The 113,466-nt window shown below is 67.0% G+C and carries 98 protein-coding genes and 3 tRNA genes (1 of these 101 only partly in view); 70 read left to right on the top strand and 31 right to left on the bottom strand.

The window, feature by feature from the left end; genetic code table 11:
- Together ACVOLJ_RS06985 and ACVOLJ_RS06980 are read left to right on the top strand one after the other, a co-directional pair.
- Positions 1-1,049 carry the 3' portion of an NAD(P)/FAD-dependent oxidoreductase gene (locus tag ACVOLJ_RS06985; RefSeq protein WP_481563779.1) on the top strand. 229 nt of this gene lie to the left of the window's left edge, so 1,049 of the gene's 1,278 nt are visible here — the last part of the coding sequence; its start codon lies off the left edge, out of view; its stop codon occupies positions 1,047-1,049.
- A gap of 151 nt (positions 1,050-1,200) precedes the next feature.
- Entirely contained in the window at positions 1,201-2,847 is a 1,647-nt protein-coding gene (locus ACVOLJ_RS06980; protein WP_475277988.1) for an MASE1 domain-containing protein, read from the top strand.
- Between the two features lie 53 nt (positions 2,848-2,900).
- On the opposite strand, the gene ACVOLJ_RS06975 is transcribed toward ACVOLJ_RS06980, so the two are convergent.
- The gene (locus ACVOLJ_RS06975) at positions 2,901-3,287 is read right to left on the bottom strand and encodes a hypothetical protein (RefSeq protein ID WP_481563778.1); all 387 of its coding nucleotides are present in this window, start codon (positions 3,285-3,287) and stop codon (positions 2,901-2,903) included.
- Between the two features lie 198 nt (positions 3,288-3,485).
- Here ACVOLJ_RS06975 and ACVOLJ_RS06970 point away from each other — a divergent pair, with 198 nt between their 5' ends.
- Together ACVOLJ_RS06970 and ACVOLJ_RS06965 are read left to right on the top strand one after the other, a co-directional pair.
- Positions 3,486-4,829: a diguanylate cyclase gene (locus ACVOLJ_RS06970; protein ID WP_475278182.1), complete on the top strand. Its 1,344-nt coding sequence runs from the start codon at positions 3,486-3,488 to the stop codon at positions 4,827-4,829.
- A gap of 85 nt (positions 4,830-4,914) precedes the next feature.
- Positions 4,915-5,376: a bacteriohemerythrin gene (locus tag ACVOLJ_RS06965; protein ID WP_475277986.1), complete on the top strand. Its 462-nt coding sequence runs from the start codon at positions 4,915-4,917 to the stop codon at positions 5,374-5,376.
- On the opposite strand, the gene ACVOLJ_RS06960 is transcribed toward ACVOLJ_RS06965, so the two are convergent.
- A complete protein-coding gene (locus ACVOLJ_RS06960; RefSeq protein ID WP_475278181.1) occupies positions 5,377-6,648 on the bottom strand; it encodes an MFS transporter in 1,272 nt (423 codons plus the stop codon).
- Positions 6,649-6,811: 163 nt separating this feature from the next.
- Positions 6,812-8,308 (bottom strand): aldehyde dehydrogenase, encoded by a 1,497-nt coding sequence (locus ACVOLJ_RS06955; RefSeq protein WP_481563777.1) that lies wholly within the window; start codon positions 8,306-8,308, stop codon positions 6,812-6,814.
- Between the two features lie 160 nt (positions 8,309-8,468).
- Here ACVOLJ_RS06955 and aptA point away from each other — a divergent pair, with 160 nt between their 5' ends.
- The 7 genes from aptA (at position 8,469) to ACVOLJ_RS06920 (ending at position 17,089) form a co-directional block, all read left to right on the top strand.
- Entirely contained in the window at positions 8,469-9,821 is a 1,353-nt protein-coding gene (gene aptA / locus ACVOLJ_RS06950; RefSeq protein WP_475277984.1) for an omega-aminotransferase AptA, read from the top strand.
- 63 nt (positions 9,822-9,884) lie between these two features.
- Complete coding sequence (locus ACVOLJ_RS06945) at positions 9,885-10,769, top strand: ParB N-terminal domain-containing protein (RefSeq protein WP_481563776.1); 885 nt, start codon at positions 9,885-9,887, stop codon at positions 10,767-10,769.
- Between the two features lie 104 nt (positions 10,770-10,873).
- Positions 10,874-12,160 carry a DUF445 domain-containing protein gene (locus ACVOLJ_RS06940; RefSeq protein ID WP_475277982.1) on the top strand — a complete coding sequence of 429 codons (1,287 nt, stop codon included), beginning with the start codon at positions 10,874-10,876 and terminating at the stop codon, positions 12,158-12,160.
- Positions 12,161-12,483: 323 nt separating this feature from the next.
- A complete protein-coding gene (locus ACVOLJ_RS06935) occupies positions 12,484-14,709 on the top strand; it encodes a TonB-dependent siderophore receptor (RefSeq protein ID WP_481563775.1) in 2,226 nt (741 codons plus the stop codon).
- A gap of 108 nt (positions 14,710-14,817) precedes the next feature.
- Positions 14,818-15,138: a DUF3649 domain-containing protein gene (locus tag ACVOLJ_RS06930; protein WP_475277980.1), complete on the top strand. Its 321-nt coding sequence runs from the start codon at positions 14,818-14,820 to the stop codon at positions 15,136-15,138.
- Positions 15,135-16,763: a PepSY-associated TM helix domain-containing protein gene (locus ACVOLJ_RS06925; RefSeq protein WP_481563774.1), complete on the top strand. Its 1,629-nt coding sequence runs from the start codon at positions 15,135-15,137 to the stop codon at positions 16,761-16,763. Before ACVOLJ_RS06930 ends, ACVOLJ_RS06925 begins: the two co-directional genes overlap by 4 nt.
- Complete coding sequence (locus ACVOLJ_RS06920; protein ID WP_481563773.1) at positions 16,760-17,089, top strand: DUF3325 domain-containing protein; 330 nt, start codon at positions 16,760-16,762, stop codon at positions 17,087-17,089. Before ACVOLJ_RS06925 ends, ACVOLJ_RS06920 begins: the two co-directional genes overlap by 4 nt.
- A 64-nt stretch (positions 17,090-17,153) precedes the next feature.
- On the opposite strand, the gene rlmKL is transcribed toward ACVOLJ_RS06920, so the two are convergent.
- Positions 17,154-19,292, bottom strand: coding sequence for a bifunctional 23S rRNA (guanine(2069)-N(7))-methyltransferase RlmK/23S rRNA (guanine(2445)-N(2))-methyltransferase RlmL (gene rlmKL, locus ACVOLJ_RS06915; protein ID WP_475277977.1), 2,139 nt, complete (start codon positions 19,290-19,292; stop codon positions 17,154-17,156).
- A gap of 145 nt (positions 19,293-19,437) precedes the next feature.
- Entirely contained in the window at positions 19,438-19,965 is a 528-nt protein-coding gene (locus ACVOLJ_RS06910) for an alpha/beta hydrolase (protein WP_475277976.1), read from the bottom strand.
- A 72-nt stretch (positions 19,966-20,037) separates the two neighbouring features.
- Here ACVOLJ_RS06910 and ACVOLJ_RS06905 point away from each other — a divergent pair, with 72 nt between their 5' ends.
- On the top strand, positions 20,038-20,604 hold the full coding sequence (locus ACVOLJ_RS06905; protein WP_481563772.1) for an N-acetylmuramoyl-L-alanine amidase: 567 nt from the start codon (positions 20,038-20,040) through the stop codon (positions 20,602-20,604).
- A 244-nt stretch (positions 20,605-20,848) separates the two neighbouring features.
- Here ACVOLJ_RS06905 and ACVOLJ_RS06900 read toward each other — a convergent pair whose 3' ends face one another.
- From ACVOLJ_RS06900 to ACVOLJ_RS06890, 3 genes are all read right to left on the bottom strand, one after another.
- Positions 20,849-21,751 carry a sulfurtransferase gene (locus ACVOLJ_RS06900; protein ID WP_481563771.1) on the bottom strand — a complete coding sequence of 301 codons (903 nt, stop codon included), beginning with the start codon at positions 21,749-21,751 and terminating at the stop codon, positions 20,849-20,851.
- The gene (locus ACVOLJ_RS06895) at positions 21,748-22,551 is read right to left on the bottom strand and encodes a CoA pyrophosphatase (protein WP_475277973.1); all 804 of its coding nucleotides are present in this window, start codon (positions 22,549-22,551) and stop codon (positions 21,748-21,750) included. The genes ACVOLJ_RS06900 and ACVOLJ_RS06895 overlap by 4 nt, the downstream gene beginning before the upstream one ends.
- Positions 22,552-22,740: 189 nt before the next feature.
- Positions 22,741-23,442 carry an FKBP-type peptidyl-prolyl cis-trans isomerase N-terminal domain-containing protein gene (locus ACVOLJ_RS06890; RefSeq protein ID WP_475277972.1) on the bottom strand — a complete coding sequence of 234 codons (702 nt, stop codon included), beginning with the start codon at positions 23,440-23,442 and terminating at the stop codon, positions 22,741-22,743.
- A 166-nt stretch (positions 23,443-23,608) separates the two neighbouring features.
- Between ACVOLJ_RS06890 and ACVOLJ_RS06885 the strand changes: the two genes are divergently transcribed.
- From ACVOLJ_RS06885 to rnt, 16 genes are all read left to right on the top strand, one after another.
- Positions 23,609-24,403, top strand: coding sequence for an enoyl-CoA hydratase/isomerase family protein (locus ACVOLJ_RS06885; RefSeq protein WP_481563770.1), 795 nt, complete (start codon positions 23,609-23,611; stop codon positions 24,401-24,403).
- A 5-nt stretch (positions 24,404-24,408) separates the two neighbouring features.
- Positions 24,409-24,762, top strand: coding sequence for a hypothetical protein (locus tag ACVOLJ_RS06880; RefSeq protein ID WP_475277970.1), 354 nt, complete (start codon positions 24,409-24,411; stop codon positions 24,760-24,762).
- Complete coding sequence (gene nth, locus ACVOLJ_RS06875) at positions 24,762-25,451, top strand: endonuclease III (protein ID WP_475277969.1); 690 nt, start codon at positions 24,762-24,764, stop codon at positions 25,449-25,451. The genes ACVOLJ_RS06880 and nth overlap by 1 nt, the downstream gene beginning before the upstream one ends.
- Before the next feature lie 228 nt (positions 25,452-25,679).
- Entirely contained in the window at positions 25,680-26,891 is a 1,212-nt protein-coding gene (locus ACVOLJ_RS06870) for an OprO/OprP family phosphate-selective porin (RefSeq protein WP_481563769.1), read from the top strand.
- A gap of 110 nt (positions 26,892-27,001) precedes the next feature.
- Positions 27,002-27,781 (top strand): PA3715 family protein, encoded by a 780-nt coding sequence (locus ACVOLJ_RS06865; RefSeq protein ID WP_481563768.1) that lies wholly within the window; start codon positions 27,002-27,004, stop codon positions 27,779-27,781.
- A 133-nt stretch (positions 27,782-27,914) separates the two neighbouring features.
- Positions 27,915-28,934: a phosphate ABC transporter substrate-binding protein PstS gene (pstS, locus tag ACVOLJ_RS06860; RefSeq protein ID WP_475277966.1), complete on the top strand. Its 1,020-nt coding sequence runs from the start codon at positions 27,915-27,917 to the stop codon at positions 28,932-28,934.
- Between the two features lie 381 nt (positions 28,935-29,315).
- Positions 29,316-30,404 carry a phosphate ABC transporter substrate-binding protein PstS gene (pstS, locus tag ACVOLJ_RS06855; RefSeq protein ID WP_475277965.1) on the top strand — a complete coding sequence of 363 codons (1,089 nt, stop codon included), beginning with the start codon at positions 29,316-29,318 and terminating at the stop codon, positions 30,402-30,404.
- A gap of 82 nt (positions 30,405-30,486) precedes the next feature.
- A complete protein-coding gene (gene pstC, locus ACVOLJ_RS06850; RefSeq protein ID WP_025875378.1) occupies positions 30,487-31,455 on the top strand; it encodes a phosphate ABC transporter permease subunit PstC in 969 nt (322 codons plus the stop codon).
- Complete coding sequence (pstA, locus tag ACVOLJ_RS06845; protein ID WP_032951813.1) at positions 31,455-32,318, top strand: phosphate ABC transporter permease PstA; 864 nt, start codon at positions 31,455-31,457, stop codon at positions 32,316-32,318. Before pstC ends, pstA begins: the two co-directional genes overlap by 1 nt.
- A gap of 19 nt (positions 32,319-32,337) precedes the next feature.
- Positions 32,338-33,168: a phosphate ABC transporter ATP-binding protein PstB gene (pstB, locus tag ACVOLJ_RS06840; RefSeq protein ID WP_475278180.1), complete on the top strand. Its 831-nt coding sequence runs from the start codon at positions 32,338-32,340 to the stop codon at positions 33,166-33,168.
- Between the two features lie 65 nt (positions 33,169-33,233).
- A complete protein-coding gene (gene phoU, locus ACVOLJ_RS06835; RefSeq protein WP_475277964.1) occupies positions 33,234-33,941 on the top strand; it encodes a phosphate signaling complex protein PhoU in 708 nt (235 codons plus the stop codon).
- A 296-nt stretch (positions 33,942-34,237) separates the two neighbouring features.
- Positions 34,238-34,588: an HvfA family oxazolone/thioamide-modified RiPP metallophore gene (locus ACVOLJ_RS06830; protein WP_475277963.1), complete on the top strand. Its 351-nt coding sequence runs from the start codon at positions 34,238-34,240 to the stop codon at positions 34,586-34,588.
- Positions 34,575-35,450 carry an HvfB family MNIO-type RiPP peptide maturase gene (locus ACVOLJ_RS06825; RefSeq protein WP_481563767.1) on the top strand — a complete coding sequence of 292 codons (876 nt, stop codon included), beginning with the start codon at positions 34,575-34,577 and terminating at the stop codon, positions 35,448-35,450. Before ACVOLJ_RS06830 ends, ACVOLJ_RS06825 begins: the two co-directional genes overlap by 14 nt.
- Entirely contained in the window at positions 35,443-36,198 is a 756-nt protein-coding gene (locus tag ACVOLJ_RS06820) for an HvfC family RiPP maturation protein (RefSeq protein ID WP_481563766.1), read from the top strand. The genes ACVOLJ_RS06825 and ACVOLJ_RS06820 overlap by 8 nt, the downstream gene beginning before the upstream one ends.
- Before the next feature lie 23 nt (positions 36,199-36,221).
- Entirely contained in the window at positions 36,222-36,743 is a 522-nt protein-coding gene (locus tag ACVOLJ_RS06815) for an HvfX family Cu-binding RiPP maturation protein (protein ID WP_481563765.1), read from the top strand.
- A gap of 222 nt (positions 36,744-36,965) precedes the next feature.
- Entirely contained in the window at positions 36,966-37,550 is a 585-nt protein-coding gene (gene rnt / locus ACVOLJ_RS06810; RefSeq protein ID WP_135272949.1) for a ribonuclease T, read from the top strand.
- Between the two features lie 82 nt (positions 37,551-37,632).
- Here rnt and ACVOLJ_RS06805 read toward each other — a convergent pair whose 3' ends face one another.
- The 3 genes from ACVOLJ_RS06805 to ACVOLJ_RS06795 form a co-directional block, all read right to left on the bottom strand.
- Entirely contained in the window at positions 37,633-40,653 is a 3,021-nt protein-coding gene (locus ACVOLJ_RS06805; RefSeq protein ID WP_481563764.1) for a two-component regulator propeller domain-containing protein, read from the bottom strand.
- A gap of 276 nt (positions 40,654-40,929) precedes the next feature.
- The gene (locus tag ACVOLJ_RS06800; protein WP_475277958.1) at positions 40,930-42,321 is read right to left on the bottom strand and encodes an ATP-binding protein; all 1,392 of its coding nucleotides are present in this window, start codon (positions 42,319-42,321) and stop codon (positions 40,930-40,932) included.
- Positions 42,322-42,327: 6 nt separating this feature from the next.
- Complete coding sequence (locus ACVOLJ_RS06795) at positions 42,328-43,056, bottom strand: response regulator (RefSeq protein ID WP_025875399.1); 729 nt, start codon at positions 43,054-43,056, stop codon at positions 42,328-42,330.
- Between the two features lie 204 nt (positions 43,057-43,260).
- Here ACVOLJ_RS06795 and ACVOLJ_RS06790 point away from each other — a divergent pair, with 204 nt between their 5' ends.
- The 3 genes from ACVOLJ_RS06790 to ACVOLJ_RS06780 are packed head-to-tail and all read left to right on the top strand — an operon-like array spanning position 43,261 to position 47,890.
- Entirely contained in the window at positions 43,261-44,499 is a 1,239-nt protein-coding gene (locus ACVOLJ_RS06790; RefSeq protein WP_481563763.1) for an efflux RND transporter periplasmic adaptor subunit, read from the top strand.
- Entirely contained in the window at positions 44,496-46,454 is a 1,959-nt protein-coding gene (locus tag ACVOLJ_RS06785; RefSeq protein ID WP_481563762.1) for a MacB family efflux pump subunit, read from the top strand. Before ACVOLJ_RS06790 ends, ACVOLJ_RS06785 begins: the two co-directional genes overlap by 4 nt.
- The gene (locus ACVOLJ_RS06780; RefSeq protein WP_475277955.1) at positions 46,451-47,890 is read left to right on the top strand and encodes an efflux transporter outer membrane subunit; all 1,440 of its coding nucleotides are present in this window, start codon (positions 46,451-46,453) and stop codon (positions 47,888-47,890) included. Before ACVOLJ_RS06785 ends, ACVOLJ_RS06780 begins: the two co-directional genes overlap by 4 nt.
- 132 nt (positions 47,891-48,022) lie before the next feature.
- On the opposite strand, the gene rlmB is transcribed toward ACVOLJ_RS06780, so the two are convergent.
- The 3 genes from rlmB to rnr all read right to left on the bottom strand — a co-directional run bounded on the left by rlmB (position 48,023) and on the right by rnr (position 51,896).
- Positions 48,023-48,766 carry a 23S rRNA (guanosine(2251)-2'-O)-methyltransferase RlmB gene (rlmB, locus tag ACVOLJ_RS06775; RefSeq protein WP_481563761.1) on the bottom strand — a complete coding sequence of 248 codons (744 nt, stop codon included), beginning with the start codon at positions 48,764-48,766 and terminating at the stop codon, positions 48,023-48,025.
- Between the two features lie 92 nt (positions 48,767-48,858).
- Complete coding sequence (locus tag ACVOLJ_RS06770) at positions 48,859-49,353, bottom strand: GFA family protein (RefSeq protein WP_475277953.1); 495 nt, start codon at positions 49,351-49,353, stop codon at positions 48,859-48,861.
- 83 nt (positions 49,354-49,436) lie between these two features.
- Positions 49,437-51,896: a ribonuclease R gene (gene rnr, locus ACVOLJ_RS06765; RefSeq protein WP_481563760.1), complete on the bottom strand. Its 2,460-nt coding sequence runs from the start codon at positions 51,894-51,896 to the stop codon at positions 49,437-49,439.
- Positions 51,897-52,025: 129 nt separating this feature from the next.
- Here rnr and ACVOLJ_RS06760 point away from each other — a divergent pair.
- Together ACVOLJ_RS06760 and ACVOLJ_RS06755 are read left to right on the top strand one after the other, a co-directional pair.
- Positions 52,026-52,110: transfer RNA gene (locus tag ACVOLJ_RS06760), tRNA-Leu, on the top strand.
- 148 nt (positions 52,111-52,258) lie between these two features.
- Positions 52,259-52,345, top strand: a tRNA-Leu gene (locus ACVOLJ_RS06755).
- Between the two features lie 93 nt (positions 52,346-52,438).
- Here the strand turns inward: ACVOLJ_RS06755 and ACVOLJ_RS06750 are convergent.
- Entirely contained in the window at positions 52,439-53,185 is a 747-nt protein-coding gene (locus ACVOLJ_RS06750; RefSeq protein ID WP_475277951.1) for a sulfite exporter TauE/SafE family protein, read from the bottom strand.
- A gap of 96 nt (positions 53,186-53,281) precedes the next feature.
- On the opposite strand from ACVOLJ_RS06750, the gene ACVOLJ_RS06745 reads away from it, so the two are divergent.
- Entirely contained in the window at positions 53,282-54,181 is a 900-nt protein-coding gene (locus tag ACVOLJ_RS06745) for a LysR substrate-binding domain-containing protein (RefSeq protein ID WP_481563759.1), read from the top strand.
- 50 nt (positions 54,182-54,231) lie between these two features.
- Positions 54,232-54,318 (top strand) — tRNA-Leu (locus ACVOLJ_RS06740).
- A gap of 137 nt (positions 54,319-54,455) precedes the next feature.
- Here ACVOLJ_RS06740 and emrB read toward each other — a convergent pair.
- Genes emrB through emrR form a run of 4 tightly spaced genes read right to left on the bottom strand, consistent with a single transcriptional unit; the run spans position 54,456 to position 59,170 of the window.
- A complete protein-coding gene (emrB, locus tag ACVOLJ_RS06735; RefSeq protein WP_475277949.1) occupies positions 54,456-56,042 on the bottom strand; it encodes a multidrug efflux MFS transporter permease subunit EmrB in 1,587 nt (528 codons plus the stop codon).
- A 7-nt stretch (positions 56,043-56,049) separates the two neighbouring features.
- A complete protein-coding gene (gene emrA, locus ACVOLJ_RS06730) occupies positions 56,050-57,228 on the bottom strand; it encodes a multidrug efflux MFS transporter periplasmic adaptor subunit EmrA (protein WP_475277948.1) in 1,179 nt (392 codons plus the stop codon).
- Positions 57,229-57,239: 11 nt separating this feature from the next.
- On the bottom strand, positions 57,240-58,730 hold the full coding sequence (gene emrC / locus ACVOLJ_RS06725) for a multidrug efflux transporter outer membrane subunit EmrC (RefSeq protein WP_481563758.1): 1,491 nt from the start codon (positions 58,728-58,730) through the stop codon (positions 57,240-57,242).
- The gene (emrR, locus tag ACVOLJ_RS06720) at positions 58,727-59,170 is read right to left on the bottom strand and encodes a multidrug efflux system transcriptional regulator EmrR (protein WP_475277946.1); all 444 of its coding nucleotides are present in this window, start codon (positions 59,168-59,170) and stop codon (positions 58,727-58,729) included. Before emrR ends, emrC begins: the two co-directional genes overlap by 4 nt.
- Positions 59,171-59,315: 145 nt before the next feature.
- Between emrR and ACVOLJ_RS06715 the strand changes: the two genes are divergently transcribed.
- A complete protein-coding gene (locus tag ACVOLJ_RS06715) occupies positions 59,316-60,224 on the top strand; it encodes an AraC family transcriptional regulator (RefSeq protein WP_475277945.1) in 909 nt (302 codons plus the stop codon).
- Between the two features lie 59 nt (positions 60,225-60,283).
- Entirely contained in the window at positions 60,284-62,527 is a 2,244-nt protein-coding gene (parC, locus tag ACVOLJ_RS06710; RefSeq protein ID WP_475277944.1) for a DNA topoisomerase IV subunit A, read from the top strand.
- A 298-nt stretch (positions 62,528-62,825) separates the two neighbouring features.
- Here the strand turns inward: parC and bfr are convergent, their stop codons facing one another.
- Positions 62,826-63,314 carry a bacterioferritin gene (gene bfr / locus ACVOLJ_RS06705; protein ID WP_475277943.1) on the bottom strand — a complete coding sequence of 163 codons (489 nt, stop codon included), beginning with the start codon at positions 63,312-63,314 and terminating at the stop codon, positions 62,826-62,828.
- A gap of 124 nt (positions 63,315-63,438) precedes the next feature.
- Between bfr and ACVOLJ_RS06700 the strand changes: the two genes are divergently transcribed.
- Positions 63,439-65,769, top strand: a complete 2,331-nt coding sequence (locus ACVOLJ_RS06700; protein WP_481563757.1) for a penicillin acylase family protein — start codon at positions 63,439-63,441, stop codon at positions 65,767-65,769.
- Between the two features lie 33 nt (positions 65,770-65,802).
- Here ACVOLJ_RS06700 and ACVOLJ_RS06695 read toward each other — a convergent pair whose 3' ends face one another.
- Both ACVOLJ_RS06695 and asnB read right to left on the bottom strand, forming a co-directional pair.
- Positions 65,803-67,191: a cation:proton antiporter domain-containing protein gene (locus ACVOLJ_RS06695; RefSeq protein ID WP_481563756.1), complete on the bottom strand. Its 1,389-nt coding sequence runs from the start codon at positions 67,189-67,191 to the stop codon at positions 65,803-65,805.
- An 81-nt stretch (positions 67,192-67,272) separates the two neighbouring features.
- Positions 67,273-68,964: an asparagine synthase B gene (asnB, locus tag ACVOLJ_RS06690; RefSeq protein ID WP_481563755.1), complete on the bottom strand. Its 1,692-nt coding sequence runs from the start codon at positions 68,962-68,964 to the stop codon at positions 67,273-67,275.
- Positions 68,965-69,320: 356 nt separating this feature from the next.
- Here asnB and ACVOLJ_RS06685 point away from each other — a divergent pair, with 356 nt between their 5' ends.
- On the top strand, positions 69,321-70,208 hold the full coding sequence (locus ACVOLJ_RS06685) for a tetratricopeptide repeat protein (RefSeq protein ID WP_481563754.1): 888 nt from the start codon (positions 69,321-69,323) through the stop codon (positions 70,206-70,208).
- 80 nt (positions 70,209-70,288) lie between these two features.
- Here ACVOLJ_RS06685 and dapE read toward each other — a convergent pair whose 3' ends face one another.
- The 5 genes from dapE to map are packed head-to-tail and all read right to left on the bottom strand — an operon-like array spanning position 70,289 to position 76,325.
- Positions 70,289-71,416 (bottom strand): succinyl-diaminopimelate desuccinylase, encoded by a 1,128-nt coding sequence (gene dapE, locus ACVOLJ_RS06680; protein ID WP_481563753.1) that lies wholly within the window; start codon positions 71,414-71,416, stop codon positions 70,289-70,291.
- Positions 71,413-71,778, bottom strand: coding sequence for an arsenate reductase (locus tag ACVOLJ_RS06675; RefSeq protein ID WP_475277937.1), 366 nt, complete (start codon positions 71,776-71,778; stop codon positions 71,413-71,415). Before ACVOLJ_RS06675 ends, dapE begins: the two co-directional genes overlap by 4 nt.
- Positions 71,779-71,791: 13 nt before the next feature.
- A complete protein-coding gene (gene dapD, locus ACVOLJ_RS06670) occupies positions 71,792-72,853 on the bottom strand; it encodes a 2,3,4,5-tetrahydropyridine-2,6-dicarboxylate N-succinyltransferase (protein ID WP_481563752.1) in 1,062 nt (353 codons plus the stop codon).
- Positions 72,853-75,462 carry a [protein-PII] uridylyltransferase gene (locus tag ACVOLJ_RS06665; RefSeq protein WP_481563784.1) on the bottom strand — a complete coding sequence of 870 codons (2,610 nt, stop codon included), beginning with the start codon at positions 75,460-75,462 and terminating at the stop codon, positions 72,853-72,855. Before ACVOLJ_RS06665 ends, dapD begins: the two co-directional genes overlap by 1 nt.
- A 20-nt stretch (positions 75,463-75,482) precedes the next feature.
- Positions 75,483-76,325 (bottom strand): type I methionyl aminopeptidase, encoded by an 843-nt coding sequence (gene map / locus ACVOLJ_RS06660; RefSeq protein ID WP_475277935.1) that lies wholly within the window; start codon positions 76,323-76,325, stop codon positions 75,483-75,485.
- A 173-nt stretch (positions 76,326-76,498) separates the two neighbouring features.
- On the opposite strand from map, the gene ACVOLJ_RS06655 reads away from it, so the two are divergent.
- The 24 genes from ACVOLJ_RS06655 to ACVOLJ_RS06540 all read left to right on the top strand — a co-directional run bounded on the left by ACVOLJ_RS06655 (position 76,499) and on the right by ACVOLJ_RS06540 (position 104,680).
- Positions 76,499-77,026, top strand: a complete 528-nt coding sequence (locus ACVOLJ_RS06655) for a Csu type fimbrial protein (RefSeq protein ID WP_475277934.1) — start codon at positions 76,499-76,501, stop codon at positions 77,024-77,026.
- A gap of 10 nt (positions 77,027-77,036) precedes the next feature.
- On the top strand, positions 77,037-77,771 hold the full coding sequence (locus ACVOLJ_RS06650) for a fimbrial biogenesis chaperone (protein WP_475277933.1): 735 nt from the start codon (positions 77,037-77,039) through the stop codon (positions 77,769-77,771).
- Entirely contained in the window at positions 77,722-80,154 is a 2,433-nt protein-coding gene (locus ACVOLJ_RS06645) for a fimbria/pilus outer membrane usher protein (RefSeq protein ID WP_475277932.1), read from the top strand. Before ACVOLJ_RS06650 ends, ACVOLJ_RS06645 begins: the two co-directional genes overlap by 50 nt.
- Positions 80,151-81,170 carry a Csu type fimbrial protein gene (locus ACVOLJ_RS06640; RefSeq protein ID WP_481563751.1) on the top strand — a complete coding sequence of 340 codons (1,020 nt, stop codon included), beginning with the start codon at positions 80,151-80,153 and terminating at the stop codon, positions 81,168-81,170. The genes ACVOLJ_RS06645 and ACVOLJ_RS06640 overlap by 4 nt, the downstream gene beginning before the upstream one ends.
- Before the next feature lie 83 nt (positions 81,171-81,253).
- On the top strand, positions 81,254-81,499 hold the full coding sequence (locus tag ACVOLJ_RS06635; protein ID WP_481563750.1) for a hypothetical protein: 246 nt from the start codon (positions 81,254-81,256) through the stop codon (positions 81,497-81,499).
- Entirely contained in the window at positions 81,499-82,212 is a 714-nt protein-coding gene (locus tag ACVOLJ_RS06630) for a fimbrial biogenesis chaperone (RefSeq protein ID WP_481563749.1), read from the top strand. The genes ACVOLJ_RS06635 and ACVOLJ_RS06630 overlap by 1 nt, the downstream gene beginning before the upstream one ends.
- 220 nt (positions 82,213-82,432) lie before the next feature.
- On the top strand, positions 82,433-83,236 hold the full coding sequence (rpsB, locus tag ACVOLJ_RS06625; protein ID WP_475277928.1) for a 30S ribosomal protein S2: 804 nt from the start codon (positions 82,433-82,435) through the stop codon (positions 83,234-83,236).
- A 125-nt stretch (positions 83,237-83,361) separates the two neighbouring features.
- Positions 83,362-84,240: a translation elongation factor Ts gene (gene tsf, locus ACVOLJ_RS06620; protein WP_475277927.1), complete on the top strand. Its 879-nt coding sequence runs from the start codon at positions 83,362-83,364 to the stop codon at positions 84,238-84,240.
- A 257-nt stretch (positions 84,241-84,497) separates the two neighbouring features.
- Complete coding sequence (locus tag ACVOLJ_RS06615; RefSeq protein ID WP_481563748.1) at positions 84,498-86,036, top strand: sensor domain-containing diguanylate cyclase; 1,539 nt, start codon at positions 84,498-84,500, stop codon at positions 86,034-86,036.
- Positions 86,037-86,155: 119 nt separating this feature from the next.
- Complete coding sequence (gene pyrH, locus ACVOLJ_RS06610) at positions 86,156-86,884, top strand: UMP kinase (protein ID WP_025877663.1); 729 nt, start codon at positions 86,156-86,158, stop codon at positions 86,882-86,884.
- Positions 86,885-86,981: 97 nt separating this feature from the next.
- Entirely contained in the window at positions 86,982-87,536 is a 555-nt protein-coding gene (frr, locus tag ACVOLJ_RS06605; protein ID WP_475277925.1) for a ribosome recycling factor, read from the top strand.
- A 5-nt stretch (positions 87,537-87,541) separates the two neighbouring features.
- Positions 87,542-88,309, top strand: a complete 768-nt coding sequence (gene uppS / locus ACVOLJ_RS06600) for a polyprenyl diphosphate synthase (protein ID WP_475277924.1) — start codon at positions 87,542-87,544, stop codon at positions 88,307-88,309.
- Positions 88,306-89,142, top strand: coding sequence for a phosphatidate cytidylyltransferase (locus ACVOLJ_RS06595; RefSeq protein WP_475277923.1), 837 nt, complete (start codon positions 88,306-88,308; stop codon positions 89,140-89,142). The genes uppS and ACVOLJ_RS06595 overlap by 4 nt, the downstream gene beginning before the upstream one ends.
- Before the next feature lie 2 nt (positions 89,143-89,144).
- The gene (locus tag ACVOLJ_RS06590) at positions 89,145-90,335 is read left to right on the top strand and encodes a 1-deoxy-D-xylulose-5-phosphate reductoisomerase (protein WP_475277922.1); all 1,191 of its coding nucleotides are present in this window, start codon (positions 89,145-89,147) and stop codon (positions 90,333-90,335) included.
- 55 nt (positions 90,336-90,390) lie between these two features.
- Positions 90,391-91,749, top strand: a complete 1,359-nt coding sequence (gene rseP, locus ACVOLJ_RS06585) for an RIP metalloprotease RseP (protein ID WP_475277921.1) — start codon at positions 90,391-90,393, stop codon at positions 91,747-91,749.
- 74 nt (positions 91,750-91,823) lie between these two features.
- On the top strand, positions 91,824-94,187 hold the full coding sequence (gene bamA, locus ACVOLJ_RS06580; protein WP_475277920.1) for an outer membrane protein assembly factor BamA: 2,364 nt from the start codon (positions 91,824-91,826) through the stop codon (positions 94,185-94,187).
- Positions 94,188-94,606: 419 nt separating this feature from the next.
- Positions 94,607-95,629 carry a UDP-3-O-(3-hydroxymyristoyl)glucosamine N-acyltransferase gene (lpxD, locus tag ACVOLJ_RS06575; RefSeq protein WP_481563747.1) on the top strand — a complete coding sequence of 341 codons (1,023 nt, stop codon included), beginning with the start codon at positions 94,607-94,609 and terminating at the stop codon, positions 95,627-95,629.
- The gene (gene fabZ, locus ACVOLJ_RS06570) at positions 95,626-96,081 is read left to right on the top strand and encodes a 3-hydroxyacyl-ACP dehydratase FabZ (protein ID WP_475277918.1); all 456 of its coding nucleotides are present in this window, start codon (positions 95,626-95,628) and stop codon (positions 96,079-96,081) included. The genes lpxD and fabZ overlap by 4 nt, the downstream gene beginning before the upstream one ends.
- Positions 96,082-96,100: 19 nt before the next feature.
- Positions 96,101-96,892, top strand: coding sequence for an acyl-ACP--UDP-N-acetylglucosamine O-acyltransferase (lpxA, locus tag ACVOLJ_RS06565; RefSeq protein WP_475277917.1), 792 nt, complete (start codon positions 96,101-96,103; stop codon positions 96,890-96,892).
- On the top strand, positions 96,889-98,148 hold the full coding sequence (lpxB, locus tag ACVOLJ_RS06560; protein WP_475277916.1) for a lipid-A-disaccharide synthase: 1,260 nt from the start codon (positions 96,889-96,891) through the stop codon (positions 98,146-98,148). The genes lpxA and lpxB overlap by 4 nt, the downstream gene beginning before the upstream one ends.
- Positions 98,145-98,804 (top strand): ribonuclease HII, encoded by a 660-nt coding sequence (locus ACVOLJ_RS06555; protein WP_475277915.1) that lies wholly within the window; start codon positions 98,145-98,147, stop codon positions 98,802-98,804. Before lpxB ends, ACVOLJ_RS06555 begins: the two co-directional genes overlap by 4 nt.
- A 276-nt stretch (positions 98,805-99,080) precedes the next feature.
- Positions 99,081-102,659: a DNA polymerase III subunit alpha gene (dnaE, locus tag ACVOLJ_RS06550; protein WP_475277914.1), complete on the top strand. Its 3,579-nt coding sequence runs from the start codon at positions 99,081-99,083 to the stop codon at positions 102,657-102,659.
- Positions 102,660-102,729: 70 nt separating this feature from the next.
- A complete protein-coding gene (locus ACVOLJ_RS06545) occupies positions 102,730-103,593 on the top strand; it encodes a hypothetical protein (RefSeq protein ID WP_481563746.1) in 864 nt (287 codons plus the stop codon).
- Positions 103,594-103,720: 127 nt separating this feature from the next.
- Positions 103,721-104,680, top strand: coding sequence for an acetyl-CoA carboxylase carboxyltransferase subunit alpha (locus ACVOLJ_RS06540; protein WP_475277912.1), 960 nt, complete (start codon positions 103,721-103,723; stop codon positions 104,678-104,680).
- A gap of 139 nt (positions 104,681-104,819) precedes the next feature.
- On the opposite strand, the gene ACVOLJ_RS06535 is transcribed toward ACVOLJ_RS06540, so the two are convergent.
- Positions 104,820-105,275 carry a CopD family protein gene (locus ACVOLJ_RS06535; protein ID WP_481563745.1) on the bottom strand — a complete coding sequence of 152 codons (456 nt, stop codon included), beginning with the start codon at positions 105,273-105,275 and terminating at the stop codon, positions 104,820-104,822.
- 149 nt (positions 105,276-105,424) lie between these two features.
- Here ACVOLJ_RS06535 and ACVOLJ_RS06530 point away from each other — a divergent pair, with 149 nt between their 5' ends.
- Positions 105,425-106,021: a class I SAM-dependent DNA methyltransferase gene (locus ACVOLJ_RS06530; protein WP_475277911.1), complete on the top strand. Its 597-nt coding sequence runs from the start codon at positions 105,425-105,427 to the stop codon at positions 106,019-106,021.
- Between the two features lie 86 nt (positions 106,022-106,107).
- The gene (locus ACVOLJ_RS06525; protein ID WP_481563744.1) at positions 106,108-107,412 is read left to right on the top strand and encodes a polyhydroxyalkanoate depolymerase; all 1,305 of its coding nucleotides are present in this window, start codon (positions 106,108-106,110) and stop codon (positions 107,410-107,412) included.
- Between the two features lie 133 nt (positions 107,413-107,545).
- On the opposite strand, the gene ACVOLJ_RS06520 is transcribed toward ACVOLJ_RS06525, so the two are convergent.
- Together ACVOLJ_RS06520 and ACVOLJ_RS06515 are read right to left on the bottom strand one after the other, a co-directional pair.
- The gene (locus ACVOLJ_RS06520) at positions 107,546-108,535 is read right to left on the bottom strand and encodes a sensor domain-containing protein (RefSeq protein ID WP_475277908.1); all 990 of its coding nucleotides are present in this window, start codon (positions 108,533-108,535) and stop codon (positions 107,546-107,548) included.
- A complete protein-coding gene (locus ACVOLJ_RS06515; protein WP_475277907.1) occupies positions 108,532-108,897 on the bottom strand; it encodes a PadR family transcriptional regulator in 366 nt (121 codons plus the stop codon). The genes ACVOLJ_RS06520 and ACVOLJ_RS06515 overlap by 4 nt, the downstream gene beginning before the upstream one ends.
- 151 nt (positions 108,898-109,048) lie before the next feature.
- Here ACVOLJ_RS06515 and ACVOLJ_RS06510 point away from each other — a divergent pair, with 151 nt between their 5' ends.
- From ACVOLJ_RS06510 to ACVOLJ_RS06500, 3 genes are all read left to right on the top strand, one after another.
- Positions 109,049-109,504: a hypothetical protein gene (locus tag ACVOLJ_RS06510; RefSeq protein ID WP_475277906.1), complete on the top strand. Its 456-nt coding sequence runs from the start codon at positions 109,049-109,051 to the stop codon at positions 109,502-109,504.
- A gap of 81 nt (positions 109,505-109,585) precedes the next feature.
- Entirely contained in the window at positions 109,586-110,485 is a 900-nt protein-coding gene (locus ACVOLJ_RS06505; RefSeq protein WP_475277905.1) for a peptidylprolyl isomerase, read from the top strand.
- A gap of 283 nt (positions 110,486-110,768) precedes the next feature.
- A complete protein-coding gene (locus tag ACVOLJ_RS06500) occupies positions 110,769-111,017 on the top strand; it encodes a hypothetical protein (RefSeq protein ID WP_481563743.1) in 249 nt (82 codons plus the stop codon).
- A 33-nt stretch (positions 111,018-111,050) separates the two neighbouring features.
- On the opposite strand, the gene ACVOLJ_RS06495 is transcribed toward ACVOLJ_RS06500, so the two are convergent.
- Entirely contained in the window at positions 111,051-111,923 is an 873-nt protein-coding gene (locus tag ACVOLJ_RS06495; protein WP_481563742.1) for a DMT family transporter, read from the bottom strand.
- A gap of 116 nt (positions 111,924-112,039) precedes the next feature.
- Here ACVOLJ_RS06495 and ACVOLJ_RS06490 point away from each other — a divergent pair, with 116 nt between their 5' ends.
- Together ACVOLJ_RS06490 and ACVOLJ_RS06485 are read left to right on the top strand one after the other, a co-directional pair.
- Positions 112,040-112,984, top strand: a complete 945-nt coding sequence (locus ACVOLJ_RS06490) for a LysR substrate-binding domain-containing protein (RefSeq protein WP_481563741.1) — start codon at positions 112,040-112,042, stop codon at positions 112,982-112,984.
- A 68-nt stretch (positions 112,985-113,052) separates the two neighbouring features.
- The gene (locus tag ACVOLJ_RS06485) at positions 113,053-113,346 is read left to right on the top strand and encodes a hypothetical protein (protein WP_475277902.1); all 294 of its coding nucleotides are present in this window, start codon (positions 113,053-113,055) and stop codon (positions 113,344-113,346) included.
- The last annotated feature ends 120 nt before the right edge of the window (positions 113,347-113,466 follow it).

Raw genomic sequence — 113,466 nt, 5'->3', positions numbered from 1 at the left:
GCTATGGCTGCGAGGTGGACGAGCTGGAACGGCAGCTCGGGCGTGACGACGCGCGCCACCTGTTCGACTGGTCACGTGACGCGGTGCAGGCGATGCGCACGCGCATTGATCGCCATGGCATCGACTGCCATTGGGTGGAAGGCCACGCCAGCGTCGCCATCCGCGAACGGCATGAGCGTGAACTGCGCGCCAACTGCGAGCACCTGCAGCGCCACTACGACTACCCCATGAAGTGGTGGAACCATGACGCCCTGCGTGCCCGGTTGGACAGCCCGCGCTATCGCGCCGCGATGTTCGATCCGCTCAGCGCGCACCTGCACCCGCTGGCCTATGCCCGAGGGTTGGCCGATGCGGCGCGCGCGGCCGGCGTGGTCATCCACGAAACTTCCGCAGTGACCCGCGTGCAGCGCGGGCCGCAGCCCGCCCTGCACACCGCGCAGGGCCGGGTGCGCGCCACGCATCTGGTCGTGGCCGGCAATGCCTGGCTGCAGGGCCTGCTGCCCGAGCTTGAGCGACGGATCATGCCGGTCGGCACCTACATCGGCGCCAGCGCACCACTGGGCGCCGAGCGCGCACGTGCCCTGATCGGCAACAACATGGCGGTATCCGATACGGCATGGGCGCTGGACTACTTCCGCCTCAGCCACGACCACCGCCTGCTGTTTGGCGGGCGTGCCAGCTATTCGGCACTGCCGCCGCCCGGCCTGCACCAGGTGATGCAGCGGCGCATGCATCAGGTGTTCCCGCAATTGGCCGATGTACCGCTGCAGCAGGTGTGGGGCGGCTATGTGGACATCACCCGCAACCGCGCCCCGCATTGGGGCCGGCTGGACGGCAACCTGTACTTCGCTCAAGGGTTCTCCGGCCATGGCGTGGCCGCGGCAGGGCTGGCGGGTGAGGTGATCGCTGCGGCCATCGCTGGCCAGAGCGAGCGCCTGGACGTTTTCCAGCGCCTGCAGCACGCGCCGTTCCCGGGCGGACGCCTGCTGCGCATGCCGCTGCTGGTGGCGGCTATGTCGTGGTACAAGCTGCGGGATGCGCTGTGGTGATGGGTGCCGGGCCAGTCGTAAGGCGACCCTGAAGACGCATCCACCCTGCCGCAAGGCGTGACGCAATTCTCATTTGACCGGCCGATCATCCGGATAATTGCATTCTCCGATTCATGCCGATACCGTCCCAGTGAACCGGGTCCCGCGGCGAATGGATGCTGACAGGGAACGTACTGTAGGGAGAGTGCGATTGAACTGGTGGAATGAGGGACTGCAGCTGAAGCTGCGCATTCGTCCGGCGGGGCTGGTCCTGACCGTGTTGTACGCCATCGCATGCTGGGCATCGCGCCAGGTGTCGCTGGACCAGTTCTATCTGCCCGCCGGTGTCCGTGTTGCCGCGGTGCTGCTGTGTCCACCGCGCCTGTGGCCTTACCTGCTGCTGGGCGAGTACGCCTACTTCGCGCAGATGCGCCTGCCGATGGTCGACAAGTACGGGCTGTCCTGGGTGGTGCTGGGTTCAGCGCTGCTGATGCCGGCGGTGATGCTGATCGTGCACGCACATCGAAAAATGATGGCGACCACCCGCAACGCATGGCTGATTTCGGTCGCCGCTGTTTCAGCGCTGGTGGTCACCACGCTCAATCTGGCGCTGGCGCACCTGCTCTGGCCCACGCCGCCGGAAATGCCGGTACTTGCCAGCATCGCGCGCTTGGTCGTCGGTGATTTCATCGGCATCCTGACCCTTGCACCATTGGCGCTGCTGTGGACACGGCGCACCAGCAACAGCCGATGGACATCGGGCTTCGCACCGCCAGCGGTCGCGGCGATGGCGCTGATGGCCATGCTGGGCCTGTATGCCGCATGGCTGCCATCGGACGAGGCCAACGCCAGGACCTCCATCCAGCTGCTGATGGCCTTGCCGGCCGTGGTGCTTACCTGCCTGTACGGCTGGCGGGGCGCGGCGATCGGGGTGCCCGCGCTCAACCTGATCATCGGCCTGACCACCATACCCAGCGCACACACCGGCGCCTTCGATGCCACCGCCTTCGCATCGCAGCAGATCATGGCAGTCACCGGCGCGGCGCTGCTGGTACTGGGTTCGCGCATTACCCACTACTACCATCGCTCACGCCTGGGCGAGGTGGGTGAACGGGATGCACTGCGGCATGCACGCAACTCACTGGTGGCAAGCGAGCTTGACCTTCGCGAACGTGCGCGGCATCTGAGGAAGCTGGGTGACGGCATCGATACCTCGCTCAGCGAAGTGGTGAACTGGCTCAACGCACAGGGTCACCCGACCATTGCCAACAGCCTGCTGCATCTCGCCTCGGTCCATTCGCGACAGTTCCGCGAGCAGACCAGCATGGTGTATCCGGCCGCACTGGAGCATCTGGGACTGTATGTCGCCCTGCAGGCCGGTGGCGTGCGTGAAACCTGGGAACTGAGCCATCGCGTGATGCGCCCTCGCCTGCTCGGCGATCCCTGCCAGCTCAGCGTCGGCCTGCAGCTGGCGGCCTACCGCACGCTGACCGATGCCGTTTCATTGCTGCTCAACAGTGAAGCCGGGCAGATCAGCGTGCGCGTGCGATGCGGCCGGGTCGGCCCCCGCCGCGGCATCCTGATGTCTGTGGCGCTGCTGGACGGCTATCGCGCCTTGTCAGCGGAAACCACTGCCGCCGCAGTCGAACGCCTGGCGGGCCGTGCCCTGGCCTATGGCGGCTCGGTGCACCCCCAGCGCAACCGGATCCGGGTGGTAATGATGGAAACCGGGGCGCCGGCATCCCTCGGCCTGTCCTCGTTCCATCCGACGGACCACGTGGCCGCCTTCGGACAGGGCAGATCGCAGGCACAGACCTGAAAGCGGCAGCGGCGCCGGATCCTGCCGACGCCGCCACCTCCCTCGACGGGCCGTCAGGGGCGTTCAACCGCCCAGACAACCTCATCGCCGCTGCGATAGCGGATCAGCGAGAAATCGCTGCCGCGATAGATTTCCGAGCGGTTGGCAGCGGCCGGCGTCGCGATGCGCTGCTCGGGCAGGGACACCCGGGCAGTGCTGTTGCCGGCAGGCAGCACGAAATAGGTGCCGCCCGCATTGCCGATGATCAGGTGCACGGCCCCGGCCAGGTCATTGACCTGCAGGTAGGTGATTCCATCGCGCTGGAATCCATACAACAGCCAGTTGGGATCCTGGCTGAGATTGGCGGCGACGGGAGCTGCCTGGCCCAGTCCAGCGGTGGCCAGTGGCTTTCCGTGGAAATCCGACGGGCCGCCGGCAAAGGCAGGCGCTGCTGCAAGCATCAGGATTCCAGTGGCTGCACCAAAACGTGAGAATCGCACAGTGACCTCCAGGTCGAAGTTGATGTCGGGAACCTCCCGGCGATACTAACCGCTTCCCGCGCGATGATTTGGTATTGCGGCAGACTCGGACGTTTTCGTCCTAAAGTTGCCCCCGAAACCGCCGTTAACCGTGCAAGACCCCACGTGAGCCTCCGCATCATGCCCGTCCTGTCGCAGGCCGCTCTGGATGGCGACCTGGCCGATCCCCTGCCTCAGCGGATCCTGCTGGTGGAAAACTCGCGCGCGTTCACCGGCATGCTGCGCGAGGCAATCGAGCAGCGCCTGGAACTGCCGGTGGTGGTGGCCTCCACCCTGGCCGAGGCCGACCGCCTGCTCAGTGCCGAGGATGGCTGGTTCCTGGTCCTCACCGGGCTGGTACTGGCCGACGGTGACCGCGACGCGGTGGTCGAATTCTTCCTCAAGCGCGACCTGCCCACCGTGGTGGTCAGTGGCGTGTATGACGAGGATCTGCGCAAGCGCGTGCTGCAGCAGCAGATCATCGACTATGTACTGAAGAACACTCCGGGCAGCATCGACTACCTGGTCTGGCTGGTGCAGCGCCTGGAACGCAACCGCCGCATCGCCGCGCTGGTGGTCGATGATTCTCCCTCCGCCCGTGGCTACGCCGCTGCCCTGCTGCGCATGTACGGCCATGAAGTGCATGAGGCGGCCGATGGCAATGAAGGCCTGGCCGCGATCGAAGCACACCCCGCCATCCGCCTGGCGGTGGTCGACCAGGAAATGCCGGGCATGCAGGGCGTGGAGTTCACCCGCCGCCTGCGCACGCTGCGTTCGCGCGACAAGGTCGCGGTGATCGGCATCTCCGGCAACACCGATGCGTCGCTGATCCCGCGCTTCCTGAAGAACGGTGCCAACGACTTCCTGCGCAAGCCCTTTTCGCGCGAAGAGTTCTTCTGCCGTGTCTCGCAGAACGTGGACCAGCTGGAGCTGATCGGCACGCTGCAGGACCTGGCCACGCGTGATTTCCTTACCGGCCTGCCCAACCGCCGCTGCTTCCTGGAACAGAGCCAGCGGCAGTTGCCGCAGCTGCAGCTGCACGGCCAGTGCGTGGCGGTGGCGATGATCGACATCGATCACTTCAAGCACATCAACGACACCCATGGCCATGAAGCGGGCGACGATGCCCTGCGCGCGGTCGCCCGTGCGGTCGGCGACCACGCGCGCAGCCAGGACCTGATCGCACGCTTCGGTGGCGAAGAATTCTGCCTGCTGGTGCCGGACATGGAGCAGGACGAGGCCATCCTCTACTTCGAGGAATTGCGCCAGCGCATCGCTGCGCTGGAAGTGGATATCGGCACGGCCACCCTGCGCATGACGGTGAGCATCGGCCTGTGCTGCCTGCGGCCGCAGCGCGATGCGCTGCACCGGCTGATTTCCGAGGCCGACCGCCAGCTGTACCTGGCCAAGGCCGGCGGCCGCAACCGGGTCAGCTGCACCACCGTGGCCAGCCCGCTGCGCCCGCGCGAGCCGGCGCTGTCCTGACAGGGCCGCTTTGATCCAGATCAACGCCGCCTGCGCGCGGCACCTCTACAGTCGGCCCCGACATGGGCATGAAGGGGAGCCGGGGATGGCACTACTGGTCTGGCAGGACGATCTGAACATCGGCATCGATGTGATCGACCAACAACACCGCCGCATCATCGAGATGCTCAACCATCTGCAGGTCGCGCAGCGGAGCATGCAGCGCGCCGCGGTGGGCGAAGTGATCGACGAGGTAGTGGACTACACCATGTCGCACTTCGCATTTGAAGAAGAACTGATGGAAGAAGCAGGCTATCCGTTCTGCGCCGCGCACAAGCGTGTGCATGAAGTCTTCATCAAGCGCGTGGCCGAGTATCGCCTGCGTTTCCAGGCGGGCGAAGACATCAGCGATGAGCTGCGCACCATGCTGTCGCGCTGGCTGTTCAACCATATCCGCGGCGACGACCAGGCCTACGCCGAACAGGTCAAGCAGCACCTGAACCAGTTCGCCCGCGAGCACCAGAGCGGCGGCTGGCTGGGCCGCACGCTCAAGCGCTTCTTCGGTTGATCAACGCTGGCGCCGCTGCAGCGCCAGCAATGCACACAGGGTGATCACCGCGGTCAGGCACAGGTAGTAGCCGACCGCGACCAGACCGTAGCGTTCGGCCAACCACGTGGCCAGGTACGGTGCCGGCGCCGCGCCGAGGATGCCGGCCAGGTTGAAGGACAGCGACGCGCCGGTGTAGCGCACTTCCACCGGATAGATCTCGGCCAGGAAGGTGCCGCAGGGGCCATAGGTCAGTCCCATCAGGAACAGGCCCAGGCACAGGAAGCTCAACACCAGCCACGGGCTGCCGGGCTGGAACAGTGGTGCGAACAGCACGCCGAAGCCGATGATCAGCAGGCTGGCGATGGCCATCGTGCGGCGCGTGCCCCAGCGGTCGCCGTAGCGTGCCGACAGCGGAATGCCGGCGGCGAAGAACAGCATCGCCACCATCTGCATCAGCAGGAACTGCTCGCGGCTGTAGCCGAGCACGGCAGTGCCATGGCCGAGGCTGAACACCGTCATCAGATAGAACAGCACGAACGTGGCGAAGGCGCCCAGCGTGCCCAGCAGCATCGGCAGCGGATGGTCGCGCAGAACGGTCCACATCGGCAGGCGCACCGGCGCCTTGCGCTCCAGCGCGCGCTTGAAATCCGGTGTCTCGTGGATGTTCAGGCGTACCCACAGGCCGAGCCCGACCAGCAGCGCGCTGGCCACGAACGGAATGCGCCAGCCCCATTGCAGGAAATCGTCCTGGCCCAGGCAGCGGCCGAGCAGCAGGAAGATGCCCGCCGACAGCAGGAACCCGATCGGCGCGCCCAGCTGCGGGAACATGCCGTACCAGGCACGCTTGCCCGGCGGTGCGTTCTCGGTAGCCAGCAGCACCGCCCCGCCCCACTCGCCGCCCAGCCCCAGGCCCTGGCCGAACCGGCACAGCGCCAGCAGCGCCGGCGCCCACAGGCCGATCTGCGCATGGGTCGGCAGCAGGCCGATTGCGACTGTCGACAGTCCCATGGTCAACAGCGCCGCGACCAGCGTCGCCTTGCGCCCGATGCGGTCACCGAAGTGGCCGAACACCGCCGAACCGACCGGGCGCGCGATGAAGGCCACCGCGAAGGTGGCCAGCGACTGCAGCAGCGCGGCCTGTTCGCTGCTGTCCGGGAAGAACAGGTGCGGGAACACCAGCACCGCCGCGGTGGCGTAGATGTAGAAGTCGAAGAACTCGATGGTGGTGCCGATCAGGCTGGCCAGCAGGACACGGCGGGGGGAATTCACAGGTGGTGCGGCAGCGGTGATCGTCGACATCGGCAAGGCGGGTAACGGCGGATCGGTCGATTCTGCCACGGGGCGACGCGCCGACGGGCCGATGGTTTCAGCCGACACCGATGCCACCCCGGGATGTCCGCCGGGGCCAGGCCCAGTGGCCATCCGCGGAAAGCAGCCGAGCGTGGGCCCGGCTCTACAACTGGATCCAGGTGGCCTTGATCTCGCTGTACTTGTCGAAGGCGTGCAGTGATTTGTCGCGGCCGTTGCCGGACTGACGGTAGCCCCCGAATGGCGCCGTCATGTCACCACCGTCCCAGCCGTTCACCCATACGCTGCCCGCGCGCAGCTGCCGGGCCACGCGATGGGCGCGGCCGAGATCACGGGTCCACAGCCCGGCGGCCAGGCCATAACGGCTGTCGTTGGCCAACCGCACCGCTTCGGCTTCGTCATCAAAGCCCAGCACCGCCAGCACCGGGCCGAATACCTCCTCGCGCGCCAATGCCTGTTCCGGTCGCACCTGGTCGAACACCGTGGGCTGCACGTAGCTGCCACCTGCCTCGACGTCGGCACGCTGGCCCCCCAGCAGCAGGCGGGCGCCCTCGGCCTCGGCGCGGGCGATGTCGGCCAGCACCTTGTCCACGTGCGCGGCATCGACCAGCGCGCCCATCGGCGCATCGGCCTCCAGCGGATGGCGCGGTTGCATGCGCCGGCCATAGGCGATCACCTGGTGCACGAAATCGTCACGGATCGAGCGCTGCACCAGCAAGCGCGAACCGGCCGTGCAGACCTCGCCCTGGTTGAAGAAAATTCCCTGCGCCACGCCTTTGGCCGCCGCGTCCAGGTCGGGCGCGTCGGCGAACACCAGGTGCGGACTCTTGCCACCGCACTCCAGCCAGACCCGCTTGAGATTGGAACGGCCGGCGTATTCCAGCAGCCTGGCGCCGGTGGCGGTGGAGCCGGTGAACGCCAGCACGTCCACATCCATGTGCAGCGCCAACGGCTCGCCCACTGACGTGCCGTAGCCGGGCAACACGTTGAGCACGCCTTCCGGCAGCCCCGCCTCGATGGCCAGCGCCGCCAGCCGCAGCGCACTCAGCGGCGAACGCTCGGACGGCTTGAGCACGACCGAGTTGCCCATCGCCAGCGCTGGCGCGATTTTCCAGCAGGCCATCAGCAACGGAAAATTCCACGGCACGATGGCGGCCACCACACCCGATGCCTCGCGGCTGACCAGACCCAGTTCATGCGGGCCGGTCGGTGCGATCTCGCCGTACAGCTTGTCCACGGCTTCAGCGGTCCAGCTCAGGCAACGCACCACACCGGGCACGTCGATGCGCCGTGCGTCGCGTATCGGCTTGCCCATGTCCAGTGTTTCCAGCAGGGCCAGCTCATCGGCATGGTGTTCCACCAGCGCAGCCAGCGCCAGCAGCACGCGCTTGCGATGGGCCGGCGTGGCCTGCGACCAGTGGCCGGCATCGAAGGCTCGGCGTGCGGCCATCACCGCGCGGTCCACGTCCTGCGTATCACATGCGGCGACGGCGCCCAGCACCTGGCCGTCGATCGGGCTGATGCAATCGAAGCGTTCGCCACTGGCCGCATCGACGTAGCGGCCGTCGATGAAGGCCTGGCCGGGAATCGGCAGGCGGCTGGCCAGCGCCTGCCAGTGGCTGCGGTGGGGGAAGTCGGCCATGGGTCGCTCCAGCAATCAACGATGCCCTGCTTATACCGGCGCGGCCGCGACCCCGCCGTGATCGACCGCACTGCGCACTCGCCTGGCCATGCCCGGCGAAGGCAACCTCGGCGTGACGCAGCTGCGCTACAGTCTTCCCATCGGACCCGATGGAGCCGGCATGAAGCACCCTGCAAGCGACCTGCACGACCTGGCCACGCAGCGCCCCGAGTCACTGGAGGCGTACTGGATGCCGTTCACTGCCAACCGCCAGTACAAGGGGGCGCCGCGCATGCTGGTGCGCGCCGAGGGCATGCACTACGAAGACGTGGACGGCCGCGCCATCCTCGACGGTACCGCTGGCCTGTGGTGCTGCAATGCCGGCCATGCGCGCCCGCGCATCGTCAAGGCCATCGCCGAACAGGCCGCTACCCTGGACTACTCGCCCGCGTTCCAGATGGGCTCGCCGCCCGCCTTCGCGCTGGCGCAGCGCCTGGCCGCACTGGCCCCGGCCGGGCTCAACCATGCGTTCTTCACCAGCTCGGGCTCTGAAGCGGTGGATACCGCGATGAAGATCGTGCTGGCCCATCACCAGCTGCGCGGTGAAGGCCAGCGCACTCGCTTCATCAGCCGCGAAAAGGCCTACCACGGCGTCGGCTTCGGCGGCATGGCGCTGGGCGGACTGCCCAACAACCGGCGCCAGGTCGGGCTGCAGCTGGGCGGCGTGGACTACCTGCGGCATACGCTGGACCTGTCGCGCAATGCCTTCAGCAAGGGGCTGCCGCGGCAGGGCGCCGAGCTGGCCGACGATCTGGAACGACTGATCGCCCTGCACGACCCTTCCACCATTGCTGCGGTCTTCGTTGAACCCATCGCCGGGTCGGCCGGGGTGATCCTGCCCGCCCCGGGTTACCTGCAGCGCCTGCGCGAGATCTGTGACCAGCACGGCATCCTGCTGGTATTCGATGAAGTGATCACCGGATTCGGCCGGGTCGGCATGGCCTTCGCCGCGCAGCGGTTCGGCGTCACCCCGGACCTGCTGACCTTCGCCAAGGGCGTCAGCAACGGCGCGGTGCCGCTGGGTGGCGTACTGGTCGGCGACCAGGTGCATGCCGCTTTCATGCAGGGTCCGCCGCAGGCCATCGAACTGTTCCATGGCTATACGTATTCGGGCCATCCTCTGGCATGTGCCGCGGCATTGGCCACGCTGGATGTCTACGCCGAAGAACGCCTGTTCGAGCGCGCCATCGAACTGGGCGAGTACTGGCAGGAACGGCTGCATGCACTGCAGGGGCTGCCGAACGTGATCGACATCCGCAACTTCGGCCTGGTCGGTGCGGTCGAGCTGGCGCCCCGCAAGGACGCGCCCGGCAGCCGTGGCCATGAGGTGTTCCGGCGCTGCTTCCACGATGGCCACCTGCTGGTGCGCTGCACCGGCGACATCATCGCGCTGTCGCCGCCGCTGATCGTGGACAAGGCCCAGATCGACCAGATCACCGGCACCCTGGGCGAGATGATCCGGGCCACCGCCTGAGCCCGGGCCGGCGGTGGCGAGCAGGTACAATGGGCGGTTCCGCTCCTGCCCGTTGCCGTGCCCATGAACATCGTCGTCAAAGAAGAACTCAAGGCCTACATCGACCCGCTGACTGCGGACGAACACGAGGCGCTTGAGCGCAGCATCCTCGCCGAAGGCTGCCGCGACGCGCTGGTGCTGTGGGGCGATGTGCTGGTGGATGGCCACAACCGCTTCGGCATCTGCCAGAAGCACGACCTGCCGTTCAACACCGTGCAGAACACCCGTTTCCAGAGCATGGACGATGTGCACCTGTGGATGATCGAGCAGCACCTGGGCCGCCGCAGCGTGTCCGATTTCCAGCGTGGCGTGCTGGCACTGCGCAAGCGCGACATCCTGTCTGCACGCAAGCAGGTTGAACAGGCGCAGCTGCAGCGCGAAAGCGACGGCACCGCAGACAGCACCGAGGATGCAGGCGAAGACAGCCCGCCGTGGGAGCCGGCACCGAAGATCAGCCGCGCCGAGCTGGCCCGCGAGGCCAAGCTGAGTACCAGCCAGGTGGGCATGATCGAACGCATCCATGCACAGGCCGCCGCCGAAGTGGTGGAAGCGGTGAAGGCCGGCATGATTTCGATCAGCGCTGCCGCCGCCGTGGCCGACCTGCCCGAAGAGGAGCAGCGCGCCGCCGCTGCCGGTGGCAAGGATGAGTTGAAGCAGGCCGCCAAGCGCGTGCGCGAGGCCAAGCGCAAGCCGCGCGCGCCGAAGCCGGAAGCCGGATCGCCGGAAATGGATTTCGAGGAAGCCAGCGAGGATGAGATCGCCAGCCGTGATGCCCAGGTGCTGGCCGCGCTGGAACAGCTGGGCGAGGATGCCCCGGCGCTGCGCCGCCGCGTGGTCACCCTGACCCGCGAGAACGACACCCTGCGCGCCCAGCTTGCGCAGCTGCGCAAGCAGCTCGAAGCACTGTAAGCGGTAGCGCCGGGCCACGCCCGGCGAGCGCAGCGGGTCGTGCAAGCCACCGGGCATGGCCCGGCGCTACCCGGCGCTCATGCGCCGGCAGGTAGACTTCGGCCATGACGTCTGCCATCGATCCACGCCGCGCCCAGCTGCGCCGCCTGAAAGCCCTTGCCCTTGGCCTGCTGGCGTTGATGCTGGTCGGCTTTGGTGTCAGTCACTGGCAGGGTGAACGGGGCATCTGGGCCTGGGTTTCGGCATTCTGCGAGGCCGCTGCGGTCGGTGCGCTGGCCGACTGGTTCGCGGTGGTGGCCCTGTTCCGGCGGCCCATGGGCCTGCCGATCCCGCATACGGCCATCATCCCGCGCAGCAAGGATCGCATCGGCGAGAGCCTGGCGCACTTCGTGCGCGATCAGTTCCTGGAACCGCAGGTGCTGCTGGCCAAGCTGCAGGTGTTCGACCCGGCCAGCCGCCTGGGCAGCTGGCTGGCCGATCCGGCGCGTTCACGGATGCTGGCCGACATGGCGCGCGGCTGGGCGCTGCAGGCGCTGGATTTCTTCGATGAAACGGCCGTGCGCCGCCAGCTGCACAGCTTCGTGGTGCAGCAGCTGCGGCAGTGGAACGCAGCCGCCACCGCCGGCGAACTGCTGGCCCTGCTGACCGCCGATGGCCGCCACCAGCGCGTGCTCGACGAAGGCCTGCAGCGGCTGGGGCGTTGGCTGGAACAGGCAGAGGTCAAGGAACGCGCCTCGCAGCTGATCGTGCGCTACATCCAGCGCGAGTGGCCGACGCTGTCGAGCACGGTGAACTGGGTGAAACCGATCGATGAGATCGGCGACAGCCTGGCCGAACGCCTGGCGCGGGCGGTGCTGGAAGAGCTGCAGCAGGTGCTGGCAGAGCCGCAGCATCCGCTGCGCCAGGACTACGAGCAGTGGCTGGGAAACTACGTGCAGCGCCTGCGCGAGGACCCGGCGCTGGCCGAGCGCATCGAGCAGCTGAAGCAGGAAATGATCGATCACCCGGCGCTGCAGGAGTACGTGCAGGGCCTGTGGTCGCGCATCCATGCCAGCCTGCGCAGCGACCTGCAACGGGAGGACTCCGCCCTGGTCGGCCACCTGCAGCGCAGCCTGGCCTCGCTGGGCGACAGCCTGCAGTCGGACCCGGCATTGCGTGATGCCTTGAACCAGCATCTGCTGGAAGGCGCGCAGCGCCTGACCGGGCGCCTGCGCGAGGGCGTCACCAGCCACATCGCACAGACAGTGAAGAGCTGGGACGAACGCCACCTTGTCGAACAGCTGGAACTGAGCGTGGGCCGCGACCTGCAGTTCATCCGTTTCAACGGCACCCTGGTGGGCGGGTTGATCGGGCTGCTGCTGCATGCGGCAACGGTGCTGTTCCGGTTCTGAACCTGTTCCACTTCTGAAGGGGGGCGCCCGGGCTGTGCCCGGAGCCTCCACACCCGCGGGCGTGGATGGAAGATCGTCACGCTTGATTAACGAAATGCGAATGCCTATCATTTACTGATCGGTTGTACGCTTAGCCAAGCGGGGCAAGGAAGCACGCGCCCACCCGCCCCTTCGCCCGTGTACATCCCCCGACTACCGGGTCGCCTGCATTGCAGGTGGCGCTGCGTCGATGGGAAGCAACGCTGGGCGACCTGTGCGGAGCATGGGGCCGTCGTGCGCGCGATTTCCATCGCCTGTTTTTTGTCCTGCATGGAACCGCACTGATGGCATTGCCGCTGAATCCCCCCCGCCGTACCCGTTTGGCCTTGGCCCTGACTGCATTGATGATCGCCCCGCTGGCCCACGCCGAGGTTCCCGCCGACGCCAGTGCACGCACGCTGGACACGGTCAAGGTGACCGCCGATGGCGAGCTGCCCAACAGCTACACGGTCAAGAGCGCGCGCACCGCCACCAAGCTGGACCTGTCGCTGCGCGAGACACCGCAGTCGGTCACCGTCATCACCCGGCAGCGGATGGATGACATGGGGCTGTTCTCGTTGTCGGACGTGATGGGCCAGGTGACCGGCGTCAGTGTGTCGGTCACCGACAGCGAGCGCATCAACTACATGTCGCGTGGCTACAGCATCACCAATTTCCAGATCGACGGCATGCTCAACACCTTCGGTGGGTCGATCAAGACCAACACCGACAATGTCATCTATGACCGCATCGAAGTGATCCGCGGTGCCACCGGCCTGACCACCGGCGCCGGCGATCCTTCCGGCACCATCAGCATGGTACGCAAGCGCCCCACCGATACCTTCCAGATGGGGGCCAATCTGACCCTCGGCCGCTGGGGCAACCAGCGCCTGGAAGCCGATCTGGGCGGCCCGGTGGCCTGGGATGGCCGCATCCGCGCCCGCGTGGTCGCCGCCAAGCAGCAGAGCGATTCGTTCCGCGATGTCTACCAGCTCAACAAGGACGTGTTCTACGGCATCGTGCAGGCCGACCTGAGCGACAGCACGCTGTTCGAAGTGGGTTACGAATACCAGTCGCCGAAGACCACCGGCGTCACCTGGGGCGTGGTCCCCTATTGGGGCGTCGATGGCAAGCCGGCCAACCTGCCACGCTCGACCAACCTGTCGGCATCGTGGAGCAGCTGGCCGATCGTGGAAAAGACCAGCTTCGCCCGCCTCGAACAGCAGCTGGGCGCGCACTGGTCGGTGAAGGCCGCAGTCAGCCGCTCCAAGCGCAATACCGATGGTGCGGTGTGGTACGGCGCGCAGGGCTACCCGCGCCCGGATGGCACCGGCGTGGTCGCCTACATCGGCAACTTCGTGGAAAACAGCGTCATGGACGTGGTCGACGTCAACGCGACCAGCACCTTCGATCTGTTCGGCCATGAACAGGAAGTGGTGTTCGGCGTGGGCCAGTCCACCCGCAAGGGCGAGTACCCGGCGGCCACGATCGACAGCTACCCGTCCAGCTACGCCGTTGTGCCGGACTGGCGCAACTGGAGCGGCGATGTCGCTCCCCTGCAGGTGAGCCGTCCCGGCTACCTCGGCTCGGAAGATGAGCTGCGCCAGCAGGCCGCCTATGTGGCTGCCCGCGTGCGCGTGGCCGATCCGCTGCTGGTGGTGGCCGGCGTGCGCTATGGCAGCTGGGAAACCAAGACCTGGCGCTACACCTACGATGCCAGCGGCAAGCGTACCGGCACCACCCGCACCGGCTACAAGCCGAAGGATCCCACCACGCCCTACTTCGGCGTGGTGTACGACATCAACAGCGTGTTCAGCGCCTACGCCAGCTACACCGACATCTTCGCCCCGCAGAACTACCGCGACCGCAATGGCACCTACCTGGAACCGGTGGTCGGCAAGATGTACGAAGGCGGCCTGAAGGCCGAGTTCTTCGGGGGTCTGCTCAATGCCTCGGCGGCGATCTTCGAAGGCGAGAAGGACAACGTGGCCGAGATCGATGACGCGGTGCCGCCGAACTCGCTGCCCGATGGCAGCCAGGCCTATCGTTCCACCGGCAAGGGCAACAAGGTGCACGGCTGGGAAATCGAAACCCAGGGCAGCATCGGCGACAGCTGGAACCTGTCGGCCGGCTTCGCCCACACCGTCAGCCGCAACCAGGCCGGCGTGCTGCAGAACACCACCACCCCGCAGGACACGCTGCGGCTCAACGCCAGCTGGCGTCCAGGCGGCATCGACGGCCGCTTCTGGCTGGGCGGCGGTGCCACCTGGCAGAGCCGCATCTGGCGCATGACGGCCCGTCCGGCCGCGAACTACGCCACTACCGGCCGTACCGAACAGGCACCGATCCAGCAGGACGCGTTCTACCTGCTGAACCTGGCCGCCGGCTACCGCTTCAACGAGAACTTCAGCGCACAGCTGAACATCAACAACCTGCTGGACAAGAAGTACTACAACAACGTCGGCTTCTACCAGGGCGTGTACTGGGGCGAACCGCGCAACGTCACCATGACCCTGCGCTGGAAGCTCTGATGACCTGATGGATGGTGCCGGTTCTGCGACCGGTACCCGGCCACGGATGGCCACTCCCGGCGCACCTCGGTGCGCCGGTCCTCTTCCCTACCAACCTGCAGGACCACCGTGGACCGCTCGCCCGCACTTGCCAGCTCACGTCTCGCCCACTTCTTCGGCAACCCGCGCTGGGGCGTGCTATCGCGCTCGCTTGCCGCGATCTTCGGTGGCTACGCCCTGGCCGCTGTTACCTGCGTGTTCTGCGCAGTGGCCCTGCCCGGCGCGCGCGGCCAGACCGTGCTGACCGGCATGCTGCTGGCGATCCTGGTGGCCGCCTGCGCCGCACTGTGGGCCTTCGCCACCCGCAGCGCACTGCGCGCCTGGGTTGGCATCCTCGCCCCCACCCTGCTGATGGCCGGCGTTTCGCGCCTGCTGGGAGCCTGGGCATGAAGAACGGATTCCGCCAGTCGATGGCCTGGCTGCACACCTGGACCGGGCTGCTGGTCGGCTGGTTGCTGCTGCTGATCTTCATGGCTGGCACCGCCAGCTACTACCGCGAGGAGATCAGCCGCTGGATGCGCCCGGAGCTGCCCAGCGCCACGGTCAGCGTCGATGTCGCCGCGCAACGTGCGGTCGACTACCTGCAGGCCAACGCGTCGCAGGCCGAGAACTGGTTCGTAACGTTGCCGCAGCCACGCAACCCGGCCATGCAGATGTTCTGGCGCCTGCCCGAAGCCCTGGCCGACCCGGCGCGCGGGCGGCGTGGTGCGTTCGGCGACGCCACACTCGATCCCAATACCGGCGATGCGCTGAAGGCACGGGAGACCCGCGGGGGCGACTTCTTCTATCGCCTGCACTTCGACCTGCACTACATCCCGGTGCTGTGGGCGCGCTACCTGGTCGGCTTCTGCGCGATGTTCATGCTGGTGGCGATCATCACCGGCGTCATCACCCACAAGAAAATCTTCAAGGACTTCTTCACCTTCCGCAAGGACAAGGGCCTGCGTTCGTGGCTGGATTTCCACAACGTCAGCGCGGTGATGGCCCTGCCCTACCACGCGATGATCACCTACACCGGCATCGTCACCCTGATGATCATGTACCTGCCGTGGGGCGTGAAAGTCGCTTACCCGCAGGACGAGGACGCGTTCTATGCCGAAGCGTTCGGCGGCATGCCCGAAGTGACTGCGAAGGCCGAAGGGCGTGCAGTGCCACTGCCGATCGCACAGCTGCTGGACAGCGCGCGGGCACATTGGCACGGCGTGGAAGTTGCCGGCTTCAGCGTGTCCAATCCCGGCGCGGCCAATGCAGTGATCGACATCCGCCAGCGTGATGGCAAGCGCCTGTCCACCGACACCCCGGCCGTGCGCTACGACATGGTCAAGGGCACGCTGCTGGAAGAAACCCCGCCGTCGGGCGGCGCCACCGCCACCCGTGGCGTGCTCTACGGCCTGCACCTGGCACGCTTCGCCGATTGGGGCCTGCGCGCGCTGTTCTTCCTGTCCGGCCTGGTCGGCTGCCTGATGGTGGCCAGCGGCGTGGTGCTGTGGGCGGTGAAGGAACGGCCGAAACATGCCAAGAGCGGCCGCATCGGCTTCGGCCTGCGGCTGGTCGATGCGTTGAACATCGGCGCCGTGGCTGGCCTGCCGATCGCCTTTGCCGCCTATTTCTGGGGCAATCGCCTGCTGCCGCTGGATATCGCCGAACGCTCGAGTGCCGAAGCCAACGTGTTCTTCTACGCATGGGGCGCATCGCTGCTGGCCGCCTTCATCTGGCCCAAGCGGATGATGTGGACCTGGCAGCTTTACCTCGGCGCTGCGGCGTTCGCACTGGTGCCGGTGGTCAATGCACTGACCACCCACGCGCACCTGGGCGTGACCCTGCGCAGCGGTGACTGGGTGCTGGCCGGCTTCGACCTGTCGATGATCGCCTTCGGCGCGATGCTGACCCTGTGCGGCTGGCGCATGCAGCGCTGGACGCCACCGCTGAGTGCGGCCGAGAAGAAGAAGCGTGCTGCAGCCGCGGCGGCGCCCAGGACTGTGGCAGAAAGTGCCGAAGCGGAGGCCAGCGCATGATGCTGCTGGCATTGACGCTGTCGTTCTCCGCGTTCACCGCGTTGTCGCTGGCGATGGAGAAGCACCAGCACGATCTTCATGGCAAGGCGGCAGCCACCCCGGCTCGGCGCACGCAGTGGCGGGTGCTGGGCTGGGCCCTGCTGACGGTGGCGTTCGCGTTGTGCGTGGCCGACCACGGCTGGGCGATGGGCCCGGTGCTGTGGCTGGGCGTGATGACACTTGGCGGTGTGGCGCTCGCATTCGGGCTGTACCCGTACCGGCCACGCTGGATCGCACCGCTGGCGATCGGGTTGCCGGTGCTGGGGCTGTTGGTGGGGTTGGTGTAGCCGCCCTCCACGCATGGCGTGGATCTACCCGGACCGCCTCCGCCGGGCATGGCCCGGCACGCCGTCAACCCAGCCGCTTCAGTTCCCATGCGCGATGGATACGCGCATTGCGCTCGAAATCGGGGCCGATGGTGCTGGCGCTGATTTCGCGGCACTGCGCGAACTCGGCAATCGCATTTTCTTCCAGCTTGAAGCGACGGAAGTTGTTGGAGAAGTACAGCACGCCGCCCGGCGCCAGCCGCGCCACCGACAGGCGCAGCAGCTTCAGCTGCTCTCGCTGCACGTCGAAGTCCTCGGCACGGGCCGAGTTCGAGAACGTCGGCGGATCGCAGAAGATCACGTCGTACTGGCCACGATCACCTTCCAGCCATGCCATCGCATCGGCCTGCACCAGCAGGTGCTGGTTGCCGCCCTGCCCGTTCAAGGCCAGGTTGTCGTAGCACCACTGCAGGTAGGTCGCCGACAGGTCGACGCTGGTGGTGCTGGCAGCACCCGCCACCGCGGCCTGCACACTGGCCACGCCGGTGTAGCAGAACAGGTTGAGGAAACGCTTGCCGCGCGCCTGCTCGGCCATCAGCCGGCGCAGCGGGCGGTGATCGAGGAACAGGCCGGTATCGAGGTAATCGAACAGGTTCACCTGCAGCAGCGCGTCGTTCTCGCGCACCACGACATATTCATCGCGCTGCTCGAAACGGCCGTACTTGCTGCCGCCCTTGCCGCGCTCGCGCGACTTCATCGACACCTGCTCCGGCGGCACCGCGAACACTTCACGCGCGGCAGCCAGCAGTTCGTTGCGACGACGGCGCACGTCGTTTTCCGGGATCGCAGCCGGCGCGGCGTACTCCTGCACGTGCAGGAACGTGCGGCGCTGGCCACCGTCTTCCTCGTACACGTCGATGGCCGCTGCGTATTCCGGCAGATCGGCGTCGTAGGCACGGAAGCAGGTGATGCCTTCGCGCGCACGCCAGTTCTTGAACTTCTTCAGGTTCTTGCGCAGGCGGTTGGCCACCATCTGCGCGCCTTCGCTCAGTTCGCGCACCTGTGCCGGGTCACGGCCCGGAACGGCAATCGGGTCGCAGACGATCAGTGCGCATTCCAGCGCGCCGTTGAACATCTGGTACTTCTTGCCGGCACGCAGGCCGGTGGCGAAGGCCAGTTCGTCGTTGCCGCACAGCAGGCTGGCGCGCCACTGCGGCACGGCCTTCTGCAGGGCATTGCCCAGCTTGCGGTACAGCGCGGGATCGGCAGCCAGGCGCTCGTCGTAGGGCGGGTTGCAGACCACCGCACCGATCTCCTGCTCCGGGGTGGGCAGGTCGGCCACGTCGGCGCGGGTGAAACGGATGGCGTGGGCAACTCCGGCAACCTCGGCGTTCTCGCGTGCGGCCTGGATCGCCACCGGGTCGATGTCGCTGCCGTGGACCACCGGCTTCAGTGCCGCCAGCCCTGTGGCCTCACGATCGCGCGCCTCGCTCGTGATGGCCTTCCATGCGGCCTTGTCGAAGCCCAGCCAGCGGCTCGGCGGCAGGCTGCCGTGGCGCATCAGCCCGGGGGCGACGTCGGCGGCCATCAGCGCGCCTTCGATGAGCAGTGTGCCGCTGCCGCACATCGGGTCCAGCAGGCCACCGCCGGCCGCGTGCAGGCGCGGCCATTGCGCACGCAGCAGCAGCGCAGCGGCCAGGTTTTCCTTCAACGGGGCCTCGTGGGCGGCACCGCGCCAGCCACGGCGATGCAGCGGGCCGCCGCCGAGATCGATCGACAGCGAGGCGCGGCCCTTGCGCAACGACAGGTTCACGCGCACATCGGGCAGGTCGGTATTGACCGAGGGGCGTTCCAGGCCTTCATCGCGCATGCGGTCGACGATGGCGTCCTTGATCCGCTGCGCAGCGAAGCGGGCATGGGTGATCTTGTCGCCGGACACATGCGCGTCCACCGCCAGGGTCATCTCCGGCTTGATGTGCTCGTGCCACGGCAGCGCGCGCACGCCGTCGTACAGGGCCTGCTCGTCCGGGCATTCGAATTCGTCGATCGGCCACAGCACGCGGCTGGCCAGGCGCGACCACATCACGATCCGCAGCGCCTGCTCCAGTTCGCCATCGGCGTTGACGCCGGCAATGGTGGCAGTGGCCTTTTCCAGGCCCAGGGCCGACAGCTCGTCGGCAAGCAGGTATTCCAGGCCCTTGGCGCAGGAGACAAAAAATTTCACGGGATCGGTTCGCAGGTGGTCAGGCACGGCGGGGAGGCCGCGCCATTCGGAAAGGAGGGCCGTGGGCACGGCCGGCAGGCCCGCGCCAGGGGCGGCGGGGCTGCCATTGTAGTCAATGCGGGCGGGCGCGCTGTGCGCCCGGGCTTCACAGCTGCCGCAGCAGGCGCTCGAAGGCCTGTGCGGAGGCCTCCACGTGATGTTCCAGGCGGTGGCCATCGTCCACCAGCAGCAGCTGCGCCGAGCGCGCCTGCGCCCAGGCGATGACCCCGGCGGCCGGCACCACATCGTCGTGCCAGCCCTGCACCACCGTGGTTGGCACCTTGGCGGCATCCAGTGCCGGCATCGGCCCCATGGTGGTGGGCGGCACCATCAGGAACAGGCCGACCACCGGCACCTGCAGCGAGGTGATGGCCGAAATGTAGGCGCCCAGGCTGGAGCCTGCCAGCACCACCGGCCCCTGCGCGGCAGCCGCGGCCGTGCGCTCGACCAGGCGCTGCAGGCGGGCGCGCACGTCACCCACGCGGCTGACCTCGCTCATCGCGTCCAGATCGGTGTAGTCCGGGCGCTCGTGGGTCCAGCCCAGTCGCTGCGCGACGTCGGCCAGGGCGGTGACCTTGGTCGCCTCCGGGCCACTCTCGAAGCCGTGCGACAGAATGCAGTGACCACGGCTCATGCGTGCGCTCCCACGGAGCGGACCAACAGCAGAAGGGAAGGCAGTTTCATCCGGCAATGCTAGCATCGCCGCATGCCCAACCCGCTCCTGCCCGGCCTGCAGCTGCAGCCGCTGCCCTACCACGAACGTCTGCCCGTGCGCGACCCGGCCAGCCTGGCGATGGTGGTCATCCACTGCACCGAACTGCCGGATCTGGCCATGGCCCGGGAATACGGCGAACGCGTGCTGTATGACAGCGGCGCCGGCAACAGCGGGCACTTCTACATCGATCGCGATGGCGGCGTGACGCAGTACGTGGCACCGGAACGCATCGCCCACCACGTGCGCGGCATGAATGCCGATACGGTAGGCATCGAACTGGTCAATACAGGCCGCTACCCGCACTGGCTGGACAGCCGCCACCAGGCGATGGACGAACCCTACAGCGAAGCACAGCTGCTGGCGCTGGAACAGCTGCTGCAGGCGCTGGTGCTGCGCTATCCCTCATTGCAGAAGATTGCCGGCCACGACCAGCTGGATCTGGAGCAGGTGCCGGCCAGCGACGACCCGGCGCTGACAGTGGCGCGCAAGCGCGATCCGGGGCCGCTGTTCCCGTGGGCGCGGATCCTGGCGAAGGTGCCACTGCAGCCGGTGGGTTGATCGGCAGGGCTGCGCCCTGGGTACACGCCATCGCATGCGCGCTGTCGCTCCCACGCTTCGCTGCGCGAACCGCAGGCCCCACTTACCAGCTCCCACATCCCCGCCGCTTCGCGGCCGCCCCCTGACTCAGGGGGCTCTGCCCCAGAGATGAACGGGTGGCCAGTAGATCCACGCCACGCGTGGATGGGCGTCGAATCGATCAGGATGGTTTTCCTGTAGCGTCGAGCGATGCTCGATCGCGCGCTCAGGCGCCGGTAGCCACCGGGCGGCTGCTGTCGCTGACCCAGCCGCTCCAGGAATCAGCATAGATGCGCGCGCCGGTCAGGCCGGCCGCTTCCATCGCCAGCAGCACGTGGCAGGCGGTCACGCCCGAGCCGCACATCAGTACGACGCGCTCCGGGTCCTGGCTGCCGATCACGCCCTGCAGCTCTGCACGCAGCTCCTGCGGATCACGCAGGCGGCCATCAAGGACGTTCAATGCGAACGGTCGATTGACCGCGCCCGGTACATGGCCGGCGACCGGATCCAGCGGCTCGACCTCGCCACGGAAGCGTTCGCCCGCGCGTGCATCGACCAGCCAGCCCGGTGCGTGCTTCAAGCGGGCGGCGATTTCATCGGCATTGGCGATCTGGGTGGTGTCGAAACGGCCCGGGTAGGCCGGCAACGTGACGACCATGTCCTGCCCGGCAGCCAACGGATGGCCGGCCGCCTGCCAGGCGGCGATGCCACCATCAAGCACCGCCACCTTGCTGTGCCCGATCAGCCGCAGCAGCCACCACAGGCGCGCGGCGGCCATGCTGCCGTCGCTGCCGTCGTAGACCACCACCTGGGTATCGGGACCGATGCCCCACTGGCCCAGCCGCGCGGCGAATGCATCGCTGTCCGGCAGCGGATGACGACCATGGCCAGCACGTTCCAGATCGGACAGGTCACGATTCAGGTCGGCATACACCGCGCCCGGGATATGCCCGGCCAGATACTGGCCGCTGCCGGCCTGCGGGTCGGCCAGCGAAGCGCGCGCATCCACCACACGCACGGCAGTGCTGGCGGTGGCACGTGCGTCGACCACCCGCACATCCTCGCCCAGTGCCGCAGCCAGCGTGGTGACATCGACCAGGGTGGTCCACGGTGGATCGATCAGCTTCATTGCACTTGCTCCAGGCGGCGGCGCAGGTTGTAGAGAATGGCCGCGGTCGCCCCCCAGATGCGCTGGCCGGGCCAGCCGTATTCAAGGACATGCCGGACGCGACCGCGATGGTTGATTTCGACCTGGCGCAGGTTGTCTGCCGCCATCAGGTAGTCCAGCGGCACCTCGAACACCTCGGCCACTTCACTGGGCTGCGGTACCGGCACGAAATCCGGATCGATCACCGCCACCACCGGGGTTACCCGGTAGCCGGTGATGGTCACGAACGGATCGAGGTAACCCAATGCCTGCACCTGGGAAGGGGCCAGCGCGATTTCTTCCTGGCTTTCGCGCAGGGCCGCAGCCAGCGCATCGCGGTCGTCCGGCTCGGTGCGGCCGCCGGGGAAACCCACCTGTCCACCATGCTGGCGCAGGGCTTCGGTCCTGCGGGTGAGGATCACCTGGGCGCCGCCGGCACGCGGCACGATGCCGGCCAGCACAGCAGCTTCGACCGGTGGCCCTGGCGGCAGCAGGTCATCCAGTTCGCTGCGGTTCCAGCCATCGCCGGCAGGCGGTTCGGCCAACGGATGCAACGCGCGCAGCAGGCGATGATGATCGGCCAGTGATCCACGCAGCGAATGTTGCAACTGTTCGCGCAGCGGCAGCACCCGATGCAGGATGTGGCTGCGCTCGCTGTCAGTCATCGAGGACCACCGGGCGATTTCATCGATATGCCGGCCGCAGCCGCTGCACAGCCGGTATGACTCCAGCTTGCACACTCCGATGCAGGGACTTGCGACAACACGCGCCGTTTCTTCCATAGTTTGCACCCGGCAACAGTAGCGCGATTGCGCTGGATTTGCGCGGATTGCCGGACGCCACACGGGCCGCAGAGCAATCGACTGACAATCGACGCCAGCGATGCCCAGCATGGCGCATTCCCGACAGTGGCGGCGCAAACAAAAACGCGCCGGTGGAGGCCACCGGCGCGTTGATGTCGACGCTGTTTCTTACTTGACGCTGATCAGCTTGATCTCGAACTGCACAGCCACGTTCGGCGGGAACGGGGTGCGCGGGTCGGCGCCGTAGGCCTGATCCGGCGGCAGGGACACTTCCCACTTCGAGCCTGCCGGCATCTGCAGCAGCGTCTCGCGCATGGCCTTCATTTCGACTTCGCTGACCTTGATCGACGGGATCTGCTGGGCCGGACGGGCTTCGGTCGGGCGCTGGCCGTACGGGAACGGACCGGCCACTTCCAGCTGCACGGTGCTGGCCTGGGTCGGCTTGGCACCCTTGCCGGCTTCGATCACACGGTACTGAACGCCGCTCGGCAGGGTCTGCACGCCCGCCTTTGCCTTGTTCGCGGCCATGAACTGATCGCTCTTGGTCTTGTTTTCGGCAGCAGCCTTTTCGTACTCGGCCTTGGCAGCCTGGGCACGGCCCTGCTCGCGCTTCTGGAACGCTTCAACGGCCGGCTTCAGCTGCTCGGCGGTGATGGCCGGCTGCTTCTTGGCGTAGGCGTCCTGCAGGCCCTTCACCACCGAGTTGATGTCCAGCTGCTCACCGCGACCGGTCAGCTCCGCCAGGTTGTTGCCGTAGTCGTAACCGAAGTAGTAGCTCAGCTTGCCCTTTTCGGACGCGATGTCCTGGGCGAAGGCATTGCCCGTCAGGGCCAGGGCCGCGACGGCGACCGCGATAGAACGCAACTTCATCAAACAGTTCTCCAGGGGTGGTAACTCAGGGACGTTCTGCGCCGCCCTGAGGCGACGGGTTAGGATAACGGCCACAACGTGTAACCGCTACTCACCACGCAGCCTTTGACCCGCCTGCGTCTGCAGAGTTCAATCTCACTTTTTTTTAACGTTCCAGGAGTTCCCCGTGGCCGACGCCCCCGCCCTCCCCCCGGTCGACGTCAGCGATGACGGCGCCGTCCGCACCATTACCGTGCAGCGCCCGGACAAGCTCAATGCCCTCAATGCCGCGACCCTGAAGGCCCTGGACCAGGCTTTCAGCGATGCCGCCACCGATCCCGCAGCGCGGGTGGTGGTGCTGACCGGCGCGGGCGCCAAGGCCTTCGTGGCGGGCGCCGACATCGCGGAAATGAACACCCTGAGCGCCGTTCAGGGTCGTGACTTCTCCCTGCTCGGCCAGGGCCTGATGCGCCGGATCGAGCGCATGCCCAAGCCGGTGATCGCCCGCGTGAATGGTTTTGCACTGGGCGGTGGCCTGGAACTGGCCATGGCCTGCCACCTGCGCATCGCCGCCGACAGCGCCAAGGTTGGCCAACCGGAGATCAATCTCGGCCTGATTCCCGGCTTCGGTGGCAGCCAGCGCCTGCTGCGCCTGTGCGGTCGCGCCGCGACCCTGGAGCTGTGCCTGCTCGGCACGCCGGTCAATGCCACGCGCGCACTGGCACTGGGCATCGTCAACGAGGTGGTGCCTGCCGATGCGCTCGACGCGCGGGTGCAGACCCTGGCGCGGCAGCTGGCACAGGCCGCGCCGCTGGCGCTGCGTGGCCTGCTTGATGCCGTGCATGTAGGCGGTGAGTGCAGCCTTGAATCGGGCCTGGAATACGAAAGCGCGCAGTTCGGCCTGCTGTTCGCTACCGAGGACATGCGCGAAGGCACCAGCGCGTTCCTGCAGCGCCGTCCGCCTGCCTTCCAGAACCGCTGACCGCCATGGCATCCCGACCCGATCCCGTGCAGCTGTTCGCGCGGATCCAGGCAGACGATCCCGATGGCGCGCTGCAGGCTGGACTGATGGACTACATTCCGCGCGAGGGCGATGAACGACTGCTTCCCGGTCATCCGGAGCTGCCTGCGCGCCTGTGCAGCATGCAGCGGCAGCTGCAGGACGCCTGGGCGGCGCGCGAGCGTTACCGCGCGCGCGCCGTGCGCCTGGCCCGTCGCGAGGCCGAGCGTGATGCACGCCGGACGCCGGCACCTGCGCCGGATATCAAGCCCGCCCTGCCTGCGGCCGCTGCCGCCATCCTCGCCCGGGCCAAGGCCCGCGCCGCCGGCAAGGACAGCTGATGGCCGCCGCGAAGAAGGCCACGCGCGCACCGGCGCGGCGTGGCAGCACGATGCCGCGCGCCGATGTGGTGGAAATGTTCACCCGCCTGCGCGAGCTCAACCCGCACCCGAAAACCGAACTGGAATACGCCTCGCCGTTCGAACTGCTGGTGGCCGTCGCACTGTCGGCGCAGGCCACCGACGTCGGCGTCAACAAGGCGACCCGACGCCTGTTTCCCGTGGCCGATACACCGGCGAAGATGCTTGCCCTGGGCGAGGAAGGCCTGAAGAAGTACATCGCCACCATCGGCCTGTTCAACGCCAAGGCGAAGAACGTGATCGCCACCTGCGCGATCCTGCTGGACAAGCACGGCGGTGAAGTGCCGCGCGACCGCGACGCACTCGAAGCGTTGCCCGGCGTCGGCCGCAAGACCGCCAATGTCGTGCTCAACACGGCATTCGGCGAACCGGTGATGGCCGTCGATACCCATATCTTCCGCGTGGCCAACCGCACCGGGCTTGCACCGGGCAAGAACGTGCGCGAGGTGGAAGACCGGCTGGTGAAGGCGATTCCTGCCGAGTTCCTGCTCGATGCGCACCACTGGCTGATCCTGCACGGCCGTTATGTGTGCAAGGCACGCAAGCCGGATTGCCCGGGATGCGTGATTGCCGATCTTTGCCGGTTCAAGGAAAAGACCCTCGCGGAGTAACGGCGCCGTCCACGCATGGCGTGGCTCGGCTGGAAATCCATCCACGCATGGCGTGGATCTACTGCAACCGGGGCGCAATGCCGGCGTCATACGTAACCGGTTTCAATGGCAGGCCCAGCCGTGACGGGGCCTGCGGCGGATCGCGGCCGTTCGCGAACTGTCACATTTACGCAATCTTCACGTTTTAGCCTGCGCGCATCTTCCCACCTGCCTGCAAGGCTCCTTCCCATGAAACTGCATCACCAACTCCTGACGGTCGCCGTGGCTGCTGCGCTGTATGTGCCCGCCGCCCACGCCGAAGTCGCCATCGATGTGATCGGCGGTTCGGAAATCACCTTCGAAGGCCTGGTCCAGGCCGATGGCAACTGGTACGACAACGACGTCGTGGACCTCAACGGCGGTGACGCCGGCAACGGCAAGAACAGCGAGTTCGAACTGCGTCGCGCCGAGCTGGTGCTGAAGGGCAAGGGCCCGGGCAACGTGGAGTGGGTGGTCGGCTATGACGCCAAGGCCGACAAGTTCCTCGACACCAACGTGAAGTACAAGCTGCTCGGCAACGCCAACCACTTCCTGCAGCTGGGCCAGTTCAAGCAGCCCAACAGCCTGGAAGAGCTGTCCAGCACCAAGAACAACGATTTCATTTCCAAGGCTGCGGTCACCAACACCTACGCGGTCGCCCGTCGCCTCGGTGGCGCCTACAGCTACGGCCAGGACAACTGGTCGGTCACCGCCAGCGCCTTCGGCCGCGAGCTGACCCGCAACCTGGCCCACGGCAGCGGCTACGGCGCGCGTGGCACCTGGGCCCCGATCAACGAGAAGGGCCAGGTCCTGCACTTCGGCCTGAGCTATGTGGACTACGACACCGACGCAGACACCCTGCGCGTGCGTGCCCGCCCCAACGCCGACCTGGCCACCGCGCGCCTGGTCGACAGCGGCAACCTGGTCGACACCGACCGCGTCAGCACCATCGGCGCCGAAGCGATGTACTTCCAGGGTCCGTTCAAGGCCCAGGCCGAGTACTACACCAGCAAGGCCAAGCGCCTGGCCAACGACAACTACACCAGCGATGGCTACTACGTCAGCGGCGTGTGGAACGTCACCGGCGAGTCCTGGAGCTACAAGGGTGGCACGCCGGGTACCGGCCTGCCCAACAACCCGGCCGGTGGCCAGTGGCAGCTGGGCGTGCGCTACGACCACATGGACCTGAACGACGGCAACCTCGCCGCCAACCCGGTGGCCGGCCGTCCGCCGATCGTCGATGGCGTGCTGGGCGGCAAGATGGATATCTGGACCGTGGGCGCCAACTGGTACTGGCGTTCGAACTTCAAGCTGATGCTCAACTACGTGATGGTCGACAGCAAGAAGTACAGCTCCAGCGCCCGTGGCTTCGTCAACGACGATCCGAACATCCTGGAAGCGCGCGCGCAGTTCTTCTGGTAAGACCTGCAGCAGGTGGTTGATGGAAGGCACGGCTCCGGCCGTGCCTTCTTTCGTTGTCGCTTGGCGATCGGCGGGCGATGATGCAGCCCCTGTCGACATGGACCTTCGGGATGCGCCCTCCCCTGCCCCTGCAGCATCGTGTGTGCGCCACGTTGCTGGCCCTGCTGCCGCTGCCCGCCTTGGCCTGTGATGACGCCGACGCTGCGCGTGAGGCGGCCTACCGGCAACTGCCGGAGGGCGCACTGCCGACCTCCGCACGCCATACCGGCCTGGACAGCATGGCCTGCCGCGACTGGGCGGCCATGCCCGGCACGACGCTGCTGGCGGTAGCGCAATGGGATGCGCCGGCCAGCGAGGACGCGCGCGGCGGCGACCTCGACCTGTTGCTGCTGGACACTGCCAGCCGCCGCCCGCTGGCGTGGACCCGCATCCCCGATGCGGTCAGCAGCGATGCCATGCGTTTTACCGGGCTGTCCCTGGATACCGCGCGCTGGCAGCTGGCCCCCGGTACCCGCGCCTTCGGCGTGCGCATGAGCTACAGCGGCAGCTCCGGCCCCAATCCGTTCGGCCAGACCGACCTGCAGTTGTTCGTGCGCGACGGCCAGGAGCTGCGGCAGGTGATGCCGGCGCTGGCGGTCAGCGGCAGCAACGGCGAGTGGGACACCCGTTGCGCCGGTACGTTCAGCCGCTACCAGCGCACGCTTGAAATGGGCCAACCCGGCGCCGCGGCACGGGCGCCGATCCTGGTGCGCGAATCACGCGTGGACAGCGTCAGCACCGAGCGCGATGGCCAGTGCCACACCGATGAAACAACGCGGCCACCGACGCGCTGGAGCATGCCTGCCAGCGGTGCACGCTACGTGGTTCCCAAGGCGCTGCGGGGCCTCTGATACCTGGCGGGAGAACGCCCATGACGCCTGTCATGGTTGCGTCATATGACAGACGCAGGCGTGTCATGGAACCGTTATGGAATGTGCACCGAAACGTCGGGCAGCCGCCCCTCGACCACCCAGGAGCCTCTCCGTGATCCACGCCTTCAAGTCGCGCGCCGCCGTTGCCATTCTTGCCGCGTCGTCCGTGTTTGCCGCCAACGCCGCCGATGTCACTGGCGCGGGCGCCTCGTTCATCTACCCGGTGATGTCCAAGTGGTCGGCCGACTACAGCACCGCCACCGGCAAGAAGGTCAACTACCAGTCCATCGGTTCGGGCGGCGGCATCGCCCAGATCAAGGCGGCGACCGTCGATTTCGGTTCCTCCGATGCTCCGCTGAAGCCGGAAGAACTGGCTGCGGCAGGCCTGGCCCAGTTCCCCTCGGTCATCGGCGGCGTGGTGCCGGTCATCAACGTGGCCGGCGTCGCCCCGGGCGCGCTGAAGCTGGACGGCCCGACCCTGGCCAACATTTTCCTGGGCAAGATCACCACCTGGAACGATCCGGCCATCGCCGCGCTGAACGCCGGCCTGACCCTGCCGAGCGGCAAGATCACGATCGTCCACCGTTCGGACGGTTCGGGCACCACCTTCAACTTCGTCAACTACCTGTCCAAGGTCAGCCCGGAGTGGAAGAGCAAGGTCGGTGAAGGCACCTCGGTACAGTGGCCGGCCGGCATCGGCGGCAAGGGCAACGAAGGCGTTGCCGCTTACGTGAAGCAGATCAAGGGTGGCATCGGCTACGTCGAACTGTCCTATGCGCTGCAGAACAAGATGTCCTACGCGGCGATGAAGAATGCCGCCGGCAAGATCGTGCAGCCGTCGGATGCCTCGTTCTCGGCCGCTGCCGCCAGCGCCGACTGGGCCAATGCCCGCGACTTCTACCTGGTGATGACCAACGCCCCGGGCGCCGAAGCGTGGCCGATCACCGCCACCAACTTCATCCTGGTGCGCAAGCAGCCCAAGAACGTGGCCGGCGCCAAGGCGACCCAGGAGTTCTTCCGCTGGGTCTACAAGAATGGCGATGCACAGGCCAAGCAGCTGGACTACGTGCCGCTGCCGGACGCGCTGGTGCGCCAGATCGAAACCTACTGGACCCAGAACCTGAAGTACTGAGCAAGGCGTTCCCCCGCAGGAACGGGGGTCGGCGGGTCCTCTCTCCCCCGCCGACCCCAACGGGCGCTGGATCCTTCGTGATCCGGCGCTCTTCTTTTTTGGGTGCACCGGTTCTGCAGCGTCGAGCCATGCTCGACTGCTCTTTGCCGGCATCAGTCGAGCACGACTCGAGTCACAAGGACAAAAGCCCGCCACCCGCGCGCATTCCGGGGCCCCGACGACCCCAGCGGACCCCGCCACGAAGCTCCCGGACGCCCCGAAACCCTTGTCGGAACGTGCTCCAGGACACCTTTGTCATGGACGTCATACGGCTGTAACAAAAACATCATTTCATAGCCGCATCCGCCGACGCCGTCGGCTCTACCCCGCTATGGAGTGACCATGAAACTGCACTCGGCCAGCCTTGCCGCCCTTTCCCTGGCCATCGCCCTGGGCCTGTCGGCCTGCGGTGGCGACAAGCCGGCCGCACAGCAGCCGGCCGCCGACGGCGCTGCCGCTCCCGCCGCTGCTGGCGACAAGGTGACCGCTGAAGTCTCCGGTGCCGGCGCTTCCTTCATCTTCCCGCTGGTGTCCAAGTGGTCGGCCGACTACAACACCGCCACCGGCGCCAAGATCAACTACCAGTCCATCGGTTCGGGCGGTGGCATCGCCCAGATCAAGGCCGGCACCGTTGATTTCGGCTCGTCCGACAAGCCGCTGAGCAGCGAAGAGCTGGCCCAGGCCGGCCTGGCGCAGTTCCCGTCGGCCATCGGCGGTGTGGTGCCGGTGGTCAACATCGATGGCCTGGAAGCGGGCAAGCTGCGCCTGACCGGCGCCCTGCTGGCCGACATCTTCCTGGGCAAGATCAAGACCTGGAACGACCCGGCCATCGTCGCCGCCAACCCGGGCGTGACCCTGCCGGACGGCAAGATCACCATCGTCCACCGTTCGGACGGTTCGGGCACCACCTTCAACTTCTCCAACTACCTGTCCAAGGTCAGCCCGGAGTGGAAGACCAAGGTCGGCGAAGGCACCTCGGTGCAGTGGCCGGACGGCGTGGGTGGCAAGGGCAATGAAGGCGTTGCCTCGTACGTGAAGCAGATCAAGGGCTCCATCGGCTACGTCGAACTGGCCTACGCGCTGCAGAACGCGATGCCCTACAGCGCGCTGCAGAACGCCGCCGGTACCTGGGTGCAGCCGAACGCCGAGACCTTCGCCGCCGCTGCCGCCAGCGCCGACTGGGCCAGCGCCAAGGACTTCAACCTGGTCATCACCAACGCCCCGGGCGAGCAGGCGTGGCCGATCACCGCCACCAACTTCATGCTGATGCAGAAGAAGCCGAAGGATGCCAAGCGCAACCAGGATGCCCTGGCCTTCTTCAAGTGGGCCTTCGAAGGCGGCCAGGCCCAGGCCAACGAGCTGCACTACGTGCCGCTGCCGGCCGAGCTGGTCAAGCAGATCGAAGCCTACTGGGCGACCGAACTGAAGTGATGGCCCCGACGGTGCCCGCCCTGCGCGGGCACCGTTTCCTGCACCTCGTGCTGCCCCGCCCCTTCCTGGCCCTGCCGTCCCCATGAATGCCATCGCCCAGCCTGTAGCCGCCCCGTCCACGCGTGACACGCGTGATGCCCGCAACGACAAACTGTTTCGATGGGTGCTGGTCGGCACCGTCATCTTCGTCCTGATCGCACTGGCCTGCGCCGCACTTTCGATGTTGTGGGGCGGCCGCCATGCCCTGCAGATGCAGGGCCTGAGCTTCTTCTTCTCTTCCGACTGGAATCCGGTCGAAAACAAGTTCGGCGCGCTTGCACCGATCTACGGCACCCTGGTCACCGCGCTGATCGCGATGGTCATCGCCGTGCCGGTCAGCTTCGGCATCGCCTTCTTCCTCACCGAAGTGGCACCGCGCTGGCTGCGCGGCCCGGTCGGCACCGCCATCGAACTGCTGGCCGGCATCCCTTCGATCATCTACGGCATGTGGGGCTTGTTCGTGCTGGTGCCGGTGATGACCGAGTACGTCACCCCGTTCCTCAATGAAACCCTTGGCGAGTGGCCGATCATCGGCCCGGTGTTCCAGGGTCCGCCGCTGGGCATCGGCATGCTCACCGCCGGGTTCGTGCTGGCGATCATGGTCATTCCGTTCATCTCCTCGGTGATGCGCGAAGTGTTCCTGACCGTGCCGACCCGCCTGAAGGAATCGGCCTACGCGCTGGGCTCCACCAAGTGGGAAGTGAGCTGGGACATCGTCCTGCCCTACACCCGCTCGGCCGTGATCGGCGGTGTATTCCTCGGCCTCGGCCGCGCACTGGGCGAGACGATGGCCGTGGCCTTCGTGATCGGCAACAGCGTGCGCCTGTCGCCGTCGCTGCTGGAACCGGGCACCACCATTGCCGCACTGATCGCCAACGATTTCGGCGAAGCCACCGAAACCTATCGCTCGGCGCTGCTGCTGCTCGGCTTCGTCCTGTTCATCGTCACTTTCGTGGTGCTCGCCATCGCCCGCCTGATGCTGATGCGCCTGTCCCGCAAGGAGGGCAACTGATGTCCAGCACCGCTGACTCCCTGTACCTGCGCCGCCGTATCGGCAATGTCATCGCCATCGCGATGTCCTGCGCCACGGCCCTGTTCGGCCTGTTCTTCCTCGGCTGGATCCTGTTCACGCTCGCTTCCAAGGGCCTGGCCGGCATCAACCTGGACCTGTTCACCAAAATGACGCCGCCGCCGATGCAGGAAGGCGGCCTGGCCAACGCCTTCTTCGGCAGTGCGGTGATGTGCGCGCTGGCGATCGGCATCGGCACCCCGCTGGGCGTGCTGGCCGGCACCTGGCTGGCCGAGTACGGCAATGCACGCAAGGCCGGCACCGTGGTCCGCTTCGTCAATGACATCCTGCTGTCAGCACCGTCGATCGTGCTCGGCCTGTTCGTGTACACCTTGTATGTGATGCAGACCGGCGGCAGCTTCTCCGCCTTCGCAGGTGCACTGTCGCTGGCCTTCATCGTGCTGCCGGTGGTGGTCCGCACCACCGACGAGATGCTGCGCCTGGTGCCTTCGCAGATGCGCGAAGCCGCACTGTCGCTGGGCATCCCGCAGTGGAAGGTGATCGTGCAGGTGCTGTACCGCAGCGCTTCGGCCGGCATCATCACCGGCATCCTGCTGGCGCTGGCCCGCATTTCCGGCGAGACCGCACCGCTGCTGTTCACCGCCTTCGGCAACCAGTACTGGAACAGCAACGTGTTCCAGCCGATGGCATCGGTGCCGGTGGTGATGAACCAGTTCGCCGGCAGCCCGTATGAATCCTGGCAGGTGCTGGCCTGGGCCGGCGCGCTGGTGCTGACTGTATTCGTGCTGCTGGTCAGCCTCTCTGCGCGCGGCATCCTGCTGCGCAACCGTATCTCCCATGACTGACCTTTCCGTGGACAACGCCATGAACGACCTTTCCAACGCCGTGCCGATGCAGCGCATCGTGGTGCCGGCCTCGCACGAGAACCTGCACGCTCCGGCACCGGTCAAGCTCGCCGCGCGTGGACTGGACTTCTACTACGACAAGTTCCATGCCCTGAAGGGCATCAACCTGGAGATTCCGGAAAAGCGCGTGACCGCGCTGATTGGTCCCTCCGGCTGCGGCAAGTCGACCCTGCTGCGCATCTTCAACCGCATCTACGCGCTGTACCCGAAGCTGGAAGCGCGCGGTGAGGTGCTGCTGGACGGCGAGGACATCCTGTCGCCGAAGTACCCGATGAACCGCCTGCGCAGCAAGGTCGGCATGGTGTTCCAGAAGCCGGTGCCGTTCCCGATGACCATCTTCGAGAATGTGGCCTACGGCATCCGCCACCACGAGAAGCTGTCCAAGGCGGACATGGCCGACCGTGTCGAGCATGCGCTGCGCCAGGGCGCACTGTGGGACGAAGTGAAGGACAAGCTCAACCAGAGCGCGCTGGGCCTGTCCGGTGGCCAGCAGCAGCGCCTGTGCATCGCCCGTGCCGTGGCCCTGCGCCCGTCGGTGCTGCTGCTGGACGAACCGACCTCGGCGCTGGATCCGATCTCCACCAGCCGCATCGAGCAGCTGGTGGAAGAGCTGAAGCACGAATACACCATCGTCATCGTTACCCACAACATGCAGCAGGCGGCACGTGTTTCGGACTACACCGCCTTCATGTACCTGGGCGACCTGATCGAACACGACCGCACCGAAGTGATCTTCTCGCAGCCGTCCAAGCAGCAGACCGAGGATTACATCACCGGTCGCTTCGGCTGATCGGTGCTGTTCCTTCGCCACACGTCCCAGCCAGGCATGGCCTGGCTCTACCCGGATTGCAGACCATGAATCTTCCCAACGACCACATCGTCAAGAGCTACGACGAAGAGCAGCAGCGCCTGGTGGCCGAAATCGTGCGCATGGGCGAGATGGCCGTCGCCCAGCTGGAGGCGTCGATGGACGTCATCGAGAAGCGCGACGAGAACGCCGCCCATCGCATCATCGCCAACGACGAGGCGATCGATCAGCTGGAACAGCAGATCAGCCACGATGTGATGCGCCTGGCGCTGCGTGGCCCGATGGCGCGTGACCTGCGCGAGATCCTTGCCGGCCTGCGCATCCCGGCCGACATCGAACGCATCGGCGACTACGCGGCCAACGTCGCCAAGCGCTCCATCGCGCTGGGCAAGGTTCCGCCGCTGCCGCAGATCCAGGGCCTGCGCGCGCTGGGCCGCCTGGCGGCGCAGCAGGTGCGCCGTGCCATCACCGCCTATCGTGACAATGATGCCGCCGCCGCGCTGGAACTGCGCGAGGACGATGCCCGCCTGGATGCGCAGTACACCGCGCTGTTCCGCGAACTGCTGACCTACATGATGGAAGACCCGCGCAACATCACCCCGTGCACGCACCTGCTGTTCATGGCCAAGAACCTGGAACGCGTGGGCGACCATGCCACCAACATCGCCGAGAACGTGTGGTTCCTGGTGCACGGCGAGCAGCCGCTGCCGCCCCGGCAGAAACGCGACGAAACTTCCAGCACCGCGCAGATCTGATACTGCACTGCAACACCGGATTCGACTCCAGGGTGGCCGCTGTCCTCGCGACAGCGGCCTTTTTTGTGTGCGTGTATTGCTGGCGTTCCATCCACGCGTGGCGTGGATCTACTGCTGGGCCTACGCAGCCCGTAGGTGGCTCCATGCCGTGCGCGGATGCGCTGCTGCGCTCGCCGGTCTCACCTTCTGTAACAATTCTCACGAAAATTTGAAGTCCCGGCGAGGATTCGTTGAGTAGGATCGCTGCACCATCGATTCACCCCGGGCACCTGCCCACCACCCAAGGAGTTCGACCGATGAGCAGTTCCAACAAGACGCTGTCCCTGCTGACCGCTACCGCCCTGGCTGCCGGCCTGGGCATGACTGCCAGCGCTTCGGCCCTGAGCATGACCGACCTGGCCCAGGGCTACCTGGTGGCTGGCCAGGCGGCCAAGGCCAGCGACGCGAAGGCCACCGACGCCAAATCGACCGATGCGGCCAAGCATGCCGAGGGCAAGTGCGGCGCCGATGGCAAGAGCGCGGAAGGCAAGTGTGGTGGCGACAAGGGCAAGGCCGCAGCCGGCACCGATGCGAAGGCCAAGACCGGCGGCGACAAGAAGTCGGCCGAAGGCAAGTGTGGCGAAGGCAAGTGCGGTGCCAAGCACTGAGGTCCGCGCCAGCGTCGTCCTCCCGCAGCCGCCGCTCCCTGCGGCGGCTGCGGGGTTGGGGCTGCGCCGGGCGCTGCTGCAGCAACTGCAGGACGCTCCCGCCTGCGACTTCGACTTCCTCGAATGCGCACCGGAAAACTGGATCGGGGTCGGCGGCCCTGCCGGCGACGCTCTCGCCGAGCTCGCCACGCGCCATCCACTGAGCTGCCATGGCCTGTCACTGTCGCTGGGCGGCAGCGCGCCGCTGGATGTGCAGCTGCTGGCCCAGGTGGGCGCCTTCCTCGAACAGCACAGGGTGCCGCTGTACAGCGAGCATCTGAGCTACTGCAGCGATGACGGTCATCTGTACGACCTGCTTCCCATTCCGTTCACCGAAGAAGCGGTGCATCACACCGCCGCCCGCATCGCCCGGGTGCAGGACATTCTCGGTCGCCGCATCGCGGTGGAAAACGTGTCCTACTACCTGGCGCCACATCCGGCGATGGACGAACTGGCATTCACCACTGCCGTGCTCGCCGAGGCCGATTGTGACCTGCTGCTGGACGTCAACAATGTCTTCGTCAACGCCTGCAACCACGGGTACGACGCCGACACCTTCATCGCCGGGCTGCCCGCCGCACGCATTGCCTGCCTGCACGTGGCCGGGCATCTGGACGAAGCGCCGGACCTGAAGATCGATACCCATGGCAGTGCGGTGATCGACCCGGTCTGGGAGCTGCTGGCACGCACCTATGCCCGCATCGGCCCGCGCCCGACCCTGCTCGAACGCGACTTCAATTTCCCGCCCTATGCCGAGCTGCAGGGCGAGCTGCAGACCATCCGCCGCCTGCAGGCCGCACATGCAGGGGGCGCCCATGGCTGATTCGCCCGGGACGCTGCGCGCCCAGCAGCACGCATTCACCGCGCACCTGCGTGATCCGCAGGCGGTGCCCGCACCGGCCGGCCTCGAAGCGCGGCGGGTAGCGGTGTACCAGCAGCTGCTGTTCAACAACCTGCTGGGCCTGCTCAGCAATGGCTTCCCGGTCTGCGTGCGCCTGCTGGGCGAACCGGCCTGGAACGCCCTGGTACGGCACTACTTCGCCCACCATCGCTGCCAGACGCCGTTGTTTACCGAACTGGCCGCCGAATTCGTGCAGTGGCTGCAGGCCCAGGCGCAGCTTCCCCATCCGGCTCTGGCAGAACTGGCCCACTACGAGTGGGTGGAGACCGCGCTGTACCAGTTGCAGGCGACGCCGCTGCCGGATGCGGGTGATATCGACCCGTTGCAGCATCCACTGCAGCGATCGCCGCTGGCCTGGCCACTGCTGTATCGCTGGCCGGTCCATCAGTTGGGTACCGAAGAAGCGCCGTCGGAACCGCCGGCCGAATCCACCGGCCTGCTGGTGCGACGCGATGCCGACGGTGCGGTGCGCTTTGCCGTTCTCAGCAGCTTGGCAGTGCACCTGCTGACGCTGATCGGAGAGGCGCCCGGCGCCACCGGCCAGCAGCAACTGCGCACGCTGGCCAGGCTGCACCATCTCGATCCTGAAAGCCTGGCCGCCCCCGGCGCCCAGTTGCTGCAGCAATTCCTGCGTGCCGGCGTGATCGGCCCGATACCCACCCCGCCCTGACGCCCCTTCCAGGAGACCGTCCCATGAACACCCCGACCCTGGCCACCCTGCGTGGCCAGCTGGACCGTTGCGCCCCGTGGTTGGCCCCGCTCGGCCTGCGCCTGCTGCTGGCCTGGGAATACTTCGAGTCCGGCCGCGAGAAGCTGCACGGCGAAAACTGGTTCGCCGACCTGCAGGGCGCCTTTCCGTTCCCGTTCGACCAGTTGCCGGCCGCGCTGAACTGGCAGCTGGCGACCTGGTTCGAACTGATCGGCGCGGCCTGCCTGCTGTTCGGGTTCGGTACCCGTTTCGCCGCCGCCAGCCTGCTGGTGCTGACCATGGTAGCCACCTACGCGGTGCACTGGCCGATGGAATGGAGCTCGCTGGGCGACCTGGCGATGGGTTACGCCATCAGCGACCAGGGCTTTGGCAACTTCAAGCTGCCGCTGCTGTTCATGGCGATGCTGCTGCCCTTGATGTTCAGTGGCGCCGGCAAGCTCAGCGTGGATGCGTGGTTGGCCCGATGGCTGCCATCGGGCACGGCGGCACGGCCAGCGGTCCGCTAGGCCGGCGCGCCCCGTGCCAACCATGGTCGCACCTGCCGGGATCCCGGCCACCCGGTGCTCCGGTAGCTGTCGACCTTGGTCGACACACGCGCACGCGGGGAACCCGTGGACCAGAGGCTGGCCGGGCGCTCAGGGTCGCTCTGCTAGAATCCTCACATGACTGATCCCACCCCCGCACCTGCCGCCGCCCCCGTTTCCGACGTACCCCAGGCGCAGCGCGCGATGTCACAACGCTTCCGCGGCTTCCTGCCGGTGGTGGTGGACGTGGAGACCGGCGGCTTCGACAGCCAGCGCAACGCGCTGCTGGAAATCGCCGCAGTGCCGATCGAGATGGACGAGAACGGCCTGCTCTATCCCGGCCAGACCGCCAGCGCCCACGTGGTGCCAGCCGAAGGCCTGGAGATCGACCCGAAGTCGCTGGAAGTGACCGGCATCATCCTCGACCACCCGTTCCGGCTGGCCAAGGAAGAGAAAGCAGCACTGGACCACGTGTTCACCCCGGTACGTGCGGCGATGAAGAAGTACGGCTGCCAGCGCGCCATCCTGGTTGGCCACAACGCGCATTTCGATCTCGGCTTCGTCAACGCTGCCGTGGCCCGCACCGGGCACAAGCGCAATCCGTTCCACCCCTTCAGCGTGTTCGACACGGTGACCCTGGCCGGCATCGCCTACGGCCAGACCGTGCTGGCACGCGCGGCCAATGCGGCCGGGCTGGGCTGGGATGCCAACGAGGCGCACAGCGCGGTGTATGACACCGAGCAGACGGCACGCCTGTTCTGCACCATCGCCAACGCCTGGCCGCGGTAAGGCGGCCAGCGGCGCAACCGCATCCACGCATGGCGTGGATCTACTACGGCAACACCAGTAGATCCACGCCATGCGTGGATGATCAACCAATACTCGTACGATCGCGCCCGTCACTCTTCGCGCGGTACAGCGCACGGTCGGCACGTTGATACAGCAGCGCCGGGGTGCGGTCGTCGGCATCCAGTTCCACCAGGCCGGCACTGAAGGTCACGCGCAGGCCCGGCACCCCCGCCCAATCCAGGTGGTCATGGAACAGGCCGCGCAGTCGCGCGCACAGTTGTGCTGCTTCTTCCAGGCGGGTGTCGTTGAGCAGCAACGCGAATTCTTCGCCGCCGGTGCGCGCGGGCAGGTCCGAATCGCGGCACGCGGCGGCGATCACCTGCGCCACTTCCCTCAGCACCGCATCGCCGATGCTGTGGCTGTGCCGATCGTTGACGTCCTTGAAGTGATCGATGTCCAGCACCACCAGGCACAGCGGATGGCCACTGCGCTGGGCGCGGGCGAAGTCGCGTGCCAGTGACTCGTCGAAACCGCGACGATTGGCCAGCCGCGTAAGCGCGTCCTCACGTGCTTGCCGTTCAAACGCCTCGGCCTGCCGCGCAAGGCGCTCGGCCAGCTCGGTCTTTTCCAGGTTCAGCGCCTGCAGGTGCACGGTCTGTGCCTGCAGGTCGAAAGTGGCCTCGTCCACGCGCTGGGCAAGGCGCAGGTTGCTGGCCTTGTACTGCTGCAGCAGGAAGCGGTACAGCGCCACCAGCGCGGCCAGCAGCAACAGCCCGATCAGCGCCTGCACGCTGTGCCGCTGCCACCAGAACGGTTCGACGGTGAAGCTCCACACCGCCTCCTGATGGCCCCAGGTGCCGCCGGGGTGCGAGGCCCCCACATGCAGGGTGTAGTCGCCCGGCGGCAGGCCGACAAACTCCACGCTGCGCTGTGGGCCGCGTTCGACCCAGCCGGTATCCAGGCCATCCAGCCGCGTTCGGTAACGGATGCGGTCGGACATCAGGTAGCTCAGGCCCACGTAGCTCACCGCCAACCGGCGCCCACCGGGAATCAGGTTCAGGTCCGGCCCTTCCCAGTGCACCGGGGCACCGTCCACCTGCACGTTCTCGATCGCCGCCGGCGGTGCCGGGCGCTCGCGGAAGCGCTGCAGCCGCTGCGGATCGACCGTGCTCAGGCCACCGGCGGTCACCACCCAGAACGTGCCGTCCTGGCGCAGGATCGCCGAAGGCCCGGAACTGCCGTTGGCCTGCGCGTTGGCCATGCCATCGATCTCGTTGTAGCGCTCCACCGTCACCCGCGGCGCGCGGCCATCAGCCACTGCGTTGAGGGTGGCCATGTCGGTGCGCAGCACGCCACGGTTGCTGCTGATCCAGACATTGCCCAGACGGTCGGGCACCAGCTGGAACACCGCATCCACCGGCATGCCCTGCTCCAGACCGACGCGCGCCAGCCTGCCGTCCTGCCAGCGGTACAGGCCACGGTCGCTGCTGATCCACATCGCATCGCCGATCTGGTGGAAACCGAACACGCTGCGGCCCCCCCCCAACGGCGCCAGGTCGATCGACTGGACGTGGTCACCCCGCAGCACGCGGATACCCTCGATGGTGCCGATCCATAGATTGCCGTGCTGATCGTGTTCCAGTGCGGTGATCAGTCCGCCCGGCATGCCCGCCACGCTGGACACCCGCACCGCATCGCCGTCGATGCGGATCACGCCCTTCTGCGTGCCGGCCCAGACAACCCCGTCCGGCGCGATGCTGATCGCACGGATGTTGCCGCCCGGCAGGCCATCGTCGGCAGCATAGTTGTGGCGCAGGCGCCCATCGGCCCGCAGCCGGTAGATGCCATCACCAAAGGTGCCCACCCACAGGTCGCCGCCCGGGTCCTGGGCCAGGCTCAACACCGAAGGTGCCTTGCCGCCGCGGTTGTGCAGCGGCATCGCACGGAAGCGCCCATCGGCAGTGCGCAGGTCCAGGCCACTGGCGCTGCCCACCCACAGCTGGCGGTCGTGGGCTTCAAACACCGTACGCACGTAATCGCCACTCAGGCCGTCGCGTTCGGTGTAGCTGCTGAACAGCGTTTCGCGCAGGCGGTACAGGCCACCGTTGGCCCCCACCCAGATGCTTCCCTCGGCATCTTCGCGCAGGCTGACCACACGCCCGCCGGGCAGGTTCAGGCCCGCCGGCAGCCGTTCCAGGCCGTGCGCGGAGATGCGCAGCAGGCCCTGGTTCTCGGTGCCCAGCCACAGGTCACCGTGGCGGTCCTGCAGCATCGAGGTCAGGTGCAGCTGGCCGGGAAGGCGATGCACTAGCACCAGGCTGTCACCTTCCACCCGGTACAGGCGTTCGCCCGCGACGATCCACAACGCGCCATCGGGCGCGCGATAGGGCCACGACAACCCCTTGCCGACGCCCCATGCGGCCGGTGCGCGTTTCAGCACGCCATCGTTGTCCCGCAGCACCAGCCCATCAAGCGTGCCGATCCAGATCCGGTCCTGCGCATCCACTGCCATCTTGGTGAAGCTCATCGCCAGCGGCAGGTCCGGCGGCGGCGGCTGGTAGACGATGCCCTTGTCCGGGGTCAGGTAGCCGATGCCCTTGCCTTCATACAGCAGCCACAGGCGCCCCTGGCTGTCCATCTGCATGGATTGGATCAGCACCTGCGGGGTATCGGGCTGGTGCTCCCAGACCCGCCATTGGCCGTCGCTGCCGCGATGGCTGACATTGCCGCGTGAATCGCTGATCCACAGCCCACCCTGGTGATCGACCAGCAGCGCGCCAATGCCGTTGTCACGCAGTCCCGGCCGCGTACTGCGGTCGAACACGGTGAAATCCAGACCGTTGTAGCGCACCAGCCCTTCCCAGGTGGCGAACCAGAGATGGCCTTCCGGGGTCTGGGCGATATCGCGCAGCGAGTTGTGCGGCAGGCCGTTGCGCGAGGTCCAGACGTCGATGGCGTAGTCACGCAGCGGCGGTGCGCCACTCTGCGCGGCCAGCGGCGCGGCCACGGCCAGCAGCAGCCACAGCACGCCCAGCCGCAGCAGGCGACTGAGTGGTTGTGCGTGACGCCCCGCCCGGCGCCTGCTCGCCCCCTGCCCGCCCATCAGTGCAGCGGCGGTGGCCAGATGCGGATGCCGGTGGCGGCAACAGACGCGAACAGGGTCAGCCGTACCGCGCAGGGCGGCATGCCGGCAGGAACGGGCAGGCTCATCGGACGAAGGATGGGGAAGTACGCAGATGATAGGGCAAACCCTGTCGCTGGCGTCACCGCCCCCGGTCAACCCCCGGTTGAACGACGACCAGGCAGCACCGCACCCGGCTCGGCACGACAGCGATACAGATGCCGCCAGGCCTTGCCCGCTGCTACCGGACGCTGGCGCTCAGCGCGCCTCGGCGCTGGCCGACCACTGCACCACCGCTTCCAGGCCGCCTTCGGGGCGGTTGCGCAGCCACAGCCGCCCCCCGTCCTTTTCGGCCAGGGCGCGGGCGATGGTCAGGCCCAGGCCGGCACCGCCGGTCTGCCGCGAACGCGATGTTTCCACCCGCACGAACGGATCGAACACCGCTTCCAGCTGATCATCGGCCAGGCCAGGGCCATCATCGGCGATCACCACCGTGATCGTGCCTTCGCCGCGCTCGACACGTACCCGCGCGCGCTGCGCATACATCACCGCGTTGTCCACCAGGTTGGAGAACAACCGGTGCATGGCCAGCGGGCGCAGCATCAGCACCGCGCCGCTACGGCCTTCAAAGACGACATCGGCGCCATCCTCGGCAGTGTCTTCAACGATGCTTTCCAGCAGCGAATCCAGATCCAGCGCTGCACGCTGCTCGGCGCTCTCTGCACTGCGGGCAAGTTCCAGCCCCTCGCGCACCAGTGCCTGCATCGCTGCCAGGTCACCGATCAGGCGCTCGCGCAAGGTCTCGTCGGTTACGTTTTCCAGGCGCAGGCGCAGCCGCGTCAGTGGCGTCTGCAGATCGTGGGTGATCGCTGCCAGCATCTGCGTGCGCTCGGCCAGGTGCCGCTGCAGCCGGTGCTGCATGGCATTGAAAGCCTCGGCGGCGCGTTGCACTTCGCGCGGGCCGCGCAGCGGCAGGGGCGCGCGCTGCAGGTCATCGCCCAGGTCTTCGGCTGCCGCCGCCAGTTCCTGCAGCGGTGCGCTGGCCATGCGCGCCACCACATAGGCCAGCACGGCGATGGCCAGCACCAGCAGGGTGAGGAACAGCGGGTCCACCGCCAGGATGCCGTTGTGCGCGATGGCCGGTGAATCCAGCGCCAGCTTCAGCAGTGTGCCGTCGTTGAGTACCACGTCCACCGCCCGGCACTTGGGTGGAATAAAGGTAGGGTCGCGCTCACGCGGCGGCTTGCGATGGCCCGGCGGTGGCGGCGGCAACAGGTCCTGCAGCTTGGGAATGCACGAGCGGAACGAAGCGAAGTGCACGTGCGCCCGCGACACCGGCCCCGGGCGATCCTCCAGCACGTCCATCAGCGCCTTGTCGGCCCGCCCGATACGGGCACCCGGTTGCAGCGCACGCACGCTGGGGCCACCGATCTCCAGCAGGCGCTCGCGCAGTTCCGGGTTGCCGTCCAGCAGGTTGATGTAGCCCTGCAGGCGGTCGGCGATGCGGTTGAGGTTCTGCCGCTCGAACTCCTGCTGGCGCTTGGAACTGGCCAGCATGGTCGCGCCGATCGCGGCCACGCTCATGCCCAGCAGCAGGATCACGAACAGGCGTCCCACCATCGAGGACAGGAAATGGCGCAGGCGCTTCATCGCGGCTTATTCCAGGTTGACGGCCGAGGCCAGCACGTAGCCTTCGTTGCGCACGGTCTTGATCAGCCCATCGGGCCCGCCATCGTCGGCCAGCTTGTTGCGCAGCCGGCTGACCTGCAGGTCGATGGCGCGATCCTGCGCTTCATAGTTGCGACCACTGCTGAGCGCCACCAGCTGCTCGCGCGAGAGCACCTTGTTGGCGTGGGCGATGAACACCCGCAGCAGCCGGAACTCGGCACCGGACAGCACCACAACGCGCCCGTCCGGGTCGACCAGGTGGCGGTGTTCCAGATCGAAGATCCAGCGCGAAAAACGCGCACGGCGCACTGCCAGCGGTTCCAGGTTGGCCGGCAGCGCCTCGGTCCGGCGCAGCACGTTGCGGATCCGCGCCAGCAGCTCGCGCGGTTCGAACGGCTTGGCCAGGTAATCATCGGCACCCATTTCCAGGCCCAGCACGCGGTCGATCGGTTCGGCACGCGCGGTCAACATGATCACCGGCGTGTTCGAACGCGCGCGCAGGTCGCGGCACAGGGTCAGGCCGTCTTCGCGCGGCAGGTTGAGGTCGAGCACGATCAGGTCCACGTGCTCGCGCTCGAGCAGCTGGCGCATGCTGGTGCCATCGGCAGCCGTGCTGACCTGGTAGCCGGCACGGCCCAGCTGCTCGGCCAGCAGGGTGCGGATATCGTTGTCGTCATCGACGATCAGCAAACGATGCATCGGGTTTTCAGTCTCCATGTGGCGATCATCCCGTGTCGGCAGCTGAACCGCATCCTGGCCAATGCGTACCACTGTATCCACGCAGGCGCGGGATACCTGCCGATACGCCGTCTCGCAGACAGTGTTACATAGAGACACACCCCGAGGATTGAGTGCATCGTCGCCCGATCTTCACAATGCCTGCCAACGCCGCCGATGCGGCCCCCAGAGTGAAGCCACCACGTGATCTCCCGCCTGTTGCCCGCGACCCGCAAGGGCCGCCTGATGCTGCTTGCCCTGCTTGTCCTGATCGCCGCGGTGTCGGCCTGGTGGCTGCTGCGCAAGCCGGCCGCGCCGGCACTGGCCACCACGCCGGTCAGCCGCGGCGACATCGAACAGACCGTGGAAGCCACCGGCGTGATCGATGCCTTCAAGCTGGTCAGCGTGGGCGCGCAGGCATCCGGCCAGATCAAGTCGCTGAAGGTACAGCTGGGCGATACGGTGAAGGAAGGCGACCTGATCGCCGAGATCGACGCGACCACCCAGCAGAACCAGGTGCTCAACGCGCAGGCCTCGCTGGACCAGGTGACCGCGCAGCGCGCGGTGCAGCAGGCCAGCCTGCGCCAGGCCGAACTGGAATTCGCGCGCCAGCAGCAGATGCTGGCTGCCGAAGCCACCTCACGCCAGGAATACGACGCTGCCGAGGCGCAGCTGAAGACCGCGCGGGCGCAGCTGCAGTCCTACGAGGCACAGATCAAGGGCCGCCAGACCGAGCTGGGCACCGCCCGCGCCAACCTGGCCTACACCCGCATCGTCGCGCCGATGGATGGCACCGTGGTGGCGGTGGTGGCCGAAGAAGGCCGCACGGTGAACGCCAACCAGACCGCGCCGACCATCGTCATGCTGGCGCGGCTGGACGTGGTGACCGTCAATGCCGAGGTATCCGAGGCCGACGTGGTCAAGATCAAGGCCGGCATGCCGGTGTACTTCACCACCCTGGGCGACCCCGACCGCAAGTACCACGCCACCCTGCGCCAGATCAATCCGGCGCCCGCCTCCATCGCCAATGAAAGCTCGTCCAGCTCCAGCAGCTCGTCCAGTTCCAGCTCCAGCAGCGCGATCTACTACAACGCCCTGTTCGATGTGGAAAACCCGGATGGCACCCTGCGCATCGACATGACCGCGCAGGTGTCGGTGCTGCTCAAGCAGGCCAAGGGCGTGCTGCTGGTGCCGGCCGTTGCATTGGGGCCGAAGGCGCGCGATGGCGAACGCATCGTGCGGGTGGTCGACGACAAGGGCCAGCCGCAGCCGCGCAAGGTCAAGGTCGGCATCAACAACGGCGCCAATGCCGAGATCCTGGCCGGCCTGCAGGAAGGCGAGCGCGTGGTGGTCGGTGAAGGCGGCGCTGCAGCGGCCGCTGGCGGCGGCAACCGCGGTGGCATGCAGATGCGGGTGGGCGGCCCGGGCATGGGGCGCCGATGAGCACGACGGCGCCATTGCTGCGCCTGCGCGACCTGCGGCGCGAGTTCCCCGCCGGCGAAGACGTCATCGCCGTGCTGCGCGACGTGAACCTGGATATCCACGCCGGTGAGATGGTGGCCATCGTCGGCCAGTCCGGTTCGGGCAAGTCCACGCTGATGAACATTCTTGGCTGCCTGGACCGCCCGACCCGCGGCAGCTACCAGGTGGCCGGCCGCGAGACCGGCAGGATGGAACCTGACGAGCTGGCCGAGCTGCGTCGCGAGCACTTTGGTTTCATTTTCCAGCGCTATCACCTGCTGGGCGACCTGGATGCGCGTGGCAACGTGGCCGTGCCGGCGGTGTATGCCGGCAGCCCCGGACCGGTGCGTACCGCACGCGCGGAACAGCTGCTGCAGCGCCTCGGCCTGGCCGATCGCATGCACCACAAGCCCGGGCAGCTGTCCGGCGGCCAGCAGCAGCGCGTGTCGATCGCGCGCGCGCTGATGAACGGCGGCGAGGTGATCCTGGCCGATGAACCCACCGGCGCGCTGGATACGAAGTCCGGCGAGGAAGTGATGTCCATCCTTGGCGAACTGCATGCCGAGGGCCACACCATCATCATCGTCACCCACGACATGAGCGTGGCCGAGCACGCACAGCGCATCATCGAGATCCGCGACGGCGAGATCATCGCCGACCGGGTCAATCCGAACGCGCCCAGCTACCGCGCCCAGCGCGAACCTGCTGCCGGCGTGGCCCACGGCAGCAGCTGGCAGGCCGCGCGCGATCGCTTCACCGAAGCGTTCCGGATGGCCCTGCTGGCGATGAACGCCCATCGCCTGCGCACCTTCCTGACCATGCTCGGCATCATCATCGGCATCGCCTCGGTGGTATCGGTGGTGGCCCTGGGCAACGGCTCACAGCAGCAGATCCTGCAGAACATCAGCGCACTGGGCACCAACACCATCGATGTCTATCCCGGACGCGGATTCGGCGACATGCGCTCGGCACGGGTGCAGACACTCAAGGCCAGCGATGCCGACGCCCTGTCGCGGCAGAGCTATGTGGACAGCGCCACGCCGAGCGTTTCCAGTTCGGTCACCGCACGCTACCGCAACCAATCGGCCACCGCGCAGATCAGCGGTGTCGGCGAGCAGTACTTCCGGGTCAAGGGCGTGAGCCTGCTCAGTGGCAGCTTCTTCGACACCGACGCGGTGAAGGGCCTGGCCCAGGTCGCGGTGATCGACGAGAACACGCGTACCCAGTTCTTCCCCGACAGCGACCCGATCGGGCAGGTGATCCTGCTTGGCAACGTGCCGGTGCGGGTGGTGGGCGTGGCCAAGAAGCAGAGCTTCGGCTTTGGTGGCAGCACCAGCCTGAGCGTGTTCGTGCCCTACACCACGGTGATGTCGCGCATGCTCGGGCAGAGCCACGTCTCCAGCATCACCGTGCGGGTCAACGATGAGACGCCGATGGATGCGGCGCAGGAAGCCATCACCCGGTTGCTGACCATGCGCCATGGCAGCGAGGACTTCTTCCTCAGCAACAGCGCCGAGATCCGCGACACCATCGAACAGACCACGCGCACCATGACCCTGCTGATCGGCGCGATCGCCGCCATCGCGCTGCTGGTCGGCGGCATCGGCGTGATGAACATCATGCTGGTGTCGGTGACCGAACGCACCCGCGAGATCGGCGTGCGCATGGCGGTGGGCGCGCGGCAGAGTGACATCCGCCAGCAGTTCCTGATTGAAGCGGTACTGGTGTGCCTGCTCGGCGGCCTGCTTGGCATCGGCCTGGCGCTGCTGATGGGCGTGCTGATCGGCCGCTTCGCCAGCGATTTCCAGGTGCTTTTCTCCACTGCCTCCATCATTGCCGCCTTCGCCTGTTCCACACTGATCGGCGTGGCGTTTGGCTTCCTGCCGGCACGCAGTGCCGCCCAGCTCGATCCGGTAGAGGCCCTGGCCCGCGAATGAAGATGATGATCCGACTGCCCTTCCCTGTTTCCTCCCGCCTGCTGCTGGCCGGCGCCGTTGTGCTCGCGTTGTCCGGCTGCGCTTCGGCGGGCCGCTATCCGGTGCAGGACACCCGCGTGGCCGCGACCTATGGCCGCGGCGATGCCACCCTCAACGCGGCGGCCGAAGCCCCGCACAGCGGCCTGGATACCCCGGCCCGCGACATCCGCCAGGACACCTGGTGGACAGGGTTTGCCGATGAACGGCTGGACCGCCTGGTGGCACAGGCACTGGCAGCCAACACCGACCTGGCCGCCGCCGGCCTGGCCGTGCAACGGGCACGGCTGCAGGCCGGGTTGGCCAGCAACGCGCTGTGGCCACAACCCTCCTCTTCCGGGGTGAGTGGCAGCGGCAGCCGCGCCACCGACCAGGGCGACGACTGGCGCCGCAGCTATTCCACCGGCGTGTCGCTGGGATGGGAAATCGACCTGTGGGGACGCCTGCGCACCCAGCGCGACATTGCCCGCTGGGAAGCCGATGCCAGCGAAGAAGACCGGCAGAACACCGCCCTGCTGGTGATCGGCGATGTCATCAACCAGTACTGGGCGCTGGCCTACCTCAACCAGTCCATCGCCACCGGCCAGGCCAACCTGGAGCGCCTGCAGCGCACCCACGAGCTGGTGCAGGCACGCTTCGATGCCGGCGCGGTATCGCGGCTGGAAGTACGCCAGGCGCTGCAGAACCTGCAGTCGCAGCGCTCGGCGCAGAGCGCGCTGGAACAGCAGCGGGTGGAAGTGCGCAATGCGCTGGCCGTGCTGCTCGATGGCAGCCCCTGGCCGCAGCAGGACGAGCCACAGAACCTGCTCGATGCACGCAGCCCGATCATCGCCGAAGGCCTGCCGGCCGACCTGCTTGGCCGCAGGCCCGACCTGCGCGCCGCCGAGCTGCGGCTGCGCAACAGCCTGAAGACGATCCGGGTAACCGCCACCCAGTACTACCCGGCGTTGAGCCTGACCGGCAGCCTGGGGTCCAGCGCGACCTCGCTGGGGGACGTGCTGCGCAACCCGGTGGCGACCCTCGGTGCCGGCCTGTCGTTGCCGTTCCTCAACCTGCAGCGCGCGCAGCTGGATACGGACGTGGCAGGCACCAACTACCAGATTGCCGCAACCACCTTCCGCAAGACGCTGTATACAGCACTTTCAGAGGTGGACAACGCGCTGTCCGCGCGCGAGCAGCTGCTGCGCCAGGTGACGGCATCACAGGCGTCGTACGACGAGGCCGTGGAAGTCGAGCGCGCGCAGGAAGTGCGCTACCGCGTGGGTGCCACCGACCTGCGCACGTGGCTGGAAGCGCAACAGACCCGGCGTGATGCGGAACTGTCACTGGCACGGGTGCGGCAGAGCCAGCTGAACAACGACGTGACGTTGTTCAAGGCGCTGGGCGGCAGCGCGGGGTGAGGCAGCGGGAGCGCCAACCAAGGTTGGCGACTACCGGTAGGTGTCGACCTTGGTCGACACGGCCGATCCACGCCATGCGTGGATTGGATCGCCGGTAGCGCCGGGCATGGCCCGGCGTTACCGGAAAGCCGATCAACCGCGCTGGCGCACGGCCTCGAACAGGCTGACGCCGGCGGCGACGGACACGTTCAGGCTCTCGATCTCGCCCGGCATCGGAATCTTGACCAGGCCATCGCAGTTCTCGCGGGTCAGGCGGCGCAGGCCGTCGGCTTCACCGCCCAGCACCAGTGCGATATTGCCCTTCAGGTCCAGCTGGTACAGCGAGGCGGTCGCTTCCCCGGCCAGGCCGTAGATCCACACGCCCTGCTTCTGCAGGTCCTTCAGGCAGCGCGACAGGTTGGTCACCGCCACCACCGGGATCAGGTCGGCGGCACCGGCCGAGGTCTTGCGCACCGTGGCATTCACCGAGGCCGACTTGTCCTTGGGAATGATCACCGCGGTGGCGCCGGCAGCGGCAGCCGAACGCAGGCAGGCGCCCAGGTTGTGCGGGTCCTGTACCTCGTCCAGCACCAGCAGCAGGGCCTTGCCGTCGGCAGCGGTCACCAGCCCTTCCAGCTCGTTCTCGCTGTAGGTGCGGGCGGCGGCATAGCGCGCGGCCACGCCCTGGTGGCGCACCGAGCCGCCAACGCCGTCCAGCGCCTGGCTGTTGACCTTGCGTACGTCGATGCCCTTGCGCCGGGCGTTTTCTTCAATCTCGGTCAGGCGCGGGTTCTTCGCACCGGCCTCGACCAGCACTTCGCGGACGTTCTCGGCGTCGTTCTCGATGGAGGAGGCGACGGCGTTGACGCCGACGATCCACTGGCTGTTCTTGCTCATGCGGGCAGGACCGGAAAGGGGGTGGCTATGGTAGAGCATCGGGGGCGGCCGCGCTTCGCGCTCGCCGGGCATGGCCCGGCGCTACCTGCCGTTCACCCTTCGGTCGAACGGCTGCGCGGTGGCCAGTGCGGGGTGTCGTGGTCGGGATGCTGGTGGGACACGATCGTGGCCAGGAACTCCAGCGCGTCCACGTCGTCCACCGTGCGCCGGGCCGGCAGTTTGGCCAGCCCGTCGACGAAGGGCAGCTTGCGCTCGACGCCATACTGGATGGTCGGCGGCAGGCGCTCGGGCTGATCAAAGGCGCCGGCCGCCACTGCCACGCCGTCCGGTGCTTCGTAGGTAAGCGGCGTACCGCAGTCGGCGCAGAATCCACGCCGCACCACGTTGGAGGATTGGAAATAGCGCGGCTGGCCGCGGGTCCAGCTGAACTGCACCCCGCGCACCGAAACCAGTGGCGCGTAGTACGCGCCGAAGGCTTTCTGGCACATCCGGCAATGGCAGATCGAACTGTCGGTCAGCGCGCCGCGTGCCTGGAACCGGATCGCGCCGCACTGGCAGCCACCGCTGTATTCGGGTTGACCCTGCATGGTGCGTTTCTCCGTAGCGTCGTGCCAACCAAGGTTGGCACCTACCGGGTGAGGTAGGTGCCGACCGTTGGTCGGCACACCTTTCAATATTTCTTCTTGGTGCGCTTGGCCGGCTTGCCACGCTCGGGCGGCGGCGGCGGGCTGGCTTCCTCTTCCTCGCCCTTGTGCTCCACCAGCCGGAAGTCGATCTTGCGCTCTTCCATGCTGGCCTTCAGCACCAGGATGCGCACCTGGTCACCCAACCGGTAACTGCTGCCGCGCCGTTCGCCGGTCAAGGTCTTGCGGGTCGCGTCGAACTTGTAATAGTCCTGCGGCAGCTGGGTGACATGCACCAGGCCCTGCACCTTCGACTCGGCCAGCTCCACGAACAGGCCGAAGCTGGTCACGCCGCTGATCACGCCATCGAACTGGCCACCCACGTGCTTTTCCATCCACGCGGCGCGGTAACGCTCATCCACTTCGCGCTCGGCTTCATCGGCACGACGCTCGCGCTCGGAGCACTGCAACGCCAGCGCTGCCATTTCGCGCGCGTTGTAAGTGAACTTGTCCAGCGGCTTGCCCGACAGCGCATGCTTGATCGCACGGTGCACCAGCAGATCGGGATAACGACGGATCGGCGAAGTGAAGTGCGCATACGCTTCCAACGCCAGTCCGAAGTGGCCGTTGTTGTCCGGGCTGTACACCGCCAGGCTCTGGCTGCGCAGCAGCACCGATTCCAGCAGGGTGGCGTCAGGACGGTCGCGGATCTTCTTCAGCAGCTTGGTGTAATCGCCCGGCCGAACCTTCGACCACGGCGGCAGGCTCAGCTTGAATTCCTTCAGGAACTCCAGCAGGTCGGCGAACTTGGTCTCCGGCGGCTTTTCATGCACGCGGTATGGCGCCGGCACATGGCGCGACAACAGATACTTGGCGGCCTCCACGTTGGCGGCGATCATGCATTCCTCGATCAGCTTGTGCGCGTCATTGCGCACCAGCATGCCGGCCTGGGTGACTTCACCGCGGTTGTCCAGCACGAAGCGCACTTCGCTGCTTTCAAACTCGATCGCGCCACGCTTGCTGCGCGCCTTCGACAGCACCTTGTACAGCTGGTGCAGGCGCTGCACCTGCGGCAGCAGGTCGCCGATGAAGGCCTTGGCGCCGGCATCGTCCTCGCCCACGGCCTGCCAGACCTGGGTGTAGGTCAGGCGCGCGTGCGAATTCATCACTGCTTCGTAGAAGCGCGAACCAGTGACCTGGCCTTCGCGGTCGATCTGCATGTCGCAGACGAAGCACATGCGGTCGACCTTCGGCATCAGCGAGCAGATGCCGTTGGACAGCGTTTCCGGCAGCATCGGCACCACGAAACCGGGGAAGTAGACCGAGGTCGCACGCTTCTGCGCTTCATCGTCCAGCGGCGTGCCCGGACGAACATAGTTGGAGACATCGGCAATGGCCACCACCAGGCGGAAGCCATCGGCATTCGGCTCGCAGTACACCGCGTCGTCGAAGTCCTTGGCATCTTCGCCATCGATGGTCACCAGTGGCGTACTGCGCAGATCAACGCGGTCGCCGATCATCGCCGGTTCCACCACCAGCGGCACCGAGGCGGCCTCGTCCAGCACTTCCTGCGGGAACTCGAACGGCAGTTCGTGGCCGTGGATGGCGGTCTCCACCACCAGCGACGCGGTCAGCTTGTCGCCGAGCACGGCGATTATGCGGCCGATCGGCGGACGCCGGCTGTCCGGGGCCTGGGTCAGTTCACAGACCACCAGCTGGCCGTCACGGGCGCCACCGGTCTGGTCCGGGGGTACCTGCACATTGCGCTGGATGCGCTTGTCATCGGGTACCACGTAGTTGATGCCCATCTCGACGCTGAAACGGCCGATCAGGCGGGTCATGCCCCGCTCAAGCACGCGGGCGATGCTGCCTTCGCGGCGGCCGCGGTGGTCGATGCCGGTGACGCGGGCGAGCACCTTGTCACCGTGCATCACCTTGCGCATTTCATACGGCGGCAGGAACAGATCGTCGCCGCCCTCGACCGGGCGCAGGAAGCCGAAGCCTTCCGGGTTGGCGATCACCACGCCGGTCACCAGGTTCAAGGTCTGGATCGGGGCAAAGCCACCGCGGCGGTTCTGCACCAGCTGGCCATCGCGCACCATCGCACCGAGGCGGCGCGACAGCGCTTCTGCGCGGTCCGGTGCGGTCAGGCCCAGCCGCGCACCGAGTTCTTCGGCACTCTGCGGACCTTCGCAGCGTTCCAGCAACGCCAGGATCGCCTCACGGCTGGCAATGGGTTGTTCGTACTTTTCCGCCTCGCGGGATGCATAGGGATCATCGATCACCTTGCCCGCCGGCGGCAGCTTGCGGCTCGGCGCAGGCCCCGGCGCGGCAGCGCCGCGGGAACCCCGACCGCGCGGTGCGGCGGCGCCATCGGCCATCTCGGGGAGCCAGCCCGGCAACGGCTTGCCTGGCTTGTTGTTGCGTGCCGGACCGGCCTTGGCCCCCTTGTTCGGGGCTTCACTGCGGGACTTGCTCCCGCTCTTGCTTGGTTTTTTGGTAGTCATCGCCCTCCATGGTAGCCGCTGTGGGCGTGCAGAACGGGTCAGCGGCGATCACCGCAGGTGCTTCGTGAAAAATATGCAGGAAGGCGTTGACACCCTGCGTGTTCATCTTCACAATTGCGCCTCTGGAACGCCCAGATGGCGGAATTGGTAGACGCACTAGTTTCAGGTACTAGCGGGTAAAACCGTGGAGGTTCGAGTCCTCTTCTGGGCACCAACGAAAAAACTCCTCGCTTCGGCGGGGATTTTTTTTGCCTGTTTTCCGGCCATGGGAGTTCCAGCGGCTGGCCAACGCGATTCCAAGTGCGATTTGCGCAGGAGTGTTGACACACCCTTCACCGCACCGCATAATTCTCCTCCTCGACGCCCAGATGGCGGAATTGGTAGACGCACTAGCTTCAGGTGCTAGCGGGGGCAACTTCGTGGAGGTTCGAGTCCTCTTCTGGGCACCATGTCGAGAAAGAAAACAACCCGCGGAAGCGGGTTTTTTCTTGCCCGGCGTTTGCCATCACCGGTAGCGCCGGGCCACGCCCGGCGGCGGCGCCTCAGAACAGCGACCGCAGCACCAGTTCCAGGCCCAGCAACAGCAGGAACCCCAGGAAACAGACGCGGAACACCCGCGCACTGATCCGCTGGCGGATCGCCTGCCCCAACCACATGCCCAGCAGCGCCGGCAGCACCGCCAACGCGCTCAGCCCCAACTGCTGCACGCCAAACGCACCGTTGAGCACCAGCCCGGTGGTCAACGAGATCGTCGATACGGTGAACGCCAGGCCCAGCGCCTGCACAAGCTCCTCGCGCTGAAGCCCCAGCGACTGCAGGTAGGGCACCGCCGGCATCACGAACACGCCGGTCGCACCGGTCACCACGCCGGATACCGCCCCGACCAGCGGTCCCAGCCAGCGCTCGCGCCGCTGCGGCACATGGAACACCGGCGCCACCAGCGCGTACAGCGCATACACCACCAGCGCCACGCCCAGCGCCGCGCGCGATGCATCACGGTCCACCCGCACCAGCAGCGCGGCCGAGCCCAGCGTCACCACCACCACGGCCAGCATCATCGGCCACAGCCGGCGCACCGTGCGGCCCAGTGAGGGGCCGGACAGCAACTGCCACGCATTGGTGATGAAGGTCGGGATGAACAGCATCGAAGCCGCCGCCACCGGCGACAACGCGCCGCCCAGCAGGCCCATCGCCACCGTCGGCAGGCCCATGCCGGTCACGCCCTTGACCACGCCGGCCAGCAGAAACACCACCCCCAGCAATACGTAGAAGTACATCGTCTCGTTCATGCCGCCATTGGAGCCGGCGCCGCAGGGGCGCACAATGCGGTCTTCCCGCCTGAGCCTTCGGACCAGCCGAAGGCAGGCTCGAGCGGAGCACACGACATGCGGATGGACATCGCCGACCTGCGCCTGTTCCTGGCGGTTGCCGACGCCGGCAGCATCACCGCCGGGGCTGCGCTGGCCAATCTCGCCCTGGGTTCGGCCAGCGAGCGCCTGCGCGCGATCGAAGCCGACGCCGGCAGCGCCTTGTTGAACCGGCACCCGCGCGGGGTCAGCCTGACCGAAGCCGGCGCCGCCCTCGCCCACCATGCGCGGTTTATCCTGCAGCAGCAGGCGCAGCTGCGCGGCGAGATGCAGGCCTTCGCCCACGGCGCGCGCGGCACCCTGCACCTGTATGCCAACACCGCCGCGCTCACCAGCTACCTGCCCTCGCGGCTGGCACCGTGGCTGGCGCAGCGACCGCGGCTGCACGTGGAACTGCACGAGCGCACCAGCACCGATGTCGTGCGCGCGCTCGGCGCCGGCCAGGCCGAAGCCGGCATCATCAGCGATGCCGTACCTGCCGACGGACTGCAGCGGCACGTGGTGGCCGAAGACCCGCTGGTGATGCTGTTGCCTGCGGGCCATCGCTTCGCCGCACGGCGCGCGCTCGACTACATCGATGTACTGGGCGAAACCTTCGTTGCGCTGGCCGACGGCAATGCCCTGCAGACCTATGTGGAAGAACTGGCCGGCGAGGCCGGCCGCAGGCTCGACGTGCGTATTCGCATGAAGACCTTCGAAGGACTGTGCACGATGGTGGGCCACGGCATTGGCGTGGGCATCGTGCCTCGCACGATCGCGCGGCAGCATCGACGCAGCACGCACACGGTGGCCGTGCCGCTGGCAGACGCGTGGGCGCAGCGCCGCCTGTGCGCGTGTTTCGCCGACTGGGCGCAGCTGTCACCGGCGATGCGCAGCCTGCTGCAGCACCTGGGCGTGCAAGCGCAGAAAAAAGTATGAAATGTTGTTGACACATCAAAGACCATGCTGCAAAATTCTCCTCCTGAGTCGCCCAGGTGGCGGAATTGGTAGACGCACTAGCTTCAGGTGCTAGCGGGGGCAACTTCGTGGAGGTTCGAGTCCTCTCCTGGGCACCATGACTCAGCAAATGATCAAACCCGCGCAAGCGGGTTTTTTCATGTCCGGCGTTCGGTAGCACCGCCATGTGCGGCGAGCACCCCAAACAGAAACCCCGCCTTCCGGCGGGGTTTTGTTTTTCATCAACAACGATCGATCAATGCCCGCCGGCCGATGCCGCACCGGCACCTGCGCCAAACGGCGGCTTGGCCAGCCACAGGAAGGTGATGATTGCCAGGAACACCCAGCCCAGCAGGAAGAAGATGTCGTTGAAGCCCATCTGCGATGCCTGGTGGTTGATCATGTTGTTGAGCACCGCCGCGCCCTGCTGCACGTTGCCCTGCCCCATCGCCGCCACCTGGTCCTGCATGCCCGGCTGGTAGGCCGAGATGTGTTCGGTCAGGTCGGCATGGTGCACCTGGGTGCGCCGCGCCCACAGCCATGTGGTCAACGACGCAGCGAAGCTGCCGCCCAGGGTACGCAGGAACGTGGCCAGGCCGGAACCGGCCGCGATCTCGCGCCCATCCAGATCCGACAGCAGGATCTGCAGCACCGGCATGAAGAACAGCGCCACGCCAATACCCATGATCAGCTGCACTCCCGCCACGTGGGAGAAGTCCACCTGCAGATTGAAACCCGAGCGCAGGAAGCTGGTGAAGGACAGGAACACGAACGCGAACGAGGCGATCAGGCGCATGTCGAACCGCGACGCGTACTTGCCCACGAACGGCGTCATGATCACCGGCAGGATGCCGATCGGTGCCGTGGCCAGGCCCGCCCAGATCGCGGTGTACCCCATGTCACGCTGCAACCACTGCGGAATCAGCAGTGACACGCTGAAGAACGCGGCATAGGCCACCACCATCGCCAGCGTGCCGGCACGGAAGTTGCGATGCCGGAACAGCCTCAGGTCGACGATCGGATCCTTGTCGGTCAGCTCCCAGATCAGGAACACCGTCAGCGCCACAACCGCCACGCAGGCCAGCACAACGATCTTCATCGACGAGAACCAGTCTTCGTCATTGCCGAGGTCGAGCACCAGCTGCAACGCGCCCACGCCGATCACCAGGGTGACCAGGCCGACGTAGTCCATCTTCGGCTTCTCGATCTGCTCCGGGCGGCCCTTCAACTGGTTGCCCACCACCAGCGCGGCGAACACGCCCAGCGGCACATTGATCAGGAAGATCCATTCCCAGCTGTAGTTGTCGGTGATCCAGCCGCCGAGGATCGGCCCGCAGATCGGCGCCACCACGGTGATCATCGCCAGCAGTGCCAACGCCTGCCCGCGTTTCTCGCGTGGATAGATCGACACCAGCAGCGACTGCGTGATCGGGTACATCGGGCCGGCCACGAAGCCCTGCAGTGCACGCGACAGCACCAGCATGCCCATGCTCTGGGCCAGGCCGCACAGCAGCGAGGTGATGACAAAGGCCAGCGTGGCCCAGATGAACAGCTTGCGCTCACCGAAGCGACGGCTGAGCCAGCCGGTCAGCGGCAGCGCGATCGCGGTGCTGACCGCGAACGAGGTGATGACCCACGTTGCCTGCTGCGAACTGGCGCCGAGATTACCGGCGATGGTCGGCAGCGAGACATTGGCGATGGTGGTGTCGAGCACCTGCATGAACGAGGCCATCGCCAGGCCGACGGTGCACAGGGCCACGCTGGGCGGCAGGAACCCGGTGGCCGCAGCCGGCGCCGCCGGTGCGCCCGGGCCCCCGGGCGCGGCTGGAGCTTGTGCGGACATGGTGACCTCAGCCCGCCTTCGACTGCTGCGGCAGGTTGCCCTGGATGATCGTATGGATCACGTCATCGGCATCATGCAGCTGCTTGGCGTAGACGTCGGTGTCGAACACCGTGCCCTTGGCGGCGGCGGTCGGCAGTACCTCGCCCTTCTGGTCGCGCAGGCTCACTTCGGCCTTCATCGACAGGCCGATGCGCAGCGGGTGCTCGGCCAGCTGCTTGGCATCGATGGCGATGCGCACCGGCACGCGCTGCACGATCTTGATCCAGTTGCCGCTGGCGTTCTGCGCCGGCAGCAGCGAGAACGCCGAACCGGTGCCCAGGCCCAGGCTGTCGATGCGGCCCTTGTACTTCACGTCACCTGCGTACAGGTCCGACTTCAGCTCCACTTCCTGGCCCAGGCGCATGTGCCGCAGCTGGGTTTCCTTGAAGTTGGCTTCCACCCACATCTGTTCGGTCGGCACCACGGCCATCAGAGCGTTGCCCGGCTGCACGCGCTGGCCAACCTGCACCGAACGACGGGCGACATAGCCGGTGACCGGCGCGACGATGCCGGCACGGGCGTTGTTGAGGAACGCCTGGCGCACCTGCGCCGCTGCAGCCTGCACGTCCGGCTGGGTGGCGATCACCGTGTCATCGACCAGCGCGCGGTTGCGCTCGACGGTTTCGCGCGAACCGGCCACGGCCGCTTCGGCTGCCGCCAGCTCATCACGGGCATGGGCCAGCTCTTCGTTGGAAATGGCGCCGGTGTCGGCCAGGCCCTTGCGGCGTGCGAAGTCATCACGCACGCGCTTCAGGGTCACCTGGCGGGCGTTCAGGTCCGCCTGCGCGCCTTCCACGCTGCGGTACAGGCCACGGGTCTGGCGCACGGTCTTGGCCAGGTTGGCTTCGGCCTGCTGCAGCGCCACCGAGGTATCGGCAGGGTCCAGCTGTACCAGCAGCTGGCCGCGCTCCACGCGCATGCCGTCATCGGCGTTGATGGCCACCACGGTACCGGCCACCAGCGGGGTGATCTGCACCTGGTTGCCCTGCACGTAGGCATCGTCGGTTTCTTCGAACCAACGGCCGAACATGAAGTACCACAGTGCCAGTGCCGCCAGCAGCAGCACGACGATCACGAACAGGCCGCGCAGCAGCTTGCCGCGACGGTTGGGGGCGGCCGGGGCCGCAGTGTTTGGAGTCTGGCTCATGGCGGGCGTCTTCAGGAATGCGAGGAAACGGAATGGGAGGCGAGCGGTGCAGCGTCAGCAGCGGCGGGCTGGAATCCCCCGCCCAGCGCCTTGCTCAGGCGCACCGAGGTCTGCACCTGCTGTGACTGCAGGCCGGCCAGCTGCTGCTGCGACTGCAGCAGGGTCGACTGCGCGCTGAGCACGTCCAGGTAGCTGCCGATGCCGGCGCGATAGCGCTGCTCGGCGATGTCGAAGGCAGCACGCGCGGTGTCCACGGCCTGCTGCTGCGACTGCGCCTGCTGTGCCAGCGATCGCACCGCGTTGACCTGGTCGGCCACGTCACGCAGGGCATCGAGCACGGCCTGGTTGTAGTTGGCCACGGCCAGGTCGTACTGCGCATCGGTATTGGCCAGGTTGGCGCGCAGCTTGCCGCCTTCGAAGATCGGCAGGCTCAGTGCGGGGCCGATGTAGGCGAAGGTGGAACTGCTCTGCAGCAGGTCGCCGACGTTCGGCGCGACCACGCCGGCCAGCGCGGTCAGGTTGAGGCTGGGATAGAACTTGGTCCGGGCGACCTTGATCTGCTTGTCGGCCGCTTCCACGCGCCAGCGCGCGGCGACGATGTCGGGGCGACGGCCGAGCAGCTCGCTGGGAACCACGCCGGGCAGCTGCAGGGCCATCGGGTTCAACGGTCGCGGGCGTTCGATCGACAGCCCGCGGTCCGGGCCCTTGCCGACCAGCGCGGCCAGTGCGGTACGGCCCGCGTCGATGCGCTGCTGCGCGGCCAGCAGCTGCTGCTGCGCGGCGGGCACGCGGGCCTCGGCCTGGCGCACCTGCAGCTCGCTGTCGATGCCGGCGGCACGGCGCTGGCGGGTCAGTGCCAGCGATTTCTGCGAACGTGCCAGCTCTTCCTCGGCCACATCGTTGAGCTGCCAGGCGTAGGCCAGCTCGGTATAGGCCTGGGCAATGCCGGTGGACAGGTTCAGGCGTGCAGCCTGGGCCTCGACCGTGGCCGCATGGGCACCGTCCACGGCAGCTTCCCAGGCGGCGCGCTTGCCGCCCCACAGGTCAACGCCGTAGCTGAAATCGAAGGCGACCTGGCTGCTGCCGGCGTAATGCCCGCCTTCTTCACCCAGCATCGATTCGGGCAGGCGCAGGCCGGTGTAGCCACCGGACACCGACAGGCTGGGCAGGCGATCGGCACGCGCGGTGCCGACCTGCGACTGCGCCTGGCGCAGGCGTGCATCGGCGGCATCCAGGCTCGGATGGCCGGCCAGGCCCTCGGTGATCAGTGCGTCCAGTTGCGGATCGCCCAGCGCCTTCCACCAGTCCTGGGCCGGGAAACCGGTCGCGCTCAGATCGCTGTCGGCCAGGGTGCGTTCGCTGTGCAGGCTGTCCACGTCAAGCACGTGGCCCTGCGGGGTGAGGCCGCGACTGCTGGCGCAGGCGGCCAGGGCCAGGGCCAGCGCCGACAACAGCAGCGCGCGCCCGGACCGGCGGAAAGTGGAATGCGGGATCGGGTTCATGGGGTCGTCAGGGAATCGCGGATTCGGGTGAGGAGGGACAGCAGCTGCGTGCGTTCGTCGGCGGCCAGATCACGCAGCGCGTAATCCATCACCGCGTCGCCGCGCAGCTTCAACCGTGCCCACAGGGCGCGGCCTTCATCGGTCAGCACGATCTGCAGCGCACGCCGGTCCTGGGCATGCGCTTCACGGCGCACGCAACCGAGCGCCTCCAGCTTGTCCAGCAGGCGGGTCACCGCGCTGGGTACCTGGTCGATGGCCTGGGCCAGTTCGTTGGCGGTACACGGGGCCATGTTCGAAAGCACCTTCAGCCCGATGTAGTGGGTGAAGCCGATGCCAAGGTCTTCCTCGGCCATGGATGCATCGAGCTGGCGGACCAGGCCGTCGCGCACCTGGCGCAGCAGCAGGCCGAAGCTGGGGGGAGTGGTTGCAGGACAGATCATGGGGGAGCATTCTCTTCCAAAAAAAATATTTCTCAATGGAAATATTCGATCTGGCATCAAATGCTGTGTTGCAGCAGCGGGCTGGATCAGTGAAGGCGCCCACCTTAATGGCGCTCCGTTCTGGCCCGGTAGTACAATCCAGCCAATGAATGTCACATTCAAGCCACCCCCGCCCCGCATGAACGCCGCTGAACCCGGTCCTGCAACCCTGCTCCGTGAAGAGGCGCTGGACTGGTTCGAGCGCAATGACGGTCCGCCGGTCATCGCCTTCCGCTTCGACAGCCCGCAGGGCCTGGCCCGTGAAGTGGACTGGCACCACCATGTGCGTGCGCAGCTGATCTGCGTTGAACGCGGCCTGCTGACCACCCGTACCTCGCACGGCACCTGGTCGCTGGCACCGGGTTCGGCCGGATGGATGCCGCCGGCCGAGCCGCATACGGTCCACATCGACGGCCCGCTGCGTGGCTGGGGCATGGTGCTGGCAGCGCCACTGTGCAGTGAACTGCCCGCCGACCCGTGCGTGCTGGGCATCTCGCGGCTGGCGCAGGCGCTGGCCGAACGCATCTGCGACTGGCCGCAGGACTACCAGAGCACGCCGGAGCGCGAGCACATCATCCAGGTACTGCTGGACGAGATCCGCGCGGCACCACGGCAGCGCATGCACCTGCCGATGCCACGCGACCGCCGCCTGCTGAAGATCGCTTCGCAACTGCTGGCCGACCCCGCCGACGAGCGGGGCCTGGCGCAGTGGGCGCATTGGGCCGGGCTGTCCCCGCGCAGCCTGACCCGGCACTTCCGCGACGAGACCACGCTGAGCTTCGCGCAGTGGCGCCAGCAGGCACGCCTGGCCGAGGCGCTGCGCCAGCTCAGCGAGGGCCATAGCGTGGCCGATATCGCCCATGCGCTGGGCTTCAGCAGCGCCAGCGCCTTCGTCACCGTGTTCCGCCGCCACTTCGGATTGCCACCCGGCCGCTACCTGGCGCGGGCCGGGCATGGCCTGGAGCCGGGGCTGGATCCGGCGCGCGGCTTGGCATCCCCCGCCGCATCCGGATAATCACACCATTGAGAGCGGCGACCGCCGTCACCGCCTCCCGACATAGGTAACAACGCCGCATGACCGATCTTGCCCGCCCCGTGTTCCACGGTTTCGAACAACTGCCGCTGCGCGAGTACGCCGAACGCGCCTACCTCGACTACTCGATGTACGTGGTCCTGGATCGCGCCCTGCCGTTCCTTGGCGACGGCCTGAAGCCGGTGCAGCGCCGCATCATCTATTCGATGAGCGAGCTGGGGCTGAATGCCGCGTCCAAGCCGAAGAAGTCCGCCCGTACCGTCGGTGACGTCATCGGCAAGTACCACCCGCATGGCGACAGCGCGTGCTACGAGGCGCTGGTGCTGATGGCCCAGCCCTTCTCCTACCGCTACCCGCTGATCGAAGGCCAGGGCAACTTCGGCTCCAGCGACGACCCGAAGTCGTTCGCGGCCATGCGCTACACCGAATCCAAGCTGACCCCGATCGCCGAAGTGCTGCTGGGCGAGCTGGGCCAGGGCACCACCGACTGGGCACCGAACTTCGACGGTACCCTGCAGGAACCGACCTGGATGCCGGCGCGGCTGCCGCATCTGCTGTTGAACGGCACCACCGGCATCGCCGTGGGCATGGCCACCGACGTGCCGCCGCACAACCTCAACGAGATCGTCAGCGCGCTGCTGCACCTGCTGGATGATCCCGATGCCACCGTGCGCGACCTGTGCGAGCACGTGAAGGGCCCGGACTATCCGTCCAACGCCGAGATCATCACCCCGGCCAACGACCTGCGGAACATGTACGAGACCGGCAACGGCAGCGTGCGTGCACGTGCGACCTTCACCAAGGAAGCGCACAACGTGGTGGTCACCGCACTGCCGTTCCAGGTGTCGCCGTCGAAGGTGATCGAGCAGATCGCCGCGCAGATGCGCGCCAAGAAGCTGCCGTGGCTGGAAGACATCCGCGATGAATCCGACCACGCCAATCCGGTGCGCGTGGTGCTGGTGCCGCGCTCGAACCGCGTCGACGCCGAGCAGCTGATGGGCCACCTGTTCGCGACCACGGACATGGAGCGCAGCTACCGCGTCAACCTCAACGTGATCGGGCTGGACGGCCGTCCGCAGGTGAAGAACCTGAAGATGCTGCTCAGCGAATGGCTGGTGTTCCGCAGCAACACCGTCACCCGCCGCCTGCAGCACCGCCTGCAGAAGGTCGAGCGCCGCCTGCACCTGTTGGAAGGCCTGCTGGTGGCGTTCCTCAATCTGGACGAGGTGATCCACATCATCCGTACCGAGGACGAACCGAAGGCGGCGCTGATCGCGCGCTTCGGGCTGTCCGACGACCAGGCCGAGTACATCCTGGAAACCAAGCTGAAGCAGCTGGCCCGCCTGGAAGAAATGAAGATCCGCGGCGAGCAGGACGAGCTGGCCAAGGAGCGCGACAAGATCATCGGCATCCTCGACAGCAAGGCCAAGCTGAAGAAGCTGATCCGCGATGAGCTGCAGGCCGATGCAAAGAAGTTCGGTGATGCGCGTCGTTCGCCGCTGGTGCAGCGCCAGGCGGCGCAGGCCATCGACGAGACCGAGCTGGTACCGAGCGAGCCGATGACGGTGGTGATGTCCGAAAAGGGCTGGATCCGTGCCGCCAAGGGCCACGATATCGACGCCTCGACCCTGTCCTATCGCGATGGCGACGCGCTGCAGGGTGCGGTGCGCGCACGCAGCACCCAGCAGGTAGCGTTCCTGGACAGCGAAGGCCGCGCGTATTCCACGCCGGTGCACACCCTGCCCTCGGCACGCGGCAACGGTGAACCGCTGACCGGACGCTTCTCTCCGGCCGCCGGCACCAGCTTCGTGACCCTGGCCAGCGCCGAACCGGACACCCGCTTCGTGCTGGCGTCCACCCACGGCTATGGTTTCGTCACCCGCTTCGAGAACCTGATCGGCCGCAACAAGGCCGGCAAGGCGATGTTGAACCTGTCAGCCGGCTCCACGGTGCTGACCCCGTCGGTAGTGGCCAACGTCGCCACCGACCGCATCGTGGCGGTGACCAGTTCGGGCAACCTGCTGGCGATCGCCGCCAACGACCTGCCGGAACTGGACAAGGGCAAGGGCAACAAGATCATCGAGATCCCCAAGGCCAAGCTCGCCACCGAACGCGTGGTCGCGATCGTGGCGATCAGCCCGGGGCAGACCCTGCAGGTCCGCAGCGGCCAGCGCACGATGGGGCTGAAGTTCAACGAACTCGAGGCATACCTTGGCGCGCGTGCCACCCGCGGCCACCTGCTGCCGCGTGGCTGGCAGAAGGTGGAAGGCTTGTCAGTGGAATAACGCGACGCTGCGGGTAGGTGTCAACCTTGGTTGACACACCGCCGCGGAACCCAGACACGAAAAAGCCGGGGCATTCCCCGGCTTTTTCGTTGTCGGCTGGCGGGCGGTGGAGCAGCTGGCTGGCGAAGGCTGGCTGGCGGTGCTCCGGTGCTGGCGGGCGACAGAACGTTGTGCTTCTGGTCGGCTGCTTTTTGCTTGTGGTAGAGCCGACTGTTAGTCGGCTGCTTTTGGTGGGGCAGCGGACTGACAGTCCGCTCTACCCGGCAGCCGCCGGGCGTGGCCCGGCGCTACCACGTGGTCAGTGCGCCGGGGCGCCGCTGCCGTCGATCTTGCTCAGCTGGTACAGCTCCAGGCCGATACGCTTGATCAGGCCCAGCTGCTGTTCCAGCCACCAGGCATGGTCTTCCTCGGTGTCCTTCAGCTGCGCCAGCAGCATGTCGCGGCTCACGTAGTCGCCGTTCTCTTCGCACAGCTTCATGCCGGCGGCGAGGTTGTTGCGCACCGCATACTCGGTGTCCAGGTCCTTGCGCAGCATCTCCTCCACGGTCTTGCCCGGCTCGGTCGCGTGCGGACGCATGTCCGGGTCGCCGCCCAGGAACAGGATCCGGCGCAGCAGCGCATCGGCGTGCTGGGTCTCCTCCTCCATCTCGTGGTTCAGGCGTTCATACAGCGCGAACAGGCCCTGGTCCTCGTAGCGGCGGGAATGGATGAAGTACTGGTCGCGGGCGGCGAGTTCGCCGCGCAGCAGTTCCTTCAGGCAGGCGATGACGTCCGGGTTGCCTTTCATGGGGGAGCTCCTGTGAATCGATGGGGCATAGGGTGCCGCATTTCAGAATGCGGTGATCTAATCGGAATCAGTCGCAGTTGCACCTGCGGCTACAATCGGCCCACCCGTTCGGAAAGGACCTGCAATGCGACGTACGTGGCGGTGGTTGCTGGGCGCGCTGGTTGCCATCGTGCTGCTTGCGGTGCTGGTCCCGTGGTTGCTGCTGCGTGGCAGCCTGGCCGATCTGGACGGTGAACAGGCGCTGCCCGGGCTGGCTGCGAAGGTCACCCTGGAACGTGATGCGCTGGGCGTGGTCACCATCACCGCCGGCAGCAAGGCCGATGCGTTGCGGGCGCTCGGGCGCGTGCATGCGCAGGAGCGCTATTTCGAAATGGACCTGATGCGCCGCAGTGCCGCCGGCGAGCTGTCGGCACTGTTCGGCCCCAAGGCGATCGAAGCCGACAAGCGCATGCGCGTGCACCGCCTGCGCGCGCGTACGGACGCGCACCTGCAGGACGCACTGGGCAACGACCCTGCCGCCGTGCGCGCCTACGTGGAAGGTGTGAACCAGGGGCTGGGCGCGCTGCCGGTGCGTCCCTGGGCCTACCTGCTGCTGCGCCAGGCGCCGCAGCCGTGGCAGGCCAGCGACAGTGTGCTTGCCGGGCTGGCGATGTACGCCGACCTGCAGGACCCCGGCAATCAGTCCGAACTTGCGCTGGACCGCATCCGCGCGGTGGTGCCGCCGGCGTTGTACGCGTTGCTGGCGCACGACGGCAGCCAATGGGATGCCCCCCTGCTTGGCGAGCCACGCGGCAACGCCACCCTGCCCGACGCCAGCCAGCTGCAGCTGCGTGCGCTCAACGCCACACCGGCTACCGCCCCGCAGGAGGTCGACGCGGTCGGCAGCAACAATTTCGCCGTCGCCGGTGCGCTCACCGCCGATGGCCGCGCCATCGTCGCCGACGACATGCACCTTGGGCTGCGCGCGCCCAGCCTGTGGTTCCGCGTGCGCCTGCGTTACCCCGATGCGCAGGCGGCCGGCGGCCAGGTCGATATCAGCGGATTCTCGCTACCCGGCGTACCGGCGGTCATCGTCGGCAGCAACGGGCACGTCGCATGGGGCTTCACCAACAGCTACATCGACACGGCCGATTTCCGCACTGAACCGGCCACGGCCGCAGTGACGGTGCATCAGGAGCGCATCGCCGTCGCCGGCCAGGACGATGTGGTGTTCCCGGTGCGCGAAACCGCGTGGGGCCCGATCCTGCATACCCGTGCCGATGGCAGTGGCGACGCGCTGCGCTGGGTCGCACAGCTGCCGGGTGCGGTGCGCATGGATTTCGCCGACATGGCGCGTGCTGCCGATCTGGACCAGGCACTGCAGATTGCAGACCATGCCGGAATCCCCGCGCAGAACCTGGTCATCGGGGATCGCAGCGGGCGTATCGCCTGGCGCCTGATCGGTGCCAGGCCGGACCGTGGCCCCGGCTGCGTGCCGCTGGGATTCAACCACAGCCATGCCGATCAGGGGTGCGCACCCTGGCCGATCCGCAGTGACGCCGCGCCCACGCTGGTCGATCCGCCAGAGCACCGGTTGTGGACGGCCAACAGCCGCGTGGTGGACGACGCGCAGCTGGCTGCGCTGGGCAATGGCGGCTACGACCTGGGCGCGCGCGGGCAGCAGATCCGTGACCTGCTGCGTGTGCAGCAGCGCTTCGATGAGCATGATCTGCTGGCCATCCAGCTCGATGACCGCGCGGTGTTCCTGCAGCGCTGGTGGGTACTGCTGCAGGAGGTGACCGAACGCAGTGACGACCCCGCACTGCAGCGTCTGCATGCAGCCAGCGCGCATTGGGATGGGCGGGCATCGACCAGTTCGGTCAGCTACCGGATCGTGCGCGCGTTCCGCACGCAGGTGCTGGATGTCCTTGCCAGCGCTTTGCTGGCACCGGCCCGTGCATCGCTGGGCAATGACTATGTGGAGCCGCGGCTGGCGCAGCTGGAAGGTGTTGCCTGGCCTTTGCTGGAACAACGCCCGGCCAACCTGCTGCCGCCGGCTTACCCGAGCTGGGATGCATTGCTGGCCGATGCCGCGCGCCATACCGAAGCGGAGCTGTCGGCGCAGGGGCCGTTGGCGCACCGCACCTGGGGCGAGCGCAACACCGCCGCGATCTGCCACCCGGTGGCACGCGCCCTGCCCGCCTTCGCCGGGCGCTGGCTGTGCATGCCGGCCGAGCCGCTGCCCGGCGACCGCGACATGCCACGGGTGCAGACGCCGAACTTCGGCGCCTCGCAGCGCATGGTGGTCTCGCCCGGCCATGAGGCCGACGGCATCGTGCACATGCCCGGCGGCCAGAGCGGGCATCCGCTGTCGCCCTATTGGGGAGCAGGCCACGAAGACTGGGTACACGGGCGCCCTACGCCGTTCCTGCCGGGCAAGGCACAGCATGCGATGACGCTGGTCCCCGCCCGGTAACGCCGGGCCATGCCCGGCGGGGGGGCCACCTCGTCAGCCCCTGCGCCGCTCGATCAGGTTCAACAGCGGACCGGTCATCGCCGTGGTCACCAGCGCCATGATCACCAGCACCGCGAACAGGCGGTCGCCGAGCAGGCCCAGTTCGTAGCCCAGGTTGAGCACGATCAGTTCCATCAGGCCACGGGTATTCATCAGCACGCCCAGTCGCAACGCTTCGCGATGCGCCATGCCGGTGCTGCGCGCCGCACTGAAGGTGCCCAGCAGCTTGCCGACGGTCGCCACTGCGATCACCGCCACGCACAGCAGGATGTCGCTGGTCTGCAGCGCATCGGCACGCATGCGCAGGCCGGTCATGGCGAAGAACAACGGCAGCAGCAGGGTCACGGCGAAGGGTTCGACCTTGGCCACCAGCAGGTCGCGCAGCTGCTCGTTGGACGACACCGCAACACCCGCAGCAAACGCACCGAACAACGCGTGGATGCCCAGCACCTCGGTCACCAGCGCACTGGCCAGCGACAGCAGCAGTACGCCCAGCAGCCAGCGGCCTTCGCGCCCGGGCGCAATCTGTTGACGCGCGAACCAGGGCTTCACCGCACCCAGCATCAACCCGATGAACAGCACCACGCAGACCAGGTTGATGCTGGCCGACAGCCAGCCGGTGGCCTGCGCAGCCGCCACGATCAGCGCCAGCAGGCACCATGCCGTTGCATCACCCAGCGCGGCGCAGGCGATGGCCGTCTGCCCCAGCGGGGTCTGGGTGATGCCGCGGTCCGCGAGGATGCGCAGCAACACCGGGAAGGCGGTGATACTCATGGAAATGCCGACGAACAGCGCAAAGGCGGTGAAGCCGACGCCCTGCGGCCCGTGTTCGGGGAACAGCCAGATCGCCAGTGCCACGCCCATCACGAAGGGCACGGCGATACCGGCATGGCTGACGGTGAACGCAAACCTGCGGCGACCGCGCAACGCGGCAAGATCGAGCTCGGCGCCGGCCACCAGCAGGAACATCAGCACACCCAGCTGGCTGAGCATGCCCAGCGGTCCGAGCGAATTGGCCGGGAACAGTGCCCCGTGCAGCTGTGGCAGCAGGCTGCCAAGCAGCAGTGGGCCCATCATCAGGCCCGCCGCCATTTCGCCGATCACCGCCGGCTGGCCGAAGCGCTTGAGCAGTGCCCCCGCGCCCTTGGCAACCAGCAGCAGGACCAGCAGCTGCAGCAGGAACAAGCCCAGCGGCGAGGCCAGATGATGCGACCAGTCGCTGCCTGCAACAGCGTGCGCTTTGGCCGCTGCTGCCGGCACGCCCGGCCCGGCGTAGCGCGCCAGCGCCAGGCCGGCCAGCAACGGAATCCCGGCCCAGGCCAGGTAGCGCCAGCCCCATTTCATCGGTGGCCTGCTGCCTCCGGTCTGTACGTCCATGAACATTCCCCAATGTGCAGGCGCTGATGATACGGCCCCCGCCGCCCCTGTGCCGCAGGGCTCACCGGGCACGGCCCGGCGGAACCATCAGGCCAGGGCCTGCTCGTGCACCCCGGCGATGGCGCGGCCGGAAGGATCGGCGGCAGCGGCAAAGCTGGCATCCCAGGCGATCGCCGCCGGCGAGGAACAGGCGATCGACTTGCCACCGGGCACGGTTTCGGCCGCGGCATGGCTGGGGAAGAACTGCTCGAACAGGTGACGGTAGTAGTACGCCTCCTTGGTCTGCGGCGGGTTGTGCGGGAAGCGCTTGTCGGCCGCGGCCAGCACCCGGTCACTCACCTGCGCCTCGGCGTGCGCCTTCAGGCCGTCGATCCAGCCGTAGCCAACGCCATCGCTGAACTGCTCCTTCTGGCGCCACAGGATGCTGTCGGGCAGATAGCCTTCGAACGCTTCACGCAGCACCGCCTTCTCGATGCGGCGGCCACCGAAGCCTGCACCGACCATCTTGTGCGCGGCATCGAAACGCATCGCCACATCGAGGAACTCACGATCCAGGAACGGCACGCGCGGTTCCACGCCCCACGCCATCATCGACTTGTTGGCGCGCAGGCAATCGTAGTTGTGCAGGGCATCGAGCTTGCGCACCAGCTCCTGGTGGAACTCGCGTGCATCCGGTGCCTTGTGGAAGTACAGGTAGCCGCCGAAGATCTCGTCGCTGCCCTCGCCGGACAGCACCATCTTCACCCCCATCGCCTTGATCCGGCGCGCCAGCAGGAACATCGGCGTGGACGCGCGGATGGTGGTGACATCATAGGTTTCGACGTGGCGGATCACCTCCGGCAGCGCATCCAGGCCTTCTTCGAAGGTGTACTCGAAACCGTGATGGACCGTACCCAGCGCTTCCGCGGCGATGGCGGCGGCGGCCAGATCGGGAGAACCCTTCAGGCCGATCGCAAACGAGTGCAGGCGCGGCCACCAGGCTTCACTCTGGCCGCCGTCTTCGATGCGGCGACGCGCGTAACGTGCGGCCACTGCCGCCACCAGCGACGAATCCAGTCCCCCCGACAACAGCACGCCATACGGCACGTCACTCATCAACTGGCGTTCGACCGCGTGTTCAAAGGCCTGGCGCAGCTCGGCCAGGTCGGCCTGGCGGCCCTCCACATCGGCATACTCGCGCCAGGGCTGCTGGTAGTAGCGGACCAGTTCGCCGCTGGCGCTGTCGTAATAGTGGCCCGGCGGGAACTGCGCGACATCGGCGCAGGTGTCGACCAGTGCCTTCATTTCCGAGGCCACGCGCAGGCGCCCCTGCGCATCATGGCCCCAGTACAGCGGCACCACGCCAACCGGATCGCGCGCCACCAGCACACGACCGGCCTGGCGATCCCACAGTGCAAAGGCAAAGATGCCGTTGAGCTGTTCAAGCCACTGTGCCGGCGATCCGCCCTGGCGATACAGCGCGTTGATCACCTCGCAGTCCGAACCGGTCTGAAAGTCGTAGGGCTGGGCCAGTGCGCCCTTCAACGGCTGGTGGTTGTAGATCTCGCCGTTGACGGCCAGCGCCAGTTGGCCGTCGGCCGACAGCAGCGGCTGCGAGCCACCGGCCGGATCGACGATGGCCAGACGCTCATGCACCAGCAGCGCGCCGTCGTCGAGGTACACGCCGCTCCAGTCCGGGCCGCGATGGCGCTGGCGCTGCGACAGCTCCAGCGCATGGCGGCGCAGGCCGGGAAGGTCATCACCGGCCTGCAGGCCGAAAATACCGAAGATCGAACACATGGGTGGAGCTCCTGTTGTGGGGAAGTACACGGGGGGAAGGTGTTCGACCGGCCAACCAGGCCCGGGTGGGCTGCGCCCGGGCACAAAAAAACCCGCATCGGCCGATGCGGGTTTTCTGGTGTCCGGGCGTATGTTGCTGTCTATCTACCCAGGGCGCAGTCCCGCATCGGCCGCGCACGATTATTCGTACGCAGATTATTGCGGTTGGAATTATTGACGGCGGTGGCGAGGCGGAGCGACATGGATCCGACCGTAACCGGGTTTCCGGCGCCGCGCAACCGTTGCATCGGCAACCACGTGCGTGGACAGTCAGGCAGGCCGGCGCATACTGCGCGGCCCTGCCTGGTGGTACTGGAATGCAACATCGCAATGGATGCCTGCGGGTGCTGCCCGCCCTGCTCTGCCTCAGCCTGGCGCTGAGCGCCTGCCGCAGCGTTCCCGCATCGTCGTCGCGCCTGCCGCTGCAACAACAGCAGGCACTGGAGCAACGCGGCAACGATGGCAGCTTCGAGGGCGCCTGGAACACCGCCGACAGCTTCGAGCGCTTCAACGACCGTCGCGCCGTTGCCTTCTATGAACGCGCCGCCGCGACCACACCCTGGACCTTCCACAACACCAAGGCCGAGGCAGCACTGGGACGCATCTGGAGCAGCGGCGCGCTGAACCATGCCGACAGCCCCTACATCGACCCGGCGCCTGTTCTGCGGGCGTCGTGGCGGCGTGGCGAGCGCTGGTATCTGGCCGCCGCCAACCATGGCAATCCGTACGCCTTCTTCGACCTGGCCAAGGCCTACCGACAACGCGGTGACGCGCAGTACGCCCTGCGCTGGGACCTGCGCGCGATGGTCTACCAACGCTATGCGTCATCGTCATCGGGGTTGCCCGCCGCCGTGGCGGCCAAGGATGACCGCGTGCATCCGCTGGTCGCCCGCATCGAGCGTCGTGCGGCCGCAGGCGATGCCGAAGCACAGGTGGATCTGGGCGCGCTGCTGGAAAAGGGCGTCGGCCTGCCACGCGATCCGCTACGCGCGTTGCAGCTTTACCAGCGCGCGGGCGAACAAGGGAACGTATTCGGCCAGTACTTTGCCGGCCTGCTGCTGGGCCGAGGTGCGCCGGGGCTGGAAAAGAACCCGGAGGCGGCGGCCGCCTGGTTTGCCAGGGCCGAGGCGCAGCAGTTCTACATGGCGGCGCCGAGCTACTGGCGCGAAGCGATCAAGCCGCCGTTCTTCAGTTTTTCGGAATAGTGCCGCCGGGCCATGCCCGGCGGGTGGGTGCCGACCAACGGTCGGCCCCCACCCGCGCGGAACTCATTCCGTCATTGGGTTCACACCAGCAACCGCTCCAGCAGCCGCTGGTACAGGCCCGGCAGCGCTTCCAGTTCGTCCACGCGCACGTTCTCATCCACCTGGTGGATGCTGGCGTTGACCGGTCCGACTTCAATGCACTGCGCACCCAGGGGGGCGATGAAACGCGCATCGGAAGTGCCGCCACCGGTGCTTTCTTCCGGTGCATGGCCGACATGTGCGGCCAGCACGTCGCGTGCGGCAGCACGCAGCACGCCTTCCGGGGTGTAGAACGGCTCGCCGCTGCGATGCCACTTCAGGGTGTACTGCAGGCCATGCCGGTCCAGCAGCGCGGTGATCTCCGCTTCCAGCTTCGGTGCATCCCAGTGCGGGTTGTAGCGGATGTTGAAATCCACCTCCAGCTCACCGGGAATCACGTTGTTGGCACCGGTGCCGGCGTGGATGTTGGAGATCTGCAGGCTGGTCGATGGGAAGCTCTCATAGCCGTCGTCCCAGCGCCGTGCGCTCAGTTCGGCCAGCATCGGCGCGGCCTGGTGGATCGGATTGCGCGCCTTGTCCGGATACGCCACGTGGCCCTGCACGCCCTGCACGCGCAGCTTTGCCGACAGGCTGCCACGACGGCCAACGCGCAGCAGGTCACCCAGCGTGGCGGTGGATGAGGGTTCGCCGGTGATGCACCAGTCGATGCGCTGGCCACGTTCGGCAAACAGGCGCGCGACATGGCGCACGCCGTCGATGGCATCCCCTTCCTCATCGCTGGTCAGCAGCACCGCCAAGGTGCCGGTGTGCTGCGGATGCGCGGCGACGAACCGTTCGGCGGCGATCACGAACGCGGCGACGCTGCCTTTCATGTCTGCCGTGCCGCGGCCATACAGCACGCCATCACGGATCTGCGGTTCGAACGGATCGCTTTGCCAGGCCTCGCGCGGCCCCGGCGGCACCACGTCGGTGTGCCCCAGCAGCACCAGTACCGGCGCACCGCTGCCGTGGGTGGCCCACAGGTTGTCGACCTCGCCCAGGCGCAGGTGCTCGCAGGTGAACCCCGCGCCCTGCAGTCGTTCTGCAAGCAACGCCTGGCAACCGGCATCGTCGGGAGTAACCGACGGTCGCGCGATCAGTTCGCAGGTCAGCTCGAGAACCGCGCTCATGCCTGGCCCACGCCGAAACGCGCCTTGAAGCCGTTGTCACTGAAGCCCTGGGTGACCTTGCCATCGGCGGTGACCACCACCGGGCGCTTGATCAGTTGCGGGTACTCGCGCAGCAGCAGCTTCCATTCGGCGTCCGAATCGGCGGCCTTGCGGTTGTCCGGCAGCTGCCGCCAGGTGGTGGACGACCTGTTGACCATCGCGCCCAGGCCGCCCAGCTGCGCGGCCCATTCCAGCAGCGTTTCCGGGCTGGGCTTGTTGTCGCGGTAGTCGACGAAGGTGTACGCCACGCCGAAGCGGTCCAGCCACTTGTTCGCCTTCTTGCAGGTATCGCAGTTCTTCAGACCGTAGATCGTGGTGCTCATGCGCGCGCCCCGGTCAGTCGGCCAGGCCGCGCAGCAGATCGTTGACGCTGGTCTTGCTGCGGGTGCGGGCGTCGACCTGCTTGACGATCACCGCGCAGTACAGCGAATGGGTACCGTCCTTGCTCGGCAGCGAGCCGGACACCACCACGCTGTAGGGCGGGATGTAACCATAGGTGACCTCGCCGGTGGCGCGGTTGTAGATGCGGGTGCTCTGGCTGAGGAACACGCCCATGCCGATCACGCTGTGGTGACCCACCACCACGCCCTCCACCACTTCCGAGCGCGCACCGATGAAGCAGTGGTCCTCGATGATGGTCGGGCTGGCCTGCAGCGGTTCCAGCACGCCACCGATGCCGGCGCCGCCGGACAGATGGCAGTGCTGGCCGATCTGCGCGCACGAGCCGACGGTGGCCCACGTGTCGACCATGGTGCCTTCGCCAACGTAGGCGCCGATGTTGGTGAAGCTCGGCATCAGCACCACGTCCTTGCCGAAGTAGGTGCCGCGGCGCGCGATCGCACCCGGCACCACGCGCACGCCACCACGGCGGAACTTCGCTTCGTCATAGCCGGCAAAACGCGATTCGACCTTGTCCCAGAACGGCGCCGGACGCGCATCGACCACCGCCATGTCGTTCACGCGGAAGTACAGCAGCACGGCCTTCTTCAGCCATTCGTTGACCTTCCAGCCACCCTGCCCGTCCGGCTCGGCGACACGGAATTCACCGCTTTCCAGGCCGTCGATCACGCGGTTGACCAGCGGCCGGGTCGAGCCTTCCAGCTCATGCAGGGTCAGCGTGGCGCGGCGCTCGAAGGCGCTCTCGATGCCGAACTTCAGTTCTTCCACGCCCGGCGTGGCCGGCTTGCGCAGCGACTTGCGGGCGATGCTTTCAGCGCGCGCCGCTTCGGCGGTCTTGACCGGGACCTTCCGGGCCGCCGCCTTCTTCACCGGTGCCTTGGCCGGCGCGGCAGCCTTCTTCACCGCTGCGGCCTTGCCGGCCTTCGCTGGTTGTGGCGCTTTCTTGGCTGCTGCGCTCTTGGCGGTCGCGGCGGTCTTCTTTACGGGCTTGGTTGCCATCAGGTGGGGTCTCCGGCGTTTCGATCAGGGTCCAGGCAGGCCAGCATTGCGTCATGCAGCTGCTGCCGGGCGGATTCAGTCAGGGGGAGGTCGTGCTCGTCACTGATCACGAAGGTGTCTTCGGCGCGTTCGCCGAATGTGGCAATGCGCGCATCCTGCACGCGCAGTCCCTGGTTGCGCAGCACGTACGCGACGTCGGCCAGCAGGCCGGGACGGTCGGGAGCAACCAGCGCGAAACGGGTGGCACCAGGCTCATCGCGGAACTCGATGCGCGGCGCAAAACGGAAGTGGCGCAGCTGTCGTGGCACGACACGGCGCGAGGGGCGCAGCCGCGTCAGGTCGCCACTGAGCGCCTCGCGCAGGGCCGCCTCCAGATTGGCGCTGCTGCCATCGGCAAAGGTATCGGCCGGGCTTACTTCAAAGTTGTCGAAAATGGTGTCGGCCGGGCCATCCAGTACCCGCGCGCGATGGATCCCGTAGCCCTTGCGGTCCAGGGTCATCACGATGGCGGCGAACAGGCCGTCGCGGTCCGGTGAATGCACGAACACCTCCAGCGCGGGGTCATCAACGCTGATCCGGCGCACCTTCACCAGTGTCTGCCCCTGCTTCACCGGCACCAGCGCGGCGGCCTGCCATGCCAGCTGCTCGGGGCGCAGGCGGATGAATCCCTCGTCGGGCATCACCGCGAACTGGCGGTCGATGGTGGCATCGTCGTAGCCCTGCTCGCGTACCAGCGCACGCACGCTGTCACGTGCTTCGGCCACGCGCTCGGCGGCCGGCACCGGATGCTCCAGGCCCTCGCGCAGCGCCCGCCGGGTGGCGAAGTAGAGATCGGCCAGCAACCGGTCCTTCCACGCATTCCACAGCTTGGGGCTCGTACCGGCGATGTCGGCGCAGGTGAGCAGGTAGAGGTAGTCCAGGCGGTCGCGGCTGCCGACCAGGGTGGCGAAGCGGTGGATCACCTCGGGATCGGCGATGTCCTGCTTCTGCGCGGTCACCGACATGCGCAGGTGCTGCTCAACCAGCCACGCCACCAGTTCGGTATCCGAACCGCTTAGGCCATGGGCATGGCAGAACGCGCGCGCGTCCACCGCCCCAAGCTCGGAATGATCGCCGCCCCGGCCCTTGGCGATGTCGTGGAACAGGCCTGCCAGCAGCAGCAGTTCGGGCTTGCGCAGGCGCGGCCATACTTCGTGCGCGATCGAAAAACGTTCGTCGGCGCGGCTGCTGGCGAACAGCCCGATGTTACGCAGGACCATCAGCGTGTGCTGGTCGACGGTGTAGACATGGAACAGATCAAACTGCATGCGCCCGCTGACCTGGGCGAAGGCGGGAATCCACTGCCCGAGCACGCCCAGCCGCGCCATGCGCGAAAGCGTATCGACCGGGCGCTGGCCTCGCAGCAGGGCCATGAACTGCTCACGCGCATCGGCGTCGGCCTGCTCGTAGGCCGGCAGCTGTGGCAGCGCTTCGGCCAACGCGCGCGCGGTCAGCGAATGCAGGCCGCGTATCTGCGGATTGTTGGCCCAGCTGGCAAACAGGGCGAAGATCTGGCCGATGTCGGCACGCGGCCAGTCGGCCTCGTTCGCGGCCAGATAGCCGCGACGCATCGCAAAGCCGACGGTCAGTGGCTCGGGCAGCGCCTCACCATCGAACTGTTCTTCAAAGCGCTGCAGCAGGCGGTCGCTGATCCGGCGCACCACCGACGCGGCGCGGTAGAAGCCCTGCATCATCTTCTCGACGCCCAGGCTCTCGGCATCGTCTTCGAAACCAAGGCGGGCCGCCAGGGTCTTCTGATAATCGAAACGCAGGCGTTCTTCCGCACGCCGCGCCACCAGGTGCAGGCCGAAGCGCAGGCGCGCCAGCACCGCGCGTTCGCGCTTCAGTGCGGCGGCCTCGTCGGCCCCCAGGTGGCCAAGGCCGACCAGTGCCTCCAGGTCGCGCACACCGAATGCACGCAGGGCCATCCAGCCCAGCGCGTTGAGGTCACGCAGCCCGCCAGGGCCATCCTTCAGGTCCGGCTCCAGGTTGTCGGCGGTATCACCGAAGCGCTGGTGGCGATTGCGCAGTTCCTCCAGCTTGGCCAGGAAGAAGGTCCGCGGCGGCCACAGGTCATCCGCATCCACCGCCATGCGCAGCGCGCGCCGGGCGCTGTCGTCGGCAAGAATCGGGCGCGCTTCGATCAACGCGGTAAGCACTGTCTGGTCGGCAGCCGCTTCGGTGCATTGCGCGGCAGAACGCACCGCGTGGCTGACGGCCAGGCCGCAGTCCCAGAGCAGCGCGAACAGGCGTGCCAGCGCATCCTCGTGCGCCAGTTGCGCGGCCGCGTCACCGAATACCAGCAGATCGATATCCGAACGCGGGAACAACTCGCCACGACCATAGCCACCCACCGCGAACAGCGACAGGCCGTTGTCGGGCGGCAGGCAACGCTGCCATGCCATGCGGATCAGGTGGTCGACCGCGCGCGCGCGCAGGGCCAGCAGGCGCTCGATCTTGTCGCCCTGGTCGAAACGCCGGTACAGGCGCGCGTCGGCCTGCTGCAGCGCCTGGCGCGCGGCAGCAGCCCAGTCCGGGTCGTTGAGCGACGCGGCCGGCGTGTCCAGCAGCGAACTCGCCGGCAGCATTGTCAGGAGACCTGCGACTCGCCCGGCGACAGCGTCAGCACATCCACGCCGGTCTCGGTGACCGCGATCATGTGCTCCCATTGGGCCGACAGCTTGCGGTCCTTGGTCACCACGGTCCAGCCATCGGGCAGCACCTTGTTGTAGCGGGTGCCCTCGTTGATCATCGGCTCGATGGTGAAGGTCATGCCCGGCTGCAGCACCAGGCCCTGGCCGGGACGGCCGTAGTGCACCACCTGCGGTTCGTCGTGGTAGACCTTGCCGATGCCATGGCCGCAGTACTCGCGCACCACGCTGAAACGCTCGCCTTCGGCGTAGCTCTGGATGGCATGGCCGACGTCGCCCAGGGTTGCACCCGGACGTACCGCGCGGATGCCGCGCCACATCGCTTCGTAGGTGGCTTCCACCAGGCGGCGCGCCATCACCGACGGGGTGCCGACGAAATACATGCGGCTGGTGTCGCCGTGCCAGCCGTCCTTGATGACGGTGACGTCGATATTGATGATGTCGCCATCCTTGAGGACCTTCCCTTCGCTGGGAATGCCGTGGCAGATGACATTGTTGACCGAGGTGCACACGGTCTTCGGGAAGCCGCGGTAGCCGACGTTGGCCGGAATGGCGCCCTGCACGTTCACGACATGGTCGTGGCAGATGCGGTCCAGTTCCTCGGTCGTGACACCGGGCTTGACGTGGGGGGTGACGATGTCGAGCACCTCGCTGGCCAGGCGGCCGGCGATGCGCATCATCTCGATTTCCTGCGGGGTTTTCAGATTCACGCTCATGTCGCCCATTATCGCCGATCCGGCCGCAATCTGAACGAACGCCAGCCAACTGGCGATCCAGGGCATGCACGGCTCCGGCAAGGAACGTGAAAGCGTGATGGCCCACACCCTTTCGATTCCCTGATTCTCACGGAATACAGACACTTGCGGTGCCTAAGCTGGGGTCACTGTCGTCAAAGCGGCGCCGAATGTGCCGTCTTCGCTCTGTTCAACAGACCTTCGGGTCAGGGAGGTTGTCCATGAGATCCACAGTTCGTCCGCCCTTGGCCGTGGTCCTGGCCCTGCTGGTTGCCGGCCCCGCCGCTGCTGCCGATACCGTTACCTTCAACGTGCTGCTGACCATCAACAAGGCCTGCACCATCACGGCGGCCGCGGCCACCAACGTCAACTTCGGCAACGCTGATTCAAGCTCCGTCACCCCGCTGAATGCGCAGGGCACGGTGACCGCCCAGTGCAGCGTGACCACCCCGTACACGATCGCGCTCAATGCTGGTCTCAACCCCGGCACCGCCGGCGATGTGACCACCCGCCGCATGCGCAACACCGACTCCGGGGTGACGGCCAACAACTTCGTCGGCTACCAGCTCTACCAGGATTCTGGCCACAACACCGTGTGGGGGGCCAGCACCGGCACCAACACCGTTGCCGGCACCGGCACCGGCGCCAACCAGGTCTACCAGGTGTATGGCCAGGTGGCCAACCCCAGCGTCAACAACGCTGCCCCAGGTTCCTACCAGGACACCATCACCGCCACCATCACCTATTGAGGGCGTGCTGATGCCACTGCCCCGCGTACGCCGCTTGCAACAGCTGGCGTTGATGGTGCTCGCGCTGTCGCCTGCCTTCTGCATGGCCGCCAGCCTGCAGGTCTCTCCCACCCAGTTCGAGCTGCGCGCTGGCCAGAACGCCGAGGCGTTGTGGATCAGCAACAGCGGCACCGAGCCGGTGCAGGTGCAGGTGCGCATCTACCGGTGGCAGCAGGCCGACGGGCGTGACCAGCTGGAACCCAGCGATGCACTGCTGCCGAGCCCGCCCATGCAGTCACTGGCTGCCGGCCAGCGCCAGCTGGTCCGCCTGGTCCGCGTTGATGCCGGCGCCCCGGCCGCCCAGCAGGCGTTCCGGGTCATCGTCGATGAGATCCCTGCCTATGACCCCACCCGCCAGGGCATGCAGTTCGTACTGCGCTATTCCATCCCCGTGTTCGTGCAGCCCGAGGGCAAGCCCCCCGTTCCCCAGCTGCAGGCGCGGCTGATCCAGGAGGGTGCCGGGCCGGCAATGCTGGAAGTGCACAACAGCGGCAATGGACAGGCGCAGGTGGCCGACCTGGCCGTGCTGCTGGGCCAACGCAGCACGCCGTTGCTGCCTGGCCTGGTCGGCTATGTGCTGCCCGGGCAGACCATGCGCTGGGCCCTGCAGCAGGCCCCTGCACAACTGGCAGGCGGCACCTTCAGTGCGAGGATCAATGGTGGGTCGCAGCTTACGCCCCTGCCCACGACGCCGCCGGCTCGCTGAGGCCTGCGTGCTGGCCTGCTGCACCGGACTGGCTTCGGTTTCCGTGCATGGCGCCGGCCGCGGACTGCCGGCGGCCGGCGCCGACATCTCCGCTGAAGTCTCCCTGCCGGCCCCCACGCCGTTGACCGCACCGCAGGCGCTGTACCTGGACACCAGCCTCAACCACGCCCCGCGCGGGCTGCTGCTGTTCCATGAGCAGGCCGGGCGACTGCAGGCCCCCGCTGCCACCCTGCGCCAGCTCGGCTTTCCGGTGCAGGGCGATGCACCGGTCTATCTGGATCAGATCGCGCAGCTGGTCGTGCACTACGACGCCGGCCTGCAGGTGCTCGACCTGCAGGTGCCGCTGCAGCAGCTGCAGTTGCCGGTGGCGCAGCTGGGCAGGGGCAGCGAGACCGCTCCGGAGGCACAGGTATCGCCGGGCATGGCCCTCAACTACGACGTCTATGCAAGCCACAGCGACGGCCTGGGCAACGTCAGCCTCAACAGCGACCTGCGCCTGTTCGGCTTCGGCAACGGCACCCTGCGCAACACCACACTGATGCGCAGCTACCAGTTGCCCGGCGAGGGCTGGCGGCAGGAATCGGTGCGGCTGGATACCAGCTGGCGCCTGGACCTGCCAGAGCAGGCCCTGACCCTGACAGTTGGTGATTTCTACAGCGGGTTTCTGGAGTGGTCACGGCCGGCGCGCATGGCCGGCATCCAGATCGGCCGCAACTACGGGCTGCAGCCCTACCGTGTGCTGACCCCGACGCCGGCCTTCCTCGGCGAGGCGGTGGTCCCCTCCAACGTCGAGCTGTACATCGACGGCCTGCGTCAATACAGCGGGCAGGTGCCGGTCGGCCCGTTCCAGCTGGCGGCGCAGCCTGGCATCAACGGCACGGGCACGGCACAGGTGGTGGTCACAGATGCGTTCGGCCGCATGCAGACGCTGGATTTTTCCTTCTACGGCACCCAGCAGCTGCTGGCCGCCGGCCTGTCGGACTGGTCGGCTGGCATCGGCCGGCTGCGGCGCGACTACGGCATCCACTCCTTCCGCTACGACGCCGACACGGTTGCCAGCGCCACCCTGCGACGTGGCGTCAACAATCGTTTCACTGCAGAGGCCCATGCCGAAGGCGGTGGCGGCATCGTCAACGCAGGGCTGGGTGGCGCCTGGCTGCTGGGACGGGCCGGTGTGCTCAGCGCCAACTGGAGCGAAAGCCGCGACGGCCAGCGCAATGGCCGCCAGTACGGCATGGGCTACAACTGGAACAACCGCCGCTTCAACGTCAATCTGGCCAGCCGCCGCACCAGCGGCGACTACCGCGACCTGGGCAGCCTGCAGGACAACGTGCCACCGCGGGTGAGCGAGCAGGCCTCCTTCGGCGTCGACCTGCAGCAGCTGGGCTCTTTCAGCATCAGCTACCTGCGCCTGGACCAGCCGCAACCGCTGCTGGACGCGCCGCAACCGGCGCCGCCGCAGGCGCTGCCCTTCAGCCGCAGCCGCTACCTGAGCCTGTTCTGGTCGCGCACGTTCGGTCGCTGGAATGCCTATCTGTCGGCCACCCAGGACATCGACCAGCGTCGCAACCGCAGCGTCTATCTATCGCTGGGTACCCGCCTTGGCGAGGATCGCCAGGCCAGCCTGTCGGCGCAGCGCAACGGCGAGCGCCACTACGCCAGCGCCGAGATCATGCGCCCGGTGCCCGGCGATGGCAGCCGCGGCGGCCCCGGTTGGCGTCTGCAGGCACGCGATGATGGCGGTGGCCTGGCCGAGATCGGTGCACTGGGCGCCCACGGCCGCTACTCCGCTGGCATTTCCCGCAACAGCGGCCAGACCTTCGCCTACGGCAATGCCAGTGGCAGCCTGGTGTGGATGGCCGGCAGCGTGTTCGCCGCACGCGAGGTCCCCGATGCCTTCGCGGTGGTGTCCACCGGCCGCCCCGGCGTTCCGGTGCTGCTGGAAAACCGCCCGGTCGGCGTTACCGATGACAAGGGCCTGCTGCTGGTCACGCCCCTGCTGTCGTGGCAGCGCAACCGACTGACCATCGACACCCTTGGCCTGCCCGCCGACCTGCGCGCCGAACAGGTGGAAACACTTGCCACCCCGCGCCAGAGCGCCGGCATGCGGGTGGAGTTCCCGCTGCGGCAATCGCATGGGGCATTGCTGACGCTGACAGACACCGATGGCAAACCACTGCCACTGGGCGCACGCGTGCAGGGCCAGGGCATCGCACCGACCGTGATCGGGCACGACGGCCAGGCCTGGCTGGAATTCAGCGCCCAGGCGGCAACCCTGCTGATCGACAGCGAGCTCGGTCGCTGCCGCGCACAGGTGCAGCGGCCGGCAGCGGGCATGCGTCGGTTGCCGCCGGTGCGCTGCATCGCGGAGCCGCAGCCATGATCCGCCTGCTGGGTGTGCTGCTGGCGCTGTGGCTGGGCCTGCAGGCCCTGCCCGCGCAGGCCGCGACCAGCTGTTCGCTGAGCAGCCCCACCCTGGCCTTCGGCACGGTCTCCAACGGCCTGGTCGATACCACCACCTCCTTCACCATCACCTGCACCACCGGGGCCGTCGCCCTGCTGGCCAATGCACGCGTCACCTTCTGCGTGGGCCTGCCGGCGGGAACGGGCGGCACCACCATCACGCCATCGCGCACGTTCGCCAACAGCTTCGGCGACCGCCTCAACTACCAGATCTACAGCGACGCCAACCGCACCACCGTGATCGGCAGCGGCCTTGCCAGCAGCCCGGCCTGGGCCATGTACCAGATGCAGTACGCGGTGCCGGTGCTCGGTGGATCGGGGTCGGGCACGGTCATCCTCTATGGCCGCTATCCCGCCAGCCAGGTGCTGTCGGCCGGCACCTTCACCAGCACCCTGGCGGCGACATTCCAGTACGCCTACAACGAACCCTTGCTGGGTACGCCGCCCTACCCGGCCAACTGCACCGTGACTTCCCCCACCGTCACCGGCAACTCGGGCCTGATCACCGCGACGATGTCGGTGATCGCCAACGCCACGGTCAATCCAGCCTGCGGCACCTATGTAACCGCACCGATGGATTTCGGCAGCAGCACCGGCACGGTCCTGGCCAACATCGACCGCACGGCGGTGTTCAGCCTGACCTGCGTCAACCGCAGCCCGTTCCAGATCGGCCTGAACAATGGCAGCAATGCCGATGGCAGCGGCAACCGGCGCATGCGCGTGGGCACTACCGGCGCGACCGTGCCCTATGAGCTGTACCAGAACGCGGCCCGCACAGTGCGCTGGGGCAACGTGCTCAACACCAGCACGGTGGCCGGGACAGGCAACGGCTCGGCCCAGAACCTGACCATCTATGGGCGGGTCGCGCCAACGCCTGCGACCTCCACCCCGCCGGGCGTCTATACCGACACGGTCACGGTCACCATCACCTACTGACGCCCGCCGCTATCTGACGGCGCCGATTACAGATCGCCGCGCACGCGCCGATACCGCCTGCGTCCCTTCCTCCCTTTCCTGCGATGCACCTGCGCTTCATTCTCGCCTTCGCCTTCGCCGGCGCGGCACCCTGCGTGGTGTCCGCACAACCTGCGGCCCTGCCGGCGCAGGACAGCCTGACCATCACCCTGCGGATCACCGATACCCGCACCCAGCCCGCGCCCCTGCAACGCAGCGACGCGCGCACGCCGGTGCCACTGCAGGTGCAGGCGCTGACGCCCGCACCACCAGCGCAGGCGGCGGCGCCCCTGGTGACGGTGACCTATTGATGCTGCGCCTGCTGCTGTGGCTGGCGCTGTCGGCTGTACCGGGCCTCAGCTACGGCCTGGAGCTGTCCAGCACCGAACTGCGGTTGTCGGCTGCGCGCGCCGACGGCGAACTGTGGCTGCGCAATACCGACGCCACCGGCTGGAGCGGCCAGGCCCGGCTGTACCGCTGGGAGCAGCAGGAACAGAGCGAACTTCTGCTGCCCGCCGACGACATGGCCGTGAGCCCGGCCCGGCTGGAAATCGCCGCCGGTCAGCGGCAGCGGCTGCGGCTGGTCAGCCTGGCCCCGCCCCCGGCCGGTGCGCAGCGGGCCTACCGGCTGGTGATCAGCCCGGCGCAGGACCTGCCACCGGCGCTGGCGATCCGCTACTCGTTGCCGGTTTTCCTCGACCCGCCCATCGCGGTGACGGCGGCACTGCAGGTGCAGGTGCGCACCACGCCCGGCTTGCCCGCGCAGCTGTGGCTGCATAATGACGGCGCCGGCCATGCCCAGCTGGCCGACCTGGTGTTTGTTGACGCCCACGGCCAGCGCCAGCGCCTGATCGACGGCCTGGCCGGCTACGTGCTGCCAGGGCGCACCCGCCAGTGGGCCCTGCCGTGGCGAGCCGACGCCTACGCCGGCGGGGGTTTCAGGGCCCGCCTGAACCATGCCGACGAGACCGAGCTGCAGGCCGCCCCCCGGTCATTTGCGGCCAGCGCCGGCGCCGGGCTATAATCGGCGGGATGTCCTGCCGCCCTGTGCGCGGGGCACCGTCCACACCGGACGTCACCGGTGAATCCACACCTGCTGCCCCCATCCGTGCCGGGGTGCTCCGCAAGGAGTTCGGCCACGGAGGCAACAGGGAAGCCCAACCCCGGAACCATCCGCGCTTCCACGCGTCCCGCATACCTATCCCCGCGGGCGGAGTCGCCGGTTCCATATCAGGAGTATTGCAATGCCCCAGGTCACCATGCGTCAGATGCTGGAAGCCGGCGTCCACTTCGGCCACCAGACCCGCTACTGGAACCCGAAAATGGCTCCGTACATCTTCGGCGCCCGCGGCAAGATCCACATCATCAACCTGGAAAAGACCGTCCCGCTGTTCAACGATGCGATGAACTTCATCTCGTCGGTTGCGCAGAAGCGCGGCACCATCCTGTTCCTGGGCACCAAGCGCAGCGCCCGCGAAACCATCAAGGAAGAAGCCGAGCGTTGCGGCATGCCGTTCATGAACCAGCGTTGGCTGGGCGGCACCCTGACCAACTTCCGTACCGTCAAGCAGTCGGTTGCCCGCCTGAAGGAACTGGAAGCCGGTGAAACCGACGGCTCCTTCGAGAAGCTGGTCAAGCACGAAGTGCTGGGCCTGCGTCGCGAGCGCGACAAGCTGGAAGCTTCGCTGGGCGGCATCAAGGACATGAACCGTCTGCCGGACGCCATCTTCGTGATCGACATCGGCCACGAAGACATCGCCATCAAGGAAGCCAAGAAGCTCGGCATCCCGGTGATCGCTGTCGTCGATACCAACTACAACCCGGAGCTGGTGGATTACGCGATCCCGGGCAACGACGACGCCATCCGTGCCGTGCAGCTGTACTCGCGCGCCGCTGCTGATGCCGTGCTGGAAGGCAAGGCTGCTGCTCCGCACGCTGCCACCGTCCGTGAAGAAGAGTTCGCCGACGCCGCTGCCGAAGAAGGCAAGCCGGCTCGCCGCGCTCCGGCCAAGAAGGCTGCTGCCGACAAGGGCGAAGCCCAGGCCTGATCCAGGCCCTGGTGGGCGCCACGCGCCCACCATTGCTGTCCGCTGCCGATGGCGCGACGACAGCACACTGTCACACGGGCCGGCCACCATGCCGGCCCAACCCCTTTCTTTCGTGAGGTAATCCCGTGGAAATCACTGCTTCCCTGGTCAAGGAACTGCGCGAGCGCACTGGCGCCGGCATGATGGAATGCAAGAAGGCGCTCACCGAGGCTGGCGGCAACATCGACGCCGCCGCTGAAGCGCTGCGCAAGTCCGGCGCTGCCAAGGCCGACAAGAAGGCTGACCGCGTGGCCGCCGAAGGCCGTCTGGGCCTGGCCCAGGACGGCGGCAAGGCCGTGCTGGTCGAGATCAACTCGGAAACCGACTTCGTCGCCAACGACATCAACTTCAAGAACTTCGTCGACGCCGTTGCCGCCGCTGCCCTGGCATCGGGCGCCGCCGACGTGGAAGTGCTGAAGAGCGCCAAGCTGGCCACCGGCGAAACCGTCGAAGAAGCCCGCGCCACCGCCATCCAGAAGCTGGGCGAGAACATCCTCATCCGTCGCCTGGTCAAGCTGGAAACCGCTGGCAACATCGGCTCCTACGTCCACACCAACGGCAAGGTTGGCGTGCTGGTGGACCTGATCGGTGGCGACGCCGAACTGGCCCGCGGCCTGGCCATGCACGTGGCCGCGCTGAAGCCGCCGCACAACAAGGCGGCCGATGTGCCGGCCGAGTTCGTGGAGAAGGAAAAGGAAATCGAGCTGGCCAAGATGTCCGAGAAGGACAAGTCCAAGCCGCAGGAAATCCTGGAAAAGATCATCAGCGGCAAGATCAACAAGATCGTCAGCGAAGTGACCCTGTACGGCCAGAGCTACGTGCTGGACGGCGACAAGACCGTCGAGCAGGTGGTCAAGGCCGCCGGCGGCGACGTGGCTGGCTTCCAGCTGCTGGTTGTCGGCGAAGGCATCGAGAAGGTGGTGGAAGACTACGCCGCCGAAGTTGCCAAGGCGATGCAGGTCTGATTCCAGCCTTCCGGCTGTGATGCGACCAGAAGGAGCCGCGGGAAACCGCGGCTCTTTTTTTATGCATGGGCCAAGGGGTGAACCCATGCCCCACCGCTGGGTGCGCACCGTTGCTGCGCACACCGGCACCTTTGCGTTGTGTGCGATTCAAGCCGATACTCGGCACAGGGAATCTGCAGTCACATAACAGGAACGAAAGTCGCAGACTGTGATGCATTCCTAGGTATTCTTGTCCTAATGGAATTGAACGACCCGACATGCCTCCCGAGCTGACAGCTGCCCTGGCGCTCTGCCGCAACCTTCCCTCGCCGCCCGGTATTGCCTTGCGCATCATCGAACTGGCCCAGGACCCGGAAGCGGACATCGCAACTGCTGCGGACATCATCGCCATCGACATGGCGTTGAGTGCACGCATGCTGCGCATCGCCAATTCGCCGCTGTACGCCAGCCGGCGCCGCATCGAGAACCTCGGCCAGGCGCTGACCATGCTCGGGCTGAATGCCACGATCAGCCTCGCGCTCGGTTTCACGGTCACCCAGGGGCTGACCGGCAACGGCGGCGCCGACCACGACCTGCGCCAACGCGCCTGGAAGCGCAGCATCCTGAGCGCACTGGCCGCCAGCCAGCTGGGACAGGCCCGCGGCCTGCGCAGGCTGGAAGAGCTGATGCTGGCCGGGCTGCTGCAGGACATGGGCGTGCTGTGCCTTGCCCAGGCCGAATCCGAGCGATACCTGCCGCTGCTGCGCGAAGCGCGTGACAACCCGGATCTGATCGCGCGCGAGCGCCAGGAGCTGGGCTGCAGCCACGCCGATGTCGGCGCCTGGGTGGCCGAGGAATGGGGCCTGCCGCGCTACCTGGTGGAGAGCATCCGCCACAGCGAAGACGAAGGCGCGGCCGAGACCCCCTTCCAGGCCTGCGTACAGCTGTCCGGTGCGGTCGCCGACATCTGGCTGGACAGCGACGCAGATGCTGCCCGCGAACACGCCCTGCAGCAAGTGCACGAGCGCCTGCAGCTGGACAGCGCCCGCTTCGACCAGGTCCTGGTCCGTATCAGCGAGGCGTTGCCGGACATCGCCAGCCTGTTCGAGAACGGCCTGAACTCGCCAGCGCGTGTCCGCGAACTGATCGACCATGCCCAGGAACTGGCCACCCTGCGCAACCTGCGCGAGCTGCAGGATGCCGACCAGGCCCGGCGCCGTGCCGATGAATTCGAGGCGCGGGCCAAGCGCCTGGCCGACCAGGCCCATCGCGACGCACTCACCGGCGTGCTCAACCGGCGCCAGCTGGAGGCCGTACTGGAGCAGGAGTTCCTGCGCGCCGGTCGCCACGGCTGGCCGCTCTCGGTGGCATTCATCGACCTGGATGATTTCAAGAAGATCAACGATGCCCACGGCCACCTGACCGGTGACGAGGTGCTGCGCGTCTTCGCCGGCAAGCTGCAGGGACAACTGCGCAACAGCGACACCGTGGCCCGTTTTGGCGGCGAGGAGTTCGTCGCGCTGCTGCCCAACACCAGCGAATCGGTGGCACTGGACGTGATCCGCCGGGTACTGGCCAACATCGTTGCCACGCCCATGGCTGAACTGGAGGGCGGCCCGCTGTTCATCACCTTCTCGGCCGGCGTGGCCACCCAGGGCGGTTACGAGCGTTTTGCCGGGGTGCAGGACCTGCTGCGCGCCGCCGATGATGTGCTGTACCGCTCCAAGAACCTGGGCCGCAACCGCGTCATCGCACGCTCGCCGGGCGAGTTGGGGCATGATGAGCTGTCTGCCACCGCCGGTGCGGAACTGGGCTGAAACACTGCCCCCGGATGAACGGGGGACGCCGGGATTCTGCGCCGCAGTGCACAAAACGCTTTGGCCACGCGCCGCTTGCGCGTAGAATCGCCCGCGATTTCCACGCACCCGAGGTCCCTATGTCCAAGCTCGCCTATCGCCGCATCCTGTTGAAACTTTCCGGGGAGGCGCTGATGGGAGATGAGGACTACGGCATCGACCCCAAGATCATCAATCGTCTGGCCCGTGAAGTGGTCGAGGCCCAGCAGGCCGGCGCCGAAGTCGCGCTGGTCATCGGCGGCGGCAACATCTTCCGCGGCGCCGGCCTGGCCGCAGGCGGCATGGACCGCGTCACCGGCGACCAGATGGGCATGCTGGCCACGGTCATCAATGCGCTGGCCATGCAGGATGCGCTGGAAAAAGTGGGCGCCAAGGCCCGCGTGATGAGCGCGATCAAGATCAACGACGTGTGCGAGGACTACATCCGCCGCCGCGCCATCCGCCACCTGGAAAAGGGCCGCCTGGTGATCTTCGCCGCCGGTGTCGGCAGCCCGTTCTTCACCACCGACTCCGGTGCCGCCCTGCGCGCGATCGAGATCGGTGCCGACCTGCTGCTGAAGGCAACCAAGGTCGATGGCGTGTACGACAAGGATCCGAACAAGTACAGCGACGCCGTCCGCTTCGACAGCCTGAGCTATGACGAAGTGATCCGCCGCGGCCTGGAAGTGATGGATACCGCCGCTTTCGCGCTGGCCCGCGACAGCGACCTGCCGATGCGCGTGTTCGACATGGGCCAGCCGGGCGAGCTGCTGAAGATCCTGCACGGCGAGAACATCGGCACCCTCGTCCAGGGCCGCGACCCGGCCTGAGCCTGAGCGCGAGGCCACCTCCGGGCCGATTCAGGCCCGGCGGCGTCCCGTATTCGCCTATAATCGCCCGATTCCAGTTACATCCAGGACCCGGGCGATGCTCACCGACATCAAGAACAACGCGCAGACGCGCATGGCCAAGAGCATCGACGCTCTCAAGCACACCCTCACCTCGATCCGCACCGGCCGTGCAACACCGGCACTGCTGGACCGCGTTACGGTCAATGCCTACGGCAATGCCAGCACCCCGCTGAACCAGGTCGCGTCCATTTCCAATCCCGACGCCCACTCCCTGCTGGTCACGCCCTTCGACAAGAGCATGATCAAGGAGATCGAGAAAGGCCTGTACAACATCGAGCTGACCCCGAACACCATCGGCACCTCGATCCGCGTCAACCTGCCGCCGCCGACCGAAGAGCGCCGCAAGGAACTGGCCAAGCAGGTGCAGAAGGAAGGCGAAGGCGCCAAGATCGCCATCCGCAACATCCGCCAGGACGCCAACAAGGAAGTCGCCAAGCTGTTGAAGGACAAGGCGATCAGCGAAGACGACAAGAAGCGCGGCGAAGACGATATCCAGAAATTGACCGACGCCAACATCAAGGATGTCGACAAAGTCGTTGCCGACAAGGAAAAGGAACTGATGTCGGTCTGAAGTCGATGCCTTCAGCCCCGCCTCCCCTGCCGGCTGTCCTGCCGCGCCATGTTGCCATCATCATGGATGGCAACGGGCGCTGGGCACAGCAGCGCCGCCGCCCACGCGTGATCGGCCATCGCGCCGGTGCGCGCGCGGTCAACCGCACCATCGAGCGCTGCCTCGAGCTGGGCATTCCGGCGCTGACCCTGTTCGCGTTTTCAAGCGAGAACTGGGGCCGCCCGCAGGACGAAGTCGATGCCTTGATGAAGCTGTTCCTCGGCGCGCTTGATCGCGAAGTGGACGAGCTGCATCGGCGCGGCGTGCGCGTGCGTTTCATCGGCGAGCGTGAGCGCTTCGGCGCCGCCCTGGTCAGCCGCATGCAGCTGGCCGAACAGCGCACCGCTGACAACAGCACACTGACCCTGTCGATCGCTGCCAGCTATGGTGGCCGCCAGGACATCGCCCGCGCCGCGCGCGCGCTGGCCGTTGAAGTGGCTGCCGGTCGCCTGCTGCCCGAGCAGATCGACGAATCCCTGCTGGGGCGACAGATGGCTCTTGCCGATCTGCCGCCACCGGACCTGTTCATCCGCACCGGTGGCGATACCCGCATCAGCAACTTCCTGCTGTGGCAACTGGCCTATACCGAACTGTGGTTCACCGAAGCATTGTGGCCGGACTTCGACGCCGCGCAGCTGCAGCAGGCGCTGGACGCCTTTGCCAGCCGTGAGCGCCGCTTCGGCCTGACCAGCGCCCAGATCGCCGCCCTGGCCACCGAGACGTCCAGCCCATGACCAAGACCCGAGTTCTCGCCGCGCTGATCATGGCGCCGGTCGCCATCGCCGCGATCCTGCTGCTGCCCACGCAATGGCTGGCCGCCGCCGCCGCCGCCGTGCTGCTGATCGGCCTGTGGGAATGGCTGAAACTGTCCGGCATTGAAGACACCCTCGCGCGTACCGTGCTGCTGGTGCTGAACCTGCTGCTGATGGTGCTGCTGGTGTGGGCCGATGGCAGCACCCTGGTGCTGTTCCAGATCACCACCCTGGTGGGTGTCGCCTGGTGGCTGGCGGCGCTGGTCTGGCTGCGTTTCTTCAATTTCGGCGCACAACCTTCCGCACCGGCGCGCATCGTGAAGATGCTGGCCGGCAGCCTGGCGATCGTCCCGGCCTGGGCCGCGCTGGTACTGATCCATGCCGGCGGTGATCCGCCCGGCCAGCAGGGCCACCTGTGGTTGCTGGCCGCACTGGCGCTGGTCTGGGCCGCCGATTCGGGCGCGTACTTCGCCGGCCGCCGGTTCGGCAAGCACAAGCTGGCGCCGCGCATCAGCCCGAACAAGACCTGGGAAGGCCTGGTCGGCGGCCTGGTGGTGGGCGTTGCAGTGGCCGTGGGCCTGGGCTGGTTGGCCGGCATCGATGCCGCGCACCTGCCCGGCCTGCTGATCACTGCCGTGGTGGCTGTGTTCGCCTCGGTGCTGGGCGATCTGTTCGAGAGCCTGATCAAGCGCCATGCCGGCGCCAAGGACTCGGGCCATCTGATCCCCGGCCACGGCGGCGTGCTTGACCGCGTCGACGGCGTGCTGGCCGCCATCCCGGTGTTCGCACTGGGCAAGGAAATCTTCGGGTTCTGACCATGGATGCTGCTGCAGACCTGCGCCGGGTCGCCGTGTTCGGCGCCACCGGCTCGATTGGTGCCTCCACGCTTGACGTGATCGCCCGTCATCCGCTGCGCTACCAGGCCACCGTGCTCGCCGCGGGCCGCCAGGTCCAGGCGCTGCTCGCCCTGTGCCGGCAGCACCGGCCGGCGCATGCGGTGATCGCCGATGAAACCCTGTACGGCGAACTGCGCGATGGCCTGCGTGCTGCCGGTCTGGCCACCCAGGCCCATGCCGGTCATGCCGCGCTGGATCAGCTGGCCGCCAGCGATGCCTGCGACACCGTCGTTGCCGCGATCGTGGGGGCCGCCGGCCTGTCCTCGACCCTGGCCGCCGCTGCGGCTGGCAAACGCATCCTGCTGGCCAACAAGGAATCGCTGGTGCTGGCCGGCGAACTGCTGACCCGCACCGCTGAACGTGCCGGCGCCGAAATCATTCCGATCGACAGCGAACACAGCGCGATCTTCCAGTGCCTGCGTTCACGCGATGCCAGCCTGGCCGGCGCCGGTGTACGCCGGATCCTGCTCACCGCATCCGGCGGTCCGTTCCGCGGGCGCAGCCGCGCCGCGCTGGAGCAGGTCACCCCGGCACAGGCCGTTGCCCACCCGAAGTGGTCGATGGGGCCGAAGATCTCGGTTGATTCGGCGACGTTGATGAACAAAGGCCTGGAAGTGATCGAGGCCCACCACCTGTTCGGCATCCCGGGCGAGCGCATCGAAGTGCTGGTGCACCCGCAGAGCCTGGTGCATTCGCTGGTGGAGTTCGTCGATGGCTCCACTCTCGCGCAGATGGGCCTGCCGGACATGCGCACCACCCTGGCGGTGGGCCTGGGCTGGCCCCACCGGATCGAATCGGGCGTCGCCGGGCTGGACCTGCTGGCGCAGGGCCGGTTGGATTTCGAGGCGCCCGACACCGATGCCTTCCCCTGCCTGGCCCTGGCGTGGCAGGCGATGCGTGCCGGCGGAACCGCACCGGCGGTGCTGAACGCCGCCAATGAAGAGGCGGTTTCAGCGTTTCTTCAGGGCCGGATCGGTTTCCTGAGCATTCCGGCACTGGTTGCTAACGCTCTTTCAACACTGCCGACCGAACCAGCCGATACACTGGAGGTTCTGTTGTCCGCCGACCAGCGGGCCCGCCAGCTCACCCTGAACGCCATCGACGCCGCCTGAACCGACGCCCATTCCCGTATGACGCCGCCGCCCCTGTCCGCCAATGTGAGCCTGCATGACTGACTTCATCGGATCGGTCTGGTGGATGATCGTGAGCCTCGGGCTGCTGGTCACCTTCCACGAGTTCGGGCATTACTGGGTCGGCCGCCTGTGCGGCGTCAAGGTGCTGCGCTTCTCGGTCGGCTTCGGCCGCCCGCTGTGGTCACGTCGCGATCGCCACGGCACGGAATTCGCCATCGCCGCCATTCCATTGGGCGGCTACGTGAAGTTCCTTGACGAACGCGAGGTCGAGGTCCATCCGCACGAGCGCGGCCAGGCCTTCAACCACAAGACCGTCTGGCAGCGCATCGCCATTGTCGCGGCCGGACCGATCGCCAACCTGCTGCTGTGCATCCTGCTGCTGTGGGCGATGTTCGTGATCGGCAAGCAGGATTATTCCGCCACCGTCGGACGCGCCACCGGCATGGCCGCCACCGCCGGGCTCGGCAGCGGCGATCGCCTGCTGCGCGTGGACGGCCGCGATGTCATCACCCTCGGTGAGGCCAGCATGGCCCTTACCGCTGCGGCCATGGACCGCCGTGATGTCACCCTGGAAGTGCTCGACCCTGCCGACCAGGTGCGCGCGCGCACCTTGCCGCTGTCGCAGCTGCCAGCCGGTTTCGATGAGCGACGGGTTCCGGTGCTGGCCGGTGTGTACTGGCGTGCCTGGCTGCAGCCGCCGCTGGTGGACAACATCGTGAAGGGGTCGGCCGCCGAAGGCCACCTGCAGCGCGGCGACCTGATCGTAGCCATCGACGGCCAGCGCATCGACAGCGTCGAGCAGGCCATCAGCGAGGTCGGCACCCTGGGCCGCCGTGGCGGCCCGGCGATGGTCGAGGTACTGCGCGGTGGCGAACGCCTGGCGCTGGAGATCACCCCGCGCCAGGGCAAGGACGGCAAGGGCCAGCCCACCTGGCAGATCGGCGCAGGCTTCGCGCAGACCTACACGCCGGCCTACGACACCCTGCTCAAGTTCGGCCCGCTGCAGTCGGTGACGGTGGCGGTCCGTGAAACCGGTCGGATGGCCGCCGATTCACTGGCCATGATGGGCCGCATCGTTACCGGCAAAGCATCGCTGCAGAACGTTTCCGGCCCGGTCACCATCGCCCGGGTCGCCAATATCTCGGCCAAACGCGGCGTGGACTGGTTCATTCAGTTTCTTGCCCTGCTGTCGCTGAGCCTGTGCATCATCAACCTGCTGCCCATCCCCATCTTGGACGGCGGGCACCTGCTGTATTACCTTATCGAGTTGGTCAAGGGCAGCCCGCTGAGCGAGCGTGCCGTCGCCGCCGGCCAATACATCGGCCTGGCGCTGCTGGCCGGGCTGATGGGATTGGCGTTCTACAACGACATCCTCGGCCTGGTCCCGCGATGAACTTTTCCACGTTTTTGCCGTCTACTGCGTCGGCATCCCGCACCAATGAAATCGACCTTCCTACCGGACGTGACATGACGCGACTCCCCAATCGCCGCCTGCTGGCCCTCGCCCTCGCCGCCGTCACCGGCGCCCCCGGCCTTGCCCAGGCAGCCGAGCCCTTCACTGTCAGCGACATCCGCGTCGACGGCCTGCAGCGCATCAGCTCGGGCACGGTGTTCACCTACCTGCCGGTCGAGCGTGGCGAGACCGTCACCGACAGCAAGGTCGGCGAGACCATCCGCGCCCTGTACAAGACCGGCTTCTTTGAAGACGTGCAGCTGGACCGCCAGGGCAGCATCCTGGTGGTGACCGTCAAGGAACGTCCGGCGATCAACAAGCTGACCGTCACCGGCAACAAGGACATCAAGTCCGATCAGCTGCTCAAGGGCCTGTCCGACATCGGCCTGACCGAAGGCGGCACCTTCGACCGCCTCAGCCTGGACCGCGTGACCCAGGAGCTTCGCCGCCAGTACAACGATCGCGGCAAGTACACCGTGGACATCACCCCGACCGTCAGCCCGCTGGACCGCAACCGCGTGGACATCGCCATCGCGATCAAGGAAGGCAAGGCGGCCAAGATCCGCCATGTCAACGTGGTCGGTACCGAGAAGTTCGACAGCAAGGACATCCTGGAATACTGGGAATCCAAGGAGCACAACTGGGCGTCGTGGTACCGCCGTGATGACCAGTACTCCAAGGAAAAGCTGTCCGGTGACCTGGAAAAGCTCAACTCCTGGTACCTGGACCGCGGCTACGTCGACTTCAGCATCGATTCGACCCAGGTCTCGATCAGCCCCGACAAGCGCGACATGTTCATCACCGCCGGCGTGACCGAAGGTGACCAGTACAAGATTTCCGAGATCAAGGTCAGCGGCGATACGATCCTGCCGCAGGAAGACGTCGAGCGCATGGTCGTGCAGAAGTCCGGCGACACGTTCTCGCGTGCGCTGCTGGAATTCAGCTCCGACGCGATCACCAACTCGCTGTCCAACATCGGCTACGCCTTCGCCAAGGTGAACCCGATTCCGACCACCAACCGCGCCGAGCAGACCGTTGCAGTCAACATGCAGGTCGTGCCGGGTCCGCGCGTGACCGTGCGCCGGATCATCTTCAAGGGCAATACCCGCACCTCCGACGAAGTGATGCGTCGCGAAATGCGCCAGTTCGAGAACAGCTGGTATTCGCAGGCCGCGATCGACCGCTCCAAGATCCGCCTGCAGCGCCTGGGCTACTTCGAAGGCGTCGAGGTGGAAACCCCGGCCGTCAGTGGCAGCAACGACCAGGTCGACGTCGTCTACAACGTCAAGGAAACCACCTCGGGCAGCTTCGTGTTCGGCCTGGGCTATTCGCAGTCCTACGGCATGACCACGTCGGTGCAGCTGTCGCAGAACAACTTCCTGGGCGGCGGCAACCGCGTGTCGGTCGAGGCTTCGCGCAGCAGCTACCTGCAGCGCTACGGCTTCAGCTACACCAACCCGTACTTCACCGATGAAGGCGTGTCGCTGGGCTACAACCTGTCCTGGCGCGAGCTGGACTACTCCGACTTCAACACCGCCCAGTACAACAGCACCAATGGTTCGGCGCAGGTGGTGTTCGGCGTGCCGATCACCGAGACCGATACCGTCTCGCTGATGTTCGGCATCGACAGCAACCAGATCACCACGTACGCCGGCTCGACCCCGCAGTCGATCATCGACTACATCGATGCCGTCGGCAGCCGCACCTTCCATGCGTGGCGCACCGAGCTGGGCTGGGCCCGCGATTCGCGCAACGACTACTTCATGCCGACCCGCGGTACCTACCAGCGCGTAGGCCTGGAAACCACCCTGCCGGGCTCGACCATCGAGTACTACAAGCTGAACTACCAGATCAGCAAGTACTGGCCGATCATCCCCTCGCTGGTGATCAACACCCGCGCCGAAATCGGCTACGGTGATGCCTACGGCAACGACAAGACCCGCGTGATCGACAACGGCGATGGCACCACCCGTACCGTCACTGCATCGGGCCTGCCGTTCTACGAGAACTTCTACGCCGGCGGTACCAACTCGGTGCGTGGCTTCGAGGACAACACCCTGGGCCCGCGTGAGGTGACCCGTGGCTACCCGAACGGCCAGCCGCTGGGTGGCTCGCTGAAGACCGTCGGCTCGGTCGAAGCGTACTTCCCGCGTCTGTTCGACAGCCCGTCGGCCCGCGTATCGGCCTTCGTCGACTTCGGCAACGTCTACAACGGCACCGACAACTTCAAGGCCAACGAGCTGCGCGTGTCCACCGGTGTGGCCCTGCTGTGGCGCGCCCCGGTCGGCCCGATCTCGATCAGCTACGCGTTCCCGCTGAAGAAGAAGGACGGCGACGAAATCGAGCGCCTGCAGTTTACGTTCGGTGGGCAGTTCTGACGAACCGCCCTGCGGTTCATCAGAACTGCACGCGCATCCCTCCTATCCCCCGCGCCATTGGCGCGCCCCCCTTAACAAAGGGGGGCTCTCCACCAGACGGGTTACGAATCGCCGGGCATTGCCCGGCGTTTTCATTTAGCCCAGATGCCGGAGGCGCCGCTCGGCTTTTGATCCTTTTCCGTCTTTCCGTGGTTGGCACGCGCGCCACACCGTCGGAGGGCGGACGCGTAGGGCCTGCGGGGGTGTGAGCCGCATGGATGCGGCGACCAAGGCTACATGGATGTACTTGCGCCGTCCCCCGCTGGCCCTACCCGTCCGACCCAGCCCATGGGCCTGACTCTGCCAGCCGCGAGGGGCCCTGCCGTTGGCTGCACCACCTCCCGCATGACCGAAATGGCATCACACGTTAAACTCCCGCCGTGAATACTCCTACCTACACCGCCCAGCAACTCGCCGATCAGTTCGGCCTGCAGGTCCATGGCGACCCAAGCACCGCCATCCATGGCGTGGCCACCCTCGCCCATGCCGGTGCCGGCCAGCTGACCTTCCTCGCCAATCCGCGCTACCGCGCCCAGCTGGCCGACAGCCACGCCGGCATCGTGGTACTGCGCGCCGAGGATGCCGACGCGGCACCCGGCACCGCGCTGGTTGCCAAGGACCCCTACACCACCTTCGCCAAGATCGGCGCGCTGTTCGACATCGCCCCGACCCGAGCACCCGGCATCCACCCCAGCGCGGTCATCGACCCGCTGGCACAGATCGCCGCCAGCGCCCACATCGGCCCGTTCGTCACCATCGGTGCGCGCAGCGTCGTCGGCGAGAGCTGCATCGTCGGCGCCGGCAGCATCATCGGCGAAGACTGCACCCTGGACAGCGGCTGCGAGCTGATCGCACGCGTCACCCTGGTCACCCGCGTCAAGCTCGGCAAGCGCGTGCGCATCCATCCCGGCGCCGTACTCGGCGCCGATGGCTTCGGCCTGGCCATGGACGCCGGCAAGTGGATCAAGGTGCCCCAGCTCGGCGGCGTGCGCATCGGCGACGATTGCGAGATCGGCGCCAACACCTGCGTCGATCGCGGTGCGCTGGAAGACACCGTGCTGGCTGAAGACGTGCGCCTGGACAACCTGGTGCAGATCGCGCACAACGTGCAGATCGGCGCGCACTCGGCCATTGCCGGCTGCACCGGCATCGCCGGCAGCGCCAAGATCGGCCGTTACTGCCTGCTTGGTGGCGCCGTAGGCGTGGTCGGTCACCTCGAAATCTGCGACAAGGTCGTGATCACCGGCAAATCGGTGGTCCGCAACTCCATCACCGAGCCGGGCGAGTATTCCTCCGGTACCCCTTTGACCGACAACCGCACGTGGCGCAAAAACGCCGCGCGCTTCAAGCAGCTTGATGCACTGGCCCGTCGCATCCTGTCTGTGAGCAAGGAGAAAGAATGAGCCAGCCCCAGACCCTGCCGGACATGGCGCAGATCCAGACGCTGCTGCCGCATCGCTACCCGTTCCTGCTGGTGGACAAGGTCGTCGCGATCGACTACGAGAAGCGCACGATCATCGCGACCAAGAACGTCAGCATCAACGAACCGTTCTTCCAGGGTCACTTCCCGGGCCAGCCGATCATGCCTGGCGTGCTGATCATCGAAGCCATGGCCCAGGCCGGTGGCGTGCTGACCCAGCTGACCCTGGGCCGTGATGCGCAGTCCAAGCTGTTCTACATGGTCAAGGTCGACAAGGCCCGCTTCACCAAGCAGGTGGTGCCGGGCGACGTGCTGGAAATGCACGTGGAGATCAAGCGTGTGATCCGCAACATGGCTGTGTACGACTGCGTGGCCAAGGTCGACGGCGAAGTCGTCGCCTGCGCCGAGGTGCTGTGCGCCGGCACCCGCGAATGACCCTGGCCGGAGGAGCGAGATGAGCGACAACGCCGCATTGATCCACCCCACTGCCGTGATCGATCCGTCGGCACGCCTGGCCGACGACGTCCGCGTGGGTGCTTTCACGATCATCGGGCCGGATGTTGAGATCGGTGCAGGTACCCTGGTCGGTCCGCACTGCAGCATCCATGGCCCGACCCGGATCGGCCGCGACAACCGTTTCATCGGCCACGTCGCGGTCGGCGGTGAGCCGCAGGACAAGAAGTACGCCGGCGAACGCACCGAACTGGTGATCGGCGACCGCAACGTGTTCCGCGAGTTCGTCACCCTGAACCGCGGCACCGGGGGCGGCGGCGGCATCACCACCATCGGTGATGACAACTGGATGCTGGCCTACACGCACGTGGCGCATGACTGCCACGTCGGCAACTTCTGCGTGTTTTCCAACAACACCACCCTGGCCGGACATGTCACCGTGGGCGACTACGTGATCATCAGCGGCTTCGCTGGTGCCCACCAGTTCTGCCGCATCGGCGCGCATGCCTTCCTCGGCATGGGCGCACTGACCAATGGTGATGTTCCGCCGTTCACGATGGTCGGCACCGATTCGCTGGGACGTCCGCGCGGCATCAACAGCGAAGGCCTGAAGCGCCGCGGCTTCGACGCCGAGCGCATCACCGCGATCAAGCGCGCCTACCGCACGCTGTACGTGGCCGGCCTGCCGCTGGCCGAGGCCAAGGCACAGCTGGCCGAGCAGGCGCGTGACAGCGACGACGTCAAGTCGATGCTGGACTTCATCGAGCACACCGAGAGGCACCTGCTGCGATGAGCAGCGCGACCGGCCAGGCGCCGGCCGGCGCCGATGTGATCCCGCTGGCCTCGATGGCTGGCAGCGTTCCTGCACAGCGGGTGCTCAGCGAGCGCCCGCTGCGGATCGCGCTGGTTGCCGGTGAAGCTTCCGGCGACCTGCTCGGCGCCGGCCTGGTGCGCGAACTGAAGGCGCGCTTCCCGCACGCCGAGTTCGCCGGCATCGGCGGCGATGCGATGCGCAACGCGGGCTGCCAGACCTGGCACGATGCCAGCGAGCTTGCGGTCATGGGCCTGACTGAAGTGCTGCGCCACCTGCCGCGCCTGCTCAAGCTGCGCTCGGCCTTCCGCCAGCGTGCGCTGGAATGGCAGCCGGACGTCTTCATCGGCATCGATGCACCCGACTTCAACCTGGGCATCGAGCGCTGGCTGAAGCAGCGCGGCATACGCACGGTGCACTACGTCAGCCCGTCGGTATGGGCCTGGCGCGAGAAGCGTGCGGAGAAGATCGGCAGCAGCGCCGACCTGGTGCTGTGCCTGTTCCCCATGGAGCCGCCGATCTATGCAAAGCATGGCATCGACGCTCGCTTTGTCGGCCATCCGATGGCCGATGACATTCCGCTGCACGTTGACCGCGAAGAGGCGCGCATGGAACTTGGCCTGCCGGCCTCGGCCAAGGTGCTGGCCGTGCTTCCCGGCAGCCGCCTGGGTGAGATCTCCAAGCTGGGCGAGGCCTTCTTCGAAGCTGCCTGGCAGGTTTCCGAGCGCATTCCCGGCCTGCACGTGGTGGTTCCGGCCGCCAACGCGGCCTGCCGTCGCCTGATCGAGGAACAACTGTCGCGCTCGGCGTTGCCGGTGGCCTACTCGCATGTACTGGACGGCCAGGCACGCAGCGCGATGATCGCCGCCGATGTGGTGGTGCTGGCCTCGGGTACGGCAACCCTGGAAGCGATGCTGGTAAAGCGTCCGATGGTGGTGGGCTACCGGGTCAACGAACTGACCTATCGCCTGGTGAAAGCGCTGGGATTGATCAAGGTCGACCGCTTTGCCCTGCCCAACATCCTTGCCGGCCAGGACCTCGCGCCGGAACTGATGCAGCACGACTGCACGCCGGAAAAACTGGCGGCAGCGGTCCAGCAGTGGTTCGACCACCCGCAACGGATCGCCGATCTGCAGGGCACATACGCGCGCCTGCATGAACGCCTGCGCCGCAATGCATCGGCACGCGCAGCCGACGCGGTTGGCGAACTGCTGGTCCGCGGCCAGGAAAGAGCGTGAGCCGGCGCCACGCCGCAGCGGCCAGCCTGGCCCTGTTCGATGGGGCAGCGGTGATCGACCCGGGCCACCGCATCGCCGGCGTCGACGAAGCCGGGCGTGGGCCGCTTGCCGGCCCGGTGGCGGTGGCAGCGGTGGTGTTCGATCCGCAACGCCCGCGCCTGAACGGCCTGGATGATTCCAAGCAGTTGACCGCAGCCCGCCGCGAGCAGCTGTACGACCGCATCCTGGATCGGGCCCTGGCCTGGCACGTGGTGCTGGTGGACGTGGAAGCCATCGACCGCCTGAACATCTACCAGGCCACGCTGCAGGGCATGCGCGATGTCGTTGCAGCGGTGGCCCACGTGGCTGGCTTCGCCCGTATCGATGGCAACGTGGTGCCCAAGGGACTGGTGCTGCCGGCGCAGGCACTGATCGGCGGCGATGGCATCGACCGCGCGATCATGGCCGCCTCGATCCTGGCCAAGGTGTCGCGCGACCGCTACATGCTGGACCTGCATGCGCGTCACCCGCAGTACGGCTTCGACCAGCACAAGGGCTACGGCACCCCGGCCCATCTTGCCGCACTGCGTGAACACGGCCCCTGTGCCGAGCACCGGCGCAGCTTCGCGCCGGTGCGCGAGTGCCTGGAAGCGTCGACGACCACGGCCATCGCCTGAACAACGGCCGACAGCGCGATAGCCCATCTGGGGGAGAGTCCCCCTTGGTCAGGGGGACGCGCCGACGGCGCGGGGGTATGGAAGCATGGTAAGACGGGGCCCGCGGTTCGCCTGCGAACCGTGGGGAGCGATAGCGCGAATGCGATATCGCGTACCGTCAAGTCCTTGTCGCAACCCCCTGCCCTCGCTACCCTGACCGGGCATTCCAGCGCTTCCCGACCCCGGCGACGAACCCCCGTCTGCACCCGGGGCCCGCGCGCTCCAACCTGGTCCGGCATGTCCAACTCCCGCTTCGTACATCTCCACGTCCACACCGAGTTCTCGCTGGCGGACTCGACCATCCGCGTGCCGGCCAAGCCGGACCAGGCCGACCCGAAGAAGGCCAAGCAGGCCAATCTGCTGTCCCGCTCGGTCGAGCTGGGCCTGCCTGCGCTGGCGGTGACCGATCTCAACAACCTGTTCGCCCTGGTCAAGTTCTACAAGGCCGCCGAAGGCGTGGGCATCAAGCCCATCGCCGGCGCCGATGTGATGATCGCCGAGGAAGGCCAGGACCCGTGGCGGATGACCCTGCTGTGCCGCGACCGCGAAGGCTACCTGAGCCTGTCGCGGCTGCTGACCCGCGCGTGGATGGAAGGCCATCGGCCGGAAGGCGGCGTGGCCGTGCACCCGGACTGGCTGAAGGCCGGCAATGCGAGCCTGTTCGCCCTGGCCGGCCGCGAGAGCCTGGCCGGGCGGCTGGCACTGGACGGCAAGCACGACCTGGCCGAGCAGCAGCTGGCCGACTGGCAGCGCGTGTTCGGTGACGGGCTGCACCTGGAGCTGACCCGCACCGGTCGTGATGGCGAGGAGAACTTCAATCAGTTCGCGCTGATGGCCGCCGGCCAGCGTGGCCTGCCGGTGATCGCCAGCAACGACGTGCGCTTCCTGTCGCCGTCCGATTTCAGCGCGCACGAAGCGCGCGTGTGCATTTCCACCGGGCGCGTTCTGGACGATCCCAAGCGCCCGCGCGAGTACAGCGACCAGCAGTACCTGAAATCGGCCGAGGAGATGTGTGCGCTGTTCGCCGACATCCCCGATGCGATCGACAACACGCTGGCGCTGGCCGAGCGCTGCAACATCGAGATGCGCCTGGGCACCTACTTCCTGCCCGACTACCCGGTGCCCGACGAAGAGACGCTGGACAGCTGGATCCGCAGCGAATCGCGCAAGGGCCTGGCCGCGCGCCTGGAGAAGAACCCGATCGCTGCCGGCATGACCGCGCAGGACTACAGCGACCGCCTCGAATTCGAGCTGGACACCATCATCAAGATGGGTTTCCCCGGCTACTTCCTGATCGTTGCCGACTTCATCCAGTGGGGCAAGGCACAGGGCATCCCGATCGGGCCCGGCCGTGGTTCCGGTGCGGGTTCGCTGGTGGCCTGGGCGCTGCAGATCACCGATCTGGACCCGCTGCCCTACAACCTGCTGTTCGAGCGCTTCCTCAACCCCGAACGCGTGTCGATGCCCGACTTCGACATCGACTTCTGCATGGACCGGCGCGACGAGGTCATCGACTACGTTGCCCGCAAGTACGGCCGCGAGCGGGTCAGCCAGATCATCACCTACGGCACCATGGCCGCCAAGGCGGTGGTGCGCGACTCCGGCCGTGTGCTCGGCTTCCCGTACGGTCTGGTCGACAGCGTGGCCAAGCTGATCCCGAACATCCTCGGCATTTCGCTGAAGGATGCGATGGGCGAAGGCAAGGACAGCGAGATGGCCTCGCCCGAGCTGATCCAGCGCTACCAGAGCGAGGACGATGTCCGCGATCTGATCGATCTGGCCCGGCAGCTGGAAGACCTGACCCGCAATGCCGGCAAGCACGCCGGTGGCGTGGTGATCGCGCCGGAGCCGCTGGCCGAGTTCTGCCCGCTGTTCGCCGAACACGATGAAGACGGCCGCGGCAAGAACCCGGTCACCCAGTTCGACAAGAACGACGTGGAAGAAGTCGGGCTGGTGAAGTTCGACTTCCTGGGCCTGCGCACGCTGACGATCATCGACTGGGCGGTGAAGGCGATCAACAAGCGCCACGAGCGCGCCGGCATTCCGCCGGTGGACATCACCCAGCTGCCGCTGGATGACGCGCCGACCTACAAGGACATCTTCGCGTCCGGCAACACGGGCGCGGTGTTCCAGTTCGAATCCTCGGGCATGCGTCGCCTGCTGAAGGACGCCAAGCCCGACCGTTTCGAAGACCTGATCGCACTGGTGTCGCTGTACCGGCCGGGCCCGATGGACCTGATTCCGTCCTTCGTCGACCGCAAGCACGGGCGCGAGGACGTGGAATATCCCGATCCGCGCACCGAGCGGATCCTGCGCGACACCTACGGCATCATGGTGTACCAGGAGCAGGTGATGCAGATGGCGCAGATCGTCGGCGGCTACTCGCTGGGCGGCGCCGATCTGCTGCGCCGTGCGATGGGCAAGAAGGTGCCGGCAGAAATGGCCAAGCACCGCGAGATCTTCCGCGAGGGTGCTGCCAAGGATGGCGTGGGCGAAGCCAAGGCCGATGCGATCTTCGACCTGATGGAAAAGTTCGCCGGCTACGGCTTCAACAAGTCGCACGCTGCCGCCTATGCACTGGTCAGCTACCAGACGGCCTGGCTCAAGCGTCACTACCCGGCCGAGTTCATGGCGGCCACGCTGTCGTCGGACATGGACAATACCGAGAAGGTGGTCGGTTTCCTGGACGAGGTGCGCAATCTCGGCCTGACCGTGCTGCCGCCGAAGGTCAACCAGTCCGCCTTCATGTTCGAGGCCTCGACCCCGGACACGATCCAGTATGGCCTGGGCGCGATCAAGGGCGTCGGCCAGGGTGCCTGCGAAGCGGTGGTCGATGAGCGCCTGCGTGGCGGCGACTACACCGACCTGCTCGATTTCTGCACCCGCATCGGCTCGGCCAAGCTCAACCGGCGCACGCTGGAAGCGATGATCAACTGCGGTGCGCTGGACGAGCTCGGCCACAACCGCGCGTCGCTGATGCTGCAGCTGCCGGAGGTGATCAAGGCCACCGAACAGATGGCACGCGAGCGTGCATCGGGGCAGAACTCGTTGTTCGGCGGCCCCGAGCCCGGTGTGCAGGCCATCCACATCGAGTTGCCGCAAGCAGAGGAATGGCCGTTGCTGCAGCGCCTGAACGGCGAGCGCGACACCTTGGGCTTCTACCTCAGCGGCCATCCGTTCGACCCATGGCGCGACGACGTGCGCGACCTGGTCGGTACCGACCTCGGTTCGGTGGAGAAGATCTGGAGCGCCAACAGCAACAGCGGCGGTGGCGAAAAGCGCTGGCGCCCGGAGGTGCAGACGGTGCTGGCCGGCCAGGTGGTCGGGGTGCGCCGCAAAGGCGAGAGCCAGATCTTCATCCAGCTGGAGGATGGTCGCGGCCGCGTCGAGTGCAGTGCGTTCTCCGATGCCATGGCCGAATTCGGCCACCTGATGACCAAGGACCGCATCCTGGTGGTCAAGGGTGGTCTGCGCGAGGATGAATTCAACGGTGGCTTCGCACTGCGCATCCGCCAGTGCTGGGACTTCGACGAAGTCTGCGCCAACTACGCTACCCGGCTGTCATTGCGACTGGACCTGCGCCAGCAGCGCCCGGTGTGGGAGCGCATCGATGCGCTGCTCGACCGCCATCGCCCCGGCCGTACGCCGCTGCGCCTGGACCTGTTGCTGAAGGGGCCCGATGGTGGCATTGCCGGCATGCTCGATGTGTCCGGACAGAGCGCCGTGCGCGTCGACTCCAAGCTGATGGAGGCGCTGCGCGCCGAGCCGGCCGTGCGTACGCTGAAGGTGCGCTACAGCCCACCGTGGGCCAACTGAGGCTGGCCCTGCTTTCCGGTTCCTGTCTGTTCCTGTTCCCCGCTGCATACGTCAAGGACGATTGCCTGTAATGAAGAATCTGCTGTTCCCGCTGGTAGCTGCGCTTGCACTGTCTGGTTGCTCGTCCAAGGTCGATTTCGAGATCGACAACCCCACCGACACACCGCTGGCCATCAGCATCGATGGCAAGGACCTGCCGGTGGCCGCGAAGGCGTCGCGTCCGGTCAGCCTTGCCCCCGGCGAGCACCGCCTGCACACCGGCACCTTGGGCGAGGTGCGTTTCATCGTCTATGCCGGCAGCCGCGGCGGCCTGATCAATCCCACCCTGAGCGAGTACATCACCGCACGCGAGATCTACGTCACCGGCGAAGACAAGCTGAAGAACTTCGGTGTCAGCGGCTTGGGCATCGACGTGGGCGGGGTGGAGTTCAAGGGCCCGTTCGACAAGTTCCATGGCCTGTTCATCGACAAGACCTGGAACTTCGGCGTGCGCGAGCCGTTCCCGCAGGAACAGGTGGTTGCCCATGTCGATTCCAGCGGCGGCAGGATCAGCACCAAGATCTTCACTGCGCCGGCGTTCATCGACTATGTCGAGCAGAGCATGGGCGAACCCGGCGCCTACAGGCGCGAGCAGCCGGCCGGCTACGTCGCGCCGACCTACACCGTGCAGCCGGCGCCGGCCCTGCCAGCCCTGGACCCGGCCTTCGAGGCCCATGCCGGCCAGATGCGCGACATCTATGCGCGCTGGCTGAAGGCCAACACGGCCAGCGAACAGAAGGCCCTGCGCAAGGAAGACTTCCAGGCGCAGATGGCCTTCACCCAGGCCACCATGACACTGGGCGCAAAGCTGCCGGTCGCGGCCAACGAGGCCTACAACGACTTTGTGACCCTCCGCAGCACCGAAATGGCCCGCAGCGCGCTGGTCCTGCCCTGACAGGGGCGGGCCGCGTGACTGGCGCAGCCCGCCTCCACTGCGCTACCGTCGCCTTCCAGACGAAGGCGTACGGGCCGTTCCTGCGCATTCGGCTAGAATTCCCCTCTTCTTTACACGACGGCTTCCGATGAATCCGAACTACCTCGACTTCGAGCAACCCATCGCCGACCTGGAAGCCAAGATCCAGGAACTGCGCAACGCCAGTGCCGGTCCGGCGGTCAATGTCGAGGCCGAAGTGAACGCACTGCAGGACAAGCTGCGCGTGCGTACCGCGCAGATTTTCCGCAACCTGACCTCGTGGCAGGTGCTGCAGCTGGCCCGCCACCCGTCGCGCCCGTATACCGCCGACTACATCCGCATCATCTGCGATGAGTTCCAGGAACTGGCCGGCGACCGCGCCTTCGCCGACGACAAGGCCATCATGGGCGGCCTGGCCCGCATCAATGGCCGTGCGGTGATGGTGATCGGCCACCAGAAGGGTCGCGACACCAAGGAAAAGATCAAGCGCAACTTCGGCATGCCCAAGCCCGAGGGCTACCGCAAGGCCCTGCGCCTGATGAAGATGGCCGAGCGTTTCGGCCTGCCGGTGCTGACCCTGATCGACACCGCCGGCGCCTGGCCGGGTATCGATGCCGAGTCGCGTGGCCAGTCCGAGGCGATCGCGCGCAACCTGATCGAGATGGCTGAACTGAAGGTGCCGATCATCTGCACCGTGATCGGTGAAGGCGGCTCCGGCGGCGCATTGGCCTTGGGCGTGGGCGACCGCACCGTGATGCTGGAGTACGCGGTGTATTCGACGATCACCCCGGAAGGCTGCGCCTCGATCCTGTGGAAGGACGCCGGCAAGGCCAAGGATGCTGCCGAGCAGTTGGGCCTGACCGCGCCGCGCCTGAAGGGCCTGGGCCTGGTGGACAAGGTCGTGCGCGAGCCGACCGGCGGTGCCCACCGCAACCCGAACCAGATGGCCAAGCGCCTGAAGGCGGTGCTCTTGAACGAGCTGGATGCACTGGAAAAGCTGTCCACCGAGCAGCTGCTGGAACAGCGCTACACGCGCCTGCGCAGCTACGGTACCTACGAGGCGGCATGAGGCGGTGCCGGCCGCTGGCCGGCAACACCCGGGTGATTGCAGAAACAACAGAGCCGGGCATCTGCCCGGCTCTTTTCATTTACGTGCGTTGCGTGCGGCATCCACGCATGGCGTGGATCTACGCGATGCAGGGCCTCCCTCAGAACGGCTTGGCCAGCACCAGCCACACGATCGGGATGAAGGCCAACAGCGGGATCTCGTTGATCCAGCGCAGCGCGCGCGACGACGGCAACGCCCTGCCCTTGGCGACGCCCTTGAGCAGGCGGCCGATCCAGATGAAATAGGCCAGCAGCACGACCACCAAGCCCAGCTTGGCGTGCAGCCAGCCGGCACCGCCCGGGGCGACCATGGTCGGGAAATCGGGGATGACCTTGTAGCCCAGCCACAGCACCAGACCCAGCAGGAATGCCAGCCCGAACATCGAGTGGCCGAAGCGGTACAGGCGCAGGCCCATCAGCTGCAGGCGCGCGGTCACCGCCGGCTGGCCTGCGGTCTCGGCCAGGTTCACCAGGATGCGCGGCAGGTAGAACACCGTGGCCATCCACGCCACCACGAACACGATGTGGAAAGTCTTGACCCAGTAGTAGCTCTGCATGCGCTCGCTCCGGCGGCTGGCGTAGGTGGGCGGCCATTCTCGCATGGCATGACGGGACCGCCGCGGGCGTGGAGCGCGCGACACATCGACGCATGGCGTGCTGCAACGCCGTACGATAGGCGCCGATTTCACCAGTGCACCCGAACGCCATGGAAAAGACCTACGACGCCGCCTACTTCCAACGCTGGTACCGCAGCGCCGACATCGGTGGCAGCGCACGGCTGGCGCGCAAGGTCGCCCTCGCCGTGGCGACGGCCGAGTACTACCTGGAACGACCGATCCGCAGCGTGCTGGACATCGGCTGCGGCGAAGGTGCGTGGCGCGCACCGCTGTTGAAACTGCGTCCGAAGGTCGACTACCTCGGCTTCGACAGCAGCGAGTACGCTGTGCGCCGCTACGGCCGCACCCGTAACCTGCACCTGGCCGGCTTTGCCGATTTCGCCTGGCTTCGCCCCTGCGCACCGGTCGATCTGCTGGTCTGTTCGGATGTGATGCACTACGTACCCGACCGCGAACTGCGCGCCGGGCTGGCTGGCGTGGCCGAGCTGACCGCCGGTGTGGCCTTCCTGGAAACCTTTGCCGCCGAGGATGAATTCGAAGGCGACCATGACGGCTTCCAGTCGCGCCCTGCCCGCTGGTACCGGCGCCAGTTGACCCGGCAGGGCCTGCAGGCGGTGGGCTCGCACCTGTGGCTGGGCCCAGCCCTGGCCGGTGAAGCCGCCGCGCTGGAACAGGCCGCCCGCTGAATACGCGCCGCGATATCGCTTAACGTCCGGGACAGTCGGATGCGCTATGCTGCGCGGCAACATAAGACCATACATATTCGGTCGGCATGCTCTATCAACTGCACGAACTGACCCGCAACCTGCTCGCCCCCTGGGTGCACCAGGCCCAGGCCAACGCCAGGTTCTTCGCCAACCAGGGACACTGGTGGTCGCAGATGCCCGGCGCTGATCGCCTGGCGGCGGTCAATGAGCTGTTCCATCGCATCGGCAAGGATTACGAGAAGCCCGAATGGGGCATCAACGAAATCGACGTCGAGGGCGAGCGCGTGCCGATCGTGGTGCACGAGGAACTCAGCAGGCCGTTCTGCAAGCTGCTGCGCTTCAAGCGCCACAGCAATGAAGCCGACCAGCTGCACACCATGCTCAACCAGCCGTTCGTGCTGGTGGTGGCGCCGCTGTCCGGCCATCACGCCACGCTGCTGCGCGACACCGTGCGCACGCTGCTGCGCGATCACCGTGTGTATGTGACCGACTGGGTCGATGCGCGCATGGTGCCCGGCAGCGAAGGCGAATTCGGGCTGGAGGACTACATCGCCTACATCCAGGAATTCATCCGCCACCTCGGCGTCGAACGCCTGCACGTGGTGAGCGTCTGCCAGCCGACGGTGCCGGTGCTGGCCGCGGTCTCGCTGATGGCCAGCCGCGGCGAACCCACGCCGCGCACGCTGGTGATGATGGGGGGCCCGATCGATGCGCGCTGCAGCCCCACTGCAGTGAACAACCTGGCCACGCAGAACCCGTTGTCGTGGTTCGAGAACAACGTCATCCACACCGTGCCGGCCAGCTATCCCGGTGCCGGTCGCCGCGTGTATCCGGGCTTCCTGCAGCACGCCGGTTTCCTGTCGATGAACCCCAGCCGCCACTTCAGTTCGCACTGGGATTTCTACACCGACCTGGTCAAGGGCGATCTGGAAGACGCCGACGCGCATCGCAATTTCTACGATGAGTACAACGCCGTGCTGGACATGCCGGCCAAGTACTACCTGGATACCATCCGCGTGGTGTTCCAGGACTTCCTGCTGCCGCGCGGCGAGTGGGTGGTCAATGGTGAGAAGGTCGATCCTTCGGCGATCCGCGATACCGCGCTGCTGAGCATCGAAGGCGAGCTGGACGATATCGCCGGCCTTGGCCAGACCGAAGCGGCGCAGGCGCTGTGCAGCGGCATCGCCGCCGAGCGCCGCGAGCATTTCATTGTCGACGGTGCCGGCCATTACGGCATTTTCAGCGGCCGCCGCTGGCGCGAAGTGGTGTACCCGAAGGTGCGCGATTTCTTCGCCGCACATGCCGAGGCACCTGCTGCGAAGGCGAAGAAGAAGAGCAACGTCACCCCGCTGCGCCGCAAGGCGGGGTAAGTCCCCGCCTTGCAGCTGGCCTGCTCCTGGTAGATGCCAACCTTGGTTGGCGCTCTACCGTGATTTCCGATGCCGGCAGCATCGTGCCAACCAAGGTTGGCATCTACCAGGTCGGGATCCGGCCCCGGATCTGTTACAGCCGCACCAGCAGGTTCTTGGCCAGCAGCCCGTGCAGCTTGCCGATGCCGCGTGCCAGATGCATCGTCAGCAGCAGCAGCAGCGCGCCCACGGCGGCAACCACGATGGCCACCAGCGGCGAGGCCGCCATCGGCAATACGTTCACGTCGTTGATGTACACGCCGGGGATGTCGCCACTGAAGATCGCCGCAACCGGCGCCCAGATCAGGCTCAGCGACAGCGACAACAGCGTCACCGCGATGGTGAAGTAGAGGATGCCCAGCGGCAGCATCAGCACGAAGTACAGCAGCGTCAGCCAGGTGCGGCCATCGGTGAACATGTCGCCAATGCGCTGCAGCCAGCTGCGGCTGCGGTCGGTGTACTGCGGCCGGCGCGGCATGCGCTCGCCCAGCAGTGCTTCCACCAGCCGCCCTTCCAGCAGCGCCAGCCCGCGCACCGAACCGAAGAACAGCACCGTCAACGGAATGCCGATGATCAGGATCATCAGGCCCAGCGACAGCGACAGCCCGGTGACCACCCAGGTGAAGAAGAAGATGCCGGTCGCCAGCGACAGCAGCATGTAGAACAGCGCGCCATAGGTATGCGGATCGGTCACCACGCCGAAGAAGCGTGCCAGCGCCGAGCGCTGCACGGGTGCCGGTAGCGGCGCGGCCGGCGCCACGCCACTGGCTTCAGCGGCCGCACGCAGCACCGGCGCGGTATCCGCACGTGGTGTGCGCAGCGCGCGGTTCACCGTCACTTCGGTCTCGCGATAGATGCCGGCCACTTCATCCGGCGCGCCGTAGCTGCCGGCGACGTCGGCAATGACCTCGGCCTCGCTGCGGCCAGGTTGCGCGGCCAGCTCCGAACGCAGGTATTCCTCGGCGTCGTACAGCGCATCCTGCACCATCGCCGGGTCGGCGCCTTCCAGGGCTGCACGCAGCTGTGCCAGGTAGTGCGGGATGGTGCTTGGCAGGCCTGCACCTGCCGGGTTCGGGACGTTCATTGCGGTACCCCCTCCAACACGGAATCGACGGAATCGCGGGTGGCCTGCCAGGCCTGGCGCCACTGCGCCAGCACCTCGCGGCCGCGTTCATTGATGCGGTAGTAGCGCCGCGGCGGCCCGCTGCTGGACGGCTCCACATGGCTTTCCAGCAGGCCGGAACCTTCCAGGTTGCGCAGCACCGGATACAGCGCGCTCTGCTTGCCGCTCAGCACGCCCTCGCCCACGCGCTCCAGCTCCTTGGCGATGAGGTAGCCGTACAGCGGCTCACCGGCCCGGGCCAGCACCGCCAGCAGGGCCAGCGACACCGTTCCGGCGCTCAGCTCCTTCTGGAACTTTTTCAGGTGGACATCGTCCTCGGACATGACCGGCCCTCCACTACGTTGAAGTCAACAGTAGTGTGAAGTTCGCTATAGCGAATGTGTCGTTAGTCACTCTGCCTTTGGTATCCGCTCAACCGGCCAGCGACCCGTGCATCTGTCAGAATCGCCACCCCTGACGAACCTGAACCTGGTCATGAAGACGTCCATCGCCCTCCTTCCCCTTCTCCTGCTGACTGCGGTGGCCGCTCCCGCACGCGCCATGACGGGGTGCGACTTCGTCGATGGCTCGCATGAGTCGATCGCCTTTGCGCTGCTTGCCCTGGATGCACGCCAGCGCGGCGAAGAAGGAGACGCCGTACTGGCGCGCGCCACGCCGGAGAAGAGCGACCCTGCATGGCACGCGGCCATGGCACGCGAAACGGTGGCGGAGGTGTTCAGCGATCTCCACCCCATCGAGCCAGCGGTGTACACGGTGTACCGGGGAATGGTCTGCTATCACGCAGCGCAGCGTCCTGCGGAGAATGTCGTGGTCGACTACGCAGCGATCCATCCCGCGCTTGCTGCCTGCGAATTGCGGCCCACACCGCGTGAGCAAGGGCAATGCGCCGGCGAGGCACTCGACAACTACTTCAGTGCCGCTGCGGATTGACGCTGTGCCCGCGTTCGGGCACATGACATCGTGCCCGGCTCTCGCGCAGAATCGAAGCCTCGTTCATGTTGCGGGTATTCCATGTCGCACCGTCGCCTTGCCCTGACCGCCCTCGCCCTGTCCTGCCTGCTGCCCGCCCTGGCCGGCGCAGCCACGCCCTACCGCAGCCCGCAGCAGATCCTCGAGGCGTCGGCGGCCAGCGACTGGCGCACGCCGGACCCGGCCGACCTGCTGTACATGGACCTGCCGGCCGGGCGGGTGATCATCGAGCTGGCGCCGCAGTTCGCGCCGCGCCATGTGGCCAACATCCAGACCTTCGCCCATGAGCATTTCTGGGATGGCACCAGCATCTACCGGTCGCAGGACAACTTCGTGGTGCAGTTCGGCGATGCCGACGCCGATGACGCGGCCAAGGCCAAGCCGTTCGGCAGTGCCGCGCGCAAGCTGCCAGCCGAGTTCGAACGCGCCAGCGCCGGCCTGAAGGTCAGCGTGCTGCCCGACCGCGATGGCTGGGCGGCGCAGACCGGTTTCGTCGACGGCTTCCCGGTCGGCCAGGATCCGCAGGCCGGCAAGGCCTGGCTGGCGCACTGCTACGGCATGCTCGGCGCGGGCCGCAGCAACGAGGAAGACAGCAGCATCGGTGCCGAACTCTATGTGGTGACCGGCCAGTCGCCGCGCCAGCTGGACCGCAACATCACCCTGGTCGGTCGCGTGCTGAAGGGCATGGAGCTGCTCAGCGCGATTCCGCGTGGCCCGGCCCCGATGGGCTTCTATACCGACCCGACGCTGCGCACGCCGATCGTCTCGATCCGCCGTGCCAGCGATGTGCCGGCGGCCGAGCGCACTCCGATCCAGGTGCTGCGCACTGACTCAAAGACGTTCGCCGATACGGTCGAAGCGCGGCGTAATCGTGTGGACGATTTCTACAAGCGCCCGGCCGGGCATATCGACCTGTGCAATGTTCCGGTGCCGGTGCGGTAGGAGCCTGGCTTCCTGCGCGTGGCGCGTGCTGAAGGTGCTTCACTGTTCATGGGCGTTACTTTTCTTTTCGCGCGAAAAGAAAAGTAACCAAAAGAAACGCGCCGCCAGGTCGCGAGCCGCCGTGCTTCGCACGTCGGTCCCCTGCGCTTCTCGGTGAATCAGGGGACGGTGCCGAACTCGCTGCGCTCAGACATCGGCACCTCTTCGCCCCTGATTCCCCTGCGATGCTCGGCTCGCTCAAGGCGGACTGGAAGGTCAAGATCAACAGCAAGAGCATCCACGCATGGTGTGGATCTACTGGGTGCAGCTGTGGCATTTGATCTGGGTCCGCCTTGAGCGAGCCGAGCACCGCAGGTCCGGCGAGGGCGAAGAGGCGCGGGTGTCTGAGCGCAGCGAGTTCCCGCGCCGTCCCTCGACGGGCCGAGGAGCACAGGGCACCGATGCGCAACGCGCATCGGCTCGTGACCGGCGGAACGTTTCTTTTGGTTACTTTTCTTTGCGTACAAAGAAAAGTAACGCCCATGAACAGTGAAGCACCTTCAGCACGCGCCACGTGCAAAACACCTCAGCCCTTCTGGCTGACAGCCACACTGCCAAGAATCAGGCCACCGGCAATCAGCATCTGCAGCGTCACCGGCTCGCCCAGGAACAGCCAGGCGAATGCAGCACCGAACAACGGCACCAGATAGGTCACCGTTGATGCACGCGACGGGCCGATGCGGCCAATCAGGCGATAGAACATCAGGAAGGCGAATCCGGTGCAGACCACGCCCAACGCGATCGCCGCACCCCATGCCTTGCCCGGGATCGGCCCCTGCGGCAGATGGGTGAGCGCCATCGGCAGCAACCACAGCGAGGCACACGACAGCGTGGCGGCGGCCGCGGCGGCCGAGGGCAGCCCGGTCATGTGCCGCTTCACCAGGTTCACGCCCAGGCCGTACAGGAGTGACGCGGCCGCACCGGCCAGCACCGCCGTACCGATGCTCAGCCCCGAGATCTTGGCCGTGGCCAGCACCACCACGCCGGCAAAGCCGACCAGCAGCGCGCCCGCGCGGCGCACGCCGATCTTCTCGCCAAAGAACAGGAATGCGATCAGCGCGGCGAACAGCACCGTCATCGCATTGCAGATCGCCCCGATCGCCGCCGGTGCGCGCTCGGCCGCGTAGGCAAACAGCACGAACGGCAACGCCGAATTGACCAGGCCGATCGGCGCCAGCCACAGCCAGCGTCGCGGCGGGAACTGCGCACGCGCGCGCCACAGGAACGGGAGCAGCACCAGCGCGCCCAGTACCAATCGCACCTCGACCAGGGCGAAGGGGCCGAACGACGGCACCGCTACCCGCATGAACAGGAACGAGCAGCCCCAGATCGCGCCGAGCAGGGTCAGTTCCAGCGGCGTGCGCCAGTCACGTTCGGCCATCTGTGGGACCGCATTCATACCCATTCTCCAACCATTGCTGCATTCCTCGTCCGGCCCCACAGGATCGGGCGCAGACGACCGCCGCACAAGCGCGTAGTATCGCTGCCAGCCACAAATATGGTTTGAGGCTGGACATGCTGCTACGCCCTTCCCTGCTGCCCGCACTGGCGGTGTTCGCGGTCGCCGCGCGCCACCAGAACTTCGCCCAGGCCGCGCAGGAACTGCATCTGACCGCCAGCGCGGTCAGCCACCACGTGCGCCGTCTGGAAGAGGTGCTGGAGACCCGGCTGTTCCTGCGCCACGCCCGTGGCGTGCGCCTGACGGCGGAAGGACGGCAGCTGGCCGATGCGGCCAGTGCAGCCTTCGCCGATGTGGCCGCCGTCGCCCATCACCTGCAGCCGGATGCCGACAGCGTGCCGCTGCGGATCGCGACGCTGCGCTCGCTGTCGTACTGCTGGCTGCTGCCACGGCTGCCGCGCTTCACCCAGGCCCATCCACACGTCCGCATCGAACTGCACACCGGCAGCGGCCTGGACCGCTATGACGAGAACGGGCCGGAAGTGGGCATCCGTTACGGCCTTGGCCAATGGCCGGGCCTGCACGCGCAACATCTGATGGACGACAACCTGTTCCCGGTGGCCTCACCGGCACTGGCCGGGGTGGAGACGCTGCAGGACCCGGCGCGCATCGCCGAACTGCCGCTGCTCAGCGACCTGTCACCGCAGGGCTGGCGCGACTGGTTCCGCCATGCCGGCGTGCGCCCGCCGTCACCGCTGCCGGCGATGCACACCTTCGCCGACAGCACCGATGCGATGCGCGCAGCGGTGTACGGCATGGGCGCGGTGCTGGCCCGTACCCATGTGGCCCAGCCCTACCTGCAGCGCTATGAGCTGGTGCGCCTGCCTGGCCCAGCATTGAAGGCGCGCTATGCCTACTACGTGGTGCATGCCGAAGGACAGCCGCCAAGCCCTGCCGCGCGGCTGTTCATCGACTGGGTGCTGGGCCAGGCCCAGGACGAACGCACGCCGGTACCGGCGTTGCCCGACAGCCTGCTGGGCCGTCCGACCACGTCCGCCTGACTGCACCCTCACCCCTTCTTTGCCCCACGCTGGCTAGGCTGCAGGCAACCCCACAACGTACCTACGCCATGGCCATGCTGCGACTGCGAATTACCGGAACCGAAGACGATGCCCGTGCGATCAGCGACCTGCTGCTCGGCCTGGAAGGCATCGAGCATGTGGAAGAAACCGATGACCTGATGCCGCACATGGACGATGACGATTCCAGTTCAGCGGGACTGTCCGATGACATCGGCCCGGGTACCCATGAGCTGGAAGTGGAAGTGGGCAACGAAAGCACGGCGCAGAAGGTGCGCGATGCGGTGCAGGAGCTCGCGCTGGAGCTTGATGTGTTTGTCGAGTACGAGACCGACGAAGGTTGAGATTCCGCCGGGCCATGCCCCGCGCTAACCGCAGCTTGCGGCCCCCCGGTAACCCCGGGGCACAAGCCCCGCGACCCGGGCGGGGGGTGAGGACAGGGCGAAGACGGCGCGGCGGGCCCC

The organism is Stenotrophomonas sp. STEN046 (assembly GCF_056759755.1).
This window is presented reverse-complemented; position numbering and strand designations above follow the sequence as displayed.

What these genes read in the sequence shown, in the direction of transcription:
- ACVOLJ_RS06500 (WP_481563743.1), top strand. Translation starts at nt 110,769, where the DNA reads ATGGTGTGGATCTACTGGGTGCAGCTGTGGCATTTGATCTGGGTCCGC.
- ACVOLJ_RS06955 (WP_481563777.1), bottom strand. Translation starts at nt 8,308, where the DNA reads ATGGCCGACTTCCCCCACCGCAGCCACTGGCAGGCGCTGGCCAGCCGC.
- uppS (WP_475277924.1), top strand. Translation starts at nt 87,542, where the DNA reads ATGCCTTCAGCCCCGCCTCCCCTGCCGGCTGTCCTGCCGCGCCATGTT.
- asnB (WP_481563755.1), bottom strand. Translation starts at nt 68,964, where the DNA reads ATGTGTTCGATCTTCGGTATTTTCGGCCTGCAGGCCGGTGATGACCTT.
- ACVOLJ_RS06675 (WP_475277937.1), bottom strand. Translation starts at nt 71,778, where the DNA reads ATGAGCACCACGATCTACGGTCTGAAGAACTGCGATACCTGCAAGAAG.
- ACVOLJ_RS06805 (WP_481563764.1), bottom strand. Translation starts at nt 40,653, where the DNA reads ATGGGCGGGCAGGGGGCGAGCAGGCGCCGGGCGGGGCGTCACGCACAA.
- ACVOLJ_RS06980 (WP_475277988.1), top strand. Translation starts at nt 1,201, where the DNA reads ATGGATGCTGACAGGGAACGTACTGTAGGGAGAGTGCGATTGAACTGG.
- ACVOLJ_RS06925 (WP_481563774.1), top strand. Translation starts at nt 15,135, where the DNA reads ATGAAGAACGGATTCCGCCAGTCGATGGCCTGGCTGCACACCTGGACC.
- dnaE (WP_475277914.1), top strand. Translation starts at nt 99,081, where the DNA reads ATGTCCAACTCCCGCTTCGTACATCTCCACGTCCACACCGAGTTCTCG.
- ACVOLJ_RS06495 (WP_481563742.1), bottom strand. Translation starts at nt 111,923, where the DNA reads ATGAATGCGGTCCCACAGATGGCCGAACGTGACTGGCGCACGCCGCTG.
- ACVOLJ_RS06745 (WP_481563759.1), top strand. Translation starts at nt 53,282, where the DNA reads ATGCGGATGGACATCGCCGACCTGCGCCTGTTCCTGGCGGTTGCCGAC.
- ACVOLJ_RS06505 (WP_475277905.1), top strand. Translation starts at nt 109,586, where the DNA reads ATGTCGCACCGTCGCCTTGCCCTGACCGCCCTCGCCCTGTCCTGCCTG.
- rpsB (WP_475277928.1), top strand. Translation starts at nt 82,433, where the DNA reads ATGCCCCAGGTCACCATGCGTCAGATGCTGGAAGCCGGCGTCCACTTC.
- parC (WP_475277944.1), top strand. Translation starts at nt 60,284, where the DNA reads ATGACCGATCTTGCCCGCCCCGTGTTCCACGGTTTCGAACAACTGCCG.
- ACVOLJ_RS06590 (WP_475277922.1), top strand. Translation starts at nt 89,145, where the DNA reads ATGGATGCTGCTGCAGACCTGCGCCGGGTCGCCGTGTTCGGCGCCACC.
- ACVOLJ_RS06780 (WP_475277955.1), top strand. Translation starts at nt 46,451, where the DNA reads ATGAAGATGATGATCCGACTGCCCTTCCCTGTTTCCTCCCGCCTGCTG.
- ACVOLJ_RS06510 (WP_475277906.1), top strand. Translation starts at nt 109,049, where the DNA reads ATGAAGACGTCCATCGCCCTCCTTCCCCTTCTCCTGCTGACTGCGGTG.
- ACVOLJ_RS06685 (WP_481563754.1), top strand. Translation starts at nt 69,321, where the DNA reads ATGCAACATCGCAATGGATGCCTGCGGGTGCTGCCCGCCCTGCTCTGC.
- emrA (WP_475277948.1), bottom strand. Translation starts at nt 57,228, where the DNA reads ATGAGCCAGACTCCAAACACTGCGGCCCCGGCCGCCCCCAACCGTCGC.
- ACVOLJ_RS06635 (WP_481563750.1), top strand. Translation starts at nt 81,254, where the DNA reads ATGCACCTGCGCTTCATTCTCGCCTTCGCCTTCGCCGGCGCGGCACCC.
- dapD (WP_481563752.1), bottom strand. Translation starts at nt 72,853, where the DNA reads ATGGCAACCAAGCCCGTAAAGAAGACCGCCGCGACCGCCAAGAGCGCA.
- ACVOLJ_RS06640 (WP_481563751.1), top strand. Translation starts at nt 80,151, where the DNA reads ATGATCCGCCTGCTGGGTGTGCTGCTGGCGCTGTGGCTGGGCCTGCAG.
- ACVOLJ_RS06800 (WP_475277958.1), bottom strand. Translation starts at nt 42,321, where the DNA reads ATGAAGCGCCTGCGCCATTTCCTGTCCTCGATGGTGGGACGCCTGTTC.
- ACVOLJ_RS06490 (WP_481563741.1), top strand. Translation starts at nt 112,040, where the DNA reads ATGCTGCTACGCCCTTCCCTGCTGCCCGCACTGGCGGTGTTCGCGGTC.
- ACVOLJ_RS06715 (WP_475277945.1), top strand. Translation starts at nt 59,316, where the DNA reads ATGAATGTCACATTCAAGCCACCCCCGCCCCGCATGAACGCCGCTGAA.
- ACVOLJ_RS06910 (WP_475277976.1), bottom strand. Translation starts at nt 19,965, where the DNA reads ATGAGCCGTGGTCACTGCATTCTGTCGCACGGCTTCGAGAGTGGCCCG.
- ACVOLJ_RS06970 (WP_475278182.1), top strand. Translation starts at nt 3,486, where the DNA reads ATGCCCGTCCTGTCGCAGGCCGCTCTGGATGGCGACCTGGCCGATCCC.
- pstS (WP_475277965.1), top strand. Translation starts at nt 29,316, where the DNA reads ATGAAACTGCACTCGGCCAGCCTTGCCGCCCTTTCCCTGGCCATCGCC.
- phoU (WP_475277964.1), top strand. Translation starts at nt 33,234, where the DNA reads ATGAATCTTCCCAACGACCACATCGTCAAGAGCTACGACGAAGAGCAG.
- ACVOLJ_RS06945 (WP_481563776.1), top strand. Translation starts at nt 9,885, where the DNA reads ATGAACATCGTCGTCAAAGAAGAACTCAAGGCCTACATCGACCCGCTG.
- ACVOLJ_RS06890 (WP_475277972.1), bottom strand. Translation starts at nt 23,442, where the DNA reads ATGAAGTTGCGTTCTATCGCGGTCGCCGTCGCGGCCCTGGCCCTGACG.
- emrB (WP_475277949.1), bottom strand. Translation starts at nt 56,042, where the DNA reads ATGTCCGCACAAGCTCCAGCCGCGCCCGGGGGCCCGGGCGCACCGGCG.
- ACVOLJ_RS06525 (WP_481563744.1), top strand. Translation starts at nt 106,108, where the DNA reads ATGCTCTATCAACTGCACGAACTGACCCGCAACCTGCTCGCCCCCTGG.
- bfr (WP_475277943.1), bottom strand. Translation starts at nt 63,314, where the DNA reads ATGAAAGGCAACCCGGACGTCATCGCCTGCCTGAAGGAACTGCTGCGC.
- ACVOLJ_RS06895 (WP_475277973.1), bottom strand. Translation starts at nt 22,551, where the DNA reads ATGGAAGAAACGGCGCGTGTTGTCGCAAGTCCCTGCATCGGAGTGTGC.
- pstC (WP_025875378.1), top strand. Translation starts at nt 30,487, where the DNA reads ATGAATGCCATCGCCCAGCCTGTAGCCGCCCCGTCCACGCGTGACACG.
- frr (WP_475277925.1), top strand. Translation starts at nt 86,982, where the DNA reads ATGCTCACCGACATCAAGAACAACGCGCAGACGCGCATGGCCAAGAGC.
- lpxB (WP_475277916.1), top strand. Translation starts at nt 96,889, where the DNA reads ATGAGCAGCGCGACCGGCCAGGCGCCGGCCGGCGCCGATGTGATCCCG.
- ACVOLJ_RS06650 (WP_475277933.1), top strand. Translation starts at nt 77,037, where the DNA reads ATGCCACTGCCCCGCGTACGCCGCTTGCAACAGCTGGCGTTGATGGTG.
- aptA (WP_475277984.1), top strand. Translation starts at nt 8,469, where the DNA reads ATGAAGCACCCTGCAAGCGACCTGCACGACCTGGCCACGCAGCGCCCC.
- lpxA (WP_475277917.1), top strand. Translation starts at nt 96,101, where the DNA reads ATGAGCGACAACGCCGCATTGATCCACCCCACTGCCGTGATCGATCCG.
- ACVOLJ_RS06880 (WP_475277970.1), top strand. Translation starts at nt 24,409, where the DNA reads ATGGCATCCCGACCCGATCCCGTGCAGCTGTTCGCGCGGATCCAGGCA.
- rnt (WP_135272949.1), top strand. Translation starts at nt 36,966, where the DNA reads ATGTCACAACGCTTCCGCGGCTTCCTGCCGGTGGTGGTGGACGTGGAG.
- ACVOLJ_RS06935 (WP_481563775.1), top strand. Translation starts at nt 12,484, where the DNA reads ATGGCATTGCCGCTGAATCCCCCCCGCCGTACCCGTTTGGCCTTGGCC.
- rlmB (WP_481563761.1), bottom strand. Translation starts at nt 48,766, where the DNA reads ATGAGCAAGAACAGCCAGTGGATCGTCGGCGTCAACGCCGTCGCCTCC.
- ACVOLJ_RS06815 (WP_481563765.1), top strand. Translation starts at nt 36,222, where the DNA reads ATGAACACCCCGACCCTGGCCACCCTGCGTGGCCAGCTGGACCGTTGC.
- rnr (WP_481563760.1), bottom strand. Translation starts at nt 51,896, where the DNA reads ATGACTACCAAAAAACCAAGCAAGAGCGGGAGCAAGTCCCGCAGTGAA.
- dapE (WP_481563753.1), bottom strand. Translation starts at nt 71,416, where the DNA reads ATGAGCGCGGTTCTCGAGCTGACCTGCGAACTGATCGCGCGACCGTCG.
- ACVOLJ_RS06535 (WP_481563745.1), bottom strand. Translation starts at nt 105,275, where the DNA reads ATGCAGAGCTACTACTGGGTCAAGACTTTCCACATCGTGTTCGTGGTG.
- ACVOLJ_RS06545 (WP_481563746.1), top strand. Translation starts at nt 102,730, where the DNA reads ATGAAGAATCTGCTGTTCCCGCTGGTAGCTGCGCTTGCACTGTCTGGT.
- ACVOLJ_RS06900 (WP_481563771.1), bottom strand. Translation starts at nt 21,751, where the DNA reads ATGAAGCTGATCGATCCACCGTGGACCACCCTGGTCGATGTCACCACG.
- ACVOLJ_RS06485 (WP_475277902.1), top strand. Translation starts at nt 113,053, where the DNA reads ATGGCCATGCTGCGACTGCGAATTACCGGAACCGAAGACGATGCCCGT.
- ACVOLJ_RS06750 (WP_475277951.1), bottom strand. Translation starts at nt 53,185, where the DNA reads ATGAACGAGACGATGTACTTCTACGTATTGCTGGGGGTGGTGTTTCTG.
- pstA (WP_032951813.1), top strand. Translation starts at nt 31,455, where the DNA reads ATGTCCAGCACCGCTGACTCCCTGTACCTGCGCCGCCGTATCGGCAAT.
- ACVOLJ_RS06630 (WP_481563749.1), top strand. Translation starts at nt 81,499, where the DNA reads ATGCTGCGCCTGCTGCTGTGGCTGGCGCTGTCGGCTGTACCGGGCCTC.
- map (WP_475277935.1), bottom strand. Translation starts at nt 76,325, where the DNA reads ATGCCCTGGATCGCCAGTTGGCTGGCGTTCGTTCAGATTGCGGCCGGA.
- ACVOLJ_RS06865 (WP_481563768.1), top strand. Translation starts at nt 27,002, where the DNA reads ATGCGCCCTCCCCTGCCCCTGCAGCATCGTGTGTGCGCCACGTTGCTG.
- ACVOLJ_RS06905 (WP_481563772.1), top strand. Translation starts at nt 20,038, where the DNA reads ATGCCCAACCCGCTCCTGCCCGGCCTGCAGCTGCAGCCGCTGCCCTAC.
- ACVOLJ_RS06700 (WP_481563757.1), top strand. Translation starts at nt 63,439, where the DNA reads ATGCGACGTACGTGGCGGTGGTTGCTGGGCGCGCTGGTTGCCATCGTG.
- ACVOLJ_RS06920 (WP_481563773.1), top strand. Translation starts at nt 16,760, where the DNA reads ATGATGCTGCTGGCATTGACGCTGTCGTTCTCCGCGTTCACCGCGTTG.
- ACVOLJ_RS06870 (WP_481563769.1), top strand. Translation starts at nt 25,680, where the DNA reads ATGAAACTGCATCACCAACTCCTGACGGTCGCCGTGGCTGCTGCGCTG.
- nth (WP_475277969.1), top strand. Translation starts at nt 24,762, where the DNA reads ATGGCCGCCGCGAAGAAGGCCACGCGCGCACCGGCGCGGCGTGGCAGC.
- rseP (WP_475277921.1), top strand. Translation starts at nt 90,391, where the DNA reads ATGACTGACTTCATCGGATCGGTCTGGTGGATGATCGTGAGCCTCGGG.
- ACVOLJ_RS06515 (WP_475277907.1), bottom strand. Translation starts at nt 108,897, where the DNA reads ATGTCCGAGGACGATGTCCACCTGAAAAAGTTCCAGAAGGAGCTGAGC.
- ACVOLJ_RS06940 (WP_475277982.1), top strand. Translation starts at nt 10,874, where the DNA reads ATGACGTCTGCCATCGATCCACGCCGCGCCCAGCTGCGCCGCCTGAAA.
- ACVOLJ_RS06655 (WP_475277934.1), top strand. Translation starts at nt 76,499, where the DNA reads ATGAGATCCACAGTTCGTCCGCCCTTGGCCGTGGTCCTGGCCCTGCTG.
- pyrH (WP_025877663.1), top strand. Translation starts at nt 86,156, where the DNA reads ATGTCCAAGCTCGCCTATCGCCGCATCCTGTTGAAACTTTCCGGGGAG.
- ACVOLJ_RS06540 (WP_475277912.1), top strand. Translation starts at nt 103,721, where the DNA reads ATGAATCCGAACTACCTCGACTTCGAGCAACCCATCGCCGACCTGGAA.
- ACVOLJ_RS06530 (WP_475277911.1), top strand. Translation starts at nt 105,425, where the DNA reads ATGGAAAAGACCTACGACGCCGCCTACTTCCAACGCTGGTACCGCAGC.
- ACVOLJ_RS06770 (WP_475277953.1), bottom strand. Translation starts at nt 49,353, where the DNA reads ATGCAGGGTCAACCCGAATACAGCGGTGGCTGCCAGTGCGGCGCGATC.
- ACVOLJ_RS06830 (WP_475277963.1), top strand. Translation starts at nt 34,238, where the DNA reads ATGAGCAGTTCCAACAAGACGCTGTCCCTGCTGACCGCTACCGCCCTG.
- ACVOLJ_RS06595 (WP_475277923.1), top strand. Translation starts at nt 88,306, where the DNA reads ATGACCAAGACCCGAGTTCTCGCCGCGCTGATCATGGCGCCGGTCGCC.
- emrC (WP_481563758.1), bottom strand. Translation starts at nt 58,730, where the DNA reads ATGAACCCGATCCCGCATTCCACTTTCCGCCGGTCCGGGCGCGCGCTG.
- ACVOLJ_RS06695 (WP_481563756.1), bottom strand. Translation starts at nt 67,191, where the DNA reads ATGTTCATGGACGTACAGACCGGAGGCAGCAGGCCACCGATGAAATGG.
- ACVOLJ_RS06615 (WP_481563748.1), top strand. Translation starts at nt 84,498, where the DNA reads ATGCCTCCCGAGCTGACAGCTGCCCTGGCGCTCTGCCGCAACCTTCCC.
- ACVOLJ_RS06645 (WP_475277932.1), top strand. Translation starts at nt 77,722, where the DNA reads ATGGTGGGTCGCAGCTTACGCCCCTGCCCACGACGCCGCCGGCTCGCT.
- ACVOLJ_RS06520 (WP_475277908.1), bottom strand. Translation starts at nt 108,535, where the DNA reads ATGAACGTCCCGAACCCGGCAGGTGCAGGCCTGCCAAGCACCATCCCG.
- emrR (WP_475277946.1), bottom strand. Translation starts at nt 59,170, where the DNA reads ATGATCTGTCCTGCAACCACTCCCCCCAGCTTCGGCCTGCTGCTGCGC.
- ACVOLJ_RS06965 (WP_475277986.1), top strand. Translation starts at nt 4,915, where the DNA reads ATGGCACTACTGGTCTGGCAGGACGATCTGAACATCGGCATCGATGTG.
- bamA (WP_475277920.1), top strand. Translation starts at nt 91,824, where the DNA reads ATGACGCGACTCCCCAATCGCCGCCTGCTGGCCCTCGCCCTCGCCGCC.
- ACVOLJ_RS06975 (WP_481563778.1), bottom strand. Translation starts at nt 3,287, where the DNA reads ATGCTTGCAGCAGCGCCTGCCTTTGCCGGCGGCCCGTCGGATTTCCAC.
- ACVOLJ_RS06785 (WP_481563762.1), top strand. Translation starts at nt 44,496, where the DNA reads ATGAGCACGACGGCGCCATTGCTGCGCCTGCGCGACCTGCGGCGCGAG.
- pstB (WP_475278180.1), top strand. Translation starts at nt 32,338, where the DNA reads ATGAACGACCTTTCCAACGCCGTGCCGATGCAGCGCATCGTGGTGCCG.
- fabZ (WP_475277918.1), top strand. Translation starts at nt 95,626, where the DNA reads ATGAGCCAGCCCCAGACCCTGCCGGACATGGCGCAGATCCAGACGCTG.
- ACVOLJ_RS06820 (WP_481563766.1), top strand. Translation starts at nt 35,443, where the DNA reads ATGGCTGATTCGCCCGGGACGCTGCGCGCCCAGCAGCACGCATTCACC.
- ACVOLJ_RS06795 (WP_025875399.1), bottom strand. Translation starts at nt 43,056, where the DNA reads ATGGAGACTGAAAACCCGATGCATCGTTTGCTGATCGTCGATGACGAC.